At 50.6% G+C, this 115,343-nt stretch carries 99 protein-coding genes, 1 tRNA gene and 1 pseudogene (1 of these 101 running past the window's edge); 56 read left to right on the top strand and 45 right to left on the bottom strand.

Translation table 11 applies throughout. The annotated features are described in order from the left end of the window. Positions 1-2,199 carry the 3' portion of a T9SS type B sorting domain-containing protein gene (locus BLP55_RS01375; protein ID WP_139149557.1) on the top strand. 912 nt of this gene lie to the left of the window's left edge, so 2,199 of the gene's 3,111 nt are visible here — the last part of the coding sequence; its start codon lies beyond the left edge, outside the window; it ends in the stop codon at positions 2,197-2,199. Between the two features lie 68 nt (positions 2,200-2,267). Here BLP55_RS01375 and BLP55_RS01370 read toward each other — a convergent pair whose 3' ends face one another. From BLP55_RS01370 to BLP55_RS01360, 3 genes are read right to left on the bottom strand one after another with little or no spacing between them, the layout of a single operon-like run. Further along, positions 2,268-2,579 (bottom strand): rhodanese-like domain-containing protein, encoded by a 312-nt coding sequence (locus BLP55_RS01370; protein WP_091140419.1) that lies wholly within the window; start codon positions 2,577-2,579, stop codon positions 2,268-2,270. Positions 2,580-2,581: 2 nt separating this feature from the next. Then, a complete protein-coding gene (locus BLP55_RS01365; RefSeq protein WP_091140416.1) occupies positions 2,582-3,193 on the bottom strand; it encodes a thioredoxin family protein in 612 nt (203 codons plus the stop codon). A 17-nt stretch (positions 3,194-3,210) separates the two neighbouring features. Next, entirely contained in the window at positions 3,211-3,753 is a 543-nt protein-coding gene (locus tag BLP55_RS01360) for a TlpA family protein disulfide reductase (RefSeq protein WP_091140413.1), read from the bottom strand. A 137-nt stretch (positions 3,754-3,890) separates the two neighbouring features. Between BLP55_RS01360 and BLP55_RS01355 the strand changes: the two genes are divergently transcribed. The 9 genes from BLP55_RS01355 (at position 3,891) to BLP55_RS01315 (ending at position 11,899) form a co-directional block, all read left to right on the top strand. Next, complete coding sequence (locus BLP55_RS01355) at positions 3,891-4,346, top strand: MarR family winged helix-turn-helix transcriptional regulator (protein WP_091140411.1); 456 nt, start codon at positions 3,891-3,893, stop codon at positions 4,344-4,346. A 33-nt stretch (positions 4,347-4,379) separates the two neighbouring features. After that, complete coding sequence (locus BLP55_RS01350; protein WP_091140409.1) at positions 4,380-4,946, top strand: YceI family protein; 567 nt, start codon at positions 4,380-4,382, stop codon at positions 4,944-4,946. A 175-nt stretch (positions 4,947-5,121) separates the two neighbouring features. Next, positions 5,122-5,679, top strand: a complete 558-nt coding sequence (locus BLP55_RS01345) for a YceI family protein (RefSeq protein WP_091140406.1) — start codon at positions 5,122-5,124, stop codon at positions 5,677-5,679. 261 nt (positions 5,680-5,940) lie between these two features. Next, the gene (locus BLP55_RS01340) at positions 5,941-6,507 is read left to right on the top strand and encodes an anthranilate synthase component II (protein ID WP_170826771.1); all 567 of its coding nucleotides are present in this window, start codon (positions 5,941-5,943) and stop codon (positions 6,505-6,507) included. Positions 6,508-6,737: 230 nt separating this feature from the next. Continuing rightward, positions 6,738-7,361, top strand: a complete 624-nt coding sequence (locus tag BLP55_RS01335; RefSeq protein ID WP_091140400.1) for a TetR family transcriptional regulator — start codon at positions 6,738-6,740, stop codon at positions 7,359-7,361. Next, a complete protein-coding gene (locus tag BLP55_RS01330) occupies positions 7,351-8,682 on the top strand; it encodes a TolC family protein (protein ID WP_091140398.1) in 1,332 nt (443 codons plus the stop codon). Before BLP55_RS01335 ends, BLP55_RS01330 begins: the two co-directional genes overlap by 11 nt. A gap of 4 nt (positions 8,683-8,686) precedes the next feature. Next, positions 8,687-9,769 carry an HlyD family secretion protein gene (locus tag BLP55_RS01325; protein ID WP_091140396.1) on the top strand — a complete coding sequence of 361 codons (1,083 nt, stop codon included), beginning with the start codon at positions 8,687-8,689 and terminating at the stop codon, positions 9,767-9,769. 32 nt (positions 9,770-9,801) lie between these two features. Further along, positions 9,802-11,388, top strand: coding sequence for an MDR family MFS transporter (locus BLP55_RS01320; RefSeq protein ID WP_091140393.1), 1,587 nt, complete (start codon positions 9,802-9,804; stop codon positions 11,386-11,388). 166 nt (positions 11,389-11,554) lie between these two features. Beyond that, a complete protein-coding gene (locus BLP55_RS01315) occupies positions 11,555-11,899 on the top strand; it encodes a hypothetical protein (RefSeq protein WP_091140391.1) in 345 nt (114 codons plus the stop codon). A gap of 49 nt (positions 11,900-11,948) precedes the next feature. Here the strand turns inward: BLP55_RS01315 and BLP55_RS01310 are convergent, their stop codons facing one another. From BLP55_RS01310 to BLP55_RS01295, 4 genes are all read right to left on the bottom strand, one after another. Beyond that, positions 11,949-13,124: a C1 family peptidase gene (locus BLP55_RS01310; RefSeq protein WP_091140389.1), complete on the bottom strand. Its 1,176-nt coding sequence runs from the start codon at positions 13,122-13,124 to the stop codon at positions 11,949-11,951. A gap of 32 nt (positions 13,125-13,156) precedes the next feature. Further along, positions 13,157-13,915: a peroxide stress protein YaaA gene (gene yaaA / locus BLP55_RS01305; protein ID WP_091140716.1), complete on the bottom strand. Its 759-nt coding sequence runs from the start codon at positions 13,913-13,915 to the stop codon at positions 13,157-13,159. 114 nt (positions 13,916-14,029) lie between these two features. Then, positions 14,030-16,003: a hypothetical protein gene (locus BLP55_RS01300; protein WP_139149556.1), complete on the bottom strand. Its 1,974-nt coding sequence runs from the start codon at positions 16,001-16,003 to the stop codon at positions 14,030-14,032. 196 nt (positions 16,004-16,199) lie between these two features. Further along, positions 16,200-17,735 (bottom strand): YifB family Mg chelatase-like AAA ATPase, encoded by a 1,536-nt coding sequence (locus BLP55_RS01295; protein ID WP_091140384.1) that lies wholly within the window; start codon positions 17,733-17,735, stop codon positions 16,200-16,202. 96 nt (positions 17,736-17,831) lie between these two features. Here BLP55_RS01295 and BLP55_RS01290 point away from each other — a divergent pair, with 96 nt between their 5' ends. Next, entirely contained in the window at positions 17,832-18,209 is a 378-nt protein-coding gene (locus BLP55_RS01290; RefSeq protein WP_091140382.1) for a PH domain-containing protein, read from the top strand. Here the strand turns inward: BLP55_RS01290 and BLP55_RS01285 are convergent, their stop codons facing one another. The 7 genes from BLP55_RS01285 to pabB all read right to left on the bottom strand — a co-directional run bounded on the left by BLP55_RS01285 (position 18,210) and on the right by pabB (position 28,178). Continuing rightward, positions 18,210-20,477 carry a TonB-dependent receptor plug domain-containing protein gene (locus BLP55_RS01285; protein ID WP_170826762.1) on the bottom strand — a complete coding sequence of 756 codons (2,268 nt, stop codon included), beginning with the start codon at positions 20,475-20,477 and terminating at the stop codon, positions 18,210-18,212. Then, on the bottom strand, positions 20,474-21,373 hold the full coding sequence (locus tag BLP55_RS01280; protein WP_091140378.1) for a FecR family protein: 900 nt from the start codon (positions 21,371-21,373) through the stop codon (positions 20,474-20,476). The genes BLP55_RS01285 and BLP55_RS01280 overlap by 4 nt, the downstream gene beginning before the upstream one ends. An 8-nt stretch (positions 21,374-21,381) precedes the next feature. Beyond that, positions 21,382-21,897, bottom strand: a complete 516-nt coding sequence (locus BLP55_RS01275; RefSeq protein WP_091140376.1) for a sigma-70 family RNA polymerase sigma factor — start codon at positions 21,895-21,897, stop codon at positions 21,382-21,384. A gap of 67 nt (positions 21,898-21,964) precedes the next feature. Beyond that, complete coding sequence (locus BLP55_RS01270) at positions 21,965-23,386, bottom strand: hypothetical protein (protein WP_091140374.1); 1,422 nt, start codon at positions 23,384-23,386, stop codon at positions 21,965-21,967. Positions 23,387-23,523: 137 nt separating this feature from the next. Next, the gene (locus tag BLP55_RS01265) at positions 23,524-25,563 is read right to left on the bottom strand and encodes a protein-disulfide reductase DsbD family protein (protein WP_091140372.1); all 2,040 of its coding nucleotides are present in this window, start codon (positions 25,561-25,563) and stop codon (positions 23,524-23,526) included. Next, positions 25,560-26,885, bottom strand: coding sequence for a tRNA lysidine(34) synthetase TilS (gene tilS / locus BLP55_RS01260; RefSeq protein WP_244503390.1), 1,326 nt, complete (start codon positions 26,883-26,885; stop codon positions 25,560-25,562). The genes BLP55_RS01265 and tilS overlap by 4 nt, the downstream gene beginning before the upstream one ends. A 9-nt stretch (positions 26,886-26,894) precedes the next feature. Continuing rightward, a complete protein-coding gene (pabB, locus tag BLP55_RS01255) occupies positions 26,895-28,178 on the bottom strand; it encodes an aminodeoxychorismate synthase component I (protein WP_091140715.1) in 1,284 nt (427 codons plus the stop codon). 168 nt (positions 28,179-28,346) lie between these two features. Between pabB and BLP55_RS01250 the strand changes: the two genes are divergently transcribed. Continuing rightward, positions 28,347-29,267, top strand: a complete 921-nt coding sequence (locus BLP55_RS01250) for a DUF4349 domain-containing protein (protein ID WP_091140370.1) — start codon at positions 28,347-28,349, stop codon at positions 29,265-29,267. Between the two features lie 748 nt (positions 29,268-30,015). Here BLP55_RS01250 and lpdA read toward each other — a convergent pair. Continuing rightward, positions 30,016-31,419, bottom strand: a complete 1,404-nt coding sequence (gene lpdA / locus BLP55_RS01245) for a dihydrolipoyl dehydrogenase (protein WP_091140368.1) — start codon at positions 31,417-31,419, stop codon at positions 30,016-30,018. Between the two features lie 223 nt (positions 31,420-31,642). Here lpdA and BLP55_RS01240 point away from each other — a divergent pair, with 223 nt between their 5' ends. The 7 genes from BLP55_RS01240 to BLP55_RS01210 all read left to right on the top strand — a co-directional run bounded on the left by BLP55_RS01240 (position 31,643) and on the right by BLP55_RS01210 (position 37,735). Further along, positions 31,643-31,837 (top strand): hypothetical protein, encoded by a 195-nt coding sequence (locus BLP55_RS01240; protein WP_139149555.1) that lies wholly within the window; start codon positions 31,643-31,645, stop codon positions 31,835-31,837. A gap of 134 nt (positions 31,838-31,971) precedes the next feature. Continuing rightward, entirely contained in the window at positions 31,972-32,586 is a 615-nt protein-coding gene (locus BLP55_RS01235) for a hypothetical protein (RefSeq protein WP_091140363.1), read from the top strand. Between the two features lie 33 nt (positions 32,587-32,619). After that, complete coding sequence (locus BLP55_RS01230) at positions 32,620-32,916, top strand: winged helix-turn-helix domain-containing protein (RefSeq protein WP_091140360.1); 297 nt, start codon at positions 32,620-32,622, stop codon at positions 32,914-32,916. A gap of 50 nt (positions 32,917-32,966) precedes the next feature. Then, positions 32,967-33,614 (top strand): DUF1361 domain-containing protein, encoded by a 648-nt coding sequence (locus BLP55_RS01225; RefSeq protein WP_139149554.1) that lies wholly within the window; start codon positions 32,967-32,969, stop codon positions 33,612-33,614. A 47-nt stretch (positions 33,615-33,661) separates the two neighbouring features. Beyond that, positions 33,662-35,002: a cell envelope integrity protein CreD gene (gene creD, locus BLP55_RS01220; RefSeq protein ID WP_091140355.1), complete on the top strand. Its 1,341-nt coding sequence runs from the start codon at positions 33,662-33,664 to the stop codon at positions 35,000-35,002. A gap of 141 nt (positions 35,003-35,143) precedes the next feature. Beyond that, positions 35,144-35,851 carry a T9SS type A sorting domain-containing protein gene (locus BLP55_RS01215; RefSeq protein WP_139149553.1) on the top strand — a complete coding sequence of 236 codons (708 nt, stop codon included), beginning with the start codon at positions 35,144-35,146 and terminating at the stop codon, positions 35,849-35,851. A gap of 3 nt (positions 35,852-35,854) precedes the next feature. Further along, complete coding sequence (locus BLP55_RS01210) at positions 35,855-37,735, top strand: T9SS type A sorting domain-containing protein (RefSeq protein WP_091140351.1); 1,881 nt, start codon at positions 35,855-35,857, stop codon at positions 37,733-37,735. Between the two features lie 10 nt (positions 37,736-37,745). On the opposite strand, the gene BLP55_RS01205 is transcribed toward BLP55_RS01210, so the two are convergent. After that, entirely contained in the window at positions 37,746-39,416 is a 1,671-nt protein-coding gene (locus BLP55_RS01205; protein WP_091140349.1) for an amino acid permease, read from the bottom strand. Positions 39,417-39,672: 256 nt separating this feature from the next. On the opposite strand from BLP55_RS01205, the gene BLP55_RS01200 reads away from it, so the two are divergent. The 9 genes and pseudogenes from BLP55_RS01200 (at position 39,673) to ribB (ending at position 48,559) form a co-directional block, all read left to right on the top strand. Next, positions 39,673-40,308, top strand: coding sequence for a peroxiredoxin (locus BLP55_RS01200; RefSeq protein ID WP_091140346.1), 636 nt, complete (start codon positions 39,673-39,675; stop codon positions 40,306-40,308). 26 nt (positions 40,309-40,334) lie between these two features. Further along, positions 40,335-40,643: a thioredoxin family protein gene (locus tag BLP55_RS01195; protein WP_091140344.1), complete on the top strand. Its 309-nt coding sequence runs from the start codon at positions 40,335-40,337 to the stop codon at positions 40,641-40,643. Continuing rightward, complete coding sequence (locus BLP55_RS01190; protein WP_091140341.1) at positions 40,640-40,897, top strand: DUF6952 family protein; 258 nt, start codon at positions 40,640-40,642, stop codon at positions 40,895-40,897. The genes BLP55_RS01195 and BLP55_RS01190 overlap by 4 nt, the downstream gene beginning before the upstream one ends. 471 nt (positions 40,898-41,368) lie before the next feature. After that, positions 41,369-41,866 (top strand): thiol peroxidase, encoded by a 498-nt coding sequence (tpx, locus tag BLP55_RS01185; RefSeq protein ID WP_091140338.1) that lies wholly within the window; start codon positions 41,369-41,371, stop codon positions 41,864-41,866. Beyond that, entirely contained in the window at positions 41,866-42,240 is a 375-nt protein-coding gene (locus tag BLP55_RS01180; RefSeq protein WP_091140336.1) for a diacylglycerol kinase family protein, read from the top strand. The genes tpx and BLP55_RS01180 overlap by 1 nt, the downstream gene beginning before the upstream one ends. A 45-nt stretch (positions 42,241-42,285) precedes the next feature. Continuing rightward, on the top strand, positions 42,286-44,775 hold the full coding sequence (locus BLP55_RS01175) for a DNA translocase FtsK (protein WP_091140333.1): 2,490 nt from the start codon (positions 42,286-42,288) through the stop codon (positions 44,773-44,775). A gap of 1 nt (position 44,776) precedes the next feature. Beyond that, complete coding sequence (locus BLP55_RS01170) at positions 44,777-45,415, top strand: outer membrane lipoprotein periplasmic chaperone LolA1 (RefSeq protein ID WP_244503389.1); 639 nt, start codon at positions 44,777-44,779, stop codon at positions 45,413-45,415. A 7-nt stretch (positions 45,416-45,422) separates the two neighbouring features. Further along, positions 45,423-46,838, top strand: a pseudogene (locus BLP55_RS01165) (LptF/LptG family permease); the annotation flags it as partial. 581 nt (positions 46,839-47,419) lie between these two features. Beyond that, positions 47,420-48,559 carry a 3,4-dihydroxy-2-butanone-4-phosphate synthase gene (gene ribB, locus BLP55_RS01160; protein ID WP_091140327.1) on the top strand — a complete coding sequence of 380 codons (1,140 nt, stop codon included), beginning with the start codon at positions 47,420-47,422 and terminating at the stop codon, positions 48,557-48,559. A 32-nt stretch (positions 48,560-48,591) separates the two neighbouring features. Here the strand turns inward: ribB and BLP55_RS01155 are convergent, their stop codons facing one another. The 5 genes from BLP55_RS01155 to BLP55_RS01135 all read right to left on the bottom strand — a co-directional run bounded on the left by BLP55_RS01155 (position 48,592) and on the right by BLP55_RS01135 (position 58,431). After that, entirely contained in the window at positions 48,592-51,432 is a 2,841-nt protein-coding gene (locus BLP55_RS01155; RefSeq protein WP_091140325.1) for a type I restriction endonuclease subunit R, read from the bottom strand. Positions 51,433-51,472: 40 nt separating this feature from the next. After that, the gene (locus tag BLP55_RS01150; protein ID WP_091140323.1) at positions 51,473-53,482 is read right to left on the bottom strand and encodes a DUF262 domain-containing protein; all 2,010 of its coding nucleotides are present in this window, start codon (positions 53,480-53,482) and stop codon (positions 51,473-51,475) included. 2 nt (positions 53,483-53,484) lie between these two features. Next, positions 53,485-55,164 (bottom strand): DUF262 domain-containing protein, encoded by a 1,680-nt coding sequence (locus BLP55_RS01145; protein WP_091140321.1) that lies wholly within the window; start codon positions 55,162-55,164, stop codon positions 53,485-53,487. Between the two features lie 429 nt (positions 55,165-55,593). Beyond that, positions 55,594-56,823 (bottom strand): restriction endonuclease subunit S, encoded by a 1,230-nt coding sequence (locus BLP55_RS01140; protein WP_091140319.1) that lies wholly within the window; start codon positions 56,821-56,823, stop codon positions 55,594-55,596. Between the two features lie 15 nt (positions 56,824-56,838). After that, the gene (locus BLP55_RS01135) at positions 56,839-58,431 is read right to left on the bottom strand and encodes a type I restriction-modification system subunit M (RefSeq protein WP_091140316.1); all 1,593 of its coding nucleotides are present in this window, start codon (positions 58,429-58,431) and stop codon (positions 56,839-56,841) included. 283 nt (positions 58,432-58,714) lie between these two features. Between BLP55_RS01135 and BLP55_RS01125 the strand changes: the two genes are divergently transcribed. The 5 genes from BLP55_RS01125 to BLP55_RS01105 all read left to right on the top strand — a co-directional run bounded on the left by BLP55_RS01125 (position 58,715) and on the right by BLP55_RS01105 (position 61,525). Next, a complete protein-coding gene (locus BLP55_RS01125; protein ID WP_091140311.1) occupies positions 58,715-59,245 on the top strand; it encodes a helix-turn-helix domain-containing protein in 531 nt (176 codons plus the stop codon). Positions 59,246-59,415: 170 nt separating this feature from the next. Then, positions 59,416-59,500 (top strand) — tRNA-Ser (locus tag BLP55_RS01120). Between the two features lie 525 nt (positions 59,501-60,025). Further along, positions 60,026-60,253: a helix-turn-helix domain-containing protein gene (locus BLP55_RS01115; RefSeq protein ID WP_091140309.1), complete on the top strand. Its 228-nt coding sequence runs from the start codon at positions 60,026-60,028 to the stop codon at positions 60,251-60,253. Further along, complete coding sequence (locus tag BLP55_RS01110; RefSeq protein WP_091140307.1) at positions 60,250-60,582, top strand: HipA N-terminal domain-containing protein; 333 nt, start codon at positions 60,250-60,252, stop codon at positions 60,580-60,582. The genes BLP55_RS01115 and BLP55_RS01110 overlap by 4 nt, the downstream gene beginning before the upstream one ends. Further along, positions 60,569-61,525, top strand: coding sequence for a HipA domain-containing protein (locus BLP55_RS01105; RefSeq protein WP_449403945.1), 957 nt, complete (start codon positions 60,569-60,571; stop codon positions 61,523-61,525). The genes BLP55_RS01110 and BLP55_RS01105 overlap by 14 nt, the downstream gene beginning before the upstream one ends. A 150-nt stretch (positions 61,526-61,675) precedes the next feature. Here the strand turns inward: BLP55_RS01105 and BLP55_RS01100 are convergent, their stop codons facing one another. The 4 genes from BLP55_RS01100 to BLP55_RS01085 all read right to left on the bottom strand — a co-directional run bounded on the left by BLP55_RS01100 (position 61,676) and on the right by BLP55_RS01085 (position 68,192). Further along, on the bottom strand, positions 61,676-62,614 hold the full coding sequence (locus BLP55_RS01100; protein ID WP_139149552.1) for an exonuclease/endonuclease/phosphatase family protein: 939 nt from the start codon (positions 62,612-62,614) through the stop codon (positions 61,676-61,678). A gap of 183 nt (positions 62,615-62,797) precedes the next feature. Beyond that, a complete protein-coding gene (locus tag BLP55_RS01095) occupies positions 62,798-65,983 on the bottom strand; it encodes an error-prone DNA polymerase (RefSeq protein WP_091140302.1) in 3,186 nt (1,061 codons plus the stop codon). Then, positions 65,980-67,470: a Y-family DNA polymerase gene (locus BLP55_RS01090; protein WP_211516800.1), complete on the bottom strand. Its 1,491-nt coding sequence runs from the start codon at positions 67,468-67,470 to the stop codon at positions 65,980-65,982. The genes BLP55_RS01095 and BLP55_RS01090 overlap by 4 nt, the downstream gene beginning before the upstream one ends. Then, positions 67,470-68,192, bottom strand: coding sequence for an ImuA family protein (locus tag BLP55_RS01085; protein WP_091140299.1), 723 nt, complete (start codon positions 68,190-68,192; stop codon positions 67,470-67,472). The genes BLP55_RS01090 and BLP55_RS01085 overlap by 1 nt, the downstream gene beginning before the upstream one ends. Before the next feature lie 81 nt (positions 68,193-68,273). Here BLP55_RS01085 and BLP55_RS01080 point away from each other — a divergent pair, with 81 nt between their 5' ends. After that, entirely contained in the window at positions 68,274-69,035 is a 762-nt protein-coding gene (locus tag BLP55_RS01080; RefSeq protein ID WP_091140297.1) for an XRE family transcriptional regulator, read from the top strand. On the opposite strand, the gene BLP55_RS01075 is transcribed toward BLP55_RS01080, so the two are convergent. Both BLP55_RS01075 and BLP55_RS01070 read right to left on the bottom strand, forming a co-directional pair. Further along, positions 69,036-69,758: a LytR/AlgR family response regulator transcription factor gene (locus tag BLP55_RS01075; protein ID WP_091140295.1), complete on the bottom strand. Its 723-nt coding sequence runs from the start codon at positions 69,756-69,758 to the stop codon at positions 69,036-69,038. Next, complete coding sequence (locus BLP55_RS01070; protein WP_091140292.1) at positions 69,755-70,798, bottom strand: sensor histidine kinase; 1,044 nt, start codon at positions 70,796-70,798, stop codon at positions 69,755-69,757. Before BLP55_RS01070 ends, BLP55_RS01075 begins: the two co-directional genes overlap by 4 nt. Before the next feature lie 237 nt (positions 70,799-71,035). On the opposite strand from BLP55_RS01070, the gene BLP55_RS01065 reads away from it, so the two are divergent. Both BLP55_RS01065 and BLP55_RS01060 read left to right on the top strand, forming a co-directional pair. Beyond that, positions 71,036-73,411 (top strand): TonB-dependent receptor, encoded by a 2,376-nt coding sequence (locus tag BLP55_RS01065; protein ID WP_091140289.1) that lies wholly within the window; start codon positions 71,036-71,038, stop codon positions 73,409-73,411. 11 nt (positions 73,412-73,422) lie between these two features. Then, positions 73,423-74,244 (top strand): DUF4249 family protein, encoded by an 822-nt coding sequence (locus BLP55_RS01060; protein ID WP_091140286.1) that lies wholly within the window; start codon positions 73,423-73,425, stop codon positions 74,242-74,244. 90 nt (positions 74,245-74,334) lie between these two features. On the opposite strand, the gene BLP55_RS01055 is transcribed toward BLP55_RS01060, so the two are convergent. The 9 genes from BLP55_RS01055 to BLP55_RS01015 form a co-directional block, all read right to left on the bottom strand. Next, the gene (locus BLP55_RS01055; RefSeq protein ID WP_091140283.1) at positions 74,335-74,715 is read right to left on the bottom strand and encodes a hypothetical protein; all 381 of its coding nucleotides are present in this window, start codon (positions 74,713-74,715) and stop codon (positions 74,335-74,337) included. Positions 74,716-74,806: 91 nt separating this feature from the next. Then, complete coding sequence (locus BLP55_RS01050; RefSeq protein ID WP_091140280.1) at positions 74,807-75,358, bottom strand: HD domain-containing protein; 552 nt, start codon at positions 75,356-75,358, stop codon at positions 74,807-74,809. Positions 75,359-75,418: 60 nt separating this feature from the next. Continuing rightward, a complete protein-coding gene (locus BLP55_RS01045) occupies positions 75,419-75,814 on the bottom strand; it encodes a sugar 3,4-ketoisomerase (RefSeq protein WP_091140277.1) in 396 nt (131 codons plus the stop codon). Positions 75,815-75,817: 3 nt separating this feature from the next. After that, entirely contained in the window at positions 75,818-77,257 is a 1,440-nt protein-coding gene (locus tag BLP55_RS01040) for an alkaline phosphatase family protein (protein ID WP_091140274.1), read from the bottom strand. A gap of 3 nt (positions 77,258-77,260) precedes the next feature. Beyond that, complete coding sequence (locus BLP55_RS01035) at positions 77,261-78,631, bottom strand: class I SAM-dependent methyltransferase (protein WP_091140271.1); 1,371 nt, start codon at positions 78,629-78,631, stop codon at positions 77,261-77,263. After that, on the bottom strand, positions 78,628-78,816 hold the full coding sequence (locus tag BLP55_RS01030) for a hypothetical protein (RefSeq protein ID WP_091140268.1): 189 nt from the start codon (positions 78,814-78,816) through the stop codon (positions 78,628-78,630). Before BLP55_RS01030 ends, BLP55_RS01035 begins: the two co-directional genes overlap by 4 nt. A gap of 84 nt (positions 78,817-78,900) precedes the next feature. After that, entirely contained in the window at positions 78,901-80,187 is a 1,287-nt protein-coding gene (locus BLP55_RS01025; protein ID WP_244503388.1) for an O-antigen translocase, read from the bottom strand. Continuing rightward, positions 80,184-81,287, bottom strand: a complete 1,104-nt coding sequence (locus tag BLP55_RS01020; protein ID WP_091140266.1) for a DegT/DnrJ/EryC1/StrS family aminotransferase — start codon at positions 81,285-81,287, stop codon at positions 80,184-80,186. The genes BLP55_RS01025 and BLP55_RS01020 overlap by 4 nt, the downstream gene beginning before the upstream one ends. Beyond that, positions 81,284-82,225, bottom strand: coding sequence for a hypothetical protein (locus BLP55_RS01015; protein ID WP_091140264.1), 942 nt, complete (start codon positions 82,223-82,225; stop codon positions 81,284-81,286). The genes BLP55_RS01020 and BLP55_RS01015 overlap by 4 nt, the downstream gene beginning before the upstream one ends. A 116-nt stretch (positions 82,226-82,341) precedes the next feature. Here BLP55_RS01015 and BLP55_RS01010 point away from each other — a divergent pair, with 116 nt between their 5' ends. Further along, positions 82,342-84,147, top strand: coding sequence for a T9SS type B sorting domain-containing protein (locus BLP55_RS01010; RefSeq protein ID WP_244503387.1), 1,806 nt, complete (start codon positions 82,342-82,344; stop codon positions 84,145-84,147). Here BLP55_RS01010 and BLP55_RS01005 read toward each other — a convergent pair whose 3' ends face one another. Continuing rightward, a complete protein-coding gene (locus tag BLP55_RS01005; protein ID WP_091140262.1) occupies positions 84,148-84,747 on the bottom strand; it encodes a trimeric intracellular cation channel family protein in 600 nt (199 codons plus the stop codon). It abuts the gene before it with no gap. 102 nt (positions 84,748-84,849) lie between these two features. On the opposite strand from BLP55_RS01005, the gene BLP55_RS01000 reads away from it, so the two are divergent. From BLP55_RS01000 to BLP55_RS00970, 7 genes are all read left to right on the top strand, one after another. After that, positions 84,850-85,653 carry a TrmH family RNA methyltransferase gene (locus BLP55_RS01000; protein WP_091140260.1) on the top strand — a complete coding sequence of 268 codons (804 nt, stop codon included), beginning with the start codon at positions 84,850-84,852 and terminating at the stop codon, positions 85,651-85,653. A 41-nt stretch (positions 85,654-85,694) separates the two neighbouring features. Further along, on the top strand, positions 85,695-87,227 hold the full coding sequence (locus BLP55_RS00995; RefSeq protein ID WP_091140258.1) for a serine hydrolase: 1,533 nt from the start codon (positions 85,695-85,697) through the stop codon (positions 87,225-87,227). 193 nt (positions 87,228-87,420) lie between these two features. After that, positions 87,421-89,643, top strand: coding sequence for a RelA/SpoT family protein (locus tag BLP55_RS00990; RefSeq protein ID WP_091140256.1), 2,223 nt, complete (start codon positions 87,421-87,423; stop codon positions 89,641-89,643). A 134-nt stretch (positions 89,644-89,777) separates the two neighbouring features. Beyond that, entirely contained in the window at positions 89,778-90,248 is a 471-nt protein-coding gene (locus BLP55_RS00985; protein WP_091140254.1) for a YdeI/OmpD-associated family protein, read from the top strand. Between the two features lie 34 nt (positions 90,249-90,282). Beyond that, entirely contained in the window at positions 90,283-90,744 is a 462-nt protein-coding gene (locus BLP55_RS00980) for a Fur family transcriptional regulator (RefSeq protein ID WP_091140252.1), read from the top strand. Positions 90,745-90,748: 4 nt separating this feature from the next. After that, positions 90,749-90,937: a hypothetical protein gene (locus tag BLP55_RS16925; RefSeq protein ID WP_091140249.1), complete on the top strand. Its 189-nt coding sequence runs from the start codon at positions 90,749-90,751 to the stop codon at positions 90,935-90,937. 107 nt (positions 90,938-91,044) lie between these two features. Next, on the top strand, positions 91,045-92,316 hold the full coding sequence (locus BLP55_RS00970) for an adenylosuccinate synthase (protein WP_091140247.1): 1,272 nt from the start codon (positions 91,045-91,047) through the stop codon (positions 92,314-92,316). Positions 92,317-92,521: 205 nt separating this feature from the next. Here the strand turns inward: BLP55_RS00970 and BLP55_RS00965 are convergent, their stop codons facing one another. After that, positions 92,522-94,384, bottom strand: coding sequence for an alpha-amylase family protein (locus tag BLP55_RS00965; protein WP_091140244.1), 1,863 nt, complete (start codon positions 94,382-94,384; stop codon positions 92,522-92,524). 254 nt (positions 94,385-94,638) lie between these two features. Between BLP55_RS00965 and BLP55_RS00960 the strand changes: the two genes are divergently transcribed. From BLP55_RS00960 to BLP55_RS00930, 7 genes are all read left to right on the top strand, one after another. Continuing rightward, positions 94,639-96,255, top strand: coding sequence for an OstA-like protein (locus tag BLP55_RS00960; protein WP_091140709.1), 1,617 nt, complete (start codon positions 94,639-94,641; stop codon positions 96,253-96,255). A gap of 177 nt (positions 96,256-96,432) precedes the next feature. Next, positions 96,433-97,569 carry an aspartate aminotransferase family protein gene (locus BLP55_RS00955; protein WP_394331887.1) on the top strand — a complete coding sequence of 379 codons (1,137 nt, stop codon included), beginning with the start codon at positions 96,433-96,435 and terminating at the stop codon, positions 97,567-97,569. 158 nt (positions 97,570-97,727) lie between these two features. Next, positions 97,728-99,125, top strand: a complete 1,398-nt coding sequence (locus BLP55_RS00950) for a tetratricopeptide repeat protein (RefSeq protein ID WP_091140242.1) — start codon at positions 97,728-97,730, stop codon at positions 99,123-99,125. A 64-nt stretch (positions 99,126-99,189) separates the two neighbouring features. Then, positions 99,190-99,927, top strand: a complete 738-nt coding sequence (locus BLP55_RS00945) for a shikimate dehydrogenase family protein (RefSeq protein WP_091140239.1) — start codon at positions 99,190-99,192, stop codon at positions 99,925-99,927. 185 nt (positions 99,928-100,112) lie between these two features. Next, a complete protein-coding gene (locus BLP55_RS00940) occupies positions 100,113-102,422 on the top strand; it encodes a DUF349 domain-containing protein (protein ID WP_394331886.1) in 2,310 nt (769 codons plus the stop codon). A 64-nt stretch (positions 102,423-102,486) separates the two neighbouring features. Next, positions 102,487-102,831: a hypothetical protein gene (locus tag BLP55_RS00935; RefSeq protein WP_091140236.1), complete on the top strand. Its 345-nt coding sequence runs from the start codon at positions 102,487-102,489 to the stop codon at positions 102,829-102,831. A gap of 71 nt (positions 102,832-102,902) precedes the next feature. After that, a complete protein-coding gene (locus tag BLP55_RS00930) occupies positions 102,903-103,361 on the top strand; it encodes a hypothetical protein (RefSeq protein ID WP_091140234.1) in 459 nt (152 codons plus the stop codon). A gap of 63 nt (positions 103,362-103,424) precedes the next feature. Here the strand turns inward: BLP55_RS00930 and mazG are convergent, their stop codons facing one another. The 3 genes from mazG to def all read right to left on the bottom strand — a co-directional run bounded on the left by mazG (position 103,425) and on the right by def (position 105,333). Further along, on the bottom strand, positions 103,425-104,198 hold the full coding sequence (gene mazG / locus BLP55_RS00925; RefSeq protein ID WP_091140232.1) for a nucleoside triphosphate pyrophosphohydrolase: 774 nt from the start codon (positions 104,196-104,198) through the stop codon (positions 103,425-103,427). Between the two features lie 78 nt (positions 104,199-104,276). Continuing rightward, positions 104,277-104,702, bottom strand: coding sequence for a DUF5606 family protein (locus BLP55_RS00920; protein WP_091140229.1), 426 nt, complete (start codon positions 104,700-104,702; stop codon positions 104,277-104,279). Between the two features lie 40 nt (positions 104,703-104,742). Next, positions 104,743-105,333 (bottom strand): peptide deformylase, encoded by a 591-nt coding sequence (def, locus tag BLP55_RS00915; RefSeq protein ID WP_211516799.1) that lies wholly within the window; start codon positions 105,331-105,333, stop codon positions 104,743-104,745. Positions 105,334-105,500: 167 nt separating this feature from the next. Between def and BLP55_RS00910 the strand changes: the two genes are divergently transcribed. Continuing rightward, complete coding sequence (locus BLP55_RS00910; protein ID WP_091140223.1) at positions 105,501-107,699, top strand: FUSC family protein; 2,199 nt, start codon at positions 105,501-105,503, stop codon at positions 107,697-107,699. Here BLP55_RS00910 and BLP55_RS00905 read toward each other — a convergent pair. From BLP55_RS00905 to BLP55_RS17380, 3 genes are all read right to left on the bottom strand, one after another. After that, the gene (locus BLP55_RS00905; protein WP_091140706.1) at positions 107,686-108,501 is read right to left on the bottom strand and encodes an HAD family hydrolase; all 816 of its coding nucleotides are present in this window, start codon (positions 108,499-108,501) and stop codon (positions 107,686-107,688) included. The two genes, BLP55_RS00910 and BLP55_RS00905, sit on opposite strands and share 14 nt — an antisense overlap. A gap of 82 nt (positions 108,502-108,583) precedes the next feature. Further along, the gene (gene ruvX / locus BLP55_RS00900) at positions 108,584-109,000 is read right to left on the bottom strand and encodes a Holliday junction resolvase RuvX (protein WP_091140220.1); all 417 of its coding nucleotides are present in this window, start codon (positions 108,998-109,000) and stop codon (positions 108,584-108,586) included. A 1-nt stretch (position 109,001) separates the two neighbouring features. After that, entirely contained in the window at positions 109,002-109,685 is a 684-nt protein-coding gene (locus tag BLP55_RS17380; RefSeq protein WP_091140218.1) for an acyltransferase, read from the bottom strand. Positions 109,686-109,866: 181 nt separating this feature from the next. Here BLP55_RS17380 and BLP55_RS00890 point away from each other — a divergent pair, with 181 nt between their 5' ends. The 3 genes from BLP55_RS00890 to BLP55_RS17375 all read left to right on the top strand — a co-directional run bounded on the left by BLP55_RS00890 (position 109,867) and on the right by BLP55_RS17375 (position 113,066). Further along, on the top strand, positions 109,867-110,253 hold the full coding sequence (locus tag BLP55_RS00890; protein ID WP_091140216.1) for a hypothetical protein: 387 nt from the start codon (positions 109,867-109,869) through the stop codon (positions 110,251-110,253). Positions 110,254-110,384: 131 nt separating this feature from the next. Beyond that, entirely contained in the window at positions 110,385-111,200 is an 816-nt protein-coding gene (locus BLP55_RS00885; protein ID WP_091140213.1) for a 2,3,4,5-tetrahydropyridine-2,6-dicarboxylate N-succinyltransferase, read from the top strand. A 9-nt stretch (positions 111,201-111,209) separates the two neighbouring features. Further along, a complete protein-coding gene (locus tag BLP55_RS17375) occupies positions 111,210-113,066 on the top strand; it encodes a glycosyltransferase (protein ID WP_317040267.1) in 1,857 nt (618 codons plus the stop codon). A gap of 20 nt (positions 113,067-113,086) precedes the next feature. Here the strand turns inward: BLP55_RS17375 and BLP55_RS00875 are convergent, their stop codons facing one another. Beyond that, positions 113,087-113,851: a lipopolysaccharide kinase InaA family protein gene (locus BLP55_RS00875; RefSeq protein ID WP_091140210.1), complete on the bottom strand. Its 765-nt coding sequence runs from the start codon at positions 113,849-113,851 to the stop codon at positions 113,087-113,089. A gap of 83 nt (positions 113,852-113,934) precedes the next feature. On the opposite strand from BLP55_RS00875, the gene BLP55_RS00870 reads away from it, so the two are divergent. Further along, a complete protein-coding gene (locus BLP55_RS00870; protein ID WP_091140208.1) occupies positions 113,935-115,002 on the top strand; it encodes a glycosyltransferase family 4 protein in 1,068 nt (355 codons plus the stop codon). The last annotated feature ends 341 nt before the right edge of the window (positions 115,003-115,343 follow it).

Here is a 115,343-nt window from a genome sequence, read left to right as displayed (position 1 = left end):
CCGGGCGGGACGGCCGCGCTATCGGCTTCGGGCGGAACGGGGTCGTACACCTGGACGGCCAGTCCGCCCGACGCTTCGATCACCAACCCCAACGCGGCGTCGCAAACGGTAAGTCCTTTGGTGACCACGACCTATACGGTGACTTCGGGTTCGTTATCGTCGCCGGTCAATTTGATCGAAAACGGCGACTTTTCGCAGGGCGATGCGTTGTTCACGACCCAATACATGTATGTGGCCGATCCGAATCCGTTTGGCGTACAGGCGGCCTACAGTGTCGTGACCAATCCTGCGGCGTGGTTTACCGCTTTTGTGTCTTGCGGCGACCACACGACGGGCGCGGGCAACATGATCGTGTATGACGGATCGACCGACCCGACGGGCAATGTGATTGTATGGGCCAACCAAAATCCGATTGCGGTACTTCCGAACACCGACTATACTTTTTCGTACTATGTGGCCTCGGTCTCGCCCGAGAATCCCGCGCGACTCGAAGTCAAGATCAACGGTGTTTCGCAAGGAGATCCTGTACTCGCTCCGGGCGCGACCTGTTTTTGGACGCAGGTTTCCTACAACTGGAATTCGGGCGCCAACACCACGGCCAACGTGGCATTGTTCAACTTTAACTCGGCCAGCGGCGGCAATGACTTTGCGCTGGACGACATCGCCTTCAAGGAAACCGTGACCTGTTTGTACCAGGAAACGGTGACCGTGACCGTATCGGGCGGTACCGTACCCACGTTTAACGCCGTGGGGGCAATTTGTTCGGGCGATGCGCTCAATCCGCTACCGACAACTTCGCTCAACGGGGTAACCGGAACTTGGTCGCCGGCGCTCGACAACACGGCAACCACCACGTATACGTTCACGCCAACGGCAGGGCAATGCGCTTCGACAGCGACGCTTACCATTACCGTGAACCCGTCGACGGTTCCTGCGTTTACGGCCATTGCGCCGATTTGCGCGGGCGCTGTTTTGGGTCCATTGCCGACCACTTCGAACAACGGCATTGCCGGAACCTGGTCGCCTGCGCCCAACAACAATGCGACCACGACGTATACTTTTACACCCAACGCGGGTCAATGTGCCACCACCGCGACGCTTGTGATTACCGTCAATACGAACAACACCGCGCCTACCTTTACCGCCATTGCGCCGATTTGTGCAGGATCGGTTTTGACGCCGCTGCCGACGACTTCGAACAACGGCATTGCCGGAACCTGGTCGCCTGCGCTTAACAACAACGCGACCACGACGTATACTTTTACGCCCAATGCCGGGCAATGTGCCACCACCGCGACGCTCGTGATTACCGTCAATCCAAGCAACACGGTGCCTATCTTTACGGCCATTGCGCCGATTTGCGCGGGCGCTGTTTTAAGCCCATTGTCGACGACTTCGAACAACGGCATTACCGGAACCTGGTCGCCTGCGCCCAACAACAACGCGACCACGACCTATACTTTTACGCCCTACGGTGGCCAATGTGCAACACCAACGACCTTGACGATTGTGGTCAATCCGTCGACCTTGCCCACGTTTGCGCCCATCGCGGCCATTTGCGCGGGCGAAGACTTGGATCCGTTGCCGACCACCTCGAACAATGGCATTGTGGGAACCTGGTCGCCTGCGCCCAACAACAACGCAACCACGACCTATACTTTTACGCCCAATGCGGGCCAGTGTGCGACGGCCGCGACATTGACCATAGCAGTAAACGGTGCCATCGACTTTACGATAGCCGAAGGATGCAACGGGGTAAATTATACGCTGACCGCGGTGCTTGAAGGTACGTCGGGCGCGCTTTATGCGTGGTTCGACCCGTCGGGGGCGCCAATTGGAAGTGCTGCTTCGGTGGTGATTGCATCGCCGGGAATTTATGAACTGGTGGTGACGCAAAACGGCTGTAGCCAAAGGAAAACCATAAACGTGACGACCGTCTCGTGTACGATCCAAAAGGGGATATCGCCCAACAACGATGGCTTGAACGACTATTTCGACCTCGAAGGCTTTAACGTGGCGCAATTGCACATCTACAACCGTTACGGCACGGCGGTTTATGCGCAGGCCAATTACCAAAACCAATGGTACGGCCAAACCGACAATGGCGACGAATTGCCCGACGGCACCTATTATTACGTCATCGACTTTACCGATCTAAATCCAAAAACAGGTTGGATCTACCTTCACAAACAACAGTAAATACCACCTGAATTTCCTAAACAAAAAAAACCGCAACAATTGCGGTTTTTCTTTTTATCGAGGTTTTGTTACGGCAGCGCTTTCTCGCCATGCCAATTCATGAACCCGCCCAGCAGGTTGAACGTGTGCTCGAAACCCAGTTGGTTCATCACCTGGCAGGCTTGGTCGCTGCGCGCGCCGGCTTTGCAATACACGTAATAATTTTTAGACTTGTCGAGTTGGTCTACCTCATAAATGAATCCCTGTCCTTTGTAGATGTCGATGTTGAGCGCACCGGGGATGTAACCATCGTTGAATTCGTCTTCGGTACGCACGTCGAGGATTACGGCATTGGGATCGGCTTCGAGTTGCGAAGCCCAGTCTTGTTGGCTCAGGTTCATGGTTATACTTTTATCGTACAGCCAATGGCCTTGGTTTCTTTCACGGGAACGTCCTTGCCTGCGAGCAACGCATTGACGGCATTCTCTACATATTTCTCCTTGACGGCTTTCTCATCCTCATGGTTGTCGTCGATGGCGCCGATGTACTGCACCTGGTTGCCTTTGGCCGTTTTCTTCAATATATAGACGTGTGGCGTTTTGGTTGCGCCGTACTGCGGATAGATGCGTTGCCCTTCGTCGAACAGGTATGGGAACGTGAATTTCTTTTCCTTGGCGCGCGTCTTCATACGATCGAACGCGTCCTCGGGCTGCTTGGCCGGATTGTTCGGATTGATCGCGATGACCGGATAGCCCAGTTTGCTGAACTTTTTGTCGAGCGCGATGATGCGGTCTTCATAGGCCTTGGCATACGGGCAATGGTTGCACGTAAAAACGACGATGAATCCCTTGGCGTCTTTGTAGTCTTTGAGCGACACCATTTTGTCGTTGACATTCTTTAAACGGAAATCGGTGGCGATATCGCCTACTTTGTATCCGGGGTTGACCGTTTTTAACGTGAACGCGCTCGCGGCGGCCACGACAACGGCAAGGGCTAAAATGCGTAGTTGCTTCATGGTTGTGGGTTTAATGGTTATTGAAATTGTGCAAGTTCTTGTTGCAATTGCTCATAGGTAAACGATTGTTCGTAAAAGTTACGCTTGGTCTTGTTGTAAATGACCGTGGCCGGAATCGCGCCAGACCAAGTCGAATCTACTTTTTCGATCCAGGCGTTGGCATCGGGGTCGCCCAAATGCACCACCTTAGATTGCAGGTTTTTGTTTTTGATGAAAGGAAGCAGGTTGCTTTCGACCTGTTTGCTGAAATCGAGACTGGCCAAGATCACCTTTACCTTTTTGTCCTTGTAATCGCGGTTGAGCTTTTCGAAATGCGGCAACTCGGCGATGCACGGTGCGCACCACGTGGCCCAAAAGTTGACCACATAAGTGGTATCGTTGTTTTTGTGGAGCAAAGGTTCGAACGCCTTGAAATCATAGGAATTGACCGAAACGCCGTCTTTGCTGTATACCTTGGTCGGCGTCGGATCGGTGGCGACTGGATCGGCGTCCACGGCAGGTTCTTTCTTTTGACAGGCCAGCGCGCCCAACGCCATACAAACGACTAGAATCTTTTTCATCGGATTTTTTTGGTGCCAATAAAATTAATCATTTAGCCCCTATCCCGATTAATTTAACAAAACTTTATCTAGACATTTGTATATACAAATAAATCTTTTCATTTACATTTGTACCTACAACTTTTACAGTTACAAATATGACCATTGAGGAAATCATCAAATCGAACTCGCCGCTCGCGTTGCCGAAAAAGACGGTACTCAATATCATGTATACGCAAAACCTGCTGGCCGAACGATTTGCCGACATCCTGAAGCCTTTCGACATATCGGCCGAGCAATTCAACGTGTTGCGCATCTTACGCGGACAAAAAGGCAAGCCCGCCAACATGTCGCTCATCCAGGAACGCATGCTCGCCAAAACAAGCAACACGACGCGCCTCGTCGATAAATTGTTGCTCAAAGGATTGGTCACGCGCGAAATTTGTCCCGATAACCGTCGCAAGATGGAAGTGATGATCACCGACAAAGGCCTGTCGCTTCTGGAAGAACTCGATCCGCAAGTAGACGCGCACGAGGCCAGTTTGGCATCGACTTTGAGTGCTGCCGAGCTCGAACACCTTAATACCTTACTCGAAAAATACCGGAATCTATAAACTTTAATATTCAATAACTAAATTACTTTACAAATGAAAAACTTGAAAACAATTGCCCTCGCCCTTTTCGTAGCCACGGCTACGGCTGTATCGGCCCAAACCAAGAAAGTCGATGTTGCAAAGAGCAAAATCAACTGGGTAGGTAAAAAAGTCACCGGCCAGCATAACGGGACCGTCGACCTCAAAGAAGGCGCCCTGGTGTTCAAAGGAACCAAACTCACCGGCGGTAAATTTACCGTAGACATGAATTCGATCTCGACCAAAGACCTCGAAGCCGGAAAAGGCAAGGAAAAACTCGACGGGCACTTGAAAAACGACGATTTCTTTGGTACCGACAAATATCCTACCGCGGTTTTGGAATTCAAGACCATCAAAGACAAAGGCAACAACGTATATGGTGTGACCGCCGATTTGACAATCAAAGGCAAGACCGCTCCGGTAAGTTTTGACATTGCGGTAAAAGGCAACACGGCCACGACCCAATTCAATGTCAACAGAACCAAGTACGACATCAAGTACGGCTCGGGAAGTTTCTTTGACAACCTGGGCGACAAGGCAATCAACGACGATTTCGAAATCGACGCTTCCATCGTATTCTAAATACAACATTGCTATGAAAAACAACCCCGGCACGTCCGGGGTTTTGTTTTTTAAAAGGTTAATTGTCAAGCGCATTGCCAACCGTACGATTTTTTTTGTAACTTTAGGTATCGCATCCAAGCATTTGAGTTGAATCCATACCATCATCAATCGGTTTAACTAAAATTACAGCAATATGAAAAGAATCGCATTCGTAGTATTGGCTTTGCTCCTATCTGCCACGCTCATGGCCCAGGCCAAAAAAATCAACCTCAAGGAAAGTGCCATCACCTGGACGGGGAAAAAAGTGACGGGCGAACACAGCGGCAGCCTGCAATTCCAGGAAGGCATGCTCATCTTCAAGGGCAAGAAAGTGGTCGGCGGATCGTTCATAGCCGACATGACCACGCTTTCGAATACCGACCAAACCGGCGATGGCAAGAAAAAACTAGAAGGCCACCTGCGCTCGGCCGATTTCTTTAACACCGACGAACACAAAACCGCCAAACTGGTTTTCAAGACCATAGGCGAGAAAAGCGCGGGGCTTTACTCGGTCACGGCCGATTTGACGATCAAGGGCAAGACCAACCCGGTCAAATTCGATCTGGCCGTCAAGGGCAACAAAGCGAGCACCGAATTCACCGTAGACCGCACCAAGTATGGCATCCAGTACGGGTCGGGTACATTCTTCTCCGATTTGGGCGACCGCACGATTTACGACGAATTCGATGTCAAGGTCAATTTGCGGTTTTAGCGAAACCGGCAACGGGAGAAATACAGGATTTCTGTAACAAAGGCATTGGGAAAATTTGTATTTTCTGCCCTGTAGGGAAGGGGCTGTAGGGTTTATCCCTAACGAAAAAAACCGAACCTGCATTATAGAAAAACTGTAGAAATTGTTAAAGTTTCAAAGCCGTTTTCTATCATGAACCACCATCACAAAATGCAAGCCCGCCAACCGTTCCCTTAAAATAATCCATACCTTTGCAAAGCTTGCCACCGGCAGGCTTTTTTTATCATGAAGATCGCCGTCATCGACAACTACGACAGTTTTACGTACAACCTCGTGCACTATCTCGAAGATCTAGGCGCCGACGTCACCGTACTGCGCAACGACGAATTCGAACTCGACGAACTCGAGCCGTTCGACAAACTCTTGCTTTCGCCCGGCCCCGGTATTCCTGACCAAGCCGGCCTGCTCAAGGCTGCCATCAAAAAGTTTGCGCCTACCAAGAGCATCCTTGGCATTTGTCTGGGCCAACAGGCCATCGCCGAGGTTTTTGGTGGCACCATCTCGAACCTCGACAAAGTCTACCACGGCGTGGGTACCGAACTTCGGCTGGCCGTGTCCGACGAGCCGCTGTTCGAAGGCCTCACCGAACCAATTCTCGTCGGGCGGTACCACTCGTGGATCGTAAACGCCCAAGACCTTCCCGAAACGCTAGAAGTCACCGCGGTCGACGCCAACGGCCACATCATGTCGTTGCGCCACAAAACGCTGGACGTACGCGGCGTGCAATTCCATCCAGAAAGCGTGCTCACACCGCAAGGCAAGCAAATATTGCGCAATTGGTTGGGTTGATTTTGGGCGTGCCGGCGATCGGCATCCCTGCCATTTTCAGCTCTTTGGCGCCGTCAGGCTCTCGGCTGCACGCGGTGCTTGCCTCGATCCTTCACGCGGGACTGCTGCACTGAATTGCCTTCAGTAAAAACCGAAAACGTTTTCCGTTAAAGAATCGTTAAATCAAAAATTAAACAAACGTTTAACTTAAACAATCGTTTAACTTTGTCCTCGATTTTGAAACGCAATCCATGCACACGTTAAACGAAAAACAAATCCATATCCTGCACGTGGCCGAAAAATTGTTCGGCGAAAAAGGATTCGACGGGACTTCGGTGCGCAACATCGCCAAGGAAGCCGGCATCAACATCGCGATGGTTTCGTACTATTTTGGTTCGAAAGAAAAAATGCTCGAATCGTTGATCCTCTACCGTTCGAACGCCACCAAAATGGAACTCGACACCTTGGCCCACCAAGACCTCTCCCCGCTTGAGAAACTCGACAAATTGGTCGAACTGTACATCAGCCGCGTACACAAAAACCGCTGCCTTTACCAGATTGTGCATTTCGAGCTGGCCAACAACCACCGCGACCTCGACTTCAATGCCTTCATCGAAGTCAAGAAACGCAACGTGGCCATGGTCGAGCAAATCGTCAAACAAGGACAGGACGCAGGCGTGTTCCGCAAGGACGTCAACATTGCGCTGATCCCGCCCACCGTAATCGGGCTCATCTTCCAGTTCCACACCAACCGCGAGATGTATGCCGAAATGTTCAACCTCAAATCGGACGCGGCCTTCAACCACTACATCAAAAACGAACTTACCGCGCACATTAAACAAACCATCAAAGCCTTACTGACCCATGAAGTATAATGCCCTGGCGCTCGTCGTATTCCTGTTCGCGATCTCGGCGCACGCCCAAACCAACCTGTCGCTCAAGGAAGCCGTGCAAATCGCGCTCTCTAAAAGCGACGAGGTAAACCTGGCCCACACCAAGGCCGCCACCAAGAATTACGAAGCGCAATCGGTCAAAATGAACCAATACCCCGATTTGAAACTCTCGGGACAATACATGCGTTTGACCGCCGCCAACATGACGATGAAAAACGCGCAAAACAACGAATCGGGGTCGACAGCGCAAAACGAAGAAACCGAAGCGCCCAAATATGTCGCGCTCGGCCAAGCCAGCGTTTCGATGCCCATCTTTTCAGGATTCAAGCTGCACAACAGCGTCAAGGCATCGGAACAATTGTACGAATCGGAACTGGCCTACGCGAGCCAAACCCAGCAAGAAACCGCCATGAAGGTCGTGCAGTTCTACGCCGATTTGTACAAGGCACAAAAATCGGTCGAGCTGTTCCGCGAAAGCCTCAAAAGCAGCCACCAGCGCGTGGTAGACTTTTCGGCCATGGAACAAAACGGGCTGCTCGCGCGCAACGATTTGTTGAAGGCACAGTTGCAGGAATCGAGCATCCAACTGTCGCTCGACGAGGCCGAAAAGAATGTGAGGCTGATTAACTATTCGCTGGTGACGTTGCTCAAGATGGCACCCGAGACCAAGGTCGTTGTGCGCGAAGACAACATAGACCCCAACCTGTTTGCGTTTGGCGTGGGCACCGAAGCCGATGCGCTCGGGCAACGCAAAGACCTCGCGGCACTCGGTCATCTCAAGCAAGCCAGCGACGCCAACATCAAAGTGGCCAAAGCCGCTTATTTCCCTTCGCTGACGCTTAGCGGTGGTTACATCGCGCTCGACCTCGACAATGTGGTTCGTGTAGACAATGCGATGAATGTGGGCGTGGGATTGTCGTACAATTTGAGTTCGCTGTTCAAGAACGGCAAGGAAGTCAAGGCCGCCAAAAGCCGTGCACTCGAGATCCAAACCCAGCAGTCGATCCTTACCGACGCCATCAAGACGCAGGTCAATGCGGCGCGCGAAGGCTACGAATTGTCGCTCAAACAAAACAATGTGTACACCCAGGCCGTGGCGCAAGCCGACGAGAATTACCGCATCGTCAAGGACAAATACGACAACGGGCTCTCGGATACCAACGACTTGCTCGAAGCCGATGTACAAGACCTCGAGGCCAAGATCAACCAGGCCTATGCCCGCGCCAATGTCGCGCTCAAGTTCTATGAACTGCTCGACGCCACCGGCCAACTCACCCAATCCTTCAATTTGACGCAAAACTAAACCCATGGAAGAAAAGAAAAAAACCAACAAGAAATTCCTGTTCATTTTTGGCGCGCTGATCCTCGTTGGCGGCACCTACGGCATCTACAAATACATGCATGCACTGGCGCACGAAGAAACCGACGACGCGCAAATCGAAAAGAACATGAACCCCATCATCCCGCGCGTGGCCGGCTATGTGACCAAGGTGTATGTCAAGGACAACGATTTTGTCAAAAAAGGCGATACGCTGTTTACCATCGACAACCGCGATTACATGGTGCGACTCGAGGATGCCAACGCGGCACTCGCGGCGGCCCAAAGCAGCCTTGCGGTTTCCAAAGCCGATGTGGGCAGCGCCGATGCCAACGTATCGGTCTCTGAAGCCAACGTACAATCGGCGGGCGGGAACATCGAGACGGCCAAGATCCGTTTGACGCGTGCGCAAAACGATTTCGAGCGCTACAGCAACCTGTACAAAAACCATTCGATCACCAAGCAGCAATACGAGCAGGCCGAGGCCGCCAAATTGGAAGCCGAGAGCCAGTTGCGTATCCTGCAACAGCAACAACGCGCGAGCGCCTACCAAAAATCGGTGACGCAGGCGCGGTCGAATGTGGCGGGCAAGCAAACCGAAGTGGCCGCGGCCAATATCAAAAGCGCGCAGGCCAAACGCGATGCGGCACAACTCAACGTCGATTATACGGTGGTGACGGCGTCGATCGACGGACAGGTTTCGAAGATTGCGATACAGCCGGGGCAATTCGTGCAACCGGGACAGTCGTTGTTTTACATCATCAACAACCAGGAGGTTTGGGTGGTGGCCAATTTCAAGGAAACGCAGCTCGACAAAATGGTCGTCGGACAAAAGGCGATCATCCACGTCGATGCGTATCCTGACACCGACTTCGAGGGAACCATCACGTCGTTCTCTCCTGCCACGGGGTCACGCTTCTCTTTACTCCCACCCGACAATGCAACGGGCAACTTTGTCAAGACCATCCAACGTTTGCCGGTCAAGATCAACCTGACGGCGCAAAACGATGCCGAAAAGGTCAAATTGCTCAGACCGGGCATGAACGTAGACGTCGATGTACACCTGAAATGATTGATTATTAATATTATTTATTCCAATTAACAATGTCCGCAACCGCCTCCCACGACGATCTTGTAGAATACGGCTTCAGACGCGTGATCATTACGGTTACCGCCGTGCTGTGTGCGCTTCTTGAGATTGTCGATACCACGATCGTCAACGTCGCGCTGACCGATATGCGCGGCTCGTTGGGCGCGACCCTGACCGATGTGGCGTGGGTGATCACGGCCTATGCGATCGCCAATGTGATCGTGATTCCGATGACGAGCTGGTTGTCGCAGCAATTCGGCCGACGCAATTATTTTGCGGTGTCGATCGTGATTTTTACGGTATCGTCGTTTTTGTGCGGCAACGCCACCAACATTTGGGAACTGGTCGTGTTTCGCTTTATCCAGGGCTTGGGTGGCGGCGCGTTGCTGGTGACGGCGCAAACCATCATCACCGAGAGCTATCCGGCCGCCAAACGCGGGATGGCGCAGGCCATTTACGGGATGGGCGTGATTGTGGGGCCTACGCTTGGGCCGCCGTTGGGCGGGTACCTGGTCGAGCATTATTCGTGGCCTTATATTTTTTACATCAACATTCCGCTGGGCATCATCGCGACATTTTTGACGCTCACCTATGTGCGCAGCCCTAAATATGCCGAAAAACTCAAGTCGAACCAGGTGGATTGGTGGGGCATTGTGTTCCTGGCATCGTTCATCGGCTCGCTGCAATTCGTGCTCGAGCACGGCCAGCAGGACGATTGGTTCGAAGACACGACGATTATTGTGCTGAGCGTGGTGAGCGTGTTGGGATTGTTGGCTTTCATTTGGCGCGAACTCACGTATGCGCATCCCATCGTAAACCTCAAAGTGCTCAACGACGGCAACCTGCGCGTGGGGACATTCATGTGTTTTATCCTTGGGTTTGGACTGTATGGATCGACGCTCATCATCCCGATCTATACACAGCAAATCCTGGGTTGGACGGCCACCGAAGCGGGCATGCTGTTGATCCCGGGTTCGATCACGACGGCCATCATGATGCCCATCATCGGGAACCTGATCCAAAAAGGCGTCCCGCAAACTTACATGGTCGCGTTGGGCTTCTTGATCTTTTTCTTTTTCACGCTGTGGATGCACAACGCGATGACACCCGATACGGGCGAGGAGCATTTGTTTTGGCCGCTTATTTTGCGCGGGATCGGACTCGGATTGTTGTTCGTGCCGATCACAACCATGGCTTTGTCGACGCTCCAAGGACGAAGTATTGGCGAAGGCGCGGCGTTTACGGGCATGATGCGTCAATTGGGCGGATCGTTCGGGATTGCGATCATCACCACCTTCATTACAAGGCTCGGACAGGAACACCGCGTGGCGCTCGGGGCGCACCTGGACGTGAACCGCGTCGAAGTGCAGGACCGCGTACACCAACTCCAGCAAGGATTCATGGCCAAAGGTTTTAGCGCCAACAACGCGCTCGAAAAAGCCTACCAGGTGCTTGACTTTGGGCTCACCAAGCAAAGTACGGTGATGGCGTACATGGATATTTTCCTGTATCTGGGCGTGTTGTTTTTGTGTTGCATTCCCATTATTTTGTTCATCCGGCGTGGCAAAAACAAGGTCGATCCGGCCGAAGCGATGCATTAAAAGTCAAACCGACAAAAAACTTAACATTGGAATTCCATCGGAATCCTTTAATTTCGGAGCGTCGAAAAAAACATAACAAAAAAACCGGGGCATCATGATGCATCTTTGTAAAGTTTTCGTTATATTTGATTGACTACAAACCAGTTACAACACAAACAACTAGAAAATGGGGCTATTTGGTAAAGACATCAAGAAAATAATCCAGGAAGTACGCGACAAGACGACGTATTATTCTGACGATTTCCGCAAGGACATCGAGGAGTCGTTCGAGGAACTTCGTTCGGAATACGAATCCAACAGCGAGGTCGTTCCCGAGTTTGAAGCTTTGGTCAATGAACTCAAGAACAAGCTCGATTCGGCCGATGCTAAAAAACTGGAGGCGTTCGGTTCCAAGCTCAACCGCGTCAACCGAAATGCGCGCAACGGTGTAGAAGCCATGCGGGCGCTTTCGCGAAGCCAGAAGAAATTGACCACCGAAACCCAATGGTTATACGAAGAGTACGACCATTGAGCGCTTTAATATGTGAAAAAAGCCCCGTCTGACGACGGGGCTTTTGATTTTAAGATTGTAATTTACTTTTGATGCTTTTCGGGACGCCGTCTTTGTTGAGCAAAATTCCCGTCGACTTGAGCTGTACGAACGCTTTACTGACATACAGGTAGCCTTTGTAGTCGTTGCTCGTACCCCATGAATTCTTGACCTTGTAGTACTCCTTGCCGTTCTGGTCCTTGGCCAACCCCACGATTTGCATCGCATGGTCGTCTGTGGTGCTCAGGCTGTACAAACCTTCGGTACGCAAATCTTCGGTTACTTGTTTTTCTTGAAGCGGGCCGTCGAAGATTTGCTTCTTCTGTTCGGCCGTGATGCCCGTCAAATCGATATCGGGCACGTGCGCCACACCATTGCGCCAGCTAAAATAAGGCTCTGACACATCGGTAGACCACGCAATGGTATAACCTTTGGCGAGCGCATTGTCGATGATGTCGGTCAGTTCCTTCATGGGTACGTTGTACACCAGGTCGTAGCTCCAGTTGTCGGGCACGGGCAGCACCATTTTTTGATAGTACGGGCTGTCTTGGTACGACGAGAATTCGATATAATCGTCGGGGTTGATGCCCACGACTTCCTTGGCGAACGACTGCGGCGTGTACTGTTTGCCTTCGTAAGTGAATGTCGATGGTAGTTTGCCCAGCTTCTCGTCGAGGTAATTGTCGATGTCTTTTACCCACGAAATGCCTTTCTTGGGATCTTCGTTCTTGATGTAGGCGTCGAGGATCGCCTTGAACTGCTCCTGGAACTCCGACGATTTGACCGCGCCTTTTCCGTAGTCTTCGTAGGTGTAGGCCACCTGTGGCATCGCTCCGTATTTGCGCAACATGTTGAGTACGTCGTGCGTCTCGCCGCCGTCGCCGAGCCCGAGGTTGGCATTGAACAAAATGTAGTTGCGCGCCTTGTTCAGGTATACGTGGCGCGCGGTGTAGATCTCGGCCAAATCGACCGGCTTTTTACCCATACGGATCATCTCCGACTCGAGAAACGAATTCCCCGAATAGCTCCAACAGGTTCCCGCCGAGCCTTGGTTCTTCACCGACGTATTCTCGAGGTCGATCACTTCCTTGAATACAAATTTTGACGTGGCCGATGCGTTACCGCTTACTTTTTTGATCAAATCATCCTGTGCAAACACGCCCAGCGAGCAACACATTCCTGCGATCAGCAGACTTTTCTTCATCATATTATTATCTATTTATTGCTTATTGTTATTGTTTATCTCGTGAAAACGAGGTGTTCGGGTTTCGAAAGGTTGGCATCGAACCGATAGCCTTCGTAATCAAACCCTTTTAAATCCTCTACCGTTTGCGCGTTGGTGTCTACAATGTACCGCGCCATCAGCCCGCGCGCCTTCTTGGCAAAAAAACTGATCATCTTGAGCTTGCCGTCTTTCATGTCCTTAAAATCGACCTTAACCGTCGGCACCTTCAACGACTTGAAATCGATCGCCGAAGCATATTCGTCGCTCGCCAGATTGACAAACACCTCGCCTTTTTTAAGCTCCTTGTTCAGCGCGGCCGTCAACTTGGGCTTCCAATAGCCGTACAGATTCTTGTGCTCGCCTATGGCCAACGACGTTCCCATCTCCAGTCGGTACGGCTGGACCAAATCGAGCGGTTGGAGCAATCCGTACAGCCCAGACAAGATCCGCAAACGGTCCTGCAAATCGTCGAGTTTGTCGGCCGGCAACGAATAGGCGTCCAACCCAACGTATACATCGCCCGCAAACGCATACACGGCCGGTCTGGCGTTCTCTGCATTAAACGGTGTTTTCCAGTCTTTGTTGCGCTGCCAATTGAGCGCGGCCAGATTGTCTGAGATGTCCATCAGCGCCGACAATTCTTTTGGCTTCAATTTGCGGACGACTTTGTTGATTACACGCGCGTCTTTGAGAAACCTGGCAGTGGTATGTCGCGGCGTGGGCAAGGTTGTTACATAATCGAGCGATTTGGCGGGCGAAATGATGATTTTCATGCGGATGGGTTTGGATTCCAAAAATACGAAAATATCATTGTTTGAAAAACGCGGCATTTTTAAAAAACAAAAAACCGGGACAATGCCCGGTTAGAAGGTGTAACGATTCGCTTGTTATTCAGTCGGTTTTTCTCGCGGGCGCACTTCGGGAGACGGAATCGCGTCTTGCGCTGCCGAAGCCATGTTCCTACCCGACTGGCTTTCGAAATTCATTTCTTTTTCGACGATTTTGAGTTCGCGATTGAGCGGTTTAAAGCGCATGTCCGAATACTTGGATACATGCCCTGCCCGTTCTTCATCGGCCCTGAACGCAATGATCTGGTAAGAAAATGACACGTTCGAGTTGCCGTTTTGCAGTTCTTTGACCTCGAAACTGTGCGCGGTTTTGTTAAAGACATAGACCCCGTTGCAGTCGCCTTCCAGCTGGACAAAAACCTTCATCGGATGCGTGTCGTCGACGCGGATGTTTTTGGTAAGCACCGGATCGAGGTCGATTTTCGCATGCCCGTTGACCAAATTCGCCACCCCATAGTCCTGGAACAGCGCTTCGGGCGCCTCGGGTGCGGTCATGATACGTTCCTTGCCGTCGTGGTCTTGCACCAGCGTATTGACGGTACCGAAACCCAAGATCTTGTACACCACATTGTCTACCACCGACCCAATGGTGGCCAGTGCATTGATGCCCCCTGCACTGCTCACATAGAACAAACCGCCCATGCGATCAATAGTCGCCGAAGCGCCATAATTGGACCGGCCTTCTACACCTACGTATTCGCCTGCCGCGGCGATGCCGTTGCCCGGTTCGGGGACCGCCCCGACAGCACCAATGTTAAACCATCCCAAATTGACACCGTGCCCGCCGCTGATCACGTTGAGCCCCGTGGCCGTGGTGTTGGTATAGTATAAAGTGGCGCCCAAATCCCTGTGTATAGAGAATCGGTTGACGAAACTCCCTCCGGCAATATTCCCTGCTGTGGTGTTGGCCGTATTGTTCATCGAAAATTCAAATTGACCTCCCGGATTGTAATTGAACATCGCCGGGTAATTCCCGTTCGACATTTGTCGCGTCCCGCCATTGTAATAGGCGTTGAAATAAATGCCCGGCCAATCCGAAACCATGGCCATGCCCAACGAATTGGCGTTCAAATTGAACGTCGCCACGGTGTTTCCCACCGCGCCCTGCGTTTGTAGCTTGGCACGATCGGGTGCGATGGTACCAATACCTGTATTCCCATTGGCCACAACCAGCCCGTAGTTGTAGGTGGCGCCCATCGCTTCAAAATAGGCCCCGTAGCTGGTTAGCCCGCCCACGGCACTCGAATACGTACCATACCGTGCACCCGCGCCCGCGTTGCCCGTGCTCAAAATATAGCTCCCGAAAGTGGCTCCGGTATAACTCGTCGACAGGTTCTCTACGCGTAAGCCCATATAAGTTCCGTCGAATCGTCCGCCATAGCCATAGCCAGGCGCATTTTGGCTGCGCCCATAGAGCCCCGTACCGTCCAAGGTTCCCGCATAGGTATTCTCGGCGTACGTGGCCACGGCTGAACCAGTAGTGGTATTGGCGTGCAAACGGTAGAGCGGATTCGCCGTACCAAACCCTGCAAATCCATTGGTCTGTCGAAAGCGCGCGCGCTCGATGTTGTTGGTACCCAGCACAAGGTCGTTGGCGTCGGTGGTACCCAAGAAGTTCTCGGTACCCGCAATGGTCGATGTACCATAGACGGCGGGCGCGGCAGGATCGTCTGTTCCCGAGTTTCCGTTAAGGCTCCAGTCCCTGGAATTGTTGCCTGTAAACGAAACCCAACGGGCTCCATCCCAGTAGAAGTATCCAGGGCTCACGCCATTCACACCGGCTACGGTTGCGGTATTGTAAACAACCGTCGAAACGGCCAACGCCCCGCCCTGCGGATTGACGACAGGTGCCGCTACATTGTTCGCCGTAAGCGCCACGCGCGGAAACAGCGCGCCATGGGTAGCCGAGTTCACGTCTAAAGCGCCCGCAGGCACCGACGTATTGATGCCCACCTGGGCCATCACGCCAGAGGGGATCATCATAAAAATGATAAGATAGGTTAAGGTTTTCATGATTGGGGATCATTTTTTAGTTCCCCTAAATTTAATCCATTTAGAATGAAAGCTTTAGTCCTATACTAACAAATCGACTAACGGACTGCTATTTCCAGCAAATAGGCCTGACTACGCCAAAAACCTCGCTTTTTAACCTCTTTTTTCTTATATTTATTTGAAAAAATCGACACAAACATTACAGTATCGCTTGGTTTTAACCCAACCATCCGTCCCGATCCAAACTGCGGTACTGGATGGCTTCGGCAATGTGCGACGACAAAACCGATGCCGATCCGTCCAAATCGGCGATCGTACGCGAAACCTTTAAGATGCGGTCATAGGCGCGCGCCGACAAATTCAGCCGTTCCATGGCCGATTTGAGCAATACGAGCGACCCCTCGTCGAGCCTACAGAATTCGCGTAGGTGCTTGGTGCCCATTTGTGCGTTGTAATGGATGCCCGTGCAAGACGCAAACCGCTCGCCCTGGATTTCACGTGCCTTGGTCACCCGGGTGCGTACGTCGCTGCTGGTCTCGGCATTTTGCATCGAAGACAGCTTTTCGAACGGTACAGGCGTCACCTCGATGTGGATGTCGATGCGATCGAGCAGCGGTCCCGAAATCTTGTTCAAATACCGCTGCATCTCGGCCGGCGACGACGCCACAGGCGCATCGGGATCGTTAAAATAGCCACCGGGGCTCGGGTTCATGCTCGCCACCAACATAAATGACGACGGATAAGTGATCGTAAACTTGGCGCGTGAAATGGTCACCTCGCGGTCTTCGAGCGGCTGCCGCATCACTTCGAGCACGTCGCGTTTGAATTCGGGCAACTCGTCGAGGAACAACACGCCGTTGTGCGCCATCGAAATCTCGCCGGGTTGCGGATAACTGCCGCCGCCTACGAGCGCCACATTCGAAACCGTATGGTGGGGGCTTCGGAACGGTCGCTGGGTCATGAGTCCCGCCTCTTTGAGTTTTCCCGCGACGCTGTGGATTTTGGTCGTCTCGAGCGCCTCGCGCAAAGTCATTGGCGGTAAGATGCTGGGCAACCGTTTGGCGAGCATCGTCTTGCCCGATCCCGGCGGCCCGATCAGGATGATGTTGTGCCCACCTGCGGCCGCAATCTCCATACAGCGTTTGATGCCCTCCTGCCCTTTGACCTCGCTGAAGTCGGCATCGTGTGCGTCGCGCATTTCGTAAAACTCCGATTGGATGTCGATTTTTGTCGGCTCGACGCCGTCTTTACCTTCAAAAAAATCGACCACTTGGCGCAGGTTCGTCACGCCAAACACGTCGAGCCCGTCTACGATGGCCGCTTCCTTTACGTTTTGTATCGGAAGAAAAAAACCTTTGAAGCCTTCTTCCCGCGCCTTGATCGCGATGGGAAGTGCACCCTTGACGGGTTGCAGGCTGCCGTCGAGTGACAATTCGCCCATGATCACATACTGTTCGACTTGGTCTGTCTTGATTTGATTCGAGGCTGCCAAGATCCCGACGGCCAGCGTCAAATCGTAGGCCGAGCCTTCCTTGCGCAAATCGGCGGGCGCCATGTTGATGGTGATTTTTTTGCCGGGCATCGCAAACCCGTTGTTCTTGAGCGCCGCTGCGATGCGGTAGCTGCTTTCCTTGATGGCATTGTCGGGCAGGCCTACCAGGTGGTAGCCGATTCCCTTGTCCATGTTGACTTCGATGGTAATTGTCGTGGCTTCGACACCAAAAACGGCGCTGCCGTAAACTTTTGTGAGCATACTTGATTGGTTGGCGGATAGACCGAAATTTAGCAAACATTTGACACCTGTCTTTACAGATTTCCTGTAAATTTGAGGGCAATAAATACAAAAGCCATGGGATTATTCAACGCCATTTTAGGGAACGCATCCGAAGTCAACCTCGACAACATCCGCAAGGAATTTGAACCCATACTGATCGACGGCGAGCAAATCGAAAAAGCGTTTAAGATGATCAAGGACATGTTCATCTTTACCAACAAACGACTGATCCTGGTCGAGAAACAACTCGTGGGCGGCAAGGTCGATTATTTGTCTATTCCGTATGCCAACGTCATCAAATTCTCGAAGGAAAGCGCCGGATTGCTCGACCTCGACGCCGAACTCAAGATTTGGATCAAGGACGAAACGCTCCCCATCAAAAAACAATTCGGCAAGGGCGGCGACAACATCAACGACGTTTACCGCATCCTGAGCCAGCACATCCTAAAATAATCAGAGGCTCACGCGAAGAAACACGTTCGGCATCACCCCAAGGCTGAAATAATCGCGCATGATGTAACGCGCATCGAACAAATCCGAGACCCCGGCAAAATTGCGCTCGTATTCCTTGCTGATGACCGAGCGGCGGTTGTAGACGTTGGTTACCGATACCCCTATTTTGGCCTGCCATTTTTTTGTCTGGCGCCAAAGGTATTGCGCCGAGAGATCCAAGCGATGGTATGCGGGCAACCGCGACACATTGAACGAAGCCACGCGTCCTTGCGTATCAAGCGTACTGAACGGCCTGCCGCTATGCCAGAACCAACCTGCTGTGGCCGAAAACCGTCCCCATTTTTTGAAGCCCGATATACTGACGGCATGCGTGATGCTGGTGCTGGTCGCAAAATAGCGCCCACCGTTGACCTCCGAAAAGCGGTTTTGCGAATCCTGGTAGGTATAGGTAGCCCAGGCACGCCAATCGGGACCATTTTTTTGCAGAAGCCAGTCAAATCCCTTGGTGGTCCCGTCGCCGCGCAAGGCCAACGCGTGTTGCTGTTGCCAAAAGCCGAACGATTGGGTCGTGATGCCGTTTATGGTTTTGTAGTAGGCATCGGCATCGACCAACCACCCCTTGGACTTGAACAACAATCCTGTAGTGTATTGCATCGCGTATTGTATCGGATAACGCGCCCCGTCGGCCAAAACCCAAACGTAATTTTCCAAACTCAGGTCGTTGGCCACGCCCTCGCGTACCTGACCGATGCGTTGGCTTTTGCGTTCCAGGCTGCTTTGCCATACCCAGGAACGTCCGAGTTTTCGTTGTATGAGTACACGCGGTTCGACCGACAGGTTCGCCGCATCGTAGCGACTGCTGCGCAAACCCGCCAAAAACTGCCATCGATTAACCGAAAAAGAGCCCTGACCGAAAACCGTGTGCACGTTGCCATAGGCCTGATTTTGGTCGAGGTCTACCGAGAGTCCTTCGTTGCCCGCGCGGAACACATGCGACACGTCGTTGCCCGACAACTGATAGCCCAAGGTCCACTGCAATCGGTCTGAAACGTCGTAATGCCAATCGATCGAAAAACCAGAATCGGTGATGCGGTTGCGTTTCTCGAACGTCTCATAATCGATCCCGTGGCTGTTGGTCCTGAAATAATCGAACCGATAGGCCGAAAACTGCCATGCCGCACGGTGCCAGAACCGTTTGGAGTAATTTTGCCGCCATCCGATGCTGTAACCCCAATTGCGCACATCGAGTTGCTGACGAAGCGCCGCACCGTTTCCCGTGGTATAGTCGAGCCCGTTGTCGATCAGGATGCCACTAAGCCCAATGTGTGTGTTTTCAAACGGTTTAAAGTTGATTTTGACGTTGTAATCCTCGAAGCCAAAGCGGTTGCGGTGGTCAAACCGATCGAGTTCGGTGTGTTGGAATACCTTATCGGCAAGCGCGTCGAAAGCGGGCGACGGCCACCATTGCGTGTAGGATTTGCGCGCCGAAAGCTGTAGGTCGAGTTTTTGTTTGATCAATGGAATTTGCGCGCATACATCGGCATTGAGCCCGTTGACACCCGCCTCGAAAGCCACTTTGTCGGTCAATTTATCGCGTGTTTGGATGTCGATGGTTCCTGCCACACGCTCGCCGTAAAACGCATCGGTCGCTTTACTGATATACTTTACAGTTTGTTTGGTGTTCGGGTTGAAACCCGAAATCATCCCGAACAAATGCCCCGGATGGTACATGCGGATGCCGTCCCACAACGCCAGGTTCTGGTCGGGCGTACCGCCGCGCACGTGCAATCCCGTGGCCGTTTCGTTCGGGCTTTTGACCCCGGGAAGCTGTTGCAACGACAGCATCACATCGGCATCGGTAACACCTGGGAGAATTTCTATTTTTTGCGGCGACACGACAACAGCATTGGCTTTTCGGTCGATACCTTTCGACAACCAGGTTTCGACCAGGATTTCATCGAGCCATTGCGGTTGCGGCATATCGGGGCGGAACACCGAGAAGTAACGCTTGTCGATCGGTTCGATCCTGAGCGCCGTTTGGTGTTCGATGACCGTGTGGATGTCGTTGAGTGCATAGTCCTTTTGCGGCACTTGTAATCGGTACGGCGCAACGATGCTGTCGAGGTAGGAATACTGTACGTCGAAATGCCGCTCAAGTTCATGCAACAAACGGTCGAGCGCCACCGATTCATAGCCCATCGGCTTGGTCTTTTGCGACCAACCGGTGCAAAAAGCAAAAAAAAGTACCGTGCCGAAAATGAACCTCATTCCAACGTGAGGATTCCGTTGGTACCGGTCTTGAATTCCTTTTGCAATGGCGTGGCCACCGAGCGAAGCGCCGTTTGCAAATCGTTGTGCGTAAAACTGCCCGTAAACCGTACGGTCTTGAGCGAATCGGGACATATTATTTTGCGGTTGTACTGGCGCGACAACTGCAACAAAACCGCCTCCAACGGCGCACTGTCGAAAATAGATTCGCGGTGCAGCCAAGCGGGTTCCGATTGCGGTGTGTCGTAGTTTTCTTTTTCTCGGCCCAGGAAACGCACCGCCTGCCCTATTTCGAGCACCTGACTGGTGCCGGACACGACCTCCACTTTGCCTTCGAAACACGTCACCTCGAAATAGTCGGGCAACACCAGTACGTTGAAACGCGTCCCCAAAACCGTGACGGTACCCTGCTGCGTTTGCACGGTAAAAGTACTGCCTTTACTTACCTCGAAATACGCCTCACCTCTCAACTCGAGTGTCCGTCTGTAGGCAAACCAATTGGGATAGGACAGCGACGATTGGCCCGCGAGTGTTACTTCGGATCCATCGGCCAAGACCATATCGGCCGTTTGGCCATGGCCGGTGGCCAATACGTTTGGCGTTACAAACCGATAGATGCCAAAAAACAACAGCAAGGCCGCCGCTGCACCGAGCCAAACGTACAATGGTCGCGTCTTGGGCTTTGCATCGAGCGCGTCAATTTTCTTTTGCTTGACCATCTGGTAATGCCGCTCCAAATCGGGTTCGGCCAACGACAAACCGGCCAGCGCGTCGCGCAACTTGAGATAGGCCGCGTAATCGTCGGGCGACACTTTTTGACGCAACGCCTCGTCGGTCATTCGGCCTTCGATCCATTCAGACAGGAACGGGTCTTTTGGGGAATCTGTTGTTTTCATACCTCAATCTACAAATTATGGATCACTTTCCTAAGTTCGACGAGCGCCAGATGCATACGCTTTTCGACGGCTTTGACCGAAATCCCGAGCAATGTTGCGATGGCGGCATACGACTGGTTCTCGAACCGGTTCATCAGGAATACCACGCGTTGTTTTTCGGGCAAATTGGCGATGGCCCACTCGAGCCTTTGCTTGACTTCTGATTCGACGAGCAAGAATTCGGGGGTCTCGGCACACGAATCCGACGGCTTGGCCTGCAACCTGAAACGCTCGACCACTTTGTCGTGCTTGATGCCGTTGAGCGACAACCGGATGGCCGTCGTAAACAAAAAACTCCGCGCCTGCTCGGGTTCAAGTGCCGCGCAATTTTGCCACAGGATCACAAAGGCATTCTGCGCGACATCTTCGGCGGCATCGACGTTGCGGTAGCGGAACACCAAAAAGTTGCGCAACAACTTGAAGTGCGTATCGAACACCGACCGGAACACCGACTCGGAACACAAAGAAGCGTTTGTTTTTGACATATCTTAAAAACCGATACCACATGCTCGAAAAAGCATGTGGCACGGGAATATTAACTCAATTAACCTCTCAGTCGCAATGCGTCTCGATCAAACTTTCAAAATGGGATTGGTTTTGAACAATTTGAACGGTATTGTCGAATGTGACTGTGATCGGATAGTGGAAAGCCGGCATCGGGCCTTGCGCCGGGAACCAATATTGCAATATCTGTCCGTTGGAATCGGCGGTAATCAATTGCCCTTGGTGCTGGATTTGAACCGGAAGCGCAATCGAGAAACACGTGCCGAGCAATGCGCCAAAATTATAGGTGGTGCTGATGCACGGTACAAAGTCGGCCGGCGTATACCCTGCGCACAACGCCTCGCATGCATTCGGAAGCTGTTGGATGTTGCCCACGGTATCGGTTACGCAAACCGGATCGAACACGGCCGTGCAAATACACGTACAATCGGGTGCCGACCATTGCTGGCTTGCCGTACAATTGGTCCCTATGATGTTGACGGTCAAATAACCCGCGGTATTTTGGGAATACGGAACGTTAAGCGTCAACGGTAATCCCGACAACGGATAACTGACGGCCGTCAAGCTGCCGACGAGCACGTTAAAATAGCCGTTGACATCGGCGGTGTGGTCAAAATCGATGACAATCTGGTAACTGCCGCCCGTATTGTCGCAATCGCCTGTGGTAACGGTCAAGTTTGAGATACACGGATCGGGACCGTCGCAAGGCACGAGATCGTTTTGTGTGTATCCGCTGCACAAGGCATGGCACAAATTGCCGAATTGCAAGATCCCGGTGGCCGTTTGCACACACACCGGCGCGTATTCGTAGGTGCAAGCGCAATCCTCGCAGTTGTTGATCAGCTCATACAATTCATAGAGGTTGGCGATAGTGATTTGCTGTCCTTCGTAATAGGCCGAAATCGGAAACACAATATCGACAATACCGCCCGTTGGCGTATTGACATAGGCCGCGAACTGCTCGAGCGTCTCGACAACGATGGTTTGCCCGTTCTGCTGGATGGCAATCGGGAACACCAAATCGAAACAGTACGAATACCACAAATCGTTGTTCAGCGTGTTGTAGCCGCAGGAAACAAGCAAGGCGGTAAATTCGGCTTCAGATTCGATCACCGTCACCGCGCCCTGGTATTGTACCGAAAACGGAAAAGCAATCCCTACAACATATTGGTTGGCCGTCTCGCTCAAAACGATATCGAGCAGCCCCGAAAACGAGTTGACCGTCACGACCATGCCGTTGTTGTATTGTACGGTCAGCGGATAGATGAATTCGAAACAAAACGGATCGTTCGCGGTACGCCCTTCGGGTCTTCCGGCCGCGTTGGCCTGTTTGATTTCGTTAAAGGCGGTTCGTACCGCAACGCTTTCCTGCGGTGTGGGTGTCGCGGTCGATACCGGATCGGAATCGGTGCACGAAAAGCCCGCAACGGCAAGCAGCGCAAAACAAAGGATAAGTTTGATTGTTTTCATAATTGGTTTTTTGATTTTTAGTCTAGGACAACCGAAAACACCTGCACCCTACTTTTTTATTATTTATTATTTATTTTTTATTGCTATTGTTTATTGTCTTACAGGAACAAAAAATCCCGGCCAAAACCGGGATGTCTTTATTGTTTGAACTTGGCGATGCCTTCTTTAAGCCAGCCCTCATATTTTTCGATATCGGGATCGTAGCTGGTTGTTCCGTTGAGCGTTTTGCCTTCGAGATCGGTCAGCACATACAACGGCTGTGTATTGGTTTGGTATCGCGTGAGCATGAACTCGGTCCATTTGTCGCCAATGGTCTCGATGTCGTTGCCCGTGGCTTTGGAAACATGTTGCTCCGATTCGGGCAATTCGCGTTTGTCGTCTACATAAAGCGAGATGAGCACCACGTCGTTGTTGAGGATTTGCATGATGCGTTCGTCCGACCACACGTTGTTTTCCATCTTGCGGCAATTCACGCACGCAAAACCCGTAAAGTCGATCATGATGGGTTTATTGACCGATTTGGCGTAGGCCAACCCCAAGTCGTAATCGTCGAAAGTCACGATGTCGTGAGGGCCAAATTTAGCGCCTTCGGGCAACTGGTCGGCGTTGGCGTGTTGGACGTTACTGCCGCCAATACCACGCGGACTCTCGCTGTACTCCATAGGCGGCGGAAATGCGTTGATGAGCTTGAGCGGCGCGCCCCACAACCCCGGGATCATGTATACGGTAAACGACAGGACGAGCAAGCCCAGCATCAACCTGCCTACCGAAATATGGTTCAGCGGACTGTCGTGGGGCATCGTGATCTTGCCAAACAAATACAACGCAAGGGCGCCAAAAATGGCAATCCAGATCGCAAGGAAAACTTCGCGCTCGAGCAGGTGCAATTGCAGCACCAGGTCGGCATTGGACAAAAATTTAAACGCAAGCGCCAATTCCAAAAAGCCCAAAAACACCTTGACCGTATTGAGCCATCCGCCCGACTTGGGCAACGAATTGAGCCAGCCCGGAAACATCGCAAACAACATGAACGGCAAGGCCAACGCCAACGAAAAACCTAGCATCCCGACGATCGGACCTATACCGCCATTCGAAGCGGCTTCGAACAACAGCGTCCCGACGATGGGACCCGTACACGAAAACGACACGATGGCAAGCGCCAAAGCCATGAACAAAATACCGATGATGCCGCCGCGGTCGGCCTGGCGATCGACCTTGTTGGCCCAGGAATTCGGGAGCATAATTTCGAAAGCACCCAAAAACGAAGCCGCGAAAAACACGAGCAACGCAAAGAAAATCAGGTTGAACCACACATTGGTCGCGAGCGAATTGAGCGCATCGGCACCAAAAATGGCGGTCACAAGCGACCCGAGGATCACATAGATCAAAATAATCGAGACACCATAAATGATGGCGTTTCGGATGCCCGCCGCCTTGGTCTTGCTTTGTTTGGTAAAGAAACTGACGGTCATCGGGATCAGCGGGAACACGCATGGGGTAAGCAATGCCGCAAATCCCGAGAGGAACGCGATAAAGAAAATCGACCACAAACTGCGGTCGGCGTCTTCGGGTTCCGTGGTGACGGGCGGCGCGGCCGGTACTTCGGTAGGCCGTACCGCTGCCCCGGTGGTATCGGGCGCAACGGCCACCGTATCGACCAACACCGGATTTTCGGCATTGGTGGCTTTGGCTTCTTCTATGGCCGCCGTGGTTGTGGGTGCGATTTTCGGGATGGCAAAAGTAAACTTCTCGTTTCCGTTGATGCAAACCTCTTTACACACCTGATAATCAATCTTTGCGATTATGGACGAAAGCCCTGGATTGAGGATTTTTACCTTTTGTTTGAGCACGACTTTCTTCGAAAAGAAAATCTCGTCGACGCCAAACACGTCGTTGAATTTGCGTTCGGTTTTGCTCTCGGTGGTTTTGCCGACCAGCGCATAGTTGCCTTGTTGGTTTTCGTATTTGAGCTCAATCGGAAGCGGGCCGCCATCGGGCGTAAACTGCGAATAGACATGCCATTCGTCGTCGATCTTGCCTTCCATGACCAGCGTGAATTCGGTATCGGAATTTTTCTCGACGCGCGAGCTCCATTTGACGGGCTCGATAATTTGGGCGTTTGCGGCAAACAGCGACAGGCACGCGGCCAGCAAAAGCAACAGTTGTTTTGGTTTCATTGGGTTAGTGTAATTTTCAGTATTGGGTTGGTTGTTTGCACTTTAAAACGTTCGTCTGCACGGTGTCCTACGATCCAGACGATACGGTCGCCCGAACACAAAAGCCAGGCCCGCTCTTTTTCGAGGATCGAAAAACGCTCGTCCTTGAAAAACTTGCCGACTTTTTTGGATTGTCCGTTCATGCCGATGGGTTGAAAATGGTCGCCGTTTCGCCATTTGCGCAACTCGAGCGGAAAATCGATTTTTTGGGCGTCAACAAATATAGTGTTATTCGAAACATGTGAAACGCCGTCTGCTTTACAAATCGATAATTTTATGGGAAAATTAACTTGGTTTTGGTCTTTTTCGATAACAAACGACTCGATTTCGTTCGAATCTTTCAACGATGACAAAATCAAAAAATCGCGGTCCTTGACCAGCCGATACCGCGGCGAAAGCACCTGTTTGCCCGATTGGCCGGACGTCAAATCGTTGATATCGTCCCAAGCCGTAAACCCAAATTCATGCAACCAATGGTACAAATAGGCCGCGTAATTCGGCAACCGAAGCAACTTCTCTAGGTTAAAATGGATTTCGTCGTGGGTTTCTCGCGCCACCTGTTTGTAGACCAGGACGGCCGCATCACGCGCCATCGATTGCGTTTGCTGCAAGTGGCTTTGCGTTTTTAAAAAAGCCGAAAGAAATGCAGGATCGATTGCCTCAAGGGCCGGAACGACCTGGTGCCGGATTTGGTTGCGCAGATATTTGGTCGATGCATTGCTGCTGTCCTCGCGCCATTCGAGTCGGTTGGTTTTGGCGTAGGCTTCGATCTCGTTTCTCGAAAAACCGAGCAACGGCCGCACAACATTGTCGATTTGCGCGGGAATACCCACGAGCCCATCGATGCCGCTCCCGCGCGAAAGGTTGATCAAAAACGTCTCGAGGTTGTCGTTGGCGTGGTGCGCCGTGAGGATAAAATCGAAACCGTGTTGTTCGGCCAGCTCGGCAAACCATCGGTACCGCAATTCGCGCGCGGCCATTTGCGTCGACAATTTGTAATCCGAGGCAAACTGATGGGTATCGAATCGTTCCGCGAAAAATGGAATCTGGTTTTGATTTGCAAAGCTTTCGATGAAATTAGCATCGACATCACTCTCATTACCACGTAGTTGAAAGTTGCAATGCGCAATCGAAACGTTGGCATCGGCTTTCCAAAACAAATCCAAAAGCACCATGCTGTCGAGCCCACCGCTCACGGCAAGCAACAATTTCTTCCCTTCGAGAAACCGAAAATTTTGCGCGATGTGGGACTTGAAATCGGAAAGCATCCCCAAAAATAACATTAAAATTGATTACGCCAAAACGGTGCGCATCGCGCGGGCCTTGAGCAAACACTCCTCGTACTCGCTTTCGGGCGACGATTCGGCCGTGATGGCGCTGCCCACCGAAAAGGACACGTACTGCTTTTGCGCATCGTACAAAATACTGCGGATGACCACGTTAAAATCGAAATCGCCATCGGGTGTAAAATAGCCGACCGCGCCGCTGTACAATCCGCGTTTGGTTGTCTCGAGTTTTTCGATGATTTGCATGGCCGAAATCTTGGGCGCACCCGTCATGCTTCCCATCGGAAATGAATCTTTAATCACCTCGACCACTGACATTCGCCTATCAACTTTTGACACAACGGTAGAAATCAAATGATGGACTTGTTTGAACGTGTAGGCGCCACACAATTCCTCGACCGCGACCGATCCTTTGGTTGCCGTTCGCGACAAATCGTTACGGACGAGATCGACAATCATGATGTTTTCGGCACGTTCTTTTTCGGAAAGAAGCAACGCTTGTTGGATCGCTGCGTCTTCTGCTGGATCGGCGCTGCGTTTGGCCGTTCCTTTGATGGGTTGCGAAATGATTTTGTCCTGTTGCTTGCGCAGATACCGTTCGGGCGACGCCGAGCACAAGAACTGTTGGTGGTTCTTGACAAACGCGGCGAATGGCGGTGTTGAAATTGCGTTGAGTTGTTGGAACGTGGCTACCGGATCGATTGCTCCATGGGCGAAAAATTCCATGCAAAAATTGGCCTCGTAAATATCGCCTCGGTGAATGTGTTCGAGCATTTGCCCAACTTTAGACAGGTATTCCGATTGGGAAATACGTTGTTCGATCTGCAGACTTTCGGCGCGATCGACATGCGACATCACACATTCGGTGATCTCGGCAAAATCTGCCTCCACCTCATCGTCGCAAAGATTCAGGTAACAAATCTGCAAGTCGTCGCCACGCAGCAAAAACAACTTCTTGGGTTGAAAAAAGAACAGATCGGGAAAACCCAATCCGTCAAAATTGCGCGATTGCAACGCCTCGGTATCGTTCTTCAAATCATAGGAAAGATAGCCGAAAAGCCAGTCTTGGGTAATTTGCTGGTATTGTTTGAGGTCTTCGAAAGCGCCCGAAAAATCGGTTTGGATCGAGGTGAGCGCATCTGCGGCGAGCACGCAATCGAACGAGCCGTAATACTGCGGATAGTTGTTGCTGTCTAAAAAAACCGCTTCGCGAAACGACGATGCCCAAAGGAGCAATTGTATTTTGAATACTTCGGGATTCTCGATTTTCTTGTGGACGGACGTTCTCAAAAAAGTAGCTTTTCGGTTCAAAATTACAACAAAATTCCCCATGCGGTTTCATCGCTTAAAATTTGGCACAATTCTTAGTACGCCCAAAAACCATAAACCGATAAAATTCATCTTGATGGCTTGAACACTACTTTCATTAACTGAGCATTAACCATTAATTTGAATTTTATGAAAACCATTAAAATTGGACTGGCTGTCGCATTGCTCGCGTTGGCCACCGCATGCAAGTACGGCGACGAATCATCCGAAAATGCCCCGGCCGATCAATCTGAAACCAAAGCCATGGGCGAATCGGGTAGCGTCGAAATGGCTGGAAACGCCTCGAAAACCAACATTCCCGAACGAAAACTCGTGCGAACCGCAGACATCAAATTCAAGGTCAAGGACGTGGCAAAATCGACTTATGCCATCGAAAGCACCGTTAACCGCTATGGCGGATTGATCACCAACAACAACCTGCAAAGCCACATCTCTGAAGTGAGCCGCACCAAAGTAAGCCGCGACAGCCTGCGCGAAACGACGCAGTATGTGGTCGAGAACAACCTGACCTTGCGCGTGCCGAACCGCGCGCTCGATACCGTGGTCAAGGCCATCGCGCACGAAATCCAATACCTCGATTACCGTGTCATCAAGGCCGATGATGTGGCCTTGCAGATGCTGGCCAACCAACTCGCGCAACAACGCAACGCAAAGCACAATGCGCGTTTGGCCGATGGCGTGGATCGTGTCGGCAAGAAGCTCAACCAGGTGGCCGATGCCGAAAACAATCTTTTGGGCAAGGACGAGCAAAGCGACAATGCGGCGATTCAAAACTTATCGTTACAAGATCAGGTGAACTTTTCGACGATTACGCTGGCGATGTACCAGAACGAGTCGGTGCGGTCTGAACTGGTCGCCATCGCCAAAACGCCGGGCGATTACAGTAGTTTTGGGCTCGAGATTTGGGACGGCGTGAAAAATGGCTGGTTCATTTTGGAGCGCATCATCGCGTTTTTTGTGCAGTTGTGGTCGTTGTTTTTGATCGGCGGGATTGCGGTGTTTGTCTTTAGGCGATATTTGAGAAAGAAACCGATTTCGATCAGTAATTAATGATTGGCGACGGGCGTTTGAAAGGACAACGTTTCTTAGCCCGTCGCGAAGTAGCGGGAGAAGCGATTATCCATTTGGAAAGAATAGACAAAGCATATTGAAAAACGATAGAAGATTCCCGAAAAAATGCAAAAAAGCCCGTTCAAAACGACCGGGCTTTTTTATTGCTATCGAATGACTTATTGCCGCCCTAACTTTAACAAAATACACAGATTTTCTATAATGCAATGTCAAGATTATTTTTTAGGGACAAGCCCGATTTCCCCTGCCCGATTGGACAGAAAATACAAAATTTTTCGATACGGTCGCTATAGAAAATCTGTACACTAAAAAAATCCGAAAACGTTGTCTTAAACGCAAACTCAAACTTTAACAAAAAGTACAGATTTTCTACAACACAATATCAAACCTATTCCTTAGGGACAAGCCCGATTTCCCCTGCCCGATTGGACAGAAAATACAAAATTTTTCGATACGATCGCTACAGAAAATCTGTACACTAAAAAAATCCGAAACGTTGTCTTAACCGCAAACTCAAACTTTAACAAAAAGTACAGATTTTCTACCAAGCAGTATCAAAACTATTCCTTAGGGACAAGCCCGATTTCCCCTACCCGATTAGGCAAAAAATACAAAATTTTTCGATACCCCCGCTGCAGAAAATCTATATACTTTAACCAAAAGAAAATCCCAAACTCCGCCGCGCTGCCTTGGAATTTGGGATTTGGAATTTGGAATTTAAAATTCCTTACATATGAATCGAACGCTTCTCGGTCGCATCCAAAGCCGCTTCCTTGACCGCCTCGGCATACGTCGGGTGTGCGTGCGACATCCGCGCGATATCTTCGGCCGACGCCTTGAATTCCATGGCTGTAACAGCTTCAGCAATCAAATCGGCGACGCGGGCACCAATCATGTGTACGCCCAAGACTTCGTCGGTTTTGGCATCGGCGAGGATTTTGACGAATCCGTCGGTATCGCCGCTGGCACGTGAACGCCCGAGCGCTTTCATCGGGAAACTGCCTGTTTTATAGTCTACTTTGGCTTCCTTGAGTTGCTCTTCGGTCTTGCCGACGGCCGCCACTTCAGGCCAAGTGTACACGACGCCTGGGATCAAGTTGTAGTCGATGTGCGGTTTTTGGCCCGCGAGGATCTCGGCCACCATCACGCCTTCTTCCTCGGCTTTGTGCGCGAGCATCGCACCACGGACAACGTCGCCGATGGCGTAAATGTTCGGCACATTGGTTTGCAGGTGGTCGTTGACTTCAATCATACCGCGTTCAGATACTTTCACCCCGGCTTTATCGGCAGCCAATCCGTCGGTATACGGACGGCGTCCCACCGACACGAGCGAATAATCGCCGTTGAGCGTAATGGTTTCGCCTTTGGCGTTGTCGGCCTGCACCGTCACGATGCCCTTTTTGCTTTCGACCGATTTGACTTTGTGCGAGGTGTAGAACTTCATCCCCTGCTTTTTCAAAACCTTGGTGAGTTCCTTAGATAATGCGGCGTCCATACCCGGAATGATACGGTCGAGGTATTCGACAACCGAAACCTCGGCACCCAAACGCAAATACACCTGTCCCAATTCCAACCCAATGACACCGCCGCCGATGACGATCAGGTGTTTCGGGATTTCTTTGAGCTTCAATGCTTCGGTCGAAGTGATGATACGGTCTTTGTCCAATTTGATGAAAGGCAAGGTCGATGGCTTCGAACCCGTTGCGATGATGGTGTGCTTGGCTTCGATCACTTCAGACTTTTTGCCGTTGGTCACCTTGATGTGCGTCGCGTCTTCGAACGAGCCGACGCCTTCGAATACGGTGATCTTATTTTTGTCCATGAGGTATTTGATCCCCGATACGTTTTGGTCTACGACCGATGCCTTGCGCGCGATCATCTGCTCGATGTTGGCCTTGATTTCGCCCGAAATCTCGATGCCGTGCTCCTTGAAATGCGATACCGCATCGTGGTAGTGGTGCGACGAATCGAGCAAAGCCTTAGAAGGGATACAGCCCACGTTGAGGCACGTGCCGCCAAGGGTTGGGTATTTTTCGATAATGGCGGTCTTGAAACCGAGTTGGGCACAGCGAATCGCGGATACATAACCGCCCGGACCTGAACCGATAACGACAACGTCAAATGAACTCATGGTGTTGGTTTTAATTTTCGTGGCGTAAAATTACGGTTTTTGGATGAAAGTTGGACGGGTTTTGAAATTTCTGTCCGTGACGTGCCAACCGATTCATTTTTTTCATACATTTATTTCAACGAAACGCGCTGATTCTGAAATGAAGACACATTTTTTTGGCGCTCTTTCCAGGTTCGTGAAACCGCAAAACCTAAATTTTGGACCAACATTTAATTGTACAATCATGAAAATTATTAAAGAGGGTTTTTTTCAGGCGCTGGGCGTGTTCTTTTGCTGTGTAATCATTGCTGTGATTCTGGGGTTTATTTTCGACGCGCTTCAATTGGCGTCTACCATTGGTGTTGGCTTGGGTTTGGTTTGGATGGGTGTCGCTTATTTTAACCAGCTCGAAAAGGAGAAAGAAAAAGAGAACCGTTAACGCATTTCCAAGACCTGTCGCCAGAAGGCATCTGCATACCATCTTTTTTCAACAAGAACATTCAAAATAGTCAAAAATAATTTTGGATTTGAAATAGAAAATTCATTTACTTTGCATTTCAAAGTACTTCCGCAATGAATCAAAACGACTACCTCAAGGACATCAGCGACATCAAAAACATGATGAACCGCTCGAGCCAGTTCATTTCGCTAAGCGGGCTTTCGGGCGTACTGGCCGGTATTTATGCACTTATAGGCGCCTATCTTGGCCGCGACCTGCTCCGGCACCGCGCACCTTCCAGGGAATACGAAACCGCATCGGCAGACCCTACCCTTTCGATTGTTGCCATTGCGCTGGGAGTTCTGGTTTTATCGGTGGTGACGGCATTTGTGATGACCTATTTTAAGGCCCGCCGTCAAGGCGAGAAAGTATGGAACAGCACCTCAAAGCGATTGATCGTCAACTTTTTGATCCCGTTGATCGCAGGTGGTATTCTCGCGCTGATCCTGCTGCGTGACGGTATGTTCGCCTGGGTTGCGCCGGTCACGCTCATTTTTTACGGCCTGGCCTGCGTGCACGCCAGCAAATACACGTTGCGTGACGTGCGCTATCTTGGCCTTACCGTGGTGGTACTCGGCTTGTTGGCCGCGTCCTACCGGGGTTACGGGGTCGAATTCTGGGCGCTGGGCTTTGGCGTTTGCCACATCGTTTACGGCAGCATCATGTATTTTAAGTACGACAGAAATTAGTTAATGCCGAATAATTAATAATTTCGTCACCGTTTGAAAAACATCATCCAACATATCAACAAGGCATTCGACCACCGCATCAGGCTGGGCATCATGAGCGTGCTGATGGTCAACGAATCGGCCGATTTCAATACGCTCAAGGAATTGCTCGGCGTGACCGATGGTAACCTTGCGAGCCATACCAAGGCGCTCGAATCGGAACAATACATCATGATCGAGAAGCAATTCATCGGCAAAAAACCGAACACGCGTTACAGCGCCACGCGCGAGGGCAAGCAGGCTTTTCGCGATCACATCGAGGCGCTCGAGAAGCTGATTTCAAAAAGTTGATTTTTTTTATTTTTTCACTTTGAAAAACAAAGTACTTTAAATTTTAAAACGTGATTCAAATCCTCTCCCGCTGGCACACCCGGCAACACGCACTGCTGACGCTTGCCTTGTTCAACGGCAGCCTGCTCGCCCTTAGAATGGCCGTCACCCAAAGTTTGTTTTACGGCTTTTTGGTATGGAACCTCATCTTGGCGGCCATCCCCTATCTCGTCACATGGTATCTGGGCGAAAACCCAATCCTGGCGACCAAAAAAAGAGTCCTCCTTGCGTTCTCGGCCGTGTGGTTGCTATTCTTGCCGAACGCACCGTACCTGATCACCGATTTTTTGCATTTCCGACGGGAAACAGACATGCCCGAATGGTTCGACATTTTGTTGCTGATGGCTTTTGCCTGGAACGGCCTCGCGCTGGCCTTCTGTTCGATGGACGCCATGCAACAATTTTGGGCGCGTGTCTGGGGCGTCTCGACCGCTTGGGGCATGATGCTCGCTTGCTGTATGCTGAGCGGCTTTGGGATTTATCTTGGGCGGTTCCTGCGTTACAACAGTTGGGACCTGCTGTGTCATCCGTGGGACCTTTTGGGCGACGTAACGCCGTTGGTGCTCGAACGCGAAAGCATCGGCTTTTCGATAGGCTACGGCGTCTTCTTCTTTCTATCGTATGGTATCGCCGACGCCCGAAAAAACAATCAATCTTAACAACAACTTCAATCTATTAATCGTTTAATCATCAAATCTTTACCCTTATGGAAACACCCGAACCGATTACCCGTTTTTTTCAGTCGAACACCGCCCGTATGATCATGGTAGGTGCGCTCACCTTAATTTTGTTGATCCCTTTGTTCTTTGTACAAAACCTGATCCAGGAACGACAATACCGGCAAAAGGAAGTCGTGCGTGAAATATCTGGAAAATGGGGCGAAAGTGTCTACTTCTACGGCCCGATCCTTAAAGTTCCGTTTCAGATATATACCCAGACCACGTCGGTCAACGAAAAAACCAAGGAGACCACGACGCAACGGATTCCCGAGACGCACTATGCGTACTTTTTTCCCGAAGTGCTGCAAAACACGTCGGCCGTAAACACCACCAAGCGCTACCGCAACAACTACGAATCGGTGGTGTACGAATCGCGCATGCAGTTTTCGGGTAGGTACGTCACGCCCGATTTTAGCGGTAAGGACATTGCGGCGGCCGACATCCATTGGGACAAGGCTACGGTCATGATCCGCACCTCGAACATGGGCAGCATCCGCGACGAAGTGACGCTTTCGCTGGGCGGTAAGAAATATGCGTTCGAGCCGATGTACAGCGAGACCAAGGACTCGGTTGCGACGCTCGAAACCGGGTTTATCGATGCGAAGACCTTTCTCGACAAACCTTCGGTGGCTTTCAATTTTGATGTGGTATACAATGGCAGCCAGCAGATCAGGATGGTCCCGATAGGCAAGACCACGCAGGCGCGCATGACTTCGAATTGGCCCGATCCGAGCTTTTCGGGGCGATTCCTTCCAAGCGATTCGACCAAGAAAATCACCGACAAAGGTTTTGTCGCCGACTGGAAAATACTGCACATCAACCGTCCGTTCGGCCAGCAGTCGTTTGGCAACCTGCCCGACCTGAGCGATTTTGCGTTTGGCGTAAATTTCATCGTCCCGGTAGACCAATACCAGCAAAACGAACGCGCGGCCAAGTACGGGTTCCTCGTCATCGGCCTGACGTTCCTGGTGTTCTTTTTGATCCAGGTGGTGAGCAAGGTGCGCATCCACATTTTTCAATACACGATGATCGGGCTCGCCTTGGTGATGTTTTACACCCTACTGGTTTCGATTACCGAACACAGCAGCTTTTTGACGGCCTATCTGATTGCAGCGGTGTCGGTCGTGGCGATGATCGGACTGTATTCGGTTTCGATCTTGAAAGGCCGTAAATTCCCACTTTTTATTGTGGGTGCGTTGTCGGCATTGTACGGTTTTATTTACGTCATCATCCAACTCGAAAATTACGCGTTGTTGTTCGGCAGCATCGGTCTATTTGCGATCCTGGGTGCGGTGATGTATGCGTCGCGAAAAATCGACTGGAACTGAACCGATGCCGTCAAGCAGCTAATCCTAATGCGCTAAAAGTAAAATATTTACATTTCGTTTAACTAAAAATTAAGAAATCTGCCCAAATGTTATTTTTGGGTGGATTTTTTGTTTACATTTACTACCTACAACACACCGGTCATGAGGATATTTTTCGCTTTGGGGCTACTTGTCGCAGGCTTTTGGGGCCATGCGCAGGGCGTGTGCGACAAATTGGTCGCGCAGGGCGAACACATATCGCTGTTGCAACTCGACGACTACCTCAATTACACCGTGCGCTTTCAAAACACCGGAACCTATGCTGTGCAGACGGTGGTCATTCAGGATGTGATTGCCACCAACCTCGATGTGGGCACACTGCAAACCACCAGCGCGAGCCACCCGTACCGCGCAGAGCTAACCGACAACAAATTGGAAATCATTTTCGAAAACATCAACCTGCCTCCCGCATCGGCGAATGCCGAGTTGAGCCAGGGGTTTGCGACATTCAAGGTCAAAGCCAAGACATCGGTGGGCATTGGCGACGTATTGGCCAACACTGCCGAAGTTTTTTTCGACCTCAATGCGCCTGTCGTGACCAACACCGTAACCACGACGGTGATGGCTACTTTGGGCCAACAAACATTCGATCGCGCTACATTTACAGTATACCCGAACCCAACCTCGAGCTTATTGCACCTGAAGTCTTCGGGCGATCTCGATACGGTCACTGTTTTTAATTCGCTCGGCCAGACCATTTTGCAGACCAGCGCCAATACGATCGACACCAGCGGCTGGGCATCGGGCTTTTACCTGGTCAGGGCCTCGGCACAAGGCAGGGAATCGTCGCAAAAATTCTTCAAACTGTAAACCATGACGCACCGGCTTAGCCTTTTGTGGGTGTTGTTCCTTTGCGGAGCGACCCACGCACAAATCATTGTCATTCCCGATGTGAATTTCAAGACACGGTTGCTCGAGGCCGATGTCACCAACGACATCGCCAAGGACGCCGAAAACCAGTCGATCAAGATCGATGCGAACGACAATGGCGAAATCGAACAAAGCGAGGCGCTCGCGGTGTACCGTTTGTTTTATACCCCGCCGCCACCTTTGCGCCCCGCAGGCGGAGGCCATTCGCAACGCACCACCGATGCCTTGCCGATTGCCGACATCGCGGGGCTCGAATTTTTCACCAATTTGCGCAAGCTTAACCTTTCGGACAATGCGCTTGTTGAATTGGAGCTCCCCGACTTACCGCATCTGGATCATTTGGCGTGCAGCCACAATCCGATGACGGCGCTCATGTTGCCAGAGCTGCCGAACCTGGCCTACCTCGATTGTTCACAAAACGAACTGACCGCGCTGGCCGTCCAGAATTTGCCCGCGCTCGAGGTTTTGTTGTGCGACCAAAACCAAATCGAAACGCTGGTTCCCGCAGGGCTTACCGCGTTAAGAACCTTAAACTGCAACACCAATGCGCTGACGTCGTTGGTATTTGGGAACAACCCTGCCTTGAAAACCGTCTCTTGCGCACTCAACCAACTCACCCAGCTCGATTTGAACCAAACGGCGGTCGAGGTCTTGTACTGTTCGGACAATCCGGCGTTGCAATCGATCAAGATCCGAAACAATGTCGATTCGCCGCTTACCTTTGAACAGCCGCCGGTCCCGTTCCCGATCAATTCATTCGACTTTTCGAACTTGCCTGCGCTCGAAACCGTATGTTGCGACGACGCCGAAGTGTCGGTCATGCAAACGGTTTTGGAAAGCCAACCCTTGGTATCGATCGTCACCGATTGTCCGTTGCCCGCCTTCATTGTTTTTACCGATCCTAATTTCAAACAGTACCTGATTTCCCAGGATTGTGCACACTTCGAAGGCAACTTTTACACCGACGGCGACGCCGATTTGAACAACGATGGTGAAATCGATGTCGACGAGGCCAAACAGATCATTACGTTACAAATAAGCGCAGGAAACATCTCAAGCCTTGGCGGATTGGAACATTTTGAAAACCTTTGGGGATTCGGCATAGGCGCCAATCCGCTGACAAGTTTTGGCGGCTATGGGCTTGAACGGTTGACGCACTTGAACTTTACAGACAATCAGGTGACCACCGTCAATTTATCGGAACTTGCCGCGCTTGAAAATTTTCAGGTCGTACGCGAGCCTATCACCCAAATAGACTTTACGGGATTGGCGAATTTGTCATTTGCCCGTTTTTGGGAGGTTCCGGTCACGACGCTCAATTTTTGCGGGACGGGACTGACGTATTTTGACGGATACGATTTGCCCAACCTGACCTATTTTTCGAGCAGGAACGGCATTGTCACCACGGACGGACTTTTCCCGCAAACACCGCCACCGCTGTCGCCTATTATTTTGAATGATTGCCCTCTACTTGAAACCGTGTGTCACGACGAGGGCGAATACAATTTCATCAACTGGGGCGTGGCGCTCGATGGCGTGACGTATGTGACCGATTGTCCTGAGGATTGCTCGATTTTAACAACCGAATCGGCATCGTGGGAAGACGTTTCGATTTACCCTAACCCGGCCACGAACGTTTTGCATATCGATTTATGGGAAAACGAATGTTCCGTAATCGTTTTTAACGGATTGGGGCAAGAAATAAAACGATTGGATCACGTCGGGGCAACCACGATCGATGTATCGAACTGGGCCAGAGGGCTTTATTTCATCTCGGTGCGTACGGCCACGCAAGAATCGACGTATAAGATCGTCAAGCAATGACCCGTAGTCTTTAGTTTTCGGTGTTGAGTTTGCTGTTTTTTCGGCTGAATCCAAAGTAAATCACGAGCCCTATCAGGAGCCAAACCCCAAACCACATCCAGTTCGAAGCGGCCATTCCCGTAAGCAAGTAGCAGCACGAAACCAATCCCAAAAGCGGGATCAGCGACAGGTTCTTGAGGTGCGCCAATACCGACATGACGGTACACAGCACAAAAAACAGCGTCATCGGAATGCTCGCGGCGCGGTTGCCTTCGGAATAGTCGAAGGCCGAAATGAAGAAATCGGGAAACAACAACGCAATGAGTCCGCCCGAACCAGCTACGAGCAGCGGAAAAATATACTTGCCGTTGACATAAGGGATGCGGAACTTGCCTTTGGTTTTGCCCTCGGCTACTTCTTCGGGGCTTTGCGGCGAAAGCAGCAACACGCCGCCACACACCAATACGAATGCGAACAAGGTACCGATACTCGTAAAATCGAGCACGAAGTTTTCGTCGGTGAAAAAGATCGGCAACCCGACCACGAATCCCGTTACGATGGTCGCGAAACCCGGGGTCTTGTATTTGGGATGGATTTGCGAAAACTGCTTGGGCATCAACCCATCGCGGCTCATCGTCATCCAAATACGCGGCTGGCCCATCTGGAACACCAAAAGTACGCTCGTCATGGCCACGACGGCGGCGATCGAAACGATGAACAACATCCACTTGACACCTTTGAGCGCAAAAATCTCGGCCAGCGGGTCGCTGACGCCCAGGTATTGGTACGACACCATACCCGTCAACACCAACGCCAGGATGATGTAAACCACCGTACATACCACCAGCGAATAGATCATGCCGCGCGGGAGATCGCGTTGCGGGTTCTTGCACTCTTCGGCCAGCGTGGATACGGCGTCGAATCCGATGTAGGCAAAAAATACCGCCGAAACACCACCCATCACGCCGCCGAACCCATTGGGCATGAACGGCGTCCAGTTGTTGATGTCTACATACATGGCCCCGACAAGGATCACCAATACAATAATCGCCAGCTTGATGTAAACCATTGCGTTGCTGAAATTGCGCGACTCCTTGGTACCACGGTAAACAAGGTAGGTAATCAGTACGTTGATCAAAACGGCGGGCAAATCGAAAATCACCTTGAGCGAACCGATTTGCGGTGCGGTGGTCCATGCCTGCATGCCCTCACCTTTGGCCCCATCGAGAAAAGCCTGGTGCGCGGCGCGGTAGTTGATCGTGAGCCAATCGGGCAAATGGATGTGGAAGGCTTCGAGCAAATTCGTAAAATAACCGCTCCACGAAAAGGCGATGTAGATGTTGCCTATCGAATACTCCATGATGAGCGCCCAGCCGATGATCCAGGCGAACAACTCGCCGAAAGACACGTAGGCATAGGTATACGCGCTGCCCGAAACAGGGACGCGCGAAGCGAACTCGGCGTAGCACATGGCCGTAAATCCGCAGGCGACACCACAAATGATGTACAACAACGTCACACCCGGGCCGCCCGAATAACACGCCTGTCCTATGGCGCTGAAGGTACCGCCCCCGATGATGGCCGCAATCCCGAAAAAGGTCAAATCGCGCACGTTGAGCACCTTGTGGAGTGCGCCATGCGATTCGCCATCGCCGCCTTGTTGTAGAATGGTCGTCAGGGGTTTTGTTCGGAATAAGCTCATAAATGTGGGTTTGGTGTGGCCTGTCGGCAAAACAAATATAAAAAAGCAAAAATAAAAAATACGGGATACGGAATTTTAAAATCGATTCGCTGTCAATCCTACAATCGGTCAACACGCAAAATGCGGATTTCGTAACCGAAGCCTAAAAATAACAAAACCCTATTTTGCAATTGTGTTTTATAATCATTTTTGATGGTCGAGAGCCACTGGTTCGGCCTATTTTTGCAACATCAAAATTTAAAAACCATATAAAATTATGTCATTAGTAGGTAAAAAATTCCCAAGCATTGCCGTAGACGCCATCTCTGAAATGGGCGACAACCTGAAAATCAACATCTTTGAGGAAGCCGTAAACAACAACAAAAAAGTATTGCTGTTCTGGTATCCGAAAGATTTCACTTTTGTTTGTCCGACCGAATTGCACGCGTTCCAAGCGGCGCTTCCAGAGTTCAACAACAGAAACACCATCGTTATCGGCGCGTCATGCGACACCAACGAAGTGCATTTTGCTTGGCTCAACACACCAAAAAACAACGGCGGTATCGAAGGCGTGACCTACCCGCTTTTGGCCGATACGAACCGAAACCTGTCGAACATCTTGGGCATCCTCGATATCGAATCGACTTCGTACAATGAAGACACCGACTCGATGATCGTAGAAGGTTCGAACGTCACCTACCGCGCCACCTACCTGATCGACGAAACAGGCAAGATTTTCCACGAAAGCGTCAACGACATGCCGTTGGGCCGCAACGTGAACGAATACCTGCGACTCATCGACGCTTACACGCACGTTCAAACCAAAGGCGAAGTGTGCCCGGCGAACTGGGAAGAAGGAAAAGAGGCGATGTTTGCGACACGTGAAGGCGTTGCGAATTACCTGAATAATTAATTATTGTTTATTGTTATTTTTTATTCATGCTGATTGAACTCACAGACGACAGCCTCGCGCAACTCGTCCAGAACAACGAAAAAGTAGTCGTGCAATACTCGGCGTCGTGGTGCGGCAACTGTCGGATCATGAAACCCAAATTCAAGAAACTGGCCTCCGAGAACGAAAACGTCGCGTTTGCGATTGTCGATGCCGAGCAGTTTCCCGAATCGCGTAAACTGGCGAACGTTTCCAACTTGCCTACGTTCGCGACTTTCGTGGGCGGCGTGTTGAAAAACCAGACGCAGACCAACAAAGCCGAAGTGTTGAACGAACTGGTAGCCGAAATCGTATGAAGCTGCCCGTCATCAAACACCTTACGCAATTCATCGAGGACAACGACCAGGATTATTTGATCGAAACCATCGAAGTCTTGGAAGCGCTCACCGAAGTCCCGTCGCTCAAAGACGAAGAACTCGACGTGATTGGCGAACTGATCTCGAACATGTACGGCGCGCTCGAAGTGCACAAGATGATGCAATCGGGCACCGAAAAAAAAGAAGCGCTCAATGCGTTCATGCAGCGTGTGCTGGGGTCGATAGACCAATAGCCCAGCTGTCACCATTATTAAGCCCTTGGAAACCCAGGGGCTTTTTTTGTTGCTGGCCAGCGCCAATGAAATTTACGGTTTTTCTGTAATGTGATAATCGATGGAAAACGTAACTTAGCTCTAGGGAAGGGGGCATTGGAAGTATACCCCAACGAAATAAAATCGAGACTGCACTACAGATTTTCTGTACATTTTGTTAAACTTTAATAGTTGGTCCGAAAGGCCTAGCAGATGACGCAACCATCCGATAACTGCCCCGCACCATTCTGTCAAGTAAGCATTTCTTTTTGGCTCCCGATAGCTATTTGGGTGAGGATCGCTGTTGACCATACGGCACTTGCTATCCCCCGAAGCGTAACGGGGTCACGCGACCGTATCGAATTCCAATCAAATTGAGGTCACCTTTTTCGTTCGACTTTTGACTTTTGACTTTCGACTAAAATTGCTACTTTTGGGGCTTAAACCAAAATTATGGCAACCATCACCCTAGGAGGTAATCCTACCCAAACCAGCGGCCAATTGCCGGCCGTCGGATCCAAAGCACCCGAATTCAACCTGGTCAAAACCGACCTTTCTACCGTATCGCTCGCCGATTTGGCGGGGCAACGCGTAATCCTCAATATTTTCCCGAGCATCGACACGCCTACATGTGCGGCCTCGACACGCAAATTCAACGAAAAAGCCAGCGGGCTCGAAAACACCACGGTGTTGTGTGTGGCGCGCGATTTGCCTTTTGCGATGAAGCGTTTTTGTGGCGCCGAAGGACTCGACAACGTGGTCCCGGCCTCTGATTTCAAGACCGGAAAATTCGGCCAGGACTACGGACTCGAAATCACCGACGGCAAGCTCGAAGGATTGCATTCGCGTGCCGTGGTGATCATCAACGAACAAGGTACCGTGGTATACACGCAACAAGTTCCCGAAATCGCCGACGAGCCCAACTACGACACGGCGCTGGCCGCTTTGTGATGGAATTCGAAAAAGACAATACTTTTTTTACCGGCAGGCTCAAAAGCATGGGATTCGCCTTGCGTGGCGCCGTCAAATTGCTCACCACCGAACACAGCGTGATGGTCCAGGCGGCCATTGGCGTGTTGGTCACGGCGGCGGGCTTCTATTTTGACATCTCGGCCACCGAATGGATGTTCCAAACGTTGGCCATCGGGCTGGTGCTTTCAATCGAAGGATTGAACACCGCGGTCGAGAAAATCGCCGATTTTGTACACCCGAAATTCCATGAAAAAATCGGGTTCATCAAAGACATCGCCGCCGGTGCGGTATTCTTTGCCGCGCTGACCGCCATGGCAATCGGCGCCATCATTTATGTTCCCAAAATTTTGTAAGACGCATTTGATTTATTCCCTATTTTTATAGCAATCATTTCATCTATGGCAAAGACAAAGAAAGACAGCGCGCCTACATCCGACCAACCCAAGAAAGCACCAAGGTTCACGCGCCAGCACAAAATGTTGCTCGGCAGCTTGCTCGTGTTGTTTTCGATTGCGTTGCTGGTGGCCTTCATTTCGTTCTTCGTTTACGGACAGCAGGACCAAAGCGCCATCGAGGCCATGGGCAACCGCGATGAAAAAGTAGGCAACTGGCTCGGCAAATTCGGGGCTTACCTGGCCGACTTTTTTGTGTACCGCGGGTTCGGTGCCGCGTCGTTTTTGTTTGTCAAACTGTTTTTCCTGACAGGCGCTTTCCTTGCGCTCGACATCCCGCTCAAAAAACTCAAGAGCATTTGGTTTTGGGACTTGTTCGCGCTGGTGCTGATTTCGGTGCTGTTTGGATTTTTTGCCGATTCGTTGCCCGAATTGGGCGGCGTGGTGGGTTTCGAGATGAACCAATTCTTGCAGGACTACCTAGGCAAGACCGGAACGTTGCTCGTGCTGATTTTCGGCATCATCATTTACCTGATTTTCAAGATCAAGATTTCGCCCGATGCGGTCAAGTCGTTTTTCGAGAAAAGCAAGGCCGATATGGAAGAAAGCCTCGCTTCTATGCGCAAGACCGCGCCAGTGGCCGAGGACAATGCGCTTTACAACCTGGAGGAATACGAAGTCAAGGAACCGACCGATGAAGACGACGAGGATTTGCCCGAACCCGAACTAAAACCTGTTTCGCAGTTCGAGATCAACAAGGACGCGCTCAAGCCTACGATCGAACACCCGTCTGAAATACACCTCGAGCCTACGGCCAAAGAAACGGTTGTCGACCAGCCGCTTGCCGTAGTCCCGCCCGCGCCTGTTGCCGCGCCTACCCCGCAAATCATCCATACCAACGACGAGGCGTTCGTGATCGAGCAGGCGCCTGAGGAAGCGACCATAGACGAAAACCTCGCCGAAAAACTCGTGGCCGATTTTGGCTTGTTCGACCCGACGCTCGAACTGTCGAACTACAAATTCCCGACGCTCGACATGCTCAAGGATTACGGCGGCGGCATCACGATCAACCAAGAAGAACTCGAGGAAAACAAGAACAAGATCGTCGAGACGTTGCGCAATTACAAGATCGACATCGCGCAGATCAAGGCAACCGTTGGCCCATCGGTGACATTGTATGAAATCGTACCCGAGGCGGGCATCCGCATCTCGAAGATTAAGAGTTTGGAAGACGACATCGCGCTTTCGCTTTCGGCGCTCGGCATCCGTATCATTGCACCGATTCCAGGCAAGGGCACCATCGGTATCGAGGTCCCGAACCAAAAACCGACCATGGTTTCGATGAAATCGGTCATCGGGGCGGCCAAATTCCAGGAAGCCGAAATGGAACTGCCGATTGCATTGGGCAAAACGATTTCGAACGAAACGTTTGTTGTCGATTTGGCCAAAATGCCGCACTTGCTCATGGCGGGCGCCACGGGACAAGGAAAATCGGTCGGGCTCAATGCCGTGCTCACTTCCCTACTCTACAAAAAACATCCGGCCGAGGTCAAGTTCGTACTCGTCGATCCGAAAAAGGTCGAGCTCACGCTGTTCAACAAAATCGAACGCCATTACCTCGCCAAATTGCCCGATACCGACGATGCCATCATCACCGACAACAACAAAGTCATCAACACGCTCAATTCGTTGTGCGTCGAGATGGACAACCGTTATTCGCTTTTGAAGGACGCGATGGTGCGCAACATCAAGGAATACAACGAAAAGTTCCGCAGCCGCAAACTCAACCCCGAACTCGGACACCGCTTTTTGCCGTACATCGTTTTGGTGGTCGACGAATTTGCCGATTTGATCATGACCGCGGGCAAGGAAGTCGAGACGCCGATCGCGCGTTTGGCCCAGTTGGCACGTGCCATCGGCATCCATTTGATCATCGCTACGCAAAGACCGTCGGTGAATGTGATTACGGGTATCATCAAGGCCAACTTCCCGGCGCGTATCGCTTTCCGCGTGACTTCAAAAATCGATTCAAGGACGATTCTCGATACGCAGGGCGCCGACCAGCTCATTGGACGCGGCGATTTATTGTATTCGAACGGCAACGATGTCACACGCGTACAATGTGCTTTTGTCGATACGCCTGAGGTCGAAAAGATTACGGAATTCATCGGTTCGCAAAAGGCATATCCCGATGCGTATTTGCTGCCGGAATTCATCGGCGAGGGCGAAAGTGGCATCAATCTTGATATCGACATTTCTGAAAGAGACGCGCTCTTTAGGGAAGCTGCCGAGATTATTGTGACGGCGCAGCAGGGTTCGGCTTCTTTACTGCAAAGAAAACTCAAACTCGGCTACAACCGCGCCGGAAGACTGATCGATCAATTGGAAGCCGCCGGCATCGTCGGCCCATTTGAGGGTTCCAAAGCCCGAAACGTCAACATTACGGATTTGAACGCGCTCGATCAATTCTTTAATAATGAACAAAACGATTTTTAAAATGAAACGGATTACCCAGATTGCCCTGTTGTTGATTGTTGGCCTCACTGCGCAAGCGCAGGACAAAAAAGCCAAAGACCTGCTCGATCAGGTAACGGCCAAGGTCAAGAGTTACAACAACATCGTGATCGACTTCAAGTATGCCCTGAACAACAGCAAGGAAAACATCAACCAGGAAAGCAAGGGCAACGTGACGATGCAAGGCAACAAATATGTGCTCAATTTGATGGGCGTCACCAAAATGTTCGACGGCAAGAAAATCTACACCATCAACCCCGAAGACGAAGAAATCACGATCCAGAAGTTCAACGAAAAGGACGACAAGGACATCTCCCCTTCTAAGCTGCTTACCTTTTTTAACACCGGCTACAAGTTTTACTGGGACATTACCCAAAACGTCAAGGGCCGTAAGATCCAGTACATCAAGCTTGTGCCGACGGGCAAAGACCAACGCAAGGAAATCCTGCTCGGGATCGACAGCCAGACCAAGAACATCTACAATTTGATCGAAGTAGGGAAAAACGGCACACGCACCACGCTCACCGTTAATTCTTTTAAAACCAACCAACCTTTATCGAAAAATCAGTTTACCTTTGCCGAGAGTAAATATTCCAATTACATCATCAACAGGTTAGACTAATTTTTTTGTGAAAATCCTCGACAGATACCTGCTCAAAACCTTTGCCGGGACCTTTGGTTCGGTATTCGTCATTCTCTTTTTTATTTTCATCCTACAAACCGTTTGGCTGTTTATCTCGGAACTCGCGGGCAAAGACCTCGATGTGTTGATGGTGATCAAGTTCCTGATGTTTGCCATGCCGCGCATCATCCCGCTGGTGTTGCCGCTGTCGATCCTGCTCGCGTCGATCATGACCTTCGGGAGCTTGGCCGAGAACTATGAGTTTGCCGCCATGAAATCGTCGGGGATCTCGTTGCAGCGCGCGCTCAAGGGGCTTACGATTTTTATCCTGGTGTTGAGCGTTTGCGCGTTCGTTTTTGCGAACAACGTCATCCCATATGCCGAATACAAATTCATCAACTTCCGCAAAGACATCGCGCAGATGAAACCCGCCATGGCCATCGCCGAAGGCCAATTCAACGATGTGGGGTCCTACAACATCAAGGTCGAGAAAAAATCGGGCCAGGACGGCAACCACCTTACCGGCATCACCATCCACCGCAAAAGCAACCAGTTCGAGGGCGTCAAGAACGTCATCAAGGCCAAGGACGGTGAACTCGTGGGCAACGAAAACTCGAACATCCTACAGCTCGTGCTCAACGACGGCTACTATTACGAAGATATCATCCCGAAGAAATACGAGGAAAAAAAGAAGATGCCGTTCGCCAAGAGCTCGTTCAAGAAATACATAATCAACCTCGATTTGTCGAAACTCAACAACCCCGAGGGCGTCGACTACGAAATCTCGAACACCAATACGATGCTCAACGTAAGCGAGCTGCGCTACACGCTCGATTCGCTTGGCAAGAGCTACAAAAAGGATGTGGTGTCTTTTGGCGACAACATCTACCAACGCACGGGCATCAACTACATCCACAGGAAATCAGCCGACTCGACCAAAAAGGCGTTCCCGACGGGCAAAGACATAACCGCCGGGCTTACTTCGTCACAAAAAGCCGACGTGCTCAAGGTGGCCTCGGGCAACCTCTCGAGCGCCAAATACCAGATCGAAGGCACCAAGATCGAATTGCAGACCAAGCAAAAACTCATCAACAGCCACTGGATCGCGTTGTACGACAAATTCGTGATCGCCTATGCGTGTTTGCTGATGTTCTTTATCGGCGCGCCGCTCGGGGCCATCATCCGCAAGGGCGGACTGGGCCTGCCGATTGTTTTTGCCGTGTTGATCTTTATCGTGTACCATTTTGTCAATACGTTCGGCAAGAAGCTCGCGTCTGAGAACGGCATCACGCCCTTTTTGGGTTGCTGGATGTCGACGATGATCCTCACGCCGTTTGCCATCTTTTTGACGCACCGCGCCACCAACGACCGCCAGATCATCATCGATTTCGACTGGCTCATCGACCCCGTGCGCAAAATGTTCGGGCGCAAGGAAAAAACCGACAAAGCCGACGCCGACCGTATCATCAACCTGGCCGCCGTGCAAGGCCCTAAGGACAGCGAATGGGACGCCATGGCCGAACAATCCGATGCGGTGCTGATCGGGACGGTATACAACGCAACCAAATTCAATTATTCGAAAGCCAAGGTCACTGGTGCGCTCAAGATACTCGAGCAGCGCGGCATCACGCAGGAAGACCTGTTGCGCGACGGCAAGCTCTACAACCGCGACTACGAAAGGCTGCAACAAGTGGTCGAGGACTACCGCTCGGACGGCAACGTGACCTTTGGGCTGTATGTGGTGGTGTTCATCCTGTCGTTGGTGGTGCAAAACAACCGCAACCTGATGTGGCTCATCATACCATTTTTTGTTTTGTTTGTCGTGTTTTGGATTTGCGTATTCCGCACCGAGAAAAAACTCGAAGAAATCGAAAAACTCACCCAGCGCAACATAGGCCCGAACATCTACATCGCCATGATCGTGGGTTGGGCGTTTTACTTCATCCTTTATTTCAACAACCGACGCGCGCTGCAAAAGGCGCTGCAGGAAAGCAACGTATAACAATGTCTGTCGAAAAAATACAACTCAATACGATCGAAGAAGCGATCGAAGACATCCGTCAAGGTAAAATCATCATCGTGGTCGACGACGAAGACCGCGAGAACGAAGGCGATTTTCTGGCCGCCGCCGAGGTAGCCACGCCCGAGATGGTCAACTTTATGGCCACGCACGGCCGCGGGCTCATTTGCGCGCCGCTCACCGAAAGCCGTTGCAAGGAGCTCGGGTTGCAATCGATGGTACAGGTAAACACCGACCACATGGAAACCGCGTTTACCGTATCGGTGGATTTGCGCGGACACGGCGTAAGCACGGGCATTTCGGCCTCGGACCGCGCCAAGACCATACGCGCGCTCGTGGACGGCAACACCAAGGCGCACGATCTGGCGCGACCGGGGCACATTTTTCCGCTGATCGCCAAGCAGGGCGGCGTACTCAGAAGAACAGGCCATACCGAGGCCGCCATCGATTTTGCGCGACTGGCCGGGTTCAAGCCCGCGGGCGTCATTTGCGAAATCATGAACGAGGACGGCTCGATGGCGCGTTTGCCCGAACTGGCCGACATCGCCAAGAAGCTCGACCTCAAACTGGTATCGATCGAAGACCTTGTGGCCTACCGTATGCAGCACGACAGTTTGATCGTCAAGAAAGAAGACTTCGATATCGAGACGCGTTTTGGGACGTTCCGCCTGCGCGCCTACCAGCAAACCACCAACAAACAGGTTCACATTGCGCTGACCAAGGGTACGTGGAACTCGGGCGAACCGGTGCTGACACGTATCAACTCGACGCTGGTGAACAACGACATCCTGGGCACGCTCACCAACGACGCCGACAAAAAACTCGACGGCATGTTCCAACGCATCAACGACGAAGGACGCGGCGCGATCTTGTTCATCAACCAGGAATTGGCCGACAACAGCCTTTTGAACCGTATCGTCGAACTCAAATCGCTGCAGGCCAAGGGCGACTTCAAGGCCCCGCCGATTGTGATGGACGTCAAGGATTTTGGCATCGGCGCGCAAATTTTGCACGACATCGACATCTGCAAGATCAGACTGGTCTCGAACTCCGATTCGGAAAGCACCAAGCGTGTGGGGATGATTGGGTATGGGTTGGAGATTACGGAGTATGTGAGGTATTGAGCGACGAAGGACGAAGGACGAAGGACGAACAATCAACTGTCAAAAAAAGTATCGATGAATCCCTGTAACTTATGCAGCAGCATCTCGCCGATGCTTTTGCGTTGTAGGACCGACGGTTGCTGGTCGAGCGTTTGGATCACCTCCTGCCTTGTAGGCATCCGCTGCGAAAACAGATAGTCTTCGATCAATTCCTTTAGCTTCGCACCGTTAATGTTTTCCTCCTGGACAAACCTTTCGAACGCCTTTTGTTTCTCGATGTCCATAAAATCATCGAACCCCTGCTCGACCTGGTCTTTGTCGATCAGCGGCAGGTTTTCTAGAATAAACTTCTCGATCAGCTCACGTTTGCTGCGCAGTTTGACATCGCCCGCCACCATATCAAGAATTTCCTTTTGCCTTTTTTGCTTTTCGGCCGGCGCCATGTTGTTGAGCTTGGACAACAGCCCCATGATATAGGAAACGGTAATATCGTCGCGGTGGATGAGTTCGAGTTCAAAATCCACTTCGTCCAAAATGGATGTCTTTTGCTTGGTGTCGTTCTTGACCTTGTCGTACAAATCGAGGTACTTGCTCTTGTAATCCTCGAACTCCTGCAAATCCATATCAAGATCATCGAACGTAAAATCGGCAAACGATGTCATGACGTTGCGCAAACGCATGATTTCGCGGAATGCTTTGATGAACGCCAATTCGTCGTCTTCGCCCAACAAATCGTCGACCGAAGCTACCGTAGGCGCAATGTCGCCCATTTTGGCATAGGCTTCGTTGAAATCGTCTACATAATTGCGGTACGGCTTCATGATGATGATTTCTTTGGCGTCTTTGTTCGAGAACAGCGCAATGGCATCGTCGGTGGCTTTCTTGAGGTTGCGGAACACCACCACATTCCCTTGCGATTTCTTTTGCCCGTAAATCCTGTTGGTTCTCGAATAAGCCTGTATCAAGCCGTGGTAGCGCAGGTTCTTGTCTACGAACAACGTGTTGAGGCTTTTGCTGTCGAAGCCCGTCAGGAACATGTTGACCACAAACAACAGGTCGATCTTTTTCTTGCGGACCTTATCGGAAATATCATTGTAGTATTTGTAGAACGATGCGCTGTCCTTGGTCGTGAAGTTCATCCCGTGTTCCTGGTTGTATTCCTGGATGTAGGTTTCGAGCTTGTCGCGGGTATGCATGGCGTTGTAGGTTTCGCGCGGATCGGCCACATCGTCAAAATCCTGGTAATCTTCGGTAAAATCCTTCTCGCCTTCGTTGGCGTTATAACTAAAAATCGTGGCGATGCTCAAATCGTGCTTGCCCTCGCGCTTGCGTTTCCTGAACAGGTCGTAGTATTTGATCAGGGTGTCTACGTCGCTGATGCAAAACATGGCCGTAAATTCCTTGCGGTGGGTTTTGGACGGATGCTGCTCTATGATGTACTGCGCGATCTTCTCGAGCCGTTCGGGACTTTCCATCAATTCTTGGGTATCGATGGCTTCGACCTCGATGTCGATCTCGTTGCGCGTATCGCCTTTTTCGCGGTACCGCCCTACATATTCGACGGCAAAACGAAGCACATTCTCGTCCTTGATCGCATCGGTGATCACGTATTGGTGCAGCTTTTCGTCGAACAACATGGCCGTGGTTTGTCGAATGCCCGACTTGGCCATCGAATTCTCGCCGAATATGGGCGTGCCCGTAAACCCAAACATCTGGTAATTGTTGAAATACGACTTGATCTTCTTGTGCGTGTCGCCAAACTGCGAACGGTGACATTCGTCGAAAATGAAAACGATCTTTTGGTCTTTGAGCTTGTCCATCACCTTGAGGTGGTGCTCTTTGGTTACGGCCGTATACAATTTTTGGATGGTAGTCACGATAAGCCGCGTACCATCGTCGGCGAATTGCTTGACGAGCGACTTGGTGTCGTGCGTACCGTTGACGCTGTCGGGTGAAAATTCGTTGAATTCCTTGGAGGTCTGGTAATCGAGATCGCGTCGGTCTACACAAAAAACCACCTTGTCTACCTTGGGCAGTTTCGACAAAATCTGGCTGGCCTTGAACGACGTGAGCGTTTTCCCCGATCCGGTCGTATGCCAGATGTAACCGTTTTTGCCCGTCGTCTTGACGCGGTCGATGATGCGCTCTACGGCAAAATACTGGTAAGGCCTGAGCACCATAAGCGCCTTGTTGGTCTCGTGCAGGACGATGTATTTGGTGATCATCTTGCTCAGGTGGCATTTCTCCAAAAACAGGTTGGTGAAATCGGCCAATTGCGAGACGCGTTTGTTGTGCTCGTCTGTCCAGTAAAAAGTTTGCTTGAAATCGGGTTTTTGGCCCGTAAAATTCGAGAAATATTTGGTGTTGACCCCGTTGCTGATCACGAACAATTGCACAAAATTGAACAAGCCAAGCGATGCCCCGAACGAATGTTTGCTGTAGCGGCTGATTTGGTTGTAGGCCTCCTTCATCTCGAGCCCGCGGCGCTTGAGTTCGATTTGCACGAGCGGCAATCCGTTGATGAGCAGCGTCACATCATAACGGTTCTTGTACGACCCTTCCATCGTGATCTGGTGGGTGACCTGGTATTGGTTCTGGCACCAATGCTCCATGTTCAGGAACTCGATGTACACGACCTCGTTGGCATCGTTGCGGAACGAGAACTTGTCGCGCAGCAATTTGGCCTTTTCAAAGACGTTGTTGGTCTTGGTCAGGTGGTTCAGGATGAGCGCAAAATCGTTGTCGGAAAACTTTTTGTTGTTGTGTTTTTCGAGTTGCGATTTGAGGTTGCCGAGCAAATCCTGTTCGCCTTTGATGGTGACGTTTTCGTAGCCGTTGGAGATGAGTTGGGCGATGAGGGTTTGTTCGAGGATGTGTTCGGATTGGTGGGTCATGTTAGGCTTACATTGAGTTCGTTTTGAGGGTAAATATCTCCTATTCAATTCTTATACAACCTTCTGTGTCACGAGGTCTTTTGCTTTTTAATAACCAACAAGCTGAATTATCATCTTCGATAGCAATATATTTTGAGCGACTTTTCTTGTCTAAAATTTCAGGCTCTTTAATCAATCGTAATTTCCAATTAGGAAATGATAAAGGAGCCGAAAAATCCTCGACGATTTCTTTTAGGTCTTTTTCAATTAATAGCAATACTAATTTCTTGAAATATTCCCGGTGCTCACTATAAAGGAAGTACTCCAACTCTCTAAACTTATCGAATAGTCTTCTCTTGGTGGCGCCAACGGTATACCAATAAGACCACCAATAGTTATAGAAGCCGTAATGTCCGTTAACATCAATCGTTAGAAAGGCCCTTCGCAAGTCATTTGTTAAGGCGTTTTCTGATGAAAAAAATTTGACAAAAACATTTTTTATGTTTTTGAATAGTTCCTCATCAAAATTCTCGGGATTGTTGTCGTAGTCCATACAATAAAACATGAAGTCTATTTTCCCCCTCAAAAGTTCATTATCTTCCGCTTCAAATATCAAATCTTTAGTTTGAGGTCTAGATATTAATATTTTTGCCTTATTTCGCTCTTCTTCAACTTGATCTTTAGCAAACTGCGATCTAACGGAATCAACGGATGCAAGAGCCGAGTAAATATCGCTGCTCATGGCTGCGAGTTCGTTTATCAAATTAATAGCACCGTCAAAGGCTTGAGGACTTCGAACTACGTCAGGTCTATTTCCGTCTTTATCTATATCCGCTCTAGAAACTATGTTCCTTATAACACGCATCCAATCCTGAAAATTTCCAAGATCAAAATTTGGATTTCTCTTTAGATATTCTGTTTGTGCAAAAAAGAGGACTTTTTGTGTGTAGGTAGCACTATTTACTTGAATCTGTGAATAATTATTATCATCGAAAACTATCTCTGACAAAACCGACTTCCTAAAAGAATGTCTCCACATCGGAAAATTTAAAATAAGTTCAGTTGACTCAAGATTAGTATAGAGCTCGAAAATATCGTACAAGTACTTAAACCCATGACTTGTAAAATCGTTCGGCTTTACAGAGTTCGGCCTCTCTTGCAACTTATTTATTATCGAAGCTCTTTCATCGATTCTGCCGGCAGTTCTCTCAATTGATTGCATTATCATTGCAATTGTTGCAATAAGTCGCATAAACGCCTCATCCACCGTTTGATTTTTTTTAAAATGACACCACAGAAAATCAGTCCAAGTTGTATCTATTTTTAACGCTAAAGTTTTTTCTACTGAAACCCCAGCCTCCCACTTTTCATCATCAATATACTTTTGAAAACTTGCTTTAAAATTTTCAAAGGGAGTTAATAATTTTCCTCTGGCATTCATCTTTATGTACAAATCGTCGGTTAGTCCAATGTTCTCTAATTCCACATAATAAAATGAAATTAGATTTGGTTTACTGACGAGTTTTTCCCACAGATTTTCTGTTGAAAAAAACAAACGATGTATATCGTCAATCGTTCTTAGCATAGAGTCGATAGTTGGATCGTTCTTCCACGATAAAAAGAACCAATTTGAATCTACGATCAAATCGCTTAGAAATTCGATGTCATCAACTATATCAATTTGACTTTCGGTTAAAGCTAAACAAAAATCTCTTGAAGTAATCCTGGTTTCGTAAGTAAAATTCTTCAGATTGTTTTGGTAACTACTGACGTTTATTTTTGATTTCGCCGCGGCGTACCAATATAAAAGATATAAGGTTGTAAGCCGTTGCTGGCCGTCAAGTGGTTGGAAAGTGTTGTTTATTTTGCTTCCATAAACGAAATCGAGTTTAATGCTCTTGTTGGATTCCACACATTCCAGCAACGCTTTAAGAAAATTTTCCCTTAGCTCCTTTTTGTCTTTTCGACCCTGCGCGTAATCTCGTTGGATGATTGGTATTTCTATTTTTTCAATTTCGGTCAATTCTGCGAAACCAATTGTCTTCCCTTTATATACGGTTGTATCTGCCATAATTATACTTCTAAATAATTTTGTAAAACATTGTAAAGGTCCTTCTCGTAATTTTCTCGGTCGTCCTGAGTCCAAAATGATATTCTTGGCGGGTATTCACTGAAATATTTGAGGAAAACATTTTTTGTGCAAATTGGGATAAAAACACCTTCCTTGTCGCGATTAATAATTGTTTTTCGCTTGAGTGGAAATACGGCGTTCTTGTAACCTCTGTTAGTTTCGGAGTCCAATAGTGTTAGGTTAGAAAGATCGTTAATGTCCTCATCTTTTATATCGGAATTGAAATGGGAAACGATGTCTTCAAACAAGCTCTTAAAATCATCATTGTTATTGACGTCGCAATTTGGAATTTTTTTAAGTAAATCCTTCCCTTCCTTTTTAGATTCGTCTATAAAAATTGATGCATCGTTTAGCCAATCCCTTCGATTTTTATCAGGCATTGTGTCTTTTACCGAAGTGATGTGTTCAATATCCCAACTGCCATTTTTAAAAATATCGAAAGGAAAATACGAGTTGTCCTTCTGACTTGATAGCATTGTTAAAATGTTATAAAGTAATAATATGTTTTTCACCTCATTATCGCCATACTGAAGATTTTCTAGCTCGACTCCCACAAGACTTTCCCGAATTGTCAGGTCAAGGTAAGTCCGAAAATCCTTTTTCGTCATACTTGCTGAACTTTCATACAACTGTTTGATCGTTACCGCACCGCTGTAAATCAAATATCCAATTTTATGATATAGCTCTCGCTCATGATACCACTCGTTAAATCGTTGAAAATAGTCTTTCACCTCTTTCCAATTTTTTTCAACCGCTATCTGTGTTTTACTTTTAAATTTCTTGCTAAAAAATCTAAATGCGGAATAATCGTCAGATTCGTCAATCTCTTCATTCATCAAGTCGAAAATAAATTCGATACGATTGGTTGCAACCTTATTGCCCGTTAAAAAGTACCAGAATTTATTATTTTGAAATTTGCTCTCGATTTGATCCCATTCTGTTGCAATCTCTAGTTGGCGTAACTTCAACTTTTCGAAGTCTTTTTTATCAAAATTGGAACTATTAAGAAAAAGAGCTTTTATTAACTCCGCATTCGTAAGCGGGATTTTTCCAATATTAATCCTAGTAAAAACTGCAATCGGGTTATCCTCGTTACTTTGATACCAAATTACTTTTGAATTAAATTTAAACTTCGACCTAAAGTTACTGTTATCAAAATTGCTTCCTTGATTGCCAAACCATTTTTCAATTGTCTTATACGCCTTACTTATATAATAGAAATCAATATTCTCATCGTTAAATTCTGGATTGTCGCCGAGATTTTCTAAAAAAACTTTAGTATCATTCCTCGTTTCGTAATCAAGGTGAAAAAGCTTGTCCCGACGTTCTTCTTTAAAATCCTGATTCAAATAATGCAAAATTAAATAGATGGTAGTAAGCCGTTGTTGTCCGTCAATTACCTCGAGCTCGTCGTCACTTCTACTCTTTACGACTATCGGCTGTAAACAGTACCAAGATTTTTCGTCAGAATCGCCGATTTGCTTTGGGACGAATTCGTTGATATCGTCAAGTAGTTCTCGTACTTCTTTATCAGTCCACTTGTATCCTCTTTGATAAGATGGAATATAAAATGACAATTCACTAAGTTCATTGATTGTCTTCAACTCTAAAATATTTTCCATACACTTATTAGTTTAATTTTATCATGTTTACACAAACATATCCGCCAACAACCCCTTCTTCCACCTCTCCATTTTCTCAATCTGCACCGCTACATGATTGATCTTCTCATCGAGGGCGGTGATTTATTGTTTATTTTTTATTGTTATTTTTTATTGGCTAAACGAACATTTCGGCGAGTAGGCCTTTTTTCCAGGTTTCCATTTTATCGATTTGGGTGGAAACGTGGGCGATTTTGTCGTCGATCGCGGTGAGGACCTATTATTTTTTATTTTTTATTGTTATTTTTTATTAACTACACAAACATATCAGCGAGCAGGCCTTTTTTCCAGGTTTCCATTTTCTCGATTTGGGTGGAAACGTGGGCGATTTTGTCGTCGATCGCGGTGAGGACCTATTATTTTTTATTTTTTATTGTTATTTTTTATTAACTACACAAACATATCAGCGAGCAGGCCTTTTTTCCAGGTTTCCATTTTTTCGATTTGGGTGGAAACGTGGGCGATTTTGTCGTCGAGCGCGGTGAGGAATTGGGCGATTTTGGTTTGTTCTTTTTTAGTCGGAAAAGGGAATACAAATCCATTTAGACTTTTTGTCGTAATCTGATTGATTGTTGCGCCTAAATGCTCATTTACCTGCTTTAAAAAAATTGGCGACTTGAACAAATGAAAAAGAAAGTCATTAAATTCACTTCTGTAAATCGTCATAAAAGCACCGAAAGCCGCCCCTTCATTTTCTTTTTTTATTAACGCAGACTTACCAATCAAATCTCTACTTCCATTTCTTGCGCAAATGAGAATGTCATTTTCTTTGACGAAGTTCTTCTCCGAAATCTCCATCGTAACAAAAACATTGTCCTTAAAAGATAAAACACCATCTTGAATATTGGAAGAACGCAGCACCAAAGTGCCGTTGCTTTCGACTACATCATCTGGAGAATAGGTTAGTCCAATAAAACTCTTTCCTATTTCTCCTAACGTTTTCTCCTCCCACTCCCCAAAATCCTTTCCCCCATCCTTAAACCGCACCTCCTGGCTAAAGATTTTTTGCATCATGGCTTTTTTGTATTGTTCGAGGAGGGATTTCTTTTTTCTGAGGAGATTTAATTTATCGTCAACAACGCTAAGAAACGTACCTATCTTTTCTTGCTCCTCGATAAAAGGAAACTTGAAAACCAATTTTCTTAGCTCAACCATAGTCAAAGCCCTTTGTGTAGAACCAATGGAGGTCTTCTCGATGTCCTTCTTTTTAAGTTCAAGTAATATTTCTAAGAAACGACTACTCTCGGAAATCTTTCTAAACCATATTAAATTTCCATCCTTAAAATAAAAGGGGCTCTCATTTTTTATTCGCAAAACATTTCCAAGTGTTCCGACCGCCGTCATTAAAATATCATCAAGTTGGGGGACGCCGAAAGATTCTTTGTAACCATAATAAGCTTCTTCGGAAATATATAGAATTTCGGTCGGTTCAATATCTTGCCTTAATTCCGTGATTTCTTTACCTCGATAAAAAGGAATGCCTTTTTCCACATAATCGGATAGATACACGCGTTTACTTGATGTTAGTTCCGCTATTGTTCCGATACTTTTCCCCTTCCATTCTCCAACAAACCCCGGAAATCTTAAACTCGGCACCAACCCATTTTCAAATTGTCTCATTTTCAAATTTTCAAATTAAAAAGGCGCACTAATCCCCAACTCCCCACAAAACCCCGCAATCACCCTATCGGTTTCAACCATCGCCTTATCGAGTTCCCGCAATTCCAAAGCCACCGCATCCAAATCGATCTTCTCGGCTTCCTCAAACGTATTGACATACCGCGGAATGTTCAAATTGTAATCGTTGGCCTTGACGGCTTCGAGACTGGCGGTGCTTGAAAATTTATCGATCACGGCGCGGTCGCGGTACGTTTCGGCAATCTTGTCGATGTGTTCGGGCCGCAGCACGTTTTGGTTCTTGACCTTTTCGAATTCCTTGCTCGCGTCGATGAACAGGATATCGTCGGGGAATTCGCGGCATTTCTTCAAAACGAGGATGCACGTCGGGATGCTTGTGCCATAGAACACATTGGCCGGCAGCCCGATGATGGCGTCCACATAATTGCGGTCTTCGATCAAATATTTGCGGATGTGTCCTTCGGCCGCGCCACGGAACAAAACGCCGTGCGGCGCGATACAGGCCATGATGCCGTTGTCGTCGAGTTGGTGTACCATGTGCTGGATGAACGCAAAATCGGCCTTGGTCTTGGGCGCGAGCTTGCCGTATTGCGCGAAACGCTCGTCGTTCATAAACAGCGGATTGGCGCTCCATTGGGCCGAGAACGGCGGATTGGCCACGATGGCTTCGAAACGCAAATCGAGGTGCTGCGGCCGTTCGAGTGTGTCCTCGTGCCGGATCGTAAAATCGTGGTAGGACACATCGTGCAGGATCATGTTCATGCGCGCCAGGTTGTAGGTCGTACGGTTTTGTTCCTGTCCGTAAAAGTGCGCGACATCATCCACTTCCTTGGCCACGCGCAAGAGCAGCGAGCCCGAGCCGCACGTAGGGTCGTATACCGATTTGAGCCTGCTTTTGCCCGTGGTCACGATTTTAGACAGTATGGTAGACACGGCCTGCGGCGTATAGAACTCGCCCGCCTTTTGCCCGGCACCCGCGGCAAATTGCCCGATCAGGTATTCGTAGGCGTCGCCCAGAACGTCGCCCTGCGAGTCGCCCAGGTTAAAGTCGATGGCGTTGAGCGCGGTGATGATCTTGACGATGATGGTGTTGCGGTCGGCCACGGTACGCCCGATCTTGCCCGAATCGAGGTCGATGTCATAGAACAGGTTGTCGAAATCTTCTTCGGATTCGGTGCCCATGGTGCTTTTCTCGATGTCCTTCAAGATGCGCGCGAGGTCTTCGAGAATGAAATTGCCCGCGCTCTCGTGCGCGTCGTCGTCCTTGGCTTGTTTGGCGTTGCCTTTCTCGGCCAGGCTCTTGAACAAGTCCGACGGTTTGAGGAAAAAGCCGATCGAGTTGATGGCGTCTTCGCGGATGTGTTCGAGGTATTCCTTGCCATCGGCAGACGTTTCGTCGATTTGGGTGTAGCCGATGCCATCGGGCACGAGGATCTTGTTGGCGTGGGCCTCCATCTTTTCTGACAGGTATTTGTAAAAGATGAACCCAAGGATGTAATCCTGGAACTGGTTGGCGTTGATCTTGCCGCGCAGGATGTTGGCGATGTTCCAGAGCTGCGTTTCGAGCAGGCGTTTTTGTTCTTCTGACATGGTAGTTGCTGTAAACGAAAGGGTTGCATTGCCCCCGAAAAAAACCGATGGGGCAAGCCAAACATAGCGATAATTTTCGAGATGCCGAAACCCACCGGAAAACAAAAAAACATGATGCGCAAACAGTGCGGTACGGCAAGGTGTGGGATACGCAATGCCGTTGCGCTTTGAAGATTGTGGGTTGTGTCAAAATTTTTGTGTCAAAAAAAATTGACACAAAAAAATTGACACAAGGAGACTTTGGCAAAAAAATTGCCTCCTCGAAGTTGAAACACCAACGATCATGAAAAAACAAAACGCACTCCGCAACCTGCTTGGCATCACGCAACAGGAAATGGCCGTTTTACTCAATGTGAACAGAAGCCAATGGTCTATGTACGAAGGCGGCAACCGCGACCTTCCGGCCCATGCCGCGCAACTGTTGACCGAAATACTGATGCACACGCAATCGCCCGACTTTAAAAAGGCCGATGAAAAACCCGCAAATACCGCCGCCGATAGGCAATGGCTCACCCGTTTGCTGGCCGAGAACGAATACCAGCGCCTGCGTTTGCAACGGGAACAGGCTACCCTCGAGAAGCAACAGCACAAACAACACAGCCGTCAACTGCTGGCCGGGTTTGTGGCACACCGCAAAAAAACGAACAAACAACACCCCTGGCCGCTCGTGGCACCCAAAACAGCCACCGCAACCCAGGACCACGAAAGCCGTACACGGCTGCTGGAGTATGCGTTGCGGCTCGAAGTGCTGGCGTTCGAAAAAAACCTGCTCGAATCGAGGCTTGCCGACCTCGATGGCAAAACCGCCCGGTAAATCTTGTCGGTATCGCATTGGATCGATTGGCGTACAACCCCCTAAACCCAACACCATCAACGGCTTAAAAACCCCAAAAAAATAAATTGTTTTTTTTACCCAAATAGTTTTTGCAGAATAGAAAACCTTGTTATATTTGCATCCGCATTGGGCAACTGATGCGACTTATTGGAGGAATGGCAGAGTGGTCGATTGCGGCAGTCTTGAAAACTGTTGACTGTAACAGGTCCGGGGGTTCGAATCCCTCTTCCTCCGCAAAGAAAAACCGAGAGCATCGCTCTCGGTTTTTTTGTTTCCGCACGCGTCAAAAGCCACCAGCTTTTGTAAGCGGACGGAAACAAAAAAACACAAACGCCACCGGCGTTTGGTTTTTCTTTGCCCCGGATTCCCTTAAACGGGATCACGCAGTAATCCCTTCTACATCCAAGCGAATGCCTAAGGCGTTCGCCAACGAATGTCGCAGACGTTTGGTTTTCCCTACCCCAAATTCCCCAAAACGGGATCACGCCAGTAATCCCTTCTACATCCAAGCGAATGCCTAGGGCGTTCGTCCATAGCAAATACCACCCGCGTTTGGTTTTCGCCCCAAATTCCCGACCGAAATCACAAAACAATCAACGGTTTTACCCCTCGACGCAATCGATCCCAAACCTCGACCGCACAAACGAACACCACCAACCTATATGCTTCCACATATAAACCAAACAAAAAATACAAAACTATATGCTTTTACATATAATTTACTATATTTGCCTGTAATCGATGTAAAAGCATATAATCATGACCAGTTTAGCCGAGTTCGTCAAGACCAAAAGAAACGAAGTAAACCTCACACAGGAAGCCTTTGCCGAACGCGCAGGCGTTGCGCTTACGGTCATCCGAAAAATAGAACAGGGCAAAGAAAACCTGAACCTCGAGAAAGTAAACCAGGTACTCAAAATGTTTGGGCACACGTTGGCGCCCGTCAATGCGCGTGAACTGTCCCGAACCAACGACCGGACACCATGAGAAGTGCCGCCATTTATTACCAGGAGATTCTGGCAGGAACCCTTACTGAAACAGATGAGGGCGACTACGTCTTTCAGTACCAGGAGGCCTACATCAAAGCGCATCCGAAACAACCCATTAGCGTGACCATGCCGGTGACCGCCAAGCCGTATACCGAGAAACGCTTGTTTGCCTTTTTCGACGGATTGATCCCTGAAGGATGGTTGTTGGACATCGCGTCCAAAAACTGGAAAATCAACCCCAATGACCGCATGGGGCTGCTGTTGGCCTGTTGCCAAAATTGTATAGGTGCGGTAAGCGTTCAATCTATGCCGGATGAAAATGAATAACAAATGTTTGTACTGTTATCGGCCACTGGACGATACCGCGACGGGTGACTTTCACGAGCGTTGTAGTTTGGATTTTTTTGGAACCAAACAACAACCAGCTTTCGGACATTCGCTCGCGCAAATGGCCGATTTGGCAAAAAATGTGGTCGAACGAAGCGTGGCCGTCCCGGGCGTACAACCCAAATTGTCGTTATCCCTGGTGCACGACGCGCTGCAGGATGGGCACAACGGACGCTTGACAGTGGTGGGCGCGTTGGGCGGGAATTATATTTTCAAACCGCCTTCCGACCACTTCCACGAAATGCCCGAAAATGAGCACGTCACCATGCGTATCGCCCAAGCGTTCGGGATCAATGTCGTCAAATCGAGCCTTATCCGACTGCAATCGGGCGAACTGTCGTACATCACCAAACGCATCGACCGTACCGATACCGGGGCAAAGATCCACATGCTCGATATGTTCCAAATCACCGAAGCCTTCGACAAATACAAAAGCTCGATGGAAAAAGTAGGCCGGGCGCTGGACGAATATTCCAACAATACATTGCTCGATAAATTGTATTTTCTCGAATTGGGTATTTTCAGTTTCCTGACGGGCAACAACGACATGCACCTGAAAAACTTCTCGATGATCCATAACGGGGACGCATGGGTATTGGCGCCTGCCTACGATTTGCTCAACGTGGCCATCGTAAACCCCAGCGATACCGAGGAACTCGCCTTGACACTCGAAGGAAAAAAGAAAAAACTCAAATGGGAGCATTTCGACAGATTGGGCAAGGCTTTGGACCTGAACGACAAACAGATCAACGGCATCGCCAAACGCTTCCAAAAAAACAAGCCGCTCGCCCACCAATGGATCGACCGCAGCTTCCTTTCCGAATCCTATCGGGAAAAGTACAGGGCGCTGTTGGAGCAGCGTTATGCGGTGTTGTTTTCGTGAGCGGCAAAGACGCGATCGCTTCTTTACGGAGAATTCCCTAAACAAAACCGCACCCATAGTTTCCTATCTGCAATCCCAGCTACCCCCTGTGTTTTGCCATAAAAAAACACCAACAGTCGCGTTGGTGTTCCTACTTTTTACAGCTGGCATTTATGGCCGTGGCACAGCATCGTCCAAATAGTCCTTTACGCTCATTTTAATCATGTAGTGGTCGGAAAGGAACCGGTCGTGCATCTCCAAGTCGGCCGAACGCAACACATACTGACGGCTGTATTTGAACTCGGGGCGGTCTTTGGCCACAAAAAACCGATCGAACGGCGCCCCGCTGTAATCCTTGCTCCAATAGGTAGACGTGTCGTTGTTGTTCAGGTCGATGAACCCGTGGTCGACAAAAGTCTCGATGGCCGGCTCGTCGTTCTTGAGGATGTTGGTATCGCCCAGCAAAACAAGGCTAGGGTCTATTTGTGGTCGCAACTTTGCCAGCTCAACGCACAGGGTTTCGGCTTCCAACCCACGCACCTGCCGGTTTTTGGTTACCCCGCCATAGTTCGATTTCATGTGTAGTGGCACCACACAAAGTTCGCGTTTCTCCCATACGATTTGCCACTTCCCGTCGGCATCCTTGCGCCAGACGTCTATTTTCGAAAAGAAATTAACCACGTGTGGCTTGCGGTCCCAAAGCGAAAGATCGCCTTCTTTGTGTTTGACATCCAAAGCTTGAACGTCGCCCAAGGTCAAACGGTCTGTATTCCACAAAACCGCACAAAGTTGCGACCGGTCGCCGTCCGAACGATTGGGCAGGATCAGGTATTTCCAAGGGACGTCGAGGTGTTCTTCGAGCAGGTAACACACGATGTCCAAATCTGAATTCCGGCGTTCGGTATGCGCATGGCTCGGGATGATGGGCTGGTGCGGTGCCATCCGAACTTCCTCGTCGGTAGGCGTGAGATACACTTCCTGGAGCGCGATCAAATCAATACCGGCCATTTCGATGTGGTCGGTCAAGGCATAGGCACTCTGTCTTCTTTGGGCTCTTGCTTGGCCCGACAGGTGCTCGATGTTCCAACTGGCAATTTGTAAAAAACTCATGGTACTAAGGTTTAAATGATTGATTCCGTTCATCTTCAAACCCCACATGACCAGGATTCGAATGGAATCAAAATTGACATTTAAACCGTTACAGGCCAATCTATTTTTGCCTACCCCGTTTCAGGGCTTTACCCTACGGGTGGTGGCGCAAATCACCTAAGGACTATCTTACATCTGCAAAACCTACCTAAAATTCCTTCCCTTGTCAAACACCTCCTCCGGGTCTTTTTCATCGGCACGCGACAGTGTTTCTACCGCCTGTTCGGCATCGACATGCGCCGTCATCCCGCGCAACAGATGCGACAGGTTGTAGCAACCATCGGCCACCACATGGATCACGCGACCTTCGATTTGCACCTTGCCCTCGATGAGCAACAGCCGCGCTTTGACGATGTCGCGGCGGTGCTTCTGGAAAATCTTGTCCCATACGACAATGTTGGCGAATCCCGTCTCGTCTTCGATGGTGATAAACAGTACCCCCTTGGCCGTCCCGGGCCGCTGCCTGACGGTAATCAGTCCGGCCACCTTGACCGCATCGCCGTTCTTGAGTTCGGATAAACACGCCGAGGGCGTCACACGCAACGCTTCAAGTTGCGGACGCACGAAGTGCACCGGATGCGCCTTGACCGACAAGCCCGTCGCGGCATAATCCTCGACCACATGCGCGGCCTCGGTCAACAGCGGCAACGCAAACTGCGGTTCGGACGCGCTCGGCGACGGCTGCCCCTCGAACAATCCCACGGGGCTGTCGGACAAGGCCGAGACTTCCCACAACGCACGCCTGCGGTCGAGCCCGATCGAGCGGAACGCATCGGCATCGGCCAACCTTTCGAGCGCCGCCACAGATACCCCTGCGTCGCGTAATGCATTCACCGTTTGGAACGGATGCGCCCGCGCGGCAAGCAACAGCTGCATCTCGCCGGACTGCAAGCCCTTGACCTGCCTGAACCCGAGCCGCAATGCACAATACCTGCCCTGCTTTTCCTCGAGCGTGTGGTCCCATTCCGAATGGTTGACATCGACGGGGCGCACCGTTACCCCATGCTTGCGCGCATCGATGACGATTTGAGCGGGCTGGTAAAAGCCCATGGGCATGCTGTTGAGCAACGCGGCGGCAAACACATCGGGGTAGTAGCACTTGATCCACGACGACACATAAACCAACAGCGCGAAACTGGCCGCGTGGCTTTCGGGGAATCCATACGACCCGAACCCTTCGAGCTGCTTGAACACGCGCTCGGCAAAGGCTTCCTCGTAACCATTTTTCATCATCCCGCCCACGAGCTTGCGGTGCCATTCGCTGACTTTCCCTTTGGCCTTGAACGTGGCCATGCTACGGCGCAACCCGTCGGCCTCGGCAGGTGTGAATCCCGCCGCGACGATGGCGATTTCCATGGCCTGTTCCTGGAACAAGGGTACGCCCAGCGTCCTGCCCAAAATTCCTTCGAGTTCCTTGGACGGATACGATACGGGGTCGATGCCGTCGCGTCTGCGCAAATACGGATGCACCATATCGCCTTGTATCGGTCCCGGACGCACAATGGCCACTTCGATCACAAGGTCGTAAAAACACTTGGGCTTGAGCCGCGGCAGCATCGACATCTGGGCACGGCTTTCGATCTGGAACACGCCCAGCGTATCGGCCTGTTGGATCATTTCATATACGGCCGGATCGTCCTGCCCTTTGTTGACTTCGGCCAGCGTGAGCTTCCTACCGTAGTGCCGTTCGGTCAAATCAAATGCCTTGCGGATACACGTGAGCATCCCAAGTGCGAGCACATCGACCTTCAAAAATCCGAGCGCCTCAATGTCGTCCTTGTTCCATTCGATGTTGGTACGGCCGTCCATGCGCGCGTTGAGCGTCGGACACAAATCAGGCAGCTTGCCACGCGTGATGACAAACCCGCCCGTATGCTGGCCCAACTGGCGCGGGAACCCAACATACTGTCTGGTGATGTCGAGCACCTTGAGCAGGTACGGGTCGGACAAATCGAATCCTTCAGACGTGATGCGCCCGTCGTCCAGATCGTCGCGGAACTCCCAAATTGTCGCGGACAACTTATCGACCGCATCGCTCGAAAGTCCCATCGCCTTGGCCACGTCGCGTATGGCCCCTTTCCAATGCACTTGCGTCACGGTGGCCACGATGGCCGCGCGGTCGCGTCCGTATTTTTCGTAGATGTACTGGATGACCTCTTCGCGGCGTTCGTGTTCGAAATCGACGTCGATGTCGGGCGGTTCGTCGCGCGCATCCGACATGAACCGCGCAAACAACACCTTGAATTTGGACGGATCGACCGAGGTGATCCCCAAACAATAACACACCACCGAATTGGCCGCCGACCCGCGCCCCTGACACAAAATATCCTTGCTGCGCGCAAACCGGACAAAGTCGTATACGGTCAGGAAATAGGCCGCATAGTTCTTGCGTTTCATGAAATCGAGTTCGTACCGGATGGTTTTTCGTACCTTTTTGGGAATCTTGTTGCGGAACTTTTCGTTGGCGCCCTGCCAGGTCAGCATTTCGAGTTCGTGCTGCGGGGTGTTGTCGCCCGAGGTGATTTCTTCGGGGTACACATACTCCAAGCTGTCGAGCGAGAACCGACAGGCATCGGCAATGTGCTGCGCCTGTTCGAGCGCTTCGGGATATTGGACAAACAAACGCGCCATCTCGTCGACGGGTTTCAGATAGCGTTCGGCATTTTGGTGCAACTTAAATCCCGCTGCATGAATCGTGCATTTCTCACGGATGCAAGTCAGGACATCCTGCAACTCCCGCCGCCCGGGTATGTGGTAATGCACGTCGTTCGTCGCCACCAAAGGAATGTCGAGCGATTCAGACAGCTGTTGCAAACGGTACATCCGCTTGTTGTCGTTGGCCTGGTACGATCGGCCGATGCCCAGGTGCAACGCGTTGCCCAATTGTTTTTTGTATGCCGAAAGCGTCCGGATAAAATCGTCCTCGAAAGCAAAGGAGGCATTGAGCGAAACCGGCGCGAGCGCAATGAACCGGATGCCTTCGGCATGATCAAACACATCCGACTGATACAAATGGCATTGCCCTTTCTCTGCCCTGCCGTTGCCCAGCGAAAGCAACCCCGACAACCGCGCATAGGCTGCCTTGTCGGTCGGGAATGCCAGCAACGGCGAACCGTCGAGCAATTCGAGCCGACACCCCACGACAATGCCGAAACCTGCTATTTTTCGCGCGGCGCTGTGTGCGCGTACCACGCCCGCCAGCGTATTGCGGTCGGTAATGGCGATACGGCTGTAGCCCAATGCGGCGGCCTGCTCCACGAATTCCTCGGGATGCGAGCCGCCACGCAGGAAGCTGAAATTGGTCGTGACCTGTAATTCGGTATAGCTCATGCGAAAAAACCATGTAAAAACCATTGCAATTGCCCCTTGACATAAGGCCCCGAACGGAACACCCAATACCGCGCGCCCTCTTCGTCCTCGACACAATAATAGTCACGGTAGTTGCCGTCTGCACGCCACCATTCCTGTTCGATGCGCTCGGGCCCGTCGGACTTGGCTACGGTGTGAAGCTTCCCTTTGTGCCGAAACAACATGGGCGGATTGTCGGGCAACACCGCGGTCACCTCGATCGACTCGGGGCTGGGCAACAGCGCAACGGGACGCGGTTGGTTTGTACGCCAAGCGGTGGCGGGCTTTTCCCACAGCGGCGCGGCTTCCTTGATCGAACGCTCGGGCCAATGGTGTTCGACAGGCAAATAACGCGACACCTTTCCCGCGCCGGTCTTGGCCGTCACGCGGTCGAGCAATTCGGCCACCTTTTTGTCGCTCTGGCTCGAGACGGCCCAAATGGTTGATTGCTCGTGCGCAATCGGTGCTACCCTGGACGCTTCCAGTACAAACAACTCGAACCCCAGATCGGGCTCCAACGTAGCGATCCTGTGCTCGAAAAGCCGCAGCAGGTGCGCCGGATCGCAGGAAGGTTGCCCCGTCCCGATCTCGATTTGCTGGATGTTGCCGTCTATGCGGAACGTCTTGAACACGGCATGGCGCAATCCCATCGCCTCTTGGGACAAACGCAGGCATAAGGCTTCGAGCAATCGGTTGAGCGCGATGGCGATGCCTGTGGCCGTGGTGATGGGTTCTGCGCAGCAAAGCCTTTCCTGATACGGTTCGACGGGTGCGATGGGTACCACCCATTCGACTTCCTGCCCCAATGCCTGGTCGAGCCGGAACGACAAAGATGGCCCGAACCGCCTGCGCAACGCCTGCCGCGGCATGTCCATAAAACTGACGATGTGTCGCAGCCCCAATTTGCGCAACCGCGCCAAAACATCGGGTTCCAGACGCAACGCGGCCGCGGGCAATTGGCGCAGGGCTTCGCGTTGCCCTTCGGGCGGCACGATATGGAACGGCTTGCCGAAATGGGCCGCCGCCCACGCCGTACCGATGGTGTCGGCCATCGCCATCCGTACTGTATAACCATAGGCTTCGAGACGGTTCCGGATGTTTTCGAGATAGCCGCGTTCGCCACCCCACAGGTGCGTACAACCGCTTGCGTCGAGGACCAATCCGTCCTGGTCGACGGCCACAAAAGGCGTATAGCCCACACACCATTCGGCCAGCGCATGCAGCAACTTGCCCGCCCGCCCCGGCTCGGTCTCGACCATGTGCAGTTCGGGGTACAGCGCCTTGCAATCGGCCAGGACCATACCCGCGCGGATGCCTTTCTGGAACGCGCGTACATTGACCGAATCGACCACCATACGGCCACGGTCGGGCGAAGCCAATACCAAAGGCACCTCGCGGAGTTCGGGGTTCTTGCGCGTGGCGTACTCGGCCAGCAGGTGCGGAAAAAAGAGGTAGACGTAACGTGACATTATACGGCGTGGCGTTGTGGCAGTACGATGGTGGTGTGGTTGGGCACGGCGACAAAACAACCCGCCTCCCAACCAACCTGCCACACACGGGGCCTGCCGTTCTTGACTTTCAACAATTGGACTTCCCAACAACTATGACCTACCCCTGGCAAACCTCCCGATTGGCTCGGCAGCGGGACGATGCGCCAGCGCGTGGTACAGGCCACCGCATTCTCGGAAAACGGCTGGAACCGGTGTACGAATCCCGTCACGCCACTGCGCTCGACGGCCAGTTGCAACCGCCGCGATTCGGTAAACCCGAGTTCCTTGATTTGGGCGATGACGGCCGTGAGCGCCTCGCATTTGAGCGCCTCCTCGATGATCCACAATGCGTCCTTGGGTTTGGGGGCGCGGATGAATACGATGCGGTCGGGCGGCAAGCCAAAAACGGGAAGCCCTGTCGCGAAGATGCTCTGGTCTGGAACGATCCACAGGCAAAGCCCGCCTTCTTTGAGCAATTTACCCGCCAGGGCCGCAATGAAACCGTGGGTCGAAGCCGCATGGGCAGGCTCGTGGCTGATGAATTCATGTACGACGCCTTTGGGAAACGTGCGCTCGGGGAACGCATCGGCAAAGGGCGCGAAACCATCGGTGGATTCACCCGACAATTTGCCCAGCCCCTGCATCGCATTGATTTGTGATTGGAGCTGTTTGATAAGGGCTTTTTTGTCGGGCGTGACCATGGAAAAACGTTTTTGGATTTAATTGTTGTATTTTACAGCAAAGTTAATTATATTTGTTGTTGCAACTTACAACATTAACACATGTCGCTATTTTCGGACAACCTTCGTTACCTGCGCGAAACCCGTAGGGAAAGCCAGCAGCAAACCGCCGAAAGCTTTGGGATCAAGCGCGGTAGGTATGAACCTTATGAGAGCGGAAAAGTAGAACCGCCGTATGACATCCTCAAAAAAATATCGCTGCATTTTGGCATCAGCATCGATTTGTTGCTGTCGGTGGATGTGCGCAAATACGACCTTTCGCAACTGCTTTTGCTCGACGACAACCGCATCGTGTTGCCGATCACGGTAGACGCCAACGGCAACGATTTGATCGAGATTGTCCCGCACAAGGCACGCGCGGGCTACCTGACGGGTTATGCCGACCCCGAATTCATCGCCAACCTGCAACAGATTGCGTTGCCTTTTTTGGGCCCGGGCAAACACCGCGCGTTTCCCGTGGGTGGCGATTCGATGCCGCCGCACGACGACAAGAGTTTCATTGTCGGGCGCTATGTAGAGAATCTGGGCGAAATCAGAAAAGACAAAACCTATATATTGATCACCGCCAACGAGGGCATCACCTACAAACGACTTGCGGAAAAACACGGGGATGCCATTACGGTAGAGCCCGACAACGTCATTTACAGCCCGTACCAAATCAAGCTGTCGGATATTCTGGAAATATGGGAATATGTGGCGCACATTGGCCGCGACGACCGCAAAGCCGAAGCCCCTACCGATGTATACGGGATGTTTGCCGATTTGAAGCGCGAGATCGGCAGCCTGCGCCAGCAATTGGGGTAATTACCGGCTGATGATTTTCTTGGAGACGAATTCGCCGAAAAAAGCGTCGCGATAAATGTTGCCGATCGGGATTTCGTTTTTGCCGATGTACACCGTGTTGTTGTCTACGGACTCCATCTTGTCGACATTGACGATGTAGGACTTGCTCACGCGCGCAAACAACTGTTTGGGCAACCGGTCGTGGATGGTTTTGATGTTCATGGCCGTGATGATCTTTTGGTTTTGGGTATGCACGACCACATAATCCTTGAGCCCTTCGATGTAAAGGATGTTGCTGAAATAAATTTTGAAAATCTTGCGGTCGGCCTTGAGGAAGAAATGGTCTTCGGTGATGTCGGCGATGCGGCTCGCGGCATGATCGGCCTTGAGCAATTGCGCATAGGTCTGGGCTTTTTCGACCGCGCGCTGGAAACGCTCCAACTTGACGGGCTTGATCAGGTAGTCGATGGCGTCTACTTCATAGCTGTCGATCGCAAACTCGGGAAAAGCCGTCGTAAACACCACAAAAGCGTCGCCCGGGATGGTGCGCGCGAACGCGATGCCGTTGGTGCCCGGCATCTGGATGTCGAGAAAAATCAAGTCGACTTTTCCTGCGCCGAGTATTTCCTGCGCGGCCATCGGACTGTTGAACGAACCCATGAGCCGGAGCGTCGGGGTTTGCTCGACCAGCATCTGGATGGCCTCGCGTGCGAGCGGTTCGTCGTCTATGATGATGCAATTCATAATTTGATGATTAGGGTCACGCAGTAGGTTTCGGCATTGTCCTCGATGGTCAGCGTGTGCGTAGACGGGAACAGCAATTCGAGCCTGCGCTTGATGTTGACCAGCCCCAATCCGCCCGATTCATTGCGCACGGCATTTACGGCGGGCTTGGAGTTGATGCACCTGAAAAACAGTTCGTCGTTCCAGACGTTGAAAAACAGGTTGACATAGGACGCCTTGGCCGAATCGTTGTTGTGTTTGACGGCGTTCTCGACAAACGAGATGAACAACAGCGCGGGAATCTGTACGCCGCTCAAATCGCCTTCTTTCGAAATCACGAAATCGAAACTGTCCCTGCGGATTTTCTCCAAATTTAAGAAATCTTCGAGAAAACGGATGTCGGCCGTCAGCAACACTTTTTCGCGCGCGCTGTCGTAAAGCTGGTACCGCAACAAATCGCTGAGTTTCATGAGCACCTGCGAGGCCTTGTCGGGGTCTTTCTTGGTGAGCACATTGGCGTTGTTGAGCATGTTGAACAAAAAATGCGGGTTGATTTGGTTCTTGAGTTGTTCGAGCTCGGCCTGGGTCTTGGCCTGTTCGAGGTCGTAAATGCGTTGCGCGTCGTGCACCCAGCGTTGGAACAACTTGATCGCCGCCGAGGCCACGGTGAGCACCAGGATGATGAACGAAAACGACAACAACCCCACATTATCCTCGACATACGGCAACAAATGCGGCCTAAAAAAATCGTTCGCGATACGGTGCGTGAGCGACCAAAACGCCATGCTGAACACGATCGAGAGCCCATAGGCCACATATTTTTTGCGGAACAGGAACTGCGGCACAAAATAATACATGTTGGTATAGGCCAGGAACAAGATCTGGAAGAAAATCACGGCGCGGCTGTAGGTCTCATACGGTTCGACGTATTCGGCCTCGCTGTAATACAACACAAAAATACTGACAACATAAACCGTCAGGTGCCTGAGCCAACTGTATTCTTTTGAGATGATCAGCTGCAACGGCTTGGTGTCGATGGTGGGATGTAAAGTTTCACGCATAGGGTCGTATAAAAATAAGACAAAAGTAGCGTCAATAAACGCCGTGCGGTAGATATTATACCAAATCGCCTTTTTATTATACCAAAATAAAACCGCGCATCCGAAGGCAAAATACCCCAAAATTTTTAATCGACGCCAAACGCGTTTTGCTATAAAAAACCAAGGGTTTGGTATAAATCGAAAAAAACGCGTGTCATATCGCGATAGGTTTGCCCCGAAATCAATTCCTAACCATCAATGAAAAATCAAATCCGACTTTTTTTATCGGTTTTTTTGGCGTCGCTTGCCGCACAAGCGCAAGAGGCCAAGTTTACGCTCAGCGGAACGGTGTCCAATACTGGCAATACCGAAACGCTGATCGGGATCAACATCGTGATTCCCGAAGCCAATGTATCGACCGTGACCAACGCCTACGGTTTCTATTCGATCACCTTGCCCAAAGGCGATTATACCATCATCATCAGCTACCTCGGTTTCGACGACCTTACCGAAACGATCGCGCTCACCGGCAACACCAAGCGCAATTTTGGGATGACCGAAGCCAGCAAGGCGCTCGACGAGGTGGTGGTCACGACCAACAAGACCAAGGCCAACATCCGCAAACCTGAAATTTCGGTCAACAAACTCTCGATTTCGACGATCAAGAAAATGCCTGCGGTTTTGGGCGAAGTCGATGTGCTCAAGTCGATTTTACAACTGCCCGGCGTGACCAACGCACAGGAAGGCGCCTCGGGATTCAACGTACGCGGCGGCTCGGTCGATGGCAATTTGGTGTTGCTCGATGAGGCCGTCGTGTACAATACGTCGCATTTGTTCGGGTTCTTTTCGGTGTTCAATTCGGATGTCATCAAGGATTTGAAATTGTACAAAGGTGGCATCCCGGCCAATTTTGGCGGACGCATCTCGTCGGTGCTCGACATTTACCAGAAAGAGGGCAACAACAAGGAATACCATGTCACGGGTGGCATCGGATTGCTGGCGAGCCGACTGCTTGTAGAAGGGCCGATCGTCAAGGACAAAAGTTCGTTTGTCGTGGCGGGCCGCGGATCGTATGCGCATTTGTTCATGAAGCTGGCCGACGAACCCAATTCGGCGTATTTCTACGACCTCAACGCCAAGTTCAACTACCGTTTCAACGACAAGAACAACGTTTTTGTGTCGGGGTATTTTGGCAACGACAACCTCAACTTCAACAACGCGTTCGAGAACGAGTACGGCAATTCGCTGCTCAATGTGCGTTGGAACCACATTTTTTCGGACAAGATTTTCTCGAACGCCTCGGCCATTTACAGCCAGTATACCTATGGTTTGCGCATCAAATCGGTGGGCATCGATTGGGATTCGGACGTGAACAACTACAACCTCAAATACGATTTCAAACACTACGTCTCGGCCAACCTGACGCTGAGTTACGGCCTCAACGGGATTTCGTACGGATTCAATCCGGGGACGATCAAGCCGTACGATGCGTCATCGGCGATCAATCCGCGCCAGATCGCCAAGAAATATGCGTATGAAAGTGCGGTTTACATCAGCGCCGAGCAAAAGCTCTCGCAAAGTCTCTCGATCAACTATGGCTTGCGTTACAGCAACTTCCAACGTGTGGGCGAGCAGATGGTCAACACCTATGCGGGCAACCAGCCCGTGGTGTACAACCGCGAGTTCCAGATTTATGAAGAAGCCACGCCAACCGGGCAAACCTGGTATGGGAAAAACAAAAAGATTGCGGGTTTCGACAACCTCGAACCGCGTTTGGCCCTCGCCTACTCGGTCAACGACAACCTGTCGTTCAAGGCGGGTTACAACCGTATGAGCCAGTACATCCACTTGATTTCGAATACGGCGTCGGCCTCACCGCTTGACATCTGGGCGCCAAGCGACCAATACCTCCTGCCCGAGATCCTCGATCAGGTGTCGGTTGGCTATTTCCAGAATTTCAAGGACGACGCCTATTCGCTCGAGGTGGAGACGTTTTACAAGAAAACCAAGAACAAGGCCGATTACATCGACGGGGCGCAACTCATCGCCAACGATGCCATCGAACGCGTGATGCTCAACGGCGAATCGCGCGCCTACGGACTCGAGATCATGGCCAAGAAAAACACGGGCAAACTCACGGGCTGGCTGTCGTATACGCTTTCGCGCGCCGAACAAAAAACGCCGGGACGCACGCCCGACGAACCGGGCATCAACAACGGCGATTGGTACCGCGCCAATTATGACAAATTGCACAACCTGTCGCTTACGGCGGCCTATCAGTTTACACCCAAGTGGTCGTTCGGCGGGATTTTCACCTACCAATCGGGCAAGGCGGCCACATTTCCGAACGGCAAGTACCAATACATGGGCGTGACCGTTGCCAACTACGGCAAGCGCAACGACGGCGCGCTCGCGGCCTACCACCACCTCGATTTGTCGGCCACCTACATCCCGAAGCCCAACAAAAAGAAAGGCTGGCAGGCGGAATGGGTGTTCAGCATCTACAACGCTTATGCGCGCAGCAATGCCGCCTCGTATACGTTCGGGCAAAACCCCGATTACGGACAAAGCGAGGTGCGCCGCATGTCGATATTCGGGATCATCCCGAGCGTGACCTATAACTTTAAATTCTAAAACGAAAAGACATGAAAACAATGCAAATCATAGGCTTGATGGCCATCGCGTGGTGTTTTGTCGGATGCGAAGACGTGGTCACCGTAGACCTCGAAACGGCCGCGCCGAGATTGGTGATCGATGCTTCGATCGACTGGGAACAAAACACGACGGGGGCCGAGCAGAAAATCAAACTGACCACCACGACCGGCTATTACAGCGCAACGTTTCCGACCGTTTCGGGTGCCGACATCACCGTGCGCAATACGGCGGGCACCATTTTCGAATTTGTCGAAACACCGGGTACAGGCGAGTATGTGTGCGGCAATTTTGAACCCGTCATTGGCGAAACCTATACGCTCACCATTTTGCTCAACGGTCAAACCTATACGGCCACCGAAACGCTGACCCCTACTACCCCTATCGAGGAGCAAATCGAACAAAACGCCGAGGGTGGCATGGCGGGCGATGAAATGGAAATCACCTACTACCATCAGGACGACGGCACACGTGTGGACTACTACCTCTACAGCGTCAGGACGCCGCGGCTCGCGTTCCCCGATTACGAGATCGAGGACGACGACGATGTACAGGGCAACCTGATTCCGGTGTATTATGCACACGAAGATTTGGTGGCAGGCGATGTCATCAACATCAAACTTTACGGTATTTCAAGACGCTACTATGAGTATTTCTACAAGCTCCTGACCGCCACGGGCAACGACGGCATGCCGTTCCAACCCGTACCCAACGTGGTGCGCGGCAACGTCGTCAACCAAACCAATCCCGTGAATTTCGCGTTCGGCTATTTCAGGCTTTCCGAGGTGGCCACGCGCAGTTACACGATACAATAAGTTTCTTGATTTTTGTTTTAGTGCCAGATGCCGGATTGCTCCGGCATCTTTTTTTTACAAAAAAACCGAAACTTTCGTTTCGGCTTTGGCTTACAGGCTGTTTACATCTACGCTGAACCGCGTATCGGCGGCGGCATAAAGGTGCACCGTGTAGTCCTGGCCTTGTTCGGCTGCGAACGAGAGCAAATTTGACGATTGGCTACACGTAAATTCCTTGGTGCGCACGATGTTGTGGTTTTTGTCGGTAACCGTAACCTTGAGCGCGCCCGGCGATTTGAGTTGCAACGTCAGGTTGACTTCGGTGGATTCGTTGGCGTGCAACGCAAAGGCGTGGTTGCCGTCTTTTGCCATCACCTGGCCGCTGGGCAGGATGTGGTGCGCTTCGATGGTATTGAATTCGATGGGTTTCTTGTCTTGCGCCTGGGCAAGGGTCGCGGCCAAGCAGCACGCGAGCAGGATTGCATTTTTCATTTTTTGATTGATTAGATGATTGATAATGCGAAAATAGACCCGCACAAAAAAACAATGTTACACCCTTAACAAAATTTTACCGATAACATCCTCAGCGTAAGCCTGCCAACGCCTCACGAACGGCATGCAACGCCGTCTCGCGCAAACGTGGGTTGCCTTTGTCGGCTTGTGTCAAAATGACGAGGCATTCGCGCAGGTAACGCGGTGCAAAATTCGGATCCTTTGCGGCGATCTCTGTGGTGTTGTCTAGGATGTCGGCGTATTTGATGGTTTGCGCGTCGGGACTTGTAGTGACGATGCGCGCGAGTTCTTTCTCCTTGCGGGTTTGGCGGTTCCACTGCGGATAGTCGGCCTTGACGTACACATCGGTCATTTCTACAACGAGCGTTATGGTCTGTTCTGCATCGTCCGGATCCATCACCGAAAGCAGAAAATCGAACATTTGGTCGCGCGTCACCGGCGTATCCTCGAGTACATCGTGCAGCAACGCGGCAACCAGCATCGGCAAACGGTTGTCGCAGTACTTGACGGCGGCCATCACACGAACCGGATGTACGATATAACGGTCGGCCGAATACTTGCGCATCTGGTCGCCGTGGGCCTTGTCGGCAAAAATCGTGATTTGGGTAAGGACAGATTCCATGGTCTAAAACCTAAATTTAAGACAAGATGTTGACGGTTGCAGCCAATTTTATGCTAAAATTCAAAGTCCCTGCGAACGCAAATAGGCATCGTAATCGCGGATGTAATCGGCTTCGTCGAATACGTCCGAATTCATCACCAAACACACCGCGCCCGCCGAAAAATTGTTGAGCTCGCGCCAGGTGCCCGTACCAATAAGCAGCCCCACACTCGGTTTGTTGAGCGTGACAGTCACCGATTGTTGGCCATCGGTCAAAATGACATCGAAACTACCCGAAACCGCAATGAGGAACTCCTGCTGCGCGATGTGGCTGTGCCCGCCGCGTTCGGCACCGCTCGGCACGTCGTACAGGTAGTACACGCGCTTGATGGCGAATGGGATGGTGTTGCCCTCGATGATGGCGTAGTTGCCGTTGGGGTCGGTGGCTTTGGGCAGGTTGATGAGGGTTGGCGTCATGGCTTAAGGCTTGATGGCTGGATAGATTTTTTCGTGGTTCTGGAAATCGTAATTGTTGTAGCTTACATCTGGCTCCAAATGCTGTAGGTACGAAGGACTATCGCCCAAGAACGCAAAAACGGTTCGGAACAAATTGACCGATGTGCGCAATCCAAGGTCGAATTCGGCGTGTCTTTCGCCGTTCCATTTGATGGCGAGCTTGGCGCCAAAAATCGAGCGCAACAAATCTGGATCGTTGATCTTTGCAAATGCCTCTTTTGTACTTTGCATGCCCACAAATCCGCCATGGTCGGCACCGATGATGATCATGGCCGAAGGATCGTGCTTTTCGATAAAAGGGATGATGTCGCGCAACCAGGCGTTGGCCTGTTCCAACTTTTCGATATACAGTTTTCGCTCGCCCTCGACACCTTGACTTTGCGCCTGGTAAACCGCGATGTGGCCAGGATTGAATTTTTGGATGAACACAAACTTTTTTCCCTTGGCAGACACCGCCGATTTTACGGTTTGTGTGATGTCTTTGAATGCCGACCAACCGTCTTTGAGATACGGCACCTCGGAAGTCGCAAAATTAGCGTGGTCAAATGCAACAACAGGTCGGCTGATCAAAAAATAAGGGCGTTCGCTGATAAAATGGGTTTGGTAGCCGTTGTTCTTAAAAACACGAAGCACGGGGTTATCGCCCATGACATAATCCCGGGCATTCTTGAAACCGACATTTTCGAGCGAATAGTGGTGTTTCATGCTAAGCATCGACGAATTGGATTTCAGCGTCGAATTGTAATTCGAGCGAAAACCGTCGTAAAGGGTAAACCCGCGAGACCTCAGCCACGCGTCGAACGCAAGGTTGTCATACCGGTACAATTTGCTTTGCAGCGCCAACGCATCGGCGTAGCCATCCATTTGCAGAAAATAGACATTGGGCGTCTTTGTAAAACGACATTGCTCGATGGCGTCGGGTAACTTATTCCAATGCGCCGGATTCGAGAAGTTGTGTACTATTTTCTTTGCCGTCTGCATCAGCGGGAAAGCCGTCATGAACGCGACCAACAACACCACAATTTTGTGGTTCCTGAATTTCACCGAAACCAACGCCAACAACACCGAAACGCCCAAAACGATACGTTTGCTGTAGGGAATCGAAAAATGTTCGAGTAAAAAATAACCCAGGAATGCAAGGGTTGACACAAAAACCCAATGCGCGGCAAACGGGCGCCATCTCGTGCGCAAAACCAGACGATAAACGAGCGCAATGCCCAACATGGGCAACAAAACGAAGTAGGCGGCAAATACCGCAAGACTTTCCCATGAACTGCCCAGTTCCAGGTTCTTCGAATAGTAAAACGCCAGCATGTAAAACCCAATCACAAACCCCGAAATCAGCGGGTACGGCTTGTCGTTGCTTACGAATGTCCTGAGCTTTTTTGCGGGATCAAAGGCCATCGGCTAGCGTCGTTTAAAATGATACAGGATACGCGCCGAACCTTCGATGGGTTCTTTTTTGACCAACTGGAATACGGTCCCGAAACCTTGTTCGAAATTACTTTCGTCGTAAAAATCGAAATGCGCCTTGAATTCGCGTTTGCTCTCGAGCAGGTATTGCACCCACGAATCGTCGCGCGTGGGGAATTCGATGAGCAGGTTTGGGGCGAGCCGCGCAAAAAACTGCGCCGACATTTCGAACGGGATGTTGCCAGACAACGTCAAATGATGGATGACGGCCAAGGCCAGACAGCCCGAAAGTTGCAATTTTTCGAGTCGGTCGATCAGCGAAAAACGTTCTTCATTATTGAATCCGTAACCGCCTGCGGGATTGAGTGCATCGGCCACGAGCGGTACAATATTCGTTTCTTTGTTCTGCTGGATTTGCCTGTAATTTTGACCCACGGCATTGGGGTCGATATCGGCCACGAGCACCAATTCGTTCGAACCGAGCGCACGCGCAAACGTGCCGTCGTTACCGCCCAGGTCAATGATTTTGCCGCGTCCGATTTGCTCGAACCAATCCTTGACCTTCTCTTTTTTGATTGCGTAGGCCGCATCGTTGTAGTTGGTCTGGCTGTAATAGTGGTCCCATTCGGTGCTTTCCTTGGCGTCCAAGTCCTTGATGTAGTCGTACAGGCCCGTCAGCAATTTGATTTGTGCCGATTTGGACAACTTTTGGACACCTTTGTCGCCCGAACCGGCCGAAAATTTATCGTCATAACGCGCCAGCAGGTGGATGTTCGCCCACAACGTCGGATTGAGCTTAGACTTCCACGGCAGCAATTGCGCGAGCTTTTTGAGTGGGATGCCGTCGATTTCGTGGGCCAGCGTTTTGAGGAAATCGTGTCCGTAGTATTTGCTGAGCACCAACGGCCCGAGAAAATGCATGACGAATTGTTTGTAGGCATGCCATGGCTGGTCTTGTTGGTAAAAATCGAACGACAACGTGTCGATGAATACGGGCTTGCCTTGGTGGAACGTGACGTTGAACGCCGTGGCATCCTTCAAAGAAAAGCCGTGTTCAAGACAGTATTTCTGGATCTTGAGCGTGAGCAACGCCGCGTGTTTGTATTGCAAAAAGCTCCATTCGTATGGATAGGTCACAAACGGAATTTTCTCGGCTTCGAGCACGATTTGCGTTTGGGAACGCGAAATCTCACGGTGCCGGATCAAGTAGTGTTGGTCGAAAAGTTTGTCGTAAAAACCCGATTGCTGCAACGCGTCGTAGGGTGCAAAATATATCGGCTGGATGATTCGCTTGATGGCATCGTCCTCTAAAACCACATAACCCGACGGATCCCTGAACGACGAAGTGATGCGCTCCTGGCTCATTGATCGGCTTCTTCTTTGGTGTCGATGCTGTCGGCAAACCCGTCTTGCGATTTGGGTTTGATCCCGAAGATCGATTTGACTTTGGCTACGACAGTGCGGTAAAAAAGCAAGACCCCAGCCACGGCGGCTGCCAGAAATTGCACGATGAGTGCGCCTGTTCCGGGATCAAAATAGAGTGGAATCATTTGGATTTTTTTTCAAAGATACTTATTTTAATACGACGTGAAAATTACGGTCTGATTTTAACGTACGCTAAAATGATCGAAACGTCATTTTGCCGATAGGAACAGATTCTTACGGAAATACACCACCAGAACCACAAAGTAAACCACGTAAGTCAGCGCATGCGCTATCACCACACCCTTTGCACCATAAAGGCCAATCAATCCATAGCCCACACACAACATCGTTAAATGCGAAAACAATTCGGTCACGACAAACGCAAGCGTCAGTCTTTTGGCAAAAAATTGGTAGCCCAAAATCAGCGAAGCGGCCTTGAAAAAATCGCCGAACAGCTGCCAGAAAAACAAATCGGACACTGGTAGGAATTCTTCGGTAAACAGCATCTGGATGAGATACATTCTCAACAAATAAACGGCTACCAGCCCTACGGTAAATACAGGCAAAAGCCCACTGTAGTAACTCTTGAACACGTTTCTCGTTGCTTTTCGATTGTCGGCCAACGAAAGCTTGGGCAAAAAATAGACGGTCAGTATCGTTGAAATGAACAGCATGTAGTAGGACGACAACCTGCTTATGGCCTCGACGAATCCGGCCGCCGCATAGCCCGATGTTTCTATCAAATGGGTTCGCAACAACAAGTATACAATCGGGGCTGCAACCGCCGTGACCAATGTCATCACCGAGTAAGATGCCAGACTCCGCAAAACCGATTGGTCGAATTTGCCCAAGGAAATAGACCTGAAAAACGACAACTCCTTACCCAGAAAATAACAGGCCACAAAGAAAAGCAAAGCAGGAGGTACTACGATCGACAAAAGCGCGCCGAACGTTCCAAAATGAACCACGGCATACACCGAAAACGCAAGCCCTATGACATTGCCTACAATACTGGCGTAAATTACATGACGGTATTTCCCTAATCCGTTGATGACTGCCGTCAGAAATACGCCCATCGCATACCATGGCAACGCAAGCGCCGTTATTTGAATTACGCGAATCGTTTTGATTTTGTCGCCAAAGAGCAACGTCGTCCAATATCCCGCAGAAAAAAACAACACTGCCGAATACACCAACGAAACTGAAAGCAAACTGTAAAATGCGGTTGCGAAAATTCGCTGCGCCGCAACGTTGTCGTCTTTGTTTTCGGCTATGAGTTTGATAATTCCATTTTGGAAACCGAACGTAGAAACAGCTTCAAGCGAAAAAACAAAACTACGCAGATTGCCCACCAAGGCGACTCCCGCCGGACCTACAAACAACGCCAGCATCTTAGACGTGATCAATCCGCTCGCTATCTTTAAAAGTACACCTAAACTGTTCAAGGACGTAACCTTGACCAATGGCGTACGCGATATGGCTTTGACTATTTTCAACGGTAATCATTTAGAATCCGAATCACCGAAGTCACCTCATCGTCTGTCAACACCGGCCCCATCGGCAAACTCAACACCCGGCGATGGATTTTTTCGGTAATCGGAAACGACAAATCATTCCATTGGCCGAGCGCCTTTTGCTTGTGCGGCGGCACAGGGTAATGGATCATCGTCTGGACGCCGCTTTCCTGCAAATAGTGCTGTAATGCCTCGCGGTTTTTGGTTTGGATCACAAACAGGTGAAAGTTGTGGTTCAGGCTTCGGTCGTAAAAAGGCAGCCCGATCTTGGGATTGTTGATTTCGGCGAGATAACGTTTAGCGATGTATTTGCGCCTTTGGTTTTCGCCCTCCAGATGCGGCAACTTGACCTGCAAAAAAGCGGCCTGTAGTTCGTCGAGGCGGCTGTTGTAGCCAATGTGGTCGTTGTAGTATTTGACCTCCGACCCATAGTTGCGCAACGAACGGATCATTTGGGCGAGTTCGGGATCGTTGGTCGTGACCGTGCCCGCATCGCCCAAAGCGCCCAGGTTTTTGCCCGGATAAAAGCTAAAACCCGCTGCGTCGGACAAATTGCCCGCCTTGATGCCATGGCCATCTTGCGCGCCGTGCGCCTGCGCCGCATCTTCGATGAGCAACAAACCGTGCTGCTTGGCGATGCGTTGCAGTTTGTGCATGTCGCAAAGTTGCCCGTACAAATGCACGGCAAGGATCGCTTTGGTTTTGGCCGACAGGTTGGCGCCCACCAGATCGGGGTCGAGGTTGTAGGTTTGCGCATCGGGTTCGACCAAAACAGGCACCAAATCGGCTTGTAAAATGGCAAGGATGCTGGCAATGTAGGTATTGGCCGCCACGATCACCTCGTCGCCTTTTTGGAGTTTGCCGAGTTCGATGTACGATTTAAAAATAAGCACGAGCGCATCGAGCCCGTTGCCCACGCCAATGCAATGTTTCGTACCGCAGTAGGCTGCAAATTCGTTCTCGAACTTTTGAACTTCTTCGCCCAAAATGTACCAGCCGCGATCGGAAACCGTCGCTAGTTTTTTTTCGAACGCCAAACGATAGGGCGTATTGATTTTTTGAAGGTCGAGGAACTTGATCATAGCGCTAACGAATAAAAATCCTGATGGTATACCGAACAGCCCAATTCTTCTTTTTGCTTCATTAACCCGGTGTTGATTTGACCGTCGGTTGCCATAACGGTGCCCATGTCAAAAAAGGCCATTCTTTCCTTGAACTTGTCAATCAGCGTAATGAATAAAAAATCGAGTGCACGCCACTTTTCGCCTTCGATCGTCGTGGCGCCGTACTGCGATTTGATGCCGTTTTCAAATTCAAACAGTGTAATACCGGCAACGATTCGGCCATCGTAGTAGGCATCATACTGCGTAATGTTGTGCGGAAAGCGCTTTGCCAACAAGGTAATTTCGTCGAGGCTGTGTACCGGTTTCGCACCGTATTTCGACGCAAGCTTGGGCCCGAGCACCTCCTTCCAAAACGGCCCGAAATCGCGCGACTCGACAATTTCGATACCCGCAGACGAAACCCGTCTGTAATGCTTTTTTTTGCTCTTTGAAAGCAAATCAGGTCCGTTGAAATCGACTGCGAGATTGCAATCGCGTCTGTATAATTTTGCCCCGTGGGCAACCAAAAAACAATCCGATTCGAACGCGGGTTCTTGGTGATAAAACGACAGTATCGGTTTGATTTCGATCCTGCGAAATCCTTTCGATTTCAAATGGCGCAACACCGCGTCAAATAGGTCAAAAACGATCGACGGTGTCGCTCCTGGAGGCAAGACCAGGCCTCCGTACGTCAACCCTTGGTGCGAAAAAACCTCGTCGCCTACCCGATTGGCGGGCATCACGGCCATCAGTTTTTGGTTGTCGAACACCAACAGCGAGCAGTCTTCGAACCGATGGGAATGGTATTCCATAAAGTCGCGCTCGAACAAAAAAGTCGCATTCTTGGCCTTGCAAACAAAGGCGTTCCAAAGGTCGTAGTATTGGGGTTCGTATGGTTGGACCGTGTAGTTTTTCACCCGTTGGTTTTAGACTGCCGAAAATTAAACAATTATTTCCTAAAACGCAGCCTTAACCAAAAAATGACATCCGAATGGTTTTAATGTGTAACTTTAGGCCGCAAAGATTTTATTTGGTGAAAACAAAACTACAAAACCTGTTATTTATTGTGGGTTTGCTGGTCTCGGGCGTAGCCGGGGCCCAGGAAGTTACGCTCTATGAACAGTTCAACGGACGGTATGATTTTGTTTTTTTCGGCAACACGCTCAACCCACATGAGAATGGATCGGGCTTTCCGTGCCAGACGCTCACGCAGGCCTCGGCCGCGCTCAATCTGGCGCCAACCGACGTAATTGCCAAGGCCTATTTGTACTGGGCCGGATCGGGTACTGGCGATTTTAACGTCAAGCTCAACGGCATCGACATCACGCCCGACCGTACTTTTTCGCACCTATCGAACACGGCCGGGCTCAAATATTTCAGCGCGTTCAAAGACGTCACCCAGCAAATCATCGATACGGGCAACGGCGATTACTTGCTTTCGGAGCTCGATGTTTCGGAGTTCCTCGTTCCAGGTTCGACCTATTGCGGCAACGCGACCAATTTTGCGGGCTGGGCGATTGTCGTGGTGTATGAAAACCCCGCGCTGCCCATCAACCAGCTCAATGTGTACGACGGATTGCAAGGCGTACCCAACCAGCTCACCATCACGCTCGACAACCTCAACGTGATCGACAACGAAGGCGCCAAGATTGGGTTCGTGGCGTGGGAAGGCGACCGACTCATCGCCAACAACGAAACGCTGCGCATCAACGGGATTTTGGTAGGCAATCCACCGCTGAACCCTACCAACAATGCGTTCAACGGCACCAACAGCTTTACGAATTCGAATACGTTGTACAACATGGACCTCGACGTGTACGACATCCAGGGCTATATCGACATTGGCGATGTCTCGGCCGAAATCAGGCTCACCTCGGGCCAGGACGTCGTGATGATCAATACCGTCGTGACCAAGCTCAACAGCCAGCTGCCCGACGCGACAATCGCCATCGACAACATCCAACTGCCGTGCGAATCACGCGAGATTACCGTCGATTATACGGTTTATAATGTGGACTGCACCAACGAGCTACCGGCGCCAGCGCGTATCGCCGTATTTGTCGATGACTTTTATCTCGCTTCTACACAAACCACGGGCGAGATTCCGATAGGCGGCAGCGAATCGGGGCAAATTACGCTGACCATACCCGATATCATTCCCGATCCTTTTGAACTGCGGTTCTCGGTGGACAACGACGGCAACGGCAACGGCGGCATCGTCGAACTCGAGGAAAGCAACAACGATTTTGTGACCACGGTGGCGTTTCCTGTGGTGCCCGAATACCACGCGCTGCCCGAAGTGTTGGCTTGTAATGAAGGATTGGGCGCGGGTACGTACAATTTTTCCGGACACCGCGACTTGGTGGTAACCGATCCGGCGCACGGGGTGTCGTTCCACGAAACGCTGGCCGACGCACAAAGCGGACAAAACCCGATCCTGAATACTGAAAACTATACGGCGACGGCCTCGCCTACCGAGGTTTTTGTACGTATCGAAGGCCCTACCTGTTACGCCATCACGTCGTTTTTGCTGCGTACGCGCAATTGCCCGCCTACGGTATACAATTACATTTCGGCCAATGAAGACGGTTACAACGACGACTTTTTCATCGACGGATTGCGCGACATCTTTTTGAACTTCAAACTGTCGGTGTACAACCGCTGGGGCCAACTGGTTTGGATGGGCAACAACAACATGCCCAACTGGACCGGAAACAACAACCAGGGTTTTATCCCGCTCGACGGACGCACACCCGACGGCACGTATTTCTACATACTCGAGCTCAACGATCCCGATTATCCGGCGCCGCTCAAAGGATATCTGTACTACAAAAAGTGATTATTTTTCGAGCGGGGCGAGCGACCATTTGTATTTGACGGCCACGAGTCTAATGAGGATGATCAACGCCGACGTGATCACGTATACCGCATCGTCGTCCAAAGGCAACTTCTTGAGCGCAAAGAACACCACGCCGCCTATGATACAGATGGTCGCGTAGATTTGCCGTCGGAAGATCACGGGGATTTCGTTGCACAAAATATCGCGCAGCACGCCGCCAAAACAGGCCGTCATGGTACCGAGCGCAATGCAGATCACCGGGTGCAGCCCCGCATCAATTCCTTTCTCGAGCCCAATTAGGGTAAAAACGCCCAACCCGATGGTATCGAACAAAAACAACGAAGTGCGCAAACGGTCCAATTTTTTGCGGAACAGTATGGCCAACACAAAGCCGATGCAAATCACGTACACGTAATTCAAATCGCGCATCCAGCTCACAGGCGTTTGCCCGATCAACGCGTCGCGCAGCATCCCACCGCCCACGGCCGTCACAAAGGCGATGATGAACACCCCGAACGGATCGAGTTTTTTGTTGATGGCCGTGAGCGCACCCGACATCGCAAAAGCCATCGTACCGATGACATCCAACCAATGGAACATGACGAAATATTTTTCGCAAAATTAAAGAAAATCCCACAGTTGTTGGCCTGGCCGTGTTTTATTGTCGAATTTATTAGTATTATTGTAGTCCAATTCTAGCCGATGCCGTCGAAACAGATTACAAGCGTGCAAAATCCGATGATCAAATCGCTGGTGCAATTGCAGGAAAAAAGCAAGTCCCGCAAACAAACCGGCACCTTTTTGATCGAGGGACGACGCGAAATCGAACTCGCGCTCAAAGGCGGCTATGTATTGGAACAACTGCTGTTTTACCCCGAAGTCATTTCAGGACCCCAAGTCTCACAGCTTAACCCAAGCGGCCAGATTCCGCTGGTCGAAATCAACAAGGAAGTATACGAGAAGCTCGCCTACCGCGACACAACTGAGGGTGTCATCGGCGTGGCGCGCAGCAAGTCGCTCGAACTCGACGATTTGAAATTGTCGAAGAACCCGTTGATTTTGGTCGCGGAAGCACCCGAAAAGCCCGGCAATATCGGCGCGCTGTTGCGTACCGCCGATGCCGCCAAGCTCGACGCGGTGATCATTGCCAACCCGCGCGGCGATTTGTACAACCCCAACATCGTACGTTCGAGCGTGGGGTGTTTGTTCACCAACCAGATCGCCACGGGCAGCACGGCCGAAATCATCGCCTTTTTGCAGGCGCGCGACATTCGCTTTTTTTGTGCGACGTTACAAAACGCGACCGTTTACGACCAACAGGACTATACCACGCCTACCGCGCTGGTCGTCGGGACGGAAGCCACAGGACTCACACAACAATGGCGCGACGCGGCCACGCAAAATGTGATCATCCCAATGGAGGGCGAAATCGATTCGATGAACGTATCGGTGGCGGCCGCCATTTTGATCTTCGAAGCCAAGCGGCAACGGGGATTCAAGCGATAAGATTTGCGTCTGTAGCAAAAAAGTGAGACTTAAACAAGAACATGATGAGGTATTCTTTTTTGGTGCTTTGGCTCGTTTCGGGCATTTGCACCGCCCAACTGACGACGCCCCAAGTCGATGCATTGGTCGAAAAAACACTTCAAACTTTTGATGTTCCGGGTATTGCCGTGGCCATCGTCAAGGACGGAAAAGTTGTCCATGCCAACGGCTATGGCGTTCGATCGATCGCGACAAAACAAAAGGTAGACCAGCACACGCTTTTTGGCGTCGCCTCGAACAGCAAGGCCTTTACGGCTGCAGCCTTGGCGATGCTCGTAGACGAAGGAAAGCTCAACTGGGACGACAAAGTCGTGCAATTCCTGCCCGAGTTCAAGATGTATGACGATTATGTCACAAAGGAATTCACCGTCAGGGATTTGCTCACGCACCGCAGCGGGCTGGGTTTGGGCGCGGGCGATTTGATGATCTGGCCCGACGGCAACAACTTCACGACGCAGGACATCATCTTGAATTTACAGTATCTCAGGCCCGTATCGGCGTTCCGTACCAAGTATGATTACGACAATTTGCTGTACATCGTGGCCGGCGAAGTCGTGCACCGTGTGAGCGGCCTGTCGTGGTGCGATTTTATAGAATCGCGGATCATGAAACCGCTGCACATGGACCAAAGCGCCGCGTCGTTCCTACGACTCAAGGACACCGCGAACGTGATTGTCCCGCATGTGCCTACCGATGGCAAACTCAAGGTCATTTCGCGTTACAAAGGATCGACGTTCGACGCCGCCGCCGGGATTTATACCAGCGTGCACGACCTTTCCAAATGGGTCATCGCGCAACTCGCCCGAGGCAAATATGATAGCACCAAAACGTTGTTCTCCGAAAAACAGCACAAGGAAATGTGGTCGTCGCAAACCGTGATGCCCAACACGCCCATGCCGCCTTACCGTTCGAATTTCAAGAGCTACGGGCTGGGCTGGCAACTCACCGACATCAACGGGTTCAAGCAGGTTTCGCATACGGGTGGGCTCGACGGCATTGTGACGCAGGTGGTGATGGTTCCCGAGATCAACCTGGGCATCATCGTACTCACCAACCAGCAATCGGGCGCGGCGTTTTACGCGATCTCGAATACCATCAAAGACAGCTATCTCGGTCTTGGCCCCACCGATCACATCGCCAATTTGAGCCAGCAAATCAAACAAAAAGAAGACGACGCCGACAAAATCACCGACGAGGTTTGGGCAACGGTAGTCCAAAATCCAAAATCGAAAACGGCGTTCAAGGACCGCATCGGCACCTATACCGATCCTTGGTTTGGCGACATCACGTTGTCGGAAAAAAAGGGAAAATGCTACTTCCGGTCGGTGCGTTCGCCGCAGCTTTCGGGCGAAATCTTTTTTTACAAAGACCAGACCTATGCCGTCAAATGGTTCAACCGCAGTTTTTTGGCCGATGCGTTTTTGACCTTTTCGGCCGATGGCGCGCGCATCACCATGAAGCCGATCTCGCCGCTGACCGATTTTAGCTACGACTTTCAGGATCTTGATTTTTCCCGAACCTCGACCGCCGATTGACCGCCGCGCATTCGAAGTTCGGTATTCGAAGTTCGTTAATCGACATTCGATGTTCAAAACCCAGATAATGAACAAATAACGAGTGTCGAATTTTTCATCCACAAAACCACCAACCAGCCGCGATTTTCGCCGCGCGCCCGACTTGCACAACTCAAATCTTATCACTATTTTTAGGACTTGAAGTAAGGAAGCTATGGTCGAGATCGATATCGAAAAAGAAAACAAGGCGATTGCGCAGGAATACAAGGAATTGCTCCGCATCAGTTACCAGACATTGTCGCCCGACGACAAAAAACTGATCCGCAAGGCATTCGATGTGGCCGTAGACGCGCACCAGGACCAGCGCCGCAAATCGGGAGAGGCCTATATTTTTCATCCGATCGCGGTGGCCAAGATCGTCGCATCCGAAATCGGTTTGGGTGCCACCAGCATCGCCGCGGCGCTCATGCACGATGTGGTCGAGGACACCGAGGTGACCATCGAGGACATCGAAAAAATGTTCAACAAAAAGGTCGCGCAACTCGTAGAAGGGCTTACCAAGATCGCGCAGGTGCAAAAGGATTTGAACATTTCGATGCAGGCCGAGAACTTCCGCAAGATGTTGCTCACGCTCAACGACGACGTGCGTGTGATCCTGATCAAGCTCGCCGACCGCCTGCACAACATGCAAACGATGGATTCGATGGTCGAGCACAAGCAGGTCAAGATTGCATCGGAAACACTTTACATCTATGCGCCACTCGCCCACCGTTTGGGCTTGTACAACATCAAGACGCAACTTGAAGACCTGGGACTCAAATACACCGAGCCGAACGTTTACAACGAAATCGTCAGCAAAATCAAGGAAACCAAGGAAGAACAGGACGCTTACATCAAGGACATTTCTGATGTTTTGAAGAAATCGCTCGATGAAGAAGGCGTCGATTACATCATCAAAGGCCGTCCCAAATCGATTTATTCAATCCGACGCAAAATGCTCGCGCAGGGCGTTTCGTTTGACGAAGTGTACGATAAATTCGCGTTGCGCATCGTCTACAAATCGAACCAGCACGACGAAAAATTCCTCGCCTGGAAAATCTATTCGATCGTCACCGACCACTACCGCCCGAGCCCGAGCCGTTTGCGCGACTGGATTTCGTCGCCCAAATCGACGGGATACGAGGCGTTGCACATTACGGTCATGGGGCCCAAAGGCCGCTGGGTCGAAATACAGGTACGGTCGGAACGTATGGACGAGATTGCCGAGAAAGGCTATGCGGCGCATTACAAATACAAACAAGGCGGCGGTAACGAAGAAAGCGGGCTCGACACCTGGCTCAACCTGTTGAAGGAAGCGCTTGAAAGTTCCGAAACCAATGCGGTGGATTTTGTCGAGGATTTCAAGATGAACCTGTACGCCAAGGAAATCTTTGTGTTTACCCCAAAAGGCGAGATCAAATCGCTTCCGAAAGGCGCGACATCGCTTGATTTTGCATTTTCGATACACTCAGAAGTGGGCGTAAAAACCAGGGGGACGCGCGTCAACGGACGGCTCGTACCGCTCAACACCGAGCTCAAAAGCGGCGACCAGATCGAAGTGATCACCTCGTCTACCCAAAAACCGACGATCAACTGGCTCGACTATGTGACCACCTCGCGCGCCAAGAACAAGATCAAGAACGTCCTGAACGAAAACACCAAGAAGATCGCCGAGGAAGGCAAGGAATTGCTCACACGCAAGCTCAAGCATTTGAAGGTGACCCTCAATGAGCAGGTGGTCAACGAAATGGTCAATTTCTTCAGGCTCAAGACCAGTCTGGATTTGTTTTACCGCGTGGGCATCGGCGCGATCGACAACCAGCAACTCAAGGACTTCGCGGCGCAAAAGAGCAACACGCTGATGAACTTCTTCAAGAACAAAATCACACGCAGACCGCACACCGCCGACGAAGACATCAACAAACCGGTACTCTCGGCCAACTACGACATGCTCGTTTTTGGGCCCGAACACGACAAGCTCGACTACAAACTCTCGACGTGCTGCAACCCGATCCCGGGCGACGAAGTGTTTGGCTTTGTGACCATCAACGAAGGCATCAAGGTGCACAAAAAAGATTGCCCGAACGCAATTTCGCTGCAATCGAACTACGCCTACCGCATCATCCAGGCCAAATGGATCGATTCGTCGCAACAGGAATTCAAGGCGATCCTGAACATCCACGGCATGGATTCCTTGGGCCTCACCAACGAACTGACCAAGGTGATTTCGAACAACATGCACGTGAACATCCAAAGCATCTCGCTCAGTGGCGAAGCGGGCATTTTTAACGGGCAAGTCACGGTGATCGTGCAAAACAATACGATTTTGAAGAAACTGATCGACAACATTAAGAAGATCGACGGGATTGATAAAGTGACGCGGGTGTATAAAAACTAAAATTTAAATTCCAAATTCCAAGCACCAAATCCCAAATTACAAACGCGGAGTCAACGATTGGAATTTGGATTTTGGACCCGAGGCGCAGCCGAACTGAACGAAGCGCAGCGAGTTAATTTGGAATTTCACTAAAGATGGAAAAACCTTTCTTCGACGACCACTGCAAACTCGAAAAATCCGCCGGAAAAGGCGGCTGGACGTTTTTGACCATGCCGATTTTCGAAAACCTGCCCAAGAAAAAGAACAGCACCGTTCGTGTACGCGGCTTCATCGACAGTTACGAACTCAAAGATTTCCACATTTGGGCGATGAAAAAAGGCACGTTTCTCGCGGTCAAGGCCGAAATCCGAAAAGCCATCAAAAAAGAAGAAGGCGATACCGTCAAAGTCACACTCTGGCTCGACGAACCGCAAATGGTGATCCCCGAAGATTTCATGGTGTGTTTGCGCGACGAGCCGAAACTGCTTAAGCGATTTGAATCCTATCCTGAAAAAGCCAAAAAAGAAACGATCGACTGGATTTTCTCGGCCAAAACAGAGGACGACAAGATTGCGCGCATCGCCAAGACGCTCGAAAAACTCGAATCTGAGCTCGGTAAAAAATAATTAATAATCAATAATTAATAATTACCTTTGCTCCATGACACTCATTTCAGTAGATAACAGCAAAAACCAGGAGATCGTAAAGAACGTTTTTACGATGTATCTTGAAAATAAAGGCCACCGCAAAACGCCCGAGCGCTATGCGATCCTACAGGAAATTTACGACAGCGAGGAGCATTTTGACATAGAAAACCTCTATCTCAAGATGAAGAACAAAAACTACCGCGTGAGCCGTGCGACGTTGTACAACACCATCGAACTGCTACTCGATTGCGCACTGGTCCGCAAACACCAATTCGGGCAAAACCAGGCGCATTACGAAAAATCGTATTTCGACAAGCAGCACGACCACATCATCATGACCGATTCGGGCGAAGTGATCGAGTTTTGCGACCCGCGCATCCAATCGATCAAAAAGACAATCGAGGAGATTTTCGACATCGAGATCCACAACCATTCGCTGTATTTGTACGGGCAGAAGAAAAAATCAGAAAACTAGATTCATGGGGAATATTGGGGCGTTGCGTCGGCTGGAACATCATCGAAACTTCGGGTTTCTGGACGCCGCCGCCGGGCTTTTCGCGGTGCGCGGCACCTTGCTTCAATCCCTAACGCAAATCCCGCTCGGTTTCACGTTTACTTTTCCAATCAAGTTTTTTATACCTGAAGCCCACTGGGCTTCCTCCTCTTAATATCAAATCTAACGCGGAAAATTCCAAATCCTATCCCGACGCTTCGGGACCAAATTCCAAATCAACAAATTACCGAATTACCGAATCCACAACATAACAACACAACAATGACAGTAGACCTCCTACTCGGATTACAATGGGGCGACGAAGGCAAAGGCAAAATCGTCGACGTACTCACTTCTAAATACGACATCATCGCGCGGTTCCAAGGCGGACCGAACGCCGGGCACACGCTCGAATTCGACGGCATCAAGCACGTTTTGCGCACGATCCCGTCGGGGATTTTCCACGCGAATTCGATCAACATCATCGGCAACGGCGTCGTGATCGACCCGGTCGTCTTTAAAAGCGAAATCGATGGCCTGGCCAAATTCAACCTCGACATCAAACAAAAACTCATCATCTCGCGCAAGGCACACCTGATTTTGCCAACACACCGTTTGCTCGATGCGGCGTCTGAAACCGCCAAAGGCAAAGCCAAAATCGGTTCGACACTCAAAGGCATCGGCCCGACCTACATGGACAAGACCGGCCGTAACGGCATCCGCGTGGGCGACATCGAACTCGACGATTTCAAGGAGCGTTACCGCGCGCTGGCCGACAAGCACGAAGCGATGATCGCATTCTATGACGTCGCGATCCAATACAACCTGGCCGAACTCGAAAAAGAATTCTTCGACGCCATCGAAGATTTGAAAAAACTCACGTTCATCGACAGCGAAGAATACTTGCACCAGGCGCAAAAAGACGGCAAATCGATTTTGTGCGAAGGCGCGCAAGGCTCGCTTTTGGACGTCGATTTCGGGACGTATCCATTTGTCACTTCGTCAAACACGACGGCCGCCGGCGCTTGTACCGGACTCGGCATCGCACCCAACAAAATCAAGGAAGTCTACGGGATTTTCAAGGCCTACACGACACGCGTGGGCAGCGGCCCGTTCCCTACCGAGGATTTTGGCGAAGCGGGCGACATCATGGCCAAGGTGGGCAACGAATTCGGATCGGTCACGGGACGCAAAAGACGTTGCGGCTGGCTCGATTTGGTGGCCTTGAAGTACGCGATCCGCATCAACGGCGTCACACAACTGATGATGATGAAGGGCGACGTTTTGAGCGGCTTCTCGAAGTTGAAAGTATGCACTTCGTACAATTACCGCGGCCAATCGATCGACCATTTGCCGTACAACATCGAACCCGAAAACGTCGAACCGAATTACACCGAATTCAAAGGCTGGAAAGCCGATTTGACAGGCATGTCTACCTACGATGAGTTGCCAAAAGAACTCAAGGATTACATCGCCTTTATCGAAAAGGAAGTCGAAGTCCCGATCAAGATCGTATCGGTCGGCCCCGATCGAAAACAAACCATCATGAAATAGCAAACGCCCCTAGAAAAGGGGCGTTTTTTTTTGATTGCTGTTGCCGGCCAGAAAGTGTGACATTTTCACACAAAATATTTTTATGTCACAAGAAAACCTGTGACATTCTCACATAAAATGTCATTATGTCACAACCAAAGCTGTTACATTTTAGCACAAAATGCCATTATGTAACAGAACAGATAAATCATGCGAATGCCACGGTCTAATCGGCCAGCGTAAACACAAAAGACTCCGAAGGTTTGATCGAAATGGTGGCCGTTCCCTGCCCGCCGACAACCTTAAGCAACGCATGGCGTCGGCCGTAGAGGTTTTCGTGCAGTACATAATTGCCGTCGCGGAGCTTCCACTGCGCGATCAGTTCGGCGGGGATGCGAAGTTCAAAGAAACTGTCCTTGAGCCATGAGAAATTGGCCACGACAATCATTTTTTGTTTGTCGGACCAACGCGCAAAGCTGTAAAGCCCGGCATCGTACGACATGTGTTCGCGGTTGACTTTTTGCAGATCGACAAACTTGGACGGCACCGCTGGGCTGCTGACCGTAAAATTCAGCAACCGTTTGTAAAAGTCACGCAGATCTTTCTCGGACTGGCTCAATTGGCCGCCGTCGAATTTGCCGCCGTTCATCCAGCGCTGGTGGTGTGGCACGCCGATATAGTCGAAGATCGAGGTGCGCGAATGGGTCCCGAAACCGGCGTCTTCCTTGCCTGGCTCGCCCACTTCCTGCCCAAAATAAATCATCGTGGGCGATGTCGAGATCGTGGCCGAAACCACCATCAGCGGTTTTCCTTTTTCGGGCGTTCCCGCAAATTCAGGGCTTGCCAAACGTTGTTCGTCGTGGTTGTCGAGAAAGTGCAGCATGTGGTGTTCGATGTCGGCCAAACCGTTCTGGATGTCCGAAATCGGATCGGGCATCGTCTTGCCCTGGATGACTTCTTTGAGTTTGTCGTAGGTCTCGACTTTGTCGTACAGATAATCCATCTTGCCCAAATGGATGTAGTTGCGGTATTCTTTCGGGTTGTACACTTCGGCCATCAAAAACGCGTTGGGGTTCTTGGCCTTGATCGCCGAGTTCATGTAGCTCCAGAACTCATAGGGCACCATTTCGGCCATGTCGTAACGGAAACCGTCGACGCCTTTCTCGATCCAATACAGCGCGATATCGCGGAACTTGACCCACGAATTGGGCACGTCCTTGTCTTTCCAGAATTCAAAATGCGCCTTGACTTCCTTGGCCGCGAAACCTTCGGGCAGCTGCGGAAAATCTTTGGACCCGTCGGGGCGCACGCCATAGTTGATCTTGACCGTCTCGTACCAATCGTTGATGTCGGGACGCGCGAGCCTTGAACCGTTGCCCGTCCACTTGGCGGGATTTTCGCTGAATTGACCGTCGATGAGCGGGTTTTTCTCGCCGTTCAGGGGTTTGTACGTATCAGATGTCGGGACCTGGAACGGGATGCCCGGAATGTAGTAGAAATTGTTGTCGCGTTTGTATTCGACCGACGTATCGTCGTCGGCACCAAAATCGCGGACACCCGCAGGATTGGTCTTGCCTTCGTATTTGCGCGCGATATGGTTCGGGACAATGTCGATCAGAACCTTGAGTCCGGCTTTGTGCGTACGGGCAATCAAGGCCTCGAATTCCTCAAGCCTTTTGGCCGGATCGACCGCCAGATCGGGATTGACGTTGTAGTAATCCTTGACCGCATAGGGCGAACCCGCGCGGCCCTTGACCACTTCGGGGTCGTCGTTCGAGATCCCGAATTTGGTGTAATCGCGCACGAGCGCATGGTGCGGCACGCCCGTGTACCAGATGTGCGTGACGCCAAGGTCCTTGATTTCCTTGAGCGCGAGATCGGTAAAATCGTTGAACTTGCCCACGCCATTCTCCTCGATGGTTCCCCACGGTTTGTTGGTGGTATTCTGGTTGCCGAAAAGGCGCGTGAACACTTGGTACACCACCGCTTTGTTGGGCGTCGTTTTGGGCTTGGTCATGGCTTGTTTTTGGTTTTGGGCGACGGCCGCCAGCGAAAAGGCCAGCGCCGAAAGGATGAATATTTTTTTCATGGCAAGGATTTTATCCGTAAACCTACAAATATAAAGATTTGGACCGATGTGCGGGCCTGCCATAAATAATTCTTAATTGCCGCGTGCGTTGCGGTGTTTTTCCTAAATTTGGCAAAAATTTCGACTTGAAAAAGCTTTGGCTGTTGTTTTTGGTTTCGCTGCTGTCCTTGGGGCATGGCGATTTGTGGGCGCAAGTACCCAAGGCTACGCAAAAGCCTGTGCGCAAGGTAAAAACCGCGCCGGCCAGGCCCGCGATGCCCGCCAACCAGGCACCCAAAAAGATCAATGTCGAGCACGCCGATTTTTTTGACGTCAACCAGCTTGAAATCCCAGACGCGGCCCTGCTCACCGGAAACGTGCGCATCTCGCACGACGGCGTAATCATGAACTGCAACAAGGCGTACTACTTCCAGAAAGAAAACTACATCAAGGCGTTTGGCGACGTACGCATGGTACAAGGCGACACGCTGTTTTTGAACGGCCGCTACGCCGAATACAACGGCAACGTCAAACAGGCCTTTGCGACGGGCAACGTCGTGATGCGTTCGCCCGACATGACGCTGGTGACCGACACCATCAACTTTGACCGCAACACGCAGGAAGCGTGGTACAATACGTACGGCACGATCACGAACAAGGAAAATGTGCTCAAGAGCAAATCGGGGCGGTACTATGTGGCGCAAAAGAAATTCCAGTTTTTGACCGCGGTAACGCTCACCAACCCAAAGTATGTCTTGAAATCGAACCACCTCGACTATTTCAACAATTCGGGACATTCCTATTTGTTAGGGCCGAGCACGATCACGAGCGAGCAGAATTTCATCTACACCGAAAAAGGTTTTTACGACAGCAAGAAGAACATCGGGCACTTTTTAAGGAAATCGTACATCAAATACAAGGACCGTTTGATCGAAGGCGACAGTTTGTTTTATGACCGCAAAATCGAATTCGCATCGGCCACCAACAACGTCAAGATTACCGATACGATCAACAAAGGCATCGTCAAAGGGCATTATGCCGAAGTCTACAAACAAAAGGACTCGATGTTCGTGACCAAGCGCGCCGTGGCGATCAACCTGGTCGAGCAGGATTCGGTGTACATCCACGGGAAGATTTTGATGATTACCGGCAAGCCCGAGAACCGCATCATCCGCGCGTTCAAGAATGCGCGTTTTTACAAGACCGATTTGGCGGGCAAATGCGATTCGATCCATTCGAGCCAGCAAACCAACATCACGCAGCTCATCGGACGGCCTATTTTGTGGAATTTCGACAACCAGCTCACGGGCGACGTGATGCACCTGATTGGCAACGACCAGACCGAAAAACTCGACTCGCTCAAGGTTTTGAACAATGCGTTCATCATTTCGAAAGACACGCTGGGCACGGGTTACAACCAGGTCAAGGGATTGAACCTGTTCGGGAAGTTCAAGGACAACAAGCTCAACGAAGCCGACGTGGTCAAGAACACCGAAGTGATCTATTACATGTACAACGATGACAACGAACTCATCGGCATCAACAAAAACGTGAGCTCGAAGATCAACATGACCATGAACGAGAACCAAATCGATACGATGACGTTCTTTACCAACATCGACGGCGACATTTATCCCGAAAAGGATTTGCCCGAAAATGCGCGGAAATTGCGCGGATTCGTTTGGCGCGGCGACGAAATGATCAAGAGCAAGGACGATATTTTTCCGCCCGAGGAGAACGAACTCAACGACAAGATTATAGCAGAAAGCAAAGCCGAAATGGAAAAGGAAAACGTGCCGATGGAAATTAGGAAGGAAACGCTCGATTACGACAAAAATAATCCGCAACCTAAAGAAAATTCCAAATCACAAATTCCAAATTCCAACCCATAGCTGAAGAAAATTTCAAATTCCAAATTCCAAATTCCATCCCGAAGTGTCGGGACCAAATGCCGACCCTAGAACGATTGGAATTTGGTGCTTGGAATTTGGAATTTCAACAAAAATATTACGCAATTGAAATCTGATTTCTTACGATACCAAGCCCAAACTTCCCCCTACCCACTCGGCATGGAAGTCTCGCACGCGAACGGCTCCTATATTTATGATACGGGCGGCAAGGCGTATCTGGATTTTGTCGCGGGCGTTTCGGCGTGTACGCTCGGACATTGTCATCCGCGTGTGAACAATGCGATCAAGGACCAACTCGACAAATATTCACACGTGATGGTGTATGGCGAATATGCGCAAAGCCCGGCGGTGGAATTTTGCAAGTTGCTCGTTTCGTTGTTGCCTGAACCTTTGAACAAAGTGTATCTGGTGAATTCAGGAACCGAAGCCACCGAAGGCGCGTTAAAACTCGTGCGCCGCGTCACGGGCAGAAGCCAGCTCATTTCGTGCAAGAACGCCTACCACGGCAATACGATGGGTTCGATGAGCGTCATGGGATTCGAGGAAAGAAAGCAAATTTTTCGTCCGTTGATCCCCGACGTCGATTTCATCACGTTCAACAACGAAGCCGATCTGGAAAAGATCACCGAAAAAACGGCGGGCATCATCCTGGAAAGCATCCAAGGCGGCGCGGGATTCATCCAACCCGAGAATGGATTTTTACGCAAGGTGAAAGAACGCTGCGAGCAAGTGGGCGCGCTGATGATCATCGACGAAATCCAGCCCGGATTTGGCCGTACGGGAAAACTGATGGGTTTTGAAAATTATGATGTTGTTCCGGACGTCATTATATTGGGCAAAGGCATGGGTGGCGGCATGCCCGTGGGCGCGTTTGTCGCCAAATCGGAACACATGGATTTGCTGAGCCACGACCCGAAACTCGGACACATCACCACTTTTGGCGGACATCCTGTCATAGCGGCAGCCTGTCTGGCTACTTTACGCGAAATCACTGAAACAGAGTTGATTGCACAAACACTCGAGAAAGAAAAACTCATCCGGTCGCTTTTGGTACATCCTTTGCTGGCCGAAATCCGCGGCAAAGGCTTGATGCTGGCCGCCATGACACGTGACCCCGAAATCACCAACCGCGTGATATTCAAGTGTCAAGACAAGGGCCTGATTTTGTTCTGGCTGCTTTTTGAAGGTTGCGCGATCAGGATGACGCCGCCGCTGACGATCTCGCATGACGAGATCCGACAAGGCTGCCAAATCATCCTCGAAGCGATGGATGAAGTAATGAAAGAAGGAATCTGAAAATACCACCTGTGACATTTTAGCCGTAACTGTTTGACGTTGAAAAACTCCCGTCAGATATTTGTTAATTAAATTGTTCACAAACTAATGCCCGTTGTCCTGAACCCAATAAAACCGTTAGCTACTTTTATTTCAGGATAATTTTAAAGATTTACAGTATGCATTTAAGCGACGAAGAAGAAAACTACAATTTATCCTTATCAAGATTCGAATCGATGCTGAAAACCAACAAAGTTTTCTTCTTTGATTCAGAGGAATTCGAAGAGATCATTCTTCATTACCTCGATATGGGTAAAGCCTCTTTAGCCAAAAAAGCCTTAAAATTAGCACTGGAGCAACATCCCCGATCTACCGGTCTCAAGCTCGTACAAGTAGAAATGCTGGTGTATGACGACAAGCTGGACGTGGCCGAAAAATTGCTCAACGAACTCTACGCCCTCGAGCCGACGAACGAAGAAATCTACATCCAGAAAGCCAACATCTATTCCAAACGCGACAACCACGAAAAAGCGGTAGAACTGCTCACCGTGGCGCTCAAATACACCGACGATTACGCCGATGTGTACAATTTGCTGGGCATGGAATACCTGTTCATGGACAACCTCGAGATGGCCAAGGACAGTTTCATCAAATGTCTTGAGGAAGACACCGAAGACCAGGCCGCGTTGTACAATGTGGTGTACTGCTTTGAATTCCTCGACCAGAACGAGCAGGCCATCGCCTACCTCGACAAATACATCGACCAGAATCCGTACAGCGAAATCGCGTGGCACCAGAAAGGCCGTTTGCATTACGGGCTCAAACAATACGAAGAAGCCCTGCGCGCGTTCGATTATGCGACGCTCATTGACGACGAATTCCTGGGCGCGTTCATGGAAAAAGCCAAATCGTTCGAGCGATTGAAACGATACGACGAAGCCATCGAAAGCTACAACCGTACGATTGAACTCGACGACCCGACTTCTTATGCCCTATTGCGCATCGGCAAATGCCACGAAAAATTAGGCAACCTCGCACAGGCGCTCAAGTTTTTCAACAAAACCGTACACGAAGACCCGCTTTTGGACAAAGGCTGGATCGCGATCACCGATTTTTACGTACGTCAGAAAAACTACCAAAAGGCGTTGTTTTATGTAAACAAGGCGCTCAACATCGACAACGAGAACCGCCTGTACTGGAAGCGCTACGCCGCGATCAACAAAGAGATGAACTTTTTTGAAGAAGCCGAAGTAGGATTCCGCAAGGCCGTCGAATTTGGCGACTACGAGCTCGACACCTGGTTGTTTTGGGTAGACATGCTGCTGTTTTTGGGCGAATACGACAGCGCCAACCAAACGCTGTTGCAGGCCTCGGAATATTTCCCCGATGCATTCGAGCTCGAATACCGACTGGCGGGCATCAGCTACCTCATGCACGAAACCGAAAAGGGCAAATTTCATTTGACCAACGCGCTACGGCTCGATTTTGACGCGCATGTGTTGCTCGATGAATTGTTCCCGGCGGTTTGGGACAAAAAATCGGTACAACAACTCATCGGCAAGTACCGAAAAGGATAAAAAAAAACACCACAATAATACAATCGGCGCGGGATATCTCGGGCCGATTTTTTATTTTAGCGGTATGGGAAAAATCTTTGGGCTTATCGGACGCCATATCGGACATTCGTTTTCGAAAACTTATTTTACCGAAAGGTTTGCCAAGGACGAACTCCATGACCATACGTACGTCAATTTCGATTTGCCCGATCTTTCGCGGTTTCCCGATTTGATTGCCGACAACCCTGATTTGGCCGGACTCAATGTGACGATTCCGTACAAGGAAGCCGTCATGCCCTATTTGCACAAACTCTCGAAGAAAGCGGCGCAGATTGGTGCGGTGAACACCATCCGGTTTACGAAATCGGGAAAGCTCAAAGGCTACAACACCGACTGTTACGGGTTTGAGGAGTCTTTGTATCCGATGCTGCAGTCGCACCACAAAAAAGCACTCATACTGGGCACGGGCGGTGCGGCCAAGGCCGTGGCCTATGCGCTCGAACAGCTCGACATCCTGTATACGTTTGTGTCTCGCGAGCCGGCGGGAAACACCATCGGCTACGAGCGCATCAACGCCACCACTTTCGACAATTTCCAGATCGTGATCAATTGTACGCCGCTGGGCATGAGCCCTAATCTTGACGCGTGTCCGCCGTTGCCTTACGAACACTTCTCGGCGCAACACATCGCCTACGATTTGATCTACAACCCCGAGGAAACCCTGTTCCTGCAAAAGGCCAAATCATTTGGCGCGGACACTAAAAACGGACATGAGATGCTGGTCCTGCAAGCCGAAAAGGCATGGAAAATCTGGAACCGATAACACGGCATTGCTGTACACCCGAAATCATCCGACAAACAAAAAACTGTCGTTTCCATCCCGAAAGCCGATTGCAGTTTTGCAATCGAAAAGCCCCCAACCGCTTTAAATTGGGCGAATTGCTTTGATTTGTTACGCCGCTTTACTAACTTACGCCCTCAAAATTCATCAACTTAAACATTTTTCAAATGTCAGAAGAAAAGAAGGACAACCTGCCGCACCCGGTAAATGAGGCAGACGGAGCACCGCAAAACACCACCGATACCGCCACCGATGCAGATCAATTGGTCGAGAACGCCAACGAAAACGCCAACGCCATGGCGGCCGAACGCGAAGACGCCGCTGTAGAAGATGCGATCCTGGTCACACCTGAAGATACAGGCGAACCTGCAGGTAACGAGGCGGTCGTAGCGGCCAAAAAAACCGCGGCGGCCAAAAAGCCCGAAGCGATCGAAGAGCCGACCACGCAACACGCAGCCGATGCCATGACGGCAGAACGCGCGGAATCGGAGGCAGACGATGCGGTCATCCTTACTCCTGACGAAGAACCCATAACCGAAGACGCGGTCGAAACCGAAGCTGCAACACCGGAAGCCGTTGTTTCGGAACCCGAAAATACCGAAACCGTCATCGAACTCACGCCCGAGCAAGTGGCCGACGAAACCCTTGTTGTAGAAGACAATGCCGACCTTGATGTGATGCAAACCATTGCGGCGACCAATGCCGAGGAAAGCGAAGACGAAACGGTGCGCCACGATATTCCCATGAAGGATTACGACACCTTGTCGATGGACGATTTGGTCGTAGAGCTCGAACATGTGGCGGCGCACGACAAGGTGATGGCCGTAAAAGACCATGTCGAGGAAATCCGCAAGGCATTCATGTCTAAGTTCCACCACTTTATCGACGAGAAGCGCGACGAATGGCATGCCGAAAACCCCGACACCACCGAGGATTTCCATTACGAATTTCCGCTCAAGAAGCGATTCGACCACATCTACGGGCAATACCGCGACCGCAAGAACGCGCATTTCAAGAACCTGCAAGGCAATTTGGAAGCCAACCTCAAGACGCGTCTGGCGATTGTCGAGGAACTCAAGAATTTGATCAATCCGCAGGAAAACATAAAGGACACGCTCAAACATTTCAACGAGATCCGCGACCGCTGGAAGAACGCGGGACCGATCCCGAAGGACAAATACAACCACGTGTGGAACAACTACCATTTCCATGTGGAGAATTTTTACGATTACCTGCACCTCGACCGTGAGGCGCGTGACATCGACTTCAAGCACAACCTCGAACAAAAGCAAAAAATCATTGCGCGCGTCGAGGAATTGGTAACCGAAACCGACGTCAACAAGGCATTCCGCGAATTACAAGACCTGCACAAAATCTGGAAAGAAGACATCGGGCCCGTGTCGCGCGAGCACCGCGAGGAAATCTGGAACCGTTTTAGCGAACTGACCAAGCAAATGCACGACAAACGCGAAGCCTTGTTCGAAAAAATGCGCGCGGGCGAAACCGAAAACCTCGAAAAGAAAAAGGACATCATCGGCCAGATCGAAACACTGGCGCAGGAAAAAGTCAATTCGCATGCACTTTGGTTGCAACAGATCGAGAAAGTCGAGGCGTTGCGCAACGCATTTTTCGCGACCGGAAAAGTCCCTGCCGAAGTCAACGAAGAAACGTGGAGCGCGTTCAAAAGCGCCGTGCGTGCGTTCAATGCGCTCAAAAATTCGTTTTACAAGGACATCAAAAAAGACCAAAGCGACAATTTGAGCCGCAAGCAAGCGTTGGTGGCCAAAGCCAAGGAATTGCAGGACAGCGACGACTTTGCGGCAACCACGCCCGTCATGAAACAAATCCAGGAGGAATGGAAAACCATCGGCCACGTGCCGCGCAAATTTTCGGATAAGTTGTGGGCCGAATTCAAGGGCGCCTGCAACCACTATTTCGAAAAACTCAAGGAATCGCGCAGCGAGGAAAATGCCGAGGAGGCGCAGGCGTTCGAAAGCAAGAAAAACTACCTCGACACTTTGCGCGATTTTCAGCTTACGGGCGACCACAAAACCGACCTCGATGCGATCAAGAAACACATCGAAAACTGGAAAAGTTATGGCAGGGTGCCGTTCCCGAAACGCCACATCGAAGGCAAATTCAACAAAATCCTCGATGCGTTGTTCGAAAAATTGAGCCTGAGCAAGAAGGAATCGGACATGATGCGTTTCTCGAACCGCGTCAACCAATTGGCCGAAAGCGACGATACGCGCAAACTCGACAACGAGAAGATTTTCCTGATGCGCAAGATCGACGAGGTACAAAGCGAGATTTTCCAGCTCGAGAACAACATCCAATTCTTTACGAGCAAGGACAAAAATCCGAAAAAGGAAAACCCGATGATTGCCGAGGTGCGCAAAAGCATCGAAAAGCACAAAGACGAATTGGCCACGCTCAAGGAAAAACTCAAACAATTGCGCGACATGACGCACGAATGACAAAGGCCTCCATCCGGAGGCTTTTTTGTTGCCCGCTTACAAGTATTTGTCTATATTTGAAAAAATGAAGCACCTTAAACCCATATTGTTTCTTCTAGCCTTGTTCCTGGCGCTGTTTTTCTTTGCAGAAAGACCCGCGCCAAACAATCGGGTGCTTCCAATCGATTCATTGCCGTCGTTGTCTAAGGAACACATGCACACCGACGGGTTCGTGCCAACCGAAACGGCGCGTACGGTGGTGGCCAAGGCCAAGGCATTTTCATTTTCGCCCGCGCGGCTGGTCGATTTTACCGACTGCCGATTGGACGCTGCTCCTGTCTTTGGAACCGCCGGCAAACTATTGACGCAGGACATCAACCGGTGCCAATCTGTGTCGCGGTTGCTTTTCCCGTATCATCTTTTCTGGTAAACGAAACGACAGACCACTTTATCCCGGAGCCTAATACTTCGGGAATTCGTTTCATTTACTAAAAATTCAACATGGATACTTCTGTAACCCTCATCGGTCTTGCCATTACGGCACTGATCGCCGTACCGCTTTATATGGCGATGCGGTCTAACCAAGTCAGCAAAAAAAGGATCAAGGCCATACTGGCGCAACATCCGACTTTTCAATTTACACAACTCGAAACCCAAAACAAACGCACCTATGCGCTCGATGATCAGCAAAAAGGTTTTCTATTGATCGACTTCAATCCGGTGCCCGAAAAAGTCTCATTCGTAAACCTTGCAGACATCGGCGCGTGCAAATTGGTTCCCACCATGAGCGCGGGCGACACCACCAAAATCGAACTCGAATTCCTTCATCGGGATTTGTCGCGGCAAATGGTCGCTGTGTATGAAATCGAATACGACCAGATCACGCAGGTTTGCCTGCACGAAGACCAGGAACTGGCCAAACGCTGGCAGCAAAAAATAATACTGACCCTTACGAAATAGTTTTTTTTTAGTTGTAGTTGTTTTTATTAGTTGGAAAGGAGGCTTTAGGGCCTCTTTTCTTTTTTACAACTTCTTGGCTTCGTTCCAAAACACGTCCATCTCGGCCAAGGTCATGTCCGACAGGGGTTTGCCGATTTCGGCCGCCTTGCTTTCGAGGTATTGGAACCGTTTGATGAATTTTTTGTTGGTGCGTTCGAGCGCGTCTTCGGGGTTGACGTCAAGGAAACGTGCGTAGTTGATCATCGAAAACAGCACATCGCCGAACTCGCCTTCGATTTGGTCCTGATTGCCGGCTTTGACTTCGTGTTGCAATTCGTTGAGTTCTTCCTGCAATTTGTCCCAAACCTGGTGCGGCTCTTCCCAATCGAAACCGACGCCCTTGACCTTGTCTTGGATACGCGACGCCTTCACGAGCGCGGGCAGGCTGCGCGGAACACCTTCGAGCACCGATTTTTTGCCTTCCTTGAGTTTGAGCTTCTCCCAGTTTTTCTTGACGTCTTCTTCGTCGTTCACTTGTACATCGCCGTAAATGTGCGGATGTCGGTGGATCAGTTTGTCGCAGATCTCGTTGCACACATCGGCCATGTCGAACGCGTCGGTCTCGCTACCGATCTTGGCATAAAACACGATGTGCAGCAGCAAATCGCCAAGCTCTTTCTTGACTTCGTTCAAATCGTTGTCCAGTATCGCATCGCCCAATTCATAAGTCTCTTCGATGGTGAGGTGGCGCAACGATTGCATGGTTTGCTTTTTGTCCCACGGACATTTGGCGCGCAAATCGTCCATGATGTCGAGCAATCGGTTGAAGGCATCAAGCTGGAGTGGTCTGGAGTTCATTCGGAAAGTTTTTATAAAAATAAGAAATCCTGTCGTGAATCGGATTCATGACAGGATTTGTTTTGTAGAAAATTCGGTTTACTCTGTGGCTTCGGCCTTGGATTCGCTTGGCGCGGGCGCTTCTTTCGAAACCAGCCCTTTGGCCTGCAGGATGTTGTACCAGTTCAGCACTTTTTTGATGTCCGACGGATACACGCGGTCTTGGTCGTAATCGGGCAAAATCGCCTCGAAATACGCCAACAATTCGTCGTTGCTGGCTTTGTGCGAAATCGCAGGACCGTTGTCTTCTTTGATGGCGATGTTGCGCATGACCTCGGCCAGCGGCTTTTCTTCGGAATGGGTGTACATCGAAATCTCCGACAAAAGGCTTACGTTACTGCGCAACCCCACGGTGACTTTCTTGCCGTCGATAAGCGATTCTGCCATAAAACCCGAACGTGTCTGGACTTTGAGTGCATACAAACCTGGTGTTCCCGAAATCGCTAGTATTTTTTCTAAATTCATGGAAAATATTCTTTATTATTATTTTTTACTTTTTTGTCGGTTACCGTCCTTTTTTGGGAGCGACGAATTTCATCCGGTAATCGGGACGCGCCTTGCCGTCCATGATGTTTTGCAGTTTCTTTTTGATGAGTTGTTTTTTGAGCGACGAAATCTTGTCGGTAAACAAAATCCCCTCGATGTGGTCGTATTCGTGCTGGATCACGCGCGCGATCAACCCGTCGAACACTTCGATCTTGCGGTTGAAGTCTTCGTCGTCGTATTCGATCGTGATTTGCTCGTGGCGGTACACGTCTTCGCGCACCTCGGGAATGCTCAAACAGCCTTCGTTAAAGCCCCACTCCTCGCCTTCTTCCTTGATCATCTTGGCGTTGATGAACGTCTTGCGGAAACCTTTGAGTTGCGTCTGCTCTTCGTTCGACAAATCCTCGTCCTCGCCAAACGGCTTGGTATCGATCACAAAAAGCCTGATCGGAAGGCCAACCTGCGGCGCCGCGAGTCCTACACCGTAGGCATTGTACATGGTTTCGTACATATCGGCTATGGTTTCCTTAAGGTTCGGATAATCGGGCGCAATAGGCTCGCACACCTTGCGCAGCACCGGATCGCCGTATCCTATAATGGGTAAAATCATCGTTTTCTTTTTTTGGAAACACGTTGTGGATGGCAAAAATAAACAAAAAATGAACATCGCGCAGGAGCCCCGACACATTTGGCAAATTTTTACAATATTATCTTAAAACGCCGCGCTTTTCCCGCTTTGAACCAGCGCTTTCCGTACCTTTGCGCACAACACTTTCTATGATCGACAGGTTACGCAATTTTGCCGACAGCACGCCGTTCACCAATGCGCTCAAGGTGACCGTGGCTTCGGTCGTTCCGGTGTTGACACTCTCGTATTTTGATCGGTTCGATGTGGGATTTACGATCGCGCTCGGCGCCTTCTTGACCTATCCGAGCGACATCCCGAGCAACCTTCGGCACAAAATCAAGGGCGTACTCGTGGCCGCGTTGATTGTGGCCGGAAGCAACTTGCTGGTCAATGTGCTGCACCCTTACCCGTGGGCGTTGTATCCCGTCGTGACGGCCGCCATTTTCTTTTTGTCGATGATTGGCATTTACGGGCACCGCGCCAACATGGTTTCGTTTTCTGGCCTGCTCGCCTTGGCGTTGGCTTTTGGGCATCTGCAGCAAGGATGGGACATTTTGATCCACGCGGGATTGATGTTCGTGGGCGGATTGTTTTACCTGCTCGTTTCGCTGTGTTTCCAATTCCTGAGCCCGCACCGCTACACCGAACTCCAACTGGCCGAATGTATCAAGCTGACGGCCAAATACCTCAAATTGCGTGGCGATTTGTGGCATGTCGAAGCCAACCGCGCCAAGATCATCGAAAAACAGCTGCACCTGCAGGTAGAACTCAACGCCATACACGAAAACATACGCGAAATCCTGATCCGGAACCGACCTGATTCGGGCAGCTCGAACCAGCACCGCAAGATGTTGCTCGTGTTTATTTCGCTTGTGGATGTGATGGAATTGGCGCTGTCGACTTCGTTCGATCATTCGAAATTGCACCAAAAATTCAGCGCGCACCCCAAAGTGCTGACCACCTACCAGCAAATTGCCTACAATTTGGGTGCGACGCTTAAGCAGCTGCAAAAGTCGATTGCCAACCACCAGAAATACGTCTCGAAACACCAATTGTTCAAAGACCTTGAACTCCTCGAGCGCGTCATTGCCGAATACAACGACAACACCCACGATGCCGAAGGCGTTTGGATGCTGACCAACATGTTGTACTATGTAGAAAAGCAGGTCGAGAAAATATCGGTGATCGAACGCGCGTTCCTGCAGGCCGTGAGTTCGCAGGATTTCAAGGGACGCGATCGCGAACTCGAGAAATTCCTCGCGCCGCAATACTATCCGTGGCGCACGTTTCGCGAGAATTTGACTTTCTCGTCCATGCATTTCAGGCATGCGCTTCGGCTTACCATAACAATACTGATCGGCTTTGCGATCGGGGCACTGCTCCCGTTGCAAAACGTGTATTGGATTTTGCTGACGGTGATCGTCATCATGCGGCCGGGCTATGGACTCACCAAGGAACGGTCGTGGCAGCGGATTTTTGGGACCGTCCTGGGCGGATTGATCGCCTTTGCGTTGCTTAGCTTTATCCACAATCCGGTGGCGATAGGCGTTTTTACGGTCATCGCGTTGATCCTGGGTTTTACGTATACGGCCACCAATTACAAGATCGGCGCGACGTTCGTCACCATTTATGTGGTTTTCGTATACGGCTTGCTGACCCCCGATATCGAGCACGTCATCCAGTTCCGGATTGTCGATACGCTGGCGGGTGCTGGACTCGCGTTTGTGGCCAACTACTTCTTTTGGCCTTCGTGGGAATTTTTGAACGTTCGCGTACACCTCAAAAAATCGATCGAGGCCAACCGCGATTATCTGATCCAGATTTCAAAATTCTACAACGAAAAAGGCCAAGTCACGACCGATTATCGGTTGGCGCGAAAAAATGCTTTTGTCGAGATCGGCAACCTGATGGCCTCATTCCAACGCATGTCGCAGGAACCGCGGTCCAAGCAACGTGCGCTGCCGCAGTTGTACAAATTGGTGGTGTTGAACCATACGTTGTTGTCGTCTTCGGCCTCGTTGGGCACCTACATCCAATCGCACAAAACCACATCGGCGTCCGAAGCGTTTAATGTGGTGGTTGCCGGCGTGATCCGCAATTTGAACCGCGCCACCGCGTTGCTTGACGGGCAAACCGAAACCGAAAGTCCGGCCAACGAAGAGGTCGCGCTGCGGTTCACCGAACTCAAAAACCTACGCGAAAAAGAGCTCAAGCAGGCGCATCTTTACGGCGCCCAGGCGCTCGAACTCAAAATGCAGGAAGCGCAACTGGTGATCGAACAGTTGATCTGGCTCACGAATTTATCCGAGAATATCGTGGGGACGTCGGCGCGGATCAGCAAGATTTAGCCGCCGAAGGCTTTTGGGCCAACCCCAAGGCGCGCAGCGTTCGCGTCACCCCCGATTCGTTGTTGTCCCATTCGGTAATGAAGTTGGCTGTCTGCAGGATTTCGGGGTGCGCGTTTTTCATCGCATAGCTGTAAGTGGCGGCCTGCATCATCTCGAGGTCGTTCAGGTAATCCCCGAACACGATGGTCTCTTCGGGCGTAATGCCCAACTGCGTCTGTAAACCGCGCAGCGCATGGCCTTTGTTTGCGGTAAGGCTGGTCACGTCGAGGTAGCGCTCGGCACCGATGGTCACCTTGAACCGATCGGAAAAGCGTTCAAAATACCGCAGGCTGTTGAATTCGGCATTGCGGAAATCGCACATCGTCACCTTAAGGATGTCATCGTCTATGCTGGCAAAATCCTCAACGATTTCGAGCCGTTTAAAGAATTTTTTAGCTTCGTTCAAAAAACGCACATCGGTGTCGCGCACATAGGCGCTGTTTTTTCCGCACAGGATGAAATAGGCGTCGGGGACCGTCGCGCCCGCTTCGAGCAATTCGTTTACGGCTTCGCGCGGGAGCGCGTCAAGGTGCAATACCTGATCACCCTTGGCTACGAATGCGCCGTTTTCTGAAATAAAATAGACCGACTCGCGCACGTCGAACACATCGTGCTGGAGCGTGTACATTTGCCGGCCGCTGGCCACGACAAATTGGATGCTCTGACGCTTGAGGTCGGCAAAAATTTCGTAAAAATCGGTGGGGATTTCTTTGGCGTCGTTGAGCAACGAACCGTCCATATCGGTGACGACGAGTTTAATCATGGTGGTAATTTGGTTGCTCAAAGATACCGATTATCTAACGTAAATCCCTTGAAAACAAAGGAAAGTTGCGAAATCGATTGCGTCAAATCATCTTGCGCGAGAGGTAATCCTGGAGCATGATGGTCGCGGCGATTTCGTCGATGAGCGCCTTGTTTTGGCGTTGCTTTTTGTTGAGCCCGCCGTCTATCATCGACTGGAACGCGAGTTTAGACGTAAAACGTTCGTCCACGCGCACCACGGGCATGTCGGGGAATTTGTTTTGGAACCGCACGACAAACGCATCGATCATGGCCGCCGACTGCGAGGCCTCGTTGTTCATTTGGCGCGGCTCCCCGATGATCACTTGACCGACTTTTTCCTTGGTGAAGTAGTCGGACAAAAAGTCGAGCACGGTTTCTGAAGCCACCGTCGTCAACCCTGAGGCAATGATCTGCAGCTGGTCGGTTACCGCAATTCCCGTGCGTTTTAGTCCGTAATCGATGGCGAGTATCCTGGGCATATTATCCGGTGTATCCTTGGTCGTAAATGCGTTTCTTGAGCCAGTTGATGTTTTCCTTGACCACCTTGGCGGGAATCCCCGCGGCGATACAATTGTCGGGCACGTCGGACGTCACCAGCGAACCCGTACCCACGATGCAGTCGTTGCCGAGCGTCACGCCTTTGAGAATGATCGCATTGGCGCCGATCCAAACATGGTCCTTGACGTGGATGTCCTTGGCGTAATTGATCCGCAACTTGGTGGTGTTGTCGATGATGCTGTGCGAATCGCCCGTACGGAACTCGATACCTGTCGAAAACATGCAATCCTGCCCGATGGTGATGCTTCGGTCGGGTTCTGTGACGGCAAAATGCGCCGATTCGACGGTGGTGTTGTCGCCAATCTGGATTGTACAACGGTCGTCTTCGAAATAAAAATCACCGCCTTTTAGGTGGCACCGCTGGCCGATGCGCAGCGTGTGGTTGCTGCCGCGCATAAAAATACGCATGTTCTCGAGTACCGCACCGGGCATGATCTCGACGGTGTTGTTGTCGCCTTTGATGTCGTAGGTACAATTGAGCAAAACGCCTTTGTTGCGCACGGTATTGCCGTTGCCGCGTATCGGGTTGCGGTACTTGGCCTTGAGGCTGCGGATTTTGGTCTTGACGTATAAGACCTGCTTGTTGTTCTTGAACCTTTTTTTCATCGCGGTGGCTTGTCGCACAAATATAGCGGTTATCGGGTTGTGCGCCGAATCAAATCAAATATATTTAAGTAGGAATTTTCTAAATAAATTTCTTAAAAAATGCAGTTAATCGGTGTTTTTTGTAGAAATATTATAATAGGTCGAATTTAATTGCGTTATTGCGGTACCAAATCGAATTTTGATGACCGTCAAAAAGTTGCTGTTCCTATTGACCGTGTTGCTGTCCGTCCAAGGATTCGCGCAGAAGAAAACCTTCGCCTACAGCCAAATCCAAACGCGCAACGACAAACAGCAATGGGGCGACAACAAGTTCGTGGGTACCCAATTGGCGCGTTTCACCGATACGCAAATCGACGTCAAGGCCGACAAAGACTACCACCTGAGCATCGTTTCTAAAACCGATTTACCCGACAACGGCGTTATTTACCTGTGCAAGGACGAAAAATCCAACCAGGTGACCGTCATGCTGATCGACAACGTCAAGATGTACCTTTACAGCCAAACCAAGCGCTTTTTGATCAACTTCGACGTGTTTTCTTCGCATGCGCTGATGGCCGACTCGGATTAAGCGACTGGTTTCTAACCGCTTTCTTTTGCCGTTTTTACAAACGACCCGTCGTTCCATTTTTTGCAACAAATTAGCCCCGACAATGGTTTTATTTTTGGAAAAATGCGGCTATATTTGCTAAAAATTCAACCATGAACCACTTGCGAGCCACCATAGAAGAAGCATGGGAAAACCGTGCCCTGTTGCAAAACCCCGACACCATTGCCGCCATTCGCAAAGCCGTTTCGTTGCTCGACGAAGGAACGCTTCGCGTAGCCGAGCCCACGCTCGACGGATGGCAAATCAACGAATGGGTCAAAAAGGCCGTGGTGATGTATTTCCCGATCCAAAAAATGGAAACGTTCGAAGTGGGCATTTTTGAATACCACGACAAAATCCCGCTCAAGAAAGGCTATGCCGAAAAGGGCATCCGCGTGGTGCCGCATGCCGTGGCGCGTCACGGGGCCTACATCTCGAAGGGCGTGATCATGATGCCGAGCTATGTGAACATCGGCGCCTATGTCGACGAAGGAACCATGGTAGATACCTGGGCCACCGTGGGCAGTTGTGCGCAAATCGGCAAGAACGTGCATTTGAGCGGCGGCGTGGGTATTGGCGGCGTGCTCGAACCGTTGCAGGCCGCACCCGTCATCATCGAAGACGGCGCGTTCATCGGATCGCGTTGCATTGTGGTCGAGGGCGTGCGTGTAGAAGCCGAAGCCGTGTTGGGCGCCAACGTTTGCCTGACCGCATCGACCAAGATCATCGACGTCACGGGCGCCGAACCCGTCGAAATGAAAGGCGTCGTACCGGCGCGTTCGGTGGTCATCCCGGGCAGCTATACCAAGGACTTCCCATCGGGTCAATACCAGGTGCCGTGCGCGCTCATCATCGGGCAGCGCAAACCATCGACCGATCTAAAAACTTCACTCAACGACGCCTTGCGCGAATACGACGTGGCCGTCTAGCCGTCCTGCATGAAGATATTGGTCATCCAGCAAAAAATGATTGGCGATGTGCTCGTGAGCAGTATCATCTGCAACAATTTGCGCATGGCCTATCCCGACGCGCAGATCGACTACCTCGTGTATGAGTCGACCACGCCCGTGCTCGAAGGAAATCCGGCCATAAACAACATCGTCCTGTTCAAGAAAAAACACCGCCAAAGTAACTGGGCTTTGCTCCAGCTCGCGTGGCAAATCCGGCAGCAAAAATACGACCTGCTCATCGACGCCTATGGCAAGCTCGAGAGTTATGTTTTTGTGTTGCTGGGCGGGGCCAAACGGCGCATTTCGTATGCCAAGGCGGGCCGTCACTTTTTGTTTACCGACAATGTCCCTTTTGCCGAATTTCCCAAAACCAACATGGGACTGGCCATCGAGCGGCGTTTGTCGTTGCTCAAACCTTTGGCGCTGAACATCGAATTGGACCCGCTACCCAAGCTGTACGTCACAGAGGCCGAGAACGCTAAAGCACGCGCGCTTTTCGAAAAAAACGGTGTTAAATCCAACCTAAAGACCGTCATGGTGAGCCTGTTGGGCAGCGAAAAATCAAAGACGTATCCGTTGGCGTACATGGCCGAATTGGTCGATGCGATCGCCGACCGGCACGAAGTCAACATCCTGTTCAACTATTTTCCGTCGCAGATGGCCGATGCGCGAAAGGTATTCGAAGCCTGCAAAAAAAGTACGCAGCAAAAAATCTATTTCGATCTTTTGGGTGACGATTTGCGCGGGTTCATCGCCATCATGAACAATTGCGATTTGATTGTGGGCAACGACGGCGGCGCGATCAACATGGCCAAATCGTTGGGCAAATCGTCGTTCATTATTTTTTCGCCGTGGATCGAGAAGAAAATCTGGTCGACGTTCGAAGACGGCATCCATCATTTGTCGGTACACTTGCAGGAATTCAAACCCGAACTGTTCGAGGACCGCAGCGAAAAGGAACTCAAGGCGCTGACGCCCGAACTCTATCCGAAATTCTTGCCGGAATTGTTCCTCTCGAAAATGCTCGATTTCCTGGCCTACAACTTGGGCTTGGTCAAAGCCGAGCCACTTAAGATTGTCCCCGTGCGGCTGCCGCTCAGCGCGCTCATCATCACCTACAACGAGGAAAACCACATTGCCGCGGTGATGGAAGACCTGGGTTTTACCGACGAAATCATCGTGGTGGACTCGTACAGCACCGACCAAACGCCACAAATCGTAGCAGGTTTCGGAAAGGCCAAATTCATCCAGAACAAATTCGTCGACTATACGTCGCAACGTAATTTTGCGATCGATGCCGCACGCAATCCGTGGATTTTGTTCCTCGATGCCGACGAACGCCTGACCGACGAGCTCAAGGACGAGATCATCGAAACCATCCAAAAGAAAGATGCCAAGAGTGCCTATCTGTTTTACCGGACGTTTATTTTCGAAAACCGCAAATTGCGTTTCAGCGGCTGGCAAACCGATAAGATTTTCCGTTTGTTCCAAAAAGACAAGGCGCGCTACACCACCGAACGTCTCGTACACGAAAAACTGACGGTAAAGGGCGCCATCGGCAAGCTCAAGCACCGACTGATCCATTTTTCGTACACCGATTACGAATCGTACAAAAGCAAAATGGTCAGTTACGGAAAATTCAAGGCCAAGGAAGAATTCCTCAAAGGCGTTCGGCCGAATTTCTACCATTTTTACCTGCACCCGGCCTACAAATTCATGTACCAGTTTGTGATCCGTCTGGGCTTTTTGGACGGTAAGAAAGGGGTGATTATTTGCTACCTCAATGCGCTCAGCGTCACCGTCAGGTACCGTGAACTCAAGAAAATGCGCGCCGAATCCAGGTAATCGTCACCCCAAAACCGCCATCACTTCCAGAATTTGAGCGCTTTTTTGAGCTTGATTTTTTTGTGGAATTTGATTTGGAACGCATCGGTAAACGCCCACATCTTTTCGAAAATGGCCTGCTCGGTTTGCACGGGATACAGCTTCGCGTATTCGTTGGCCATGACCGCCACCATTTCCTTTTTGGGCGTCAATCGAGATAGGTTTTTCATGCGTTGGTCGAACGTCATCGCCGGATGGAACTGCATGCGGTTCAAATCGACGAGAAAAAACGAATATCGTCCATCGCTTTCTTTGCGGATGAGCGTGTTGCCCGGTGAATGGTCGAGAAATTCGATACCACTTTCATGCAGTTTGAAACAAAAATGGACGAACTGGCGCAGGATGTTGTCGTGGTCGGGATAGTCGGGAATCTCGACGAGTTCGCGGTAGGTCAAATCACACGACAGATGTTCGCTCAGGTAAAAACTTTTGCGCAAACCCGTCGTCGAAAAATCCTCGGCATAAGCGATGGGCTGCGGTGTCCCGATGCCATGCGAGCGCAAGATGTTCGCAAATTCGAATGAGCGCCGCGCCTTGGATTTCCGGAAAAATTTGTACGCGACCTGGTTGATCAGGTTCGGGATCTTAAAGGATTTGATGTTGACGGTTTTCCCATCGAGATCAAACAACTTGATCTTGTTGCGCTTGCCGTCGCCAAACAGTTGCCCGGAGTTGTCGAATTGTTCGATGAAACGCTTTAAATCGGCAGCATAAGAGGAAAAATCGGGATGGAAATGTAACTGCATCGACTGGGTCTAACTCCGACAAAAATAGGTATTGCATTTTATTTTTCCAATTTAACCCCTACTTTTACGCAAATTTGGCGCAGATGGCAAAAAAAGTGTTCCTCGAGACGCACAACCTCAAGAACCGCGCGGGCGGACTCGGCACGTTCAACTATGAACTGATCAAGGGCTTGGCGCAACTCGATTTTGGTGATTTGCAACTGACGCTCAACGTGCAAGACCCGGCGCGGCTTCGGGCCGAATTCGGTGATCAATTCGACTACCACAAATACTCGAGCCTTTCGCGTCATAAAATCTTCAGGAACCGTGGAAATTATGACCTGTGGCATTCGGTCAACCAGAACACCAAGGTCGAACCTGCAAGGGTTTCTAAATACCTGCTTACGGTGCACGATGTCAATTTTGCCGAAGAAACGGGCGACAAAAGTTCGAAGCTGCACCGGTTGTTCACCGACAAGCTCGCGCGCGCGACGGCCATCACGTACATCTCTGAATTCGCCAAGAAACAGGCGCACCAACATTTCGTCATTCCGAACGTACCAGAATTTGTGATTTACAACGGCAATCCGATTTCGACGTTGCAGGATATTTCGAAATACCAACCGAACGTACCTACCGACAAGCCTTTTTTGTATTCGATCGGCGATTTTCTCGAGCGCAAGAATTTCATGGCGCTCGTCCGGATGATGCCGCTCCTACCCGATTTGAACCTTATCCTGTCGGGCAACCACGACAAGGACTACGGCAGACAAATCCAGCAATACATCACCGAAAACGGGCTGCAAAACCAAGTGTTCCTGACCGGAAAAGTAGACGATACGGCCAAACAGTTCTTTTATGCGCATTGCCGTGCGTTTGTGTTTCCCTCTATCCGTGAAGGCTTTGGGCTCCCACCCATCGAAGCGATGGCGTTCGGAAAACCCGTTTTTTTATCCGACAAGACGTCGTTGCCCGAAATTGGCGGCCCCGACGCATACTACTGGAGCCATTTTGACCCCGACTACATGAAAACCGAACTCGAAAAAGGGCTGGACCATTTTGATGCGAACCGGTCGGAAATGGAACAATTAATGAAACAGCGCGCCGCTTATTTCGATTGGAAAGTCGCCGCGCAACAGTATTTGGATGTTTATCGGGAATTACTTTTTTAACCGCAAAGCACACAAAGCTTACGCAAAGGTTTAAGAGTTTTCAATTTGCGCCCTCAGTGGTAAATATAACCTTTCTTTTCTTTGTGGAAACTCAGCGCGCTTTGCGTAAACACCAACGCGCTTAAAGTTAATTGTTAACCGCAAAGCACGCAAAGCTTACGCAAAGTTTTAAAAGTTTTCTCTTTTCCGCGCTGTGGTAACTCCAAAACCCTTCCTTTCTTTGCGGAAACTTGGCGTTCTTTGTGATAAACACCAACGCACATAAAGGTAATTGTTAACCGCGAAGCACACAAAGGTTGCGCAAAGTTTTAAAAGTTTTCAATTTGCGCACTCAGTGGTAA

The organism is Flavobacterium caeni (assembly GCF_900101895.1).
GTDB classification, from domain to species: domain Bacteria; phylum Bacteroidota; class Bacteroidia; order Flavobacteriales; family Flavobacteriaceae; genus Flavobacterium; species Flavobacterium caeni.
This window is presented reverse-complemented; position numbering and strand designations above follow the sequence as displayed.

Excerpts from the sequence above, each read along its gene's own strand:
- BLP55_RS01370 (WP_091140419.1), bottom strand. The coding sequence starts at position 2,579 with ATGAACCTGAGCCAACAAGACTGGGCTTCGCAACTCGAAGCCGATCCC.
- BLP55_RS00890 (WP_091140216.1), top strand. The coding sequence starts at position 109,867 with ATGACCGTCAAAAAGTTGCTGTTCCTATTGACCGTGTTGCTGTCCGTC.
- ruvX (WP_091140220.1), bottom strand. The coding sequence starts at position 109,000 with ATGCCCAGGATACTCGCCATCGATTACGGACTAAAACGCACGGGAATT.
- BLP55_RS00940 (WP_394331886.1), top strand. The coding sequence starts at position 100,113 with ATGTCAGAAGAAAAGAAGGACAACCTGCCGCACCCGGTAAATGAGGCA.
- BLP55_RS01115 (WP_091140309.1), top strand. The coding sequence starts at position 60,026 with ATGACCAGTTTAGCCGAGTTCGTCAAGACCAAAAGAAACGAAGTAAAC.
- BLP55_RS00945 (WP_091140239.1), top strand. The coding sequence starts at position 99,190 with ATGGGAAAAATCTTTGGGCTTATCGGACGCCATATCGGACATTCGTTT.
- BLP55_RS01325 (WP_091140396.1), top strand. The coding sequence starts at position 8,687 with ATGGAAGAAAAGAAAAAAACCAACAAGAAATTCCTGTTCATTTTTGGC.
- BLP55_RS01095 (WP_091140302.1), bottom strand. The coding sequence starts at position 65,983 with ATGAGCTATACCGAATTACAGGTCACGACCAATTTCAGCTTCCTGCGT.
- yaaA (WP_091140716.1), bottom strand. The coding sequence starts at position 13,915 with ATGAAAATCATCATTTCGCCCGCCAAATCGCTCGATTATGTAACAACC.
- BLP55_RS01065 (WP_091140289.1), top strand. The coding sequence starts at position 71,036 with ATGAAAAATCAAATCCGACTTTTTTTATCGGTTTTTTTGGCGTCGCTT.
- lpdA (WP_091140368.1), bottom strand. The coding sequence starts at position 31,419 with ATGAGTTCATTTGACGTTGTCGTTATCGGTTCAGGTCCGGGCGGTTAT.
- BLP55_RS01100 (WP_139149552.1), bottom strand. The coding sequence starts at position 62,614 with ATGAGTTTTTTACAAATTGCCAGTTGGAACATCGAGCACCTGTCGGGC.
- BLP55_RS16925 (WP_091140249.1), top strand. The coding sequence starts at position 90,749 with ATGGGGAATATTGGGGCGTTGCGTCGGCTGGAACATCATCGAAACTTC.
- BLP55_RS00980 (WP_091140252.1), top strand. The coding sequence starts at position 90,283 with ATGACACTCATTTCAGTAGATAACAGCAAAAACCAGGAGATCGTAAAG.
- BLP55_RS01275 (WP_091140376.1), bottom strand. The coding sequence starts at position 21,897 with ATGTCAAAAACAAACGCTTCTTTGTGTTCCGAGTCGGTGTTCCGGTCG.
- BLP55_RS01330 (WP_091140398.1), top strand. The coding sequence starts at position 7,351 with ATGAAGTATAATGCCCTGGCGCTCGTCGTATTCCTGTTCGCGATCTCG.
- BLP55_RS01295 (WP_091140384.1), bottom strand. The coding sequence starts at position 17,735 with ATGCTCACAAAAGTTTACGGCAGCGCCGTTTTTGGTGTCGAAGCCACG.
- BLP55_RS01280 (WP_091140378.1), bottom strand. The coding sequence starts at position 21,373 with ATGAAAACAACAGATTCCCCAAAAGACCCGTTCCTGTCTGAATGGATC.
- BLP55_RS00950 (WP_091140242.1), top strand. The coding sequence starts at position 97,728 with ATGCATTTAAGCGACGAAGAAGAAAACTACAATTTATCCTTATCAAGA.
- BLP55_RS00955 (WP_394331887.1), top strand. The coding sequence starts at position 96,433 with ATGGAAGTCTCGCACGCGAACGGCTCCTATATTTATGATACGGGCGGC.
- ribB (WP_091140327.1), top strand. The coding sequence starts at position 47,420 with ATGTCTGTCGAAAAAATACAACTCAATACGATCGAAGAAGCGATCGAA.
- BLP55_RS01150 (WP_091140323.1), bottom strand. The coding sequence starts at position 53,482 with ATGGCAGATACAACCGTATATAAAGGGAAGACAATTGGTTTCGCAGAA.
- BLP55_RS01290 (WP_091140382.1), top strand. The coding sequence starts at position 17,832 with ATGGGATTATTCAACGCCATTTTAGGGAACGCATCCGAAGTCAACCTC.
- BLP55_RS01135 (WP_091140316.1), bottom strand. The coding sequence starts at position 58,431 with ATGTCAGAAGAACAAAAACGCCTGCTCGAAACGCAGCTCTGGAACATC.
- BLP55_RS00995 (WP_091140258.1), top strand. The coding sequence starts at position 85,695 with ATGATGAGGTATTCTTTTTTGGTGCTTTGGCTCGTTTCGGGCATTTGC.
- BLP55_RS01005 (WP_091140262.1), bottom strand. The coding sequence starts at position 84,747 with ATGTTCCATTGGTTGGATGTCATCGGTACGATGGCTTTTGCGATGTCG.
- BLP55_RS01190 (WP_091140341.1), top strand. The coding sequence starts at position 40,640 with ATGAAGCTGCCCGTCATCAAACACCTTACGCAATTCATCGAGGACAAC.
- BLP55_RS01355 (WP_091140411.1), top strand. The coding sequence starts at position 3,891 with ATGACCATTGAGGAAATCATCAAATCGAACTCGCCGCTCGCGTTGCCG.
- BLP55_RS00930 (WP_091140234.1), top strand. The coding sequence starts at position 102,903 with ATGGATACTTCTGTAACCCTCATCGGTCTTGCCATTACGGCACTGATC.
- BLP55_RS01235 (WP_091140363.1), top strand. The coding sequence starts at position 31,972 with ATGAATCAAAACGACTACCTCAAGGACATCAGCGACATCAAAAACATG.
- BLP55_RS01140 (WP_091140319.1), bottom strand. The coding sequence starts at position 56,823 with ATGAGACAATTTGAAAATGGGTTGGTGCCGAGTTTAAGATTTCCGGGG.
- BLP55_RS01210 (WP_091140351.1), top strand. The coding sequence starts at position 35,855 with ATGACGCACCGGCTTAGCCTTTTGTGGGTGTTGTTCCTTTGCGGAGCG.
- BLP55_RS01110 (WP_091140307.1), top strand. The coding sequence starts at position 60,250 with ATGAGAAGTGCCGCCATTTATTACCAGGAGATTCTGGCAGGAACCCTT.
- BLP55_RS01200 (WP_091140346.1), top strand. The coding sequence starts at position 39,673 with ATGTCATTAGTAGGTAAAAAATTCCCAAGCATTGCCGTAGACGCCATC.
- BLP55_RS01360 (WP_091140413.1), bottom strand. The coding sequence starts at position 3,753 with ATGAAAAAGATTCTAGTCGTTTGTATGGCGTTGGGCGCGCTGGCCTGT.
- BLP55_RS01285 (WP_170826762.1), bottom strand. The coding sequence starts at position 20,477 with ATGAGGTTCATTTTCGGCACGGTACTTTTTTTTGCTTTTTGCACCGGT.
- BLP55_RS01250 (WP_091140370.1), top strand. The coding sequence starts at position 28,347 with ATGAAAACCATTAAAATTGGACTGGCTGTCGCATTGCTCGCGTTGGCC.
- def (WP_211516799.1), bottom strand. The coding sequence starts at position 105,333 with ATGATTTTACCCATTATAGGATACGGCGATCCGGTGCTGCGCAAGGTG.
- BLP55_RS00935 (WP_091140236.1), top strand. The coding sequence starts at position 102,487 with ATGAAGCACCTTAAACCCATATTGTTTCTTCTAGCCTTGTTCCTGGCG.
- BLP55_RS01125 (WP_091140311.1), top strand. The coding sequence starts at position 58,715 with ATGAAAAAACAAAACGCACTCCGCAACCTGCTTGGCATCACGCAACAG.
- BLP55_RS01020 (WP_091140266.1), bottom strand. The coding sequence starts at position 81,287 with ATGATCAAGTTCCTCGACCTTCAAAAAATCAATACGCCCTATCGTTTG.
- BLP55_RS00875 (WP_091140210.1), bottom strand. The coding sequence starts at position 113,851 with ATGCAGTTACATTTCCATCCCGATTTTTCCTCTTATGCTGCCGATTTA.
- BLP55_RS01085 (WP_091140299.1), bottom strand. The coding sequence starts at position 68,192 with ATGGTCACGCCCGACAAAAAAGCCCTTATCAAACAGCTCCAATCACAA.
- BLP55_RS01205 (WP_091140349.1), bottom strand. The coding sequence starts at position 39,416 with ATGAGCTTATTCCGAACAAAACCCCTGACGACCATTCTACAACAAGGC.
- BLP55_RS17380 (WP_091140218.1), bottom strand. The coding sequence starts at position 109,685 with ATGAAAAAAAGGTTCAAGAACAACAAGCAGGTCTTATACGTCAAGACC.
- BLP55_RS01315 (WP_091140391.1), top strand. The coding sequence starts at position 11,555 with ATGGGGCTATTTGGTAAAGACATCAAGAAAATAATCCAGGAAGTACGC.
- BLP55_RS01170 (WP_244503389.1), top strand. The coding sequence starts at position 44,777 with ATGAAACGGATTACCCAGATTGCCCTGTTGTTGATTGTTGGCCTCACT.
- BLP55_RS00920 (WP_091140229.1), bottom strand. The coding sequence starts at position 104,702 with ATGAATTTAGAAAAAATACTAGCGATTTCGGGAACACCAGGTTTGTAT.
- tpx (WP_091140338.1), top strand. The coding sequence starts at position 41,369 with ATGGCAACCATCACCCTAGGAGGTAATCCTACCCAAACCAGCGGCCAA.
- BLP55_RS00910 (WP_091140223.1), top strand. The coding sequence starts at position 105,501 with ATGATCGACAGGTTACGCAATTTTGCCGACAGCACGCCGTTCACCAAT.
- BLP55_RS01035 (WP_091140271.1), bottom strand. The coding sequence starts at position 78,631 with ATGAGCCAGGAGCGCATCACTTCGTCGTTCAGGGATCCGTCGGGTTAT.
- BLP55_RS00870 (WP_091140208.1), top strand. The coding sequence starts at position 113,935 with ATGGCAAAAAAAGTGTTCCTCGAGACGCACAACCTCAAGAACCGCGCG.
- BLP55_RS01090 (WP_211516800.1), bottom strand. The coding sequence starts at position 67,470 with ATGTCACGTTACGTCTACCTCTTTTTTCCGCACCTGCTGGCCGAGTAC.
- BLP55_RS01045 (WP_091140277.1), bottom strand. The coding sequence starts at position 75,814 with ATGACGCCAACCCTCATCAACCTGCCCAAAGCCACCGACCCCAACGGC.
- BLP55_RS01060 (WP_091140286.1), top strand. The coding sequence starts at position 73,423 with ATGAAAACAATGCAAATCATAGGCTTGATGGCCATCGCGTGGTGTTTT.
- BLP55_RS01175 (WP_091140333.1), top strand. The coding sequence starts at position 42,286 with ATGGCAAAGACAAAGAAAGACAGCGCGCCTACATCCGACCAACCCAAG.
- BLP55_RS01000 (WP_091140260.1), top strand. The coding sequence starts at position 84,850 with ATGCCGTCGAAACAGATTACAAGCGTGCAAAATCCGATGATCAAATCG.
- tilS (WP_244503390.1), bottom strand. The coding sequence starts at position 26,885 with ATGTTATTTTTGGGGATGCTTTCCGATTTCAAGTCCCACATCGCGCAA.
- BLP55_RS01300 (WP_139149556.1), bottom strand. The coding sequence starts at position 16,003 with ATGAAAACCTTAACCTATCTTATCATTTTTATGATGATCCCCTCTGGC.
- BLP55_RS01040 (WP_091140274.1), bottom strand. The coding sequence starts at position 77,257 with ATGGCCTTTGATCCCGCAAAAAAGCTCAGGACATTCGTAAGCAACGAC.
- BLP55_RS01075 (WP_091140295.1), bottom strand. The coding sequence starts at position 69,758 with ATGAATTGCATCATCATAGACGACGAACCGCTCGCACGCGAGGCCATC.
- BLP55_RS01180 (WP_091140336.1), top strand. The coding sequence starts at position 41,866 with ATGGAATTCGAAAAAGACAATACTTTTTTTACCGGCAGGCTCAAAAGC.
- BLP55_RS01345 (WP_091140406.1), top strand. The coding sequence starts at position 5,122 with ATGAAAAGAATCGCATTCGTAGTATTGGCTTTGCTCCTATCTGCCACG.
- BLP55_RS01265 (WP_091140372.1), bottom strand. The coding sequence starts at position 25,563 with ATGAAACCAAAACAACTGTTGCTTTTGCTGGCCGCGTGCCTGTCGCTG.
- BLP55_RS01055 (WP_091140283.1), bottom strand. The coding sequence starts at position 74,715 with ATGAAAAATGCAATCCTGCTCGCGTGCTGCTTGGCCGCGACCCTTGCC.
- BLP55_RS17375 (WP_317040267.1), top strand. The coding sequence starts at position 111,210 with ATGAAGATATTGGTCATCCAGCAAAAAATGATTGGCGATGTGCTCGTG.
- BLP55_RS01270 (WP_091140374.1), bottom strand. The coding sequence starts at position 23,386 with ATGAAAACAATCAAACTTATCCTTTGTTTTGCGCTGCTTGCCGTTGCG.
- BLP55_RS01155 (WP_091140325.1), bottom strand. The coding sequence starts at position 51,432 with ATGACCCACCAATCCGAACACATCCTCGAACAAACCCTCATCGCCCAA.
- BLP55_RS00905 (WP_091140706.1), bottom strand. The coding sequence starts at position 108,501 with ATGATTAAACTCGTCGTCACCGATATGGACGGTTCGTTGCTCAACGAC.
- mazG (WP_091140232.1), bottom strand. The coding sequence starts at position 104,198 with ATGAACTCCAGACCACTCCAGCTTGATGCCTTCAACCGATTGCTCGAC.
- BLP55_RS00970 (WP_091140247.1), top strand. The coding sequence starts at position 91,045 with ATGACAGTAGACCTCCTACTCGGATTACAATGGGGCGACGAAGGCAAA.
- BLP55_RS01195 (WP_091140344.1), top strand. The coding sequence starts at position 40,335 with ATGCTGATTGAACTCACAGACGACAGCCTCGCGCAACTCGTCCAGAAC.
- BLP55_RS01350 (WP_091140409.1), top strand. The coding sequence starts at position 4,380 with ATGAAAAACTTGAAAACAATTGCCCTCGCCCTTTTCGTAGCCACGGCT.
- BLP55_RS01050 (WP_091140280.1), bottom strand. The coding sequence starts at position 75,358 with ATGGAATCTGTCCTTACCCAAATCACGATTTTTGCCGACAAGGCCCAC.
- BLP55_RS01070 (WP_091140292.1), bottom strand. The coding sequence starts at position 70,798 with ATGCGTGAAACTTTACATCCCACCATCGACACCAAGCCGTTGCAGCTG.
- BLP55_RS01080 (WP_091140297.1), top strand. The coding sequence starts at position 68,274 with ATGTCGCTATTTTCGGACAACCTTCGTTACCTGCGCGAAACCCGTAGG.
- BLP55_RS01240 (WP_139149555.1), top strand. The coding sequence starts at position 31,643 with ATGAAAATTATTAAAGAGGGTTTTTTTCAGGCGCTGGGCGTGTTCTTT.
- BLP55_RS01365 (WP_091140416.1), bottom strand. The coding sequence starts at position 3,193 with ATGAAGCAACTACGCATTTTAGCCCTTGCCGTTGTCGTGGCCGCCGCG.
- BLP55_RS00965 (WP_091140244.1), bottom strand. The coding sequence starts at position 94,384 with ATGAAAAAAATATTCATCCTTTCGGCGCTGGCCTTTTCGCTGGCGGCC.
- BLP55_RS01105 (WP_449403945.1), top strand. The coding sequence starts at position 60,569 with ATGAAAATGAATAACAAATGTTTGTACTGTTATCGGCCACTGGACGAT.
- BLP55_RS00960 (WP_091140709.1), top strand. The coding sequence starts at position 94,639 with ATGCCCGCCAACCAGGCACCCAAAAAGATCAATGTCGAGCACGCCGAT.
- BLP55_RS01215 (WP_139149553.1), top strand. The coding sequence starts at position 35,144 with ATGAGGATATTTTTCGCTTTGGGGCTACTTGTCGCAGGCTTTTGGGGC.
- BLP55_RS01030 (WP_091140268.1), bottom strand. The coding sequence starts at position 78,816 with ATGATTCCACTCTATTTTGATCCCGGAACAGGCGCACTCATCGTGCAA.
- creD (WP_091140355.1), top strand. The coding sequence starts at position 33,662 with ATGGAAACACCCGAACCGATTACCCGTTTTTTTCAGTCGAACACCGCC.
- BLP55_RS01335 (WP_091140400.1), top strand. The coding sequence starts at position 6,738 with ATGCACACGTTAAACGAAAAACAAATCCATATCCTGCACGTGGCCGAA.
- BLP55_RS01320 (WP_091140393.1), top strand. The coding sequence starts at position 9,802 with ATGTCCGCAACCGCCTCCCACGACGATCTTGTAGAATACGGCTTCAGA.
- BLP55_RS01310 (WP_091140389.1), bottom strand. The coding sequence starts at position 13,124 with ATGATGAAGAAAAGTCTGCTGATCGCAGGAATGTGTTGCTCGCTGGGC.
- BLP55_RS00885 (WP_091140213.1), top strand. The coding sequence starts at position 110,385 with ATGAACCACTTGCGAGCCACCATAGAAGAAGCATGGGAAAACCGTGCC.
- BLP55_RS00990 (WP_091140256.1), top strand. The coding sequence starts at position 87,421 with ATGGTCGAGATCGATATCGAAAAAGAAAACAAGGCGATTGCGCAGGAA.
- BLP55_RS01145 (WP_091140321.1), bottom strand. The coding sequence starts at position 55,164 with ATGGAAAATATTTTAGAGTTGAAGACAATCAATGAACTTAGTGAATTG.
- BLP55_RS00985 (WP_091140254.1), top strand. The coding sequence starts at position 89,778 with ATGGAAAAACCTTTCTTCGACGACCACTGCAAACTCGAAAAATCCGCC.